The 115,343-nt window shown below is 64.2% G+C and carries 109 protein-coding genes and 5 tRNA genes (2 of these 114 only partly in view); 63 read left to right on the top strand and 51 right to left on the bottom strand.

The features are described from left to right. The 3 genes in view from arsM to KF838_05330 are tightly spaced (each overlapping or abutting the next) and all read right to left on the bottom strand, a layout consistent with a single transcriptional unit that may run on beyond the window. On the bottom strand, positions 1-152 hold the 5' portion of the coding sequence (arsM, locus tag KF838_05340; protein QYK49275.1) for an arsenite methyltransferase. Its footprint begins 790 nt before the window's first position; 152 of the gene's 942 nt are visible here — the first part of the coding sequence; the start codon lies at positions 150-152; its stop codon lies off the left edge, out of view. After that, positions 139-678 (bottom strand): arsenate reductase ArsC, encoded by a 540-nt coding sequence (locus KF838_05335; GenBank protein QYK49274.1) that lies wholly within the window; start codon positions 676-678, stop codon positions 139-141. Before KF838_05335 ends, arsM begins: the two co-directional genes overlap by 14 nt. Further along, positions 647-1,039, bottom strand: coding sequence for a helix-turn-helix transcriptional regulator (locus tag KF838_05330; protein QYK49273.1), 393 nt, complete (start codon positions 1,037-1,039; stop codon positions 647-649). Before KF838_05330 ends, KF838_05335 begins: the two co-directional genes overlap by 32 nt. Before the next feature lie 377 nt (positions 1,040-1,416). On the opposite strand from KF838_05330, the gene KF838_05325 reads away from it, so the two are divergent. Then, on the top strand, positions 1,417-1,602 hold the full coding sequence (locus tag KF838_05325) for a hypothetical protein (GenBank protein ID QYK49272.1): 186 nt from the start codon (positions 1,417-1,419) through the stop codon (positions 1,600-1,602). Between the two features lie 213 nt (positions 1,603-1,815). Here KF838_05325 and KF838_05320 read toward each other — a convergent pair whose 3' ends face one another. Together KF838_05320 and KF838_05315 are read right to left on the bottom strand one after the other, a co-directional pair. After that, on the bottom strand, positions 1,816-4,377 hold the full coding sequence (locus KF838_05320) for a DEAD/DEAH box helicase (GenBank protein ID QYK49271.1): 2,562 nt from the start codon (positions 4,375-4,377) through the stop codon (positions 1,816-1,818). Positions 4,378-4,383: 6 nt separating this feature from the next. Beyond that, positions 4,384-5,328, bottom strand: coding sequence for a DUF1837 domain-containing protein (locus KF838_05315; GenBank protein QYK49270.1), 945 nt, complete (start codon positions 5,326-5,328; stop codon positions 4,384-4,386). Between the two features lie 187 nt (positions 5,329-5,515). Between KF838_05315 and KF838_05310 the strand changes: the two genes are divergently transcribed. The 3 genes from KF838_05310 (at position 5,516) to ndk (ending at position 7,693) form a co-directional block, all read left to right on the top strand. Beyond that, a complete protein-coding gene (locus tag KF838_05310; protein ID QYK49269.1) occupies positions 5,516-6,427 on the top strand; it encodes a hypothetical protein in 912 nt (303 codons plus the stop codon). A gap of 155 nt (positions 6,428-6,582) precedes the next feature. Beyond that, on the top strand, positions 6,583-7,134 hold the full coding sequence (thpR, locus tag KF838_05305; protein QYK49268.1) for an RNA 2',3'-cyclic phosphodiesterase: 552 nt from the start codon (positions 6,583-6,585) through the stop codon (positions 7,132-7,134). A gap of 88 nt (positions 7,135-7,222) precedes the next feature. Then, complete coding sequence (ndk, locus tag KF838_05300) at positions 7,223-7,693, top strand: nucleoside-diphosphate kinase (protein ID QYK49267.1); 471 nt, start codon at positions 7,223-7,225, stop codon at positions 7,691-7,693. Positions 7,694-7,792: 99 nt separating this feature from the next. On the opposite strand, the gene KF838_05295 is transcribed toward ndk, so the two are convergent. Together KF838_05295 and KF838_05290 are read right to left on the bottom strand one after the other, a co-directional pair. After that, the gene (locus tag KF838_05295) at positions 7,793-8,017 is read right to left on the bottom strand and encodes a carbon storage regulator (protein QYK49266.1); all 225 of its coding nucleotides are present in this window, start codon (positions 8,015-8,017) and stop codon (positions 7,793-7,795) included. Positions 8,018-8,235: 218 nt separating this feature from the next. Beyond that, positions 8,236-8,505 carry a NifU family protein gene (locus KF838_05290; GenBank protein ID QYK49265.1) on the bottom strand — a complete coding sequence of 90 codons (270 nt, stop codon included), beginning with the start codon at positions 8,503-8,505 and terminating at the stop codon, positions 8,236-8,238. 96 nt (positions 8,506-8,601) lie between these two features. Between KF838_05290 and KF838_05285 the strand changes: the two genes are divergently transcribed. From KF838_05285 to nth, 5 genes are all read left to right on the top strand, one after another. Further along, complete coding sequence (locus KF838_05285) at positions 8,602-9,462, top strand: hypothetical protein (GenBank protein ID QYK49264.1); 861 nt, start codon at positions 8,602-8,604, stop codon at positions 9,460-9,462. A gap of 123 nt (positions 9,463-9,585) precedes the next feature. Further along, positions 9,586-11,280: an alpha-glucan family phosphorylase gene (gene glgP / locus KF838_05280; protein QYK49263.1), complete on the top strand. Its 1,695-nt coding sequence runs from the start codon at positions 9,586-9,588 to the stop codon at positions 11,278-11,280. Between the two features lie 18 nt (positions 11,281-11,298). Next, on the top strand, positions 11,299-12,099 hold the full coding sequence (locus KF838_05275) for a hypothetical protein (GenBank protein QYK49262.1): 801 nt from the start codon (positions 11,299-11,301) through the stop codon (positions 12,097-12,099). Between the two features lie 59 nt (positions 12,100-12,158). Further along, positions 12,159-12,776 (top strand): hypothetical protein, encoded by a 618-nt coding sequence (locus tag KF838_05270; protein QYK49261.1) that lies wholly within the window; start codon positions 12,159-12,161, stop codon positions 12,774-12,776. Continuing rightward, positions 12,769-13,578: an endonuclease III gene (nth, locus tag KF838_05265; GenBank protein QYK49260.1), complete on the top strand. Its 810-nt coding sequence runs from the start codon at positions 12,769-12,771 to the stop codon at positions 13,576-13,578. Before KF838_05270 ends, nth begins: the two co-directional genes overlap by 8 nt. Here nth and KF838_05260 read toward each other — a convergent pair. Continuing rightward, positions 13,529-14,386, bottom strand: coding sequence for a hypothetical protein (locus tag KF838_05260; protein ID QYK49259.1), 858 nt, complete (start codon positions 14,384-14,386; stop codon positions 13,529-13,531). The two genes, nth and KF838_05260, sit on opposite strands and share 50 nt — an antisense overlap. Positions 14,387-14,542: 156 nt before the next feature. Next, positions 14,543-14,616 (bottom strand) — tRNA-Arg (locus KF838_05255). A gap of 92 nt (positions 14,617-14,708) precedes the next feature. Here KF838_05255 and KF838_05250 point away from each other — a divergent pair. From KF838_05250 to KF838_05205, 10 genes are all read left to right on the top strand, one after another. Continuing rightward, on the top strand, positions 14,709-15,989 hold the full coding sequence (locus KF838_05250; protein ID QYK49258.1) for a hypothetical protein: 1,281 nt from the start codon (positions 14,709-14,711) through the stop codon (positions 15,987-15,989). A 244-nt stretch (positions 15,990-16,233) separates the two neighbouring features. Further along, positions 16,234-18,498: a S41 family peptidase gene (locus tag KF838_05245; protein QYK49257.1), complete on the top strand. Its 2,265-nt coding sequence runs from the start codon at positions 16,234-16,236 to the stop codon at positions 18,496-18,498. 221 nt (positions 18,499-18,719) lie between these two features. Continuing rightward, positions 18,720-19,883 (top strand): pyruvate dehydrogenase (acetyl-transferring) E1 component subunit alpha, encoded by a 1,164-nt coding sequence (gene pdhA, locus KF838_05240; protein QYK49256.1) that lies wholly within the window; start codon positions 18,720-18,722, stop codon positions 19,881-19,883. A gap of 24 nt (positions 19,884-19,907) precedes the next feature. Then, the gene (locus tag KF838_05235; GenBank protein ID QYK49255.1) at positions 19,908-20,171 is read left to right on the top strand and encodes a DUF433 domain-containing protein; all 264 of its coding nucleotides are present in this window, start codon (positions 19,908-19,910) and stop codon (positions 20,169-20,171) included. Then, positions 20,168-20,521 carry a DUF5615 family PIN-like protein gene (locus KF838_05230; GenBank protein QYK49254.1) on the top strand — a complete coding sequence of 118 codons (354 nt, stop codon included), beginning with the start codon at positions 20,168-20,170 and terminating at the stop codon, positions 20,519-20,521. The genes KF838_05235 and KF838_05230 overlap by 4 nt, the downstream gene beginning before the upstream one ends. Positions 20,522-20,570: 49 nt before the next feature. Beyond that, entirely contained in the window at positions 20,571-21,632 is a 1,062-nt protein-coding gene (locus KF838_05225) for an alpha-ketoacid dehydrogenase subunit beta (GenBank protein QYK49253.1), read from the top strand. Positions 21,633-21,644: 12 nt separating this feature from the next. Then, complete coding sequence (locus KF838_05220) at positions 21,645-21,935, top strand: hypothetical protein (protein QYK49252.1); 291 nt, start codon at positions 21,645-21,647, stop codon at positions 21,933-21,935. Positions 21,936-21,946: 11 nt separating this feature from the next. Continuing rightward, positions 21,947-22,966: a DUF4268 domain-containing protein gene (locus KF838_05215; protein ID QYK49251.1), complete on the top strand. Its 1,020-nt coding sequence runs from the start codon at positions 21,947-21,949 to the stop codon at positions 22,964-22,966. A gap of 29 nt (positions 22,967-22,995) precedes the next feature. After that, positions 22,996-24,408, top strand: a complete 1,413-nt coding sequence (locus KF838_05210; GenBank protein QYK49250.1) for a 2-oxo acid dehydrogenase subunit E2 — start codon at positions 22,996-22,998, stop codon at positions 24,406-24,408. Between the two features lie 24 nt (positions 24,409-24,432). After that, entirely contained in the window at positions 24,433-24,762 is a 330-nt protein-coding gene (locus KF838_05205; protein QYK49249.1) for a hypothetical protein, read from the top strand. A gap of 36 nt (positions 24,763-24,798) precedes the next feature. Here the strand turns inward: KF838_05205 and KF838_05200 are convergent, their stop codons facing one another. Beyond that, the gene (locus tag KF838_05200; protein QYK49248.1) at positions 24,799-26,349 is read right to left on the bottom strand and encodes a serine/threonine protein kinase; all 1,551 of its coding nucleotides are present in this window, start codon (positions 26,347-26,349) and stop codon (positions 24,799-24,801) included. Between the two features lie 394 nt (positions 26,350-26,743). On the opposite strand from KF838_05200, the gene KF838_05195 reads away from it, so the two are divergent. From KF838_05195 to KF838_05120, 16 genes are all read left to right on the top strand, one after another. Beyond that, a complete protein-coding gene (locus KF838_05195; protein QYK49247.1) occupies positions 26,744-27,148 on the top strand; it encodes a hypothetical protein in 405 nt (134 codons plus the stop codon). 457 nt (positions 27,149-27,605) lie between these two features. Next, entirely contained in the window at positions 27,606-29,114 is a 1,509-nt protein-coding gene (locus tag KF838_05190) for a type VI secretion system contractile sheath large subunit (GenBank protein ID QYK49246.1), read from the top strand. A gap of 102 nt (positions 29,115-29,216) precedes the next feature. After that, positions 29,217-29,299: transfer RNA gene (locus KF838_05185), tRNA-Tyr, on the top strand. Positions 29,300-29,491: 192 nt separating this feature from the next. Further along, positions 29,492-31,342 carry a PAS domain-containing protein gene (locus tag KF838_05180; GenBank protein QYK49245.1) on the top strand — a complete coding sequence of 617 codons (1,851 nt, stop codon included), beginning with the start codon at positions 29,492-29,494 and terminating at the stop codon, positions 31,340-31,342. A 16-nt stretch (positions 31,343-31,358) separates the two neighbouring features. After that, the gene (locus tag KF838_05175; protein ID QYK49244.1) at positions 31,359-31,694 is read left to right on the top strand and encodes an STAS domain-containing protein; all 336 of its coding nucleotides are present in this window, start codon (positions 31,359-31,361) and stop codon (positions 31,692-31,694) included. After that, complete coding sequence (gene tadA / locus KF838_05170; protein ID QYK49243.1) at positions 31,691-33,457, top strand: Flp pilus assembly complex ATPase component TadA; 1,767 nt, start codon at positions 31,691-31,693, stop codon at positions 33,455-33,457. The genes KF838_05175 and tadA overlap by 4 nt, the downstream gene beginning before the upstream one ends. Beyond that, the gene (locus KF838_05165; GenBank protein QYK49242.1) at positions 33,454-34,689 is read left to right on the top strand and encodes a type II secretion system F family protein; all 1,236 of its coding nucleotides are present in this window, start codon (positions 33,454-33,456) and stop codon (positions 34,687-34,689) included. The genes tadA and KF838_05165 overlap by 4 nt, the downstream gene beginning before the upstream one ends. Next, on the top strand, positions 34,686-35,687 hold the full coding sequence (locus KF838_05160) for a hypothetical protein (protein QYK49241.1): 1,002 nt from the start codon (positions 34,686-34,688) through the stop codon (positions 35,685-35,687). Before KF838_05165 ends, KF838_05160 begins: the two co-directional genes overlap by 4 nt. Next, a complete protein-coding gene (locus KF838_05155; protein ID QYK49240.1) occupies positions 35,684-36,334 on the top strand; it encodes a PilN domain-containing protein in 651 nt (216 codons plus the stop codon). The genes KF838_05160 and KF838_05155 overlap by 4 nt, the downstream gene beginning before the upstream one ends. Further along, positions 36,331-36,921, top strand: coding sequence for a hypothetical protein (locus KF838_05150; GenBank protein ID QYK49239.1), 591 nt, complete (start codon positions 36,331-36,333; stop codon positions 36,919-36,921). Before KF838_05155 ends, KF838_05150 begins: the two co-directional genes overlap by 4 nt. Positions 36,922-36,957: 36 nt before the next feature. Continuing rightward, entirely contained in the window at positions 36,958-37,473 is a 516-nt protein-coding gene (locus tag KF838_05145; GenBank protein QYK49238.1) for a hypothetical protein, read from the top strand. Between the two features lie 114 nt (positions 37,474-37,587). After that, positions 37,588-38,064 (top strand): prepilin-type N-terminal cleavage/methylation domain-containing protein, encoded by a 477-nt coding sequence (locus KF838_05140; protein ID QYK49237.1) that lies wholly within the window; start codon positions 37,588-37,590, stop codon positions 38,062-38,064. A gap of 31 nt (positions 38,065-38,095) precedes the next feature. Continuing rightward, positions 38,096-38,665 carry a GspH/FimT family pseudopilin gene (locus KF838_05135; GenBank protein ID QYK49236.1) on the top strand — a complete coding sequence of 190 codons (570 nt, stop codon included), beginning with the start codon at positions 38,096-38,098 and terminating at the stop codon, positions 38,663-38,665. Beyond that, entirely contained in the window at positions 38,662-39,189 is a 528-nt protein-coding gene (locus tag KF838_05130) for a hypothetical protein (protein ID QYK49235.1), read from the top strand. Before KF838_05135 ends, KF838_05130 begins: the two co-directional genes overlap by 4 nt. 15 nt (positions 39,190-39,204) lie before the next feature. Further along, positions 39,205-39,858, top strand: a complete 654-nt coding sequence (locus tag KF838_05125; GenBank protein QYK49234.1) for a hypothetical protein — start codon at positions 39,205-39,207, stop codon at positions 39,856-39,858. A 2-nt stretch (positions 39,859-39,860) separates the two neighbouring features. Then, on the top strand, positions 39,861-41,099 hold the full coding sequence (locus KF838_05120) for a hypothetical protein (protein ID QYK49233.1): 1,239 nt from the start codon (positions 39,861-39,863) through the stop codon (positions 41,097-41,099). A gap of 9 nt (positions 41,100-41,108) precedes the next feature. Here KF838_05120 and KF838_05115 read toward each other — a convergent pair. The 6 genes from KF838_05115 to trpA all read right to left on the bottom strand — a co-directional run bounded on the left by KF838_05115 (position 41,109) and on the right by trpA (position 45,721). Beyond that, positions 41,109-41,194 (bottom strand) — tRNA-Leu (locus tag KF838_05115). Positions 41,195-41,211: 17 nt separating this feature from the next. Further along, positions 41,212-41,859: a DUF3313 domain-containing protein gene (locus KF838_05110; protein QYK49232.1), complete on the bottom strand. Its 648-nt coding sequence runs from the start codon at positions 41,857-41,859 to the stop codon at positions 41,212-41,214. Then, complete coding sequence (locus tag KF838_05105; protein ID QYK49231.1) at positions 41,856-42,335, bottom strand: transcriptional repressor; 480 nt, start codon at positions 42,333-42,335, stop codon at positions 41,856-41,858. Before KF838_05105 ends, KF838_05110 begins: the two co-directional genes overlap by 4 nt. 59 nt (positions 42,336-42,394) lie before the next feature. Further along, positions 42,395-42,467: transfer RNA gene (locus KF838_05100), tRNA-Ile, on the bottom strand. A gap of 41 nt (positions 42,468-42,508) precedes the next feature. Next, entirely contained in the window at positions 42,509-44,698 is a 2,190-nt protein-coding gene (locus KF838_05095; GenBank protein QYK49230.1) for a glutamine synthetase III, read from the bottom strand. A 216-nt stretch (positions 44,699-44,914) separates the two neighbouring features. Beyond that, complete coding sequence (gene trpA / locus KF838_05090; GenBank protein QYK49229.1) at positions 44,915-45,721, bottom strand: tryptophan synthase subunit alpha; 807 nt, start codon at positions 45,719-45,721, stop codon at positions 44,915-44,917. Between the two features lie 259 nt (positions 45,722-45,980). Between trpA and KF838_05085 the strand changes: the two genes are divergently transcribed. Further along, positions 45,981-48,227: a hypothetical protein gene (locus KF838_05085; protein QYK49228.1), complete on the top strand. Its 2,247-nt coding sequence runs from the start codon at positions 45,981-45,983 to the stop codon at positions 48,225-48,227. A gap of 107 nt (positions 48,228-48,334) precedes the next feature. Here KF838_05085 and map read toward each other — a convergent pair whose 3' ends face one another. The 11 genes from map to KF838_05030 form a co-directional block, all read right to left on the bottom strand. After that, complete coding sequence (gene map, locus KF838_05080) at positions 48,335-49,156, bottom strand: type I methionyl aminopeptidase (GenBank protein QYK49227.1); 822 nt, start codon at positions 49,154-49,156, stop codon at positions 48,335-48,337. Positions 49,157-49,174: 18 nt separating this feature from the next. Beyond that, a complete protein-coding gene (gene hutI, locus KF838_05075; GenBank protein ID QYK49226.1) occupies positions 49,175-50,410 on the bottom strand; it encodes an imidazolonepropionase in 1,236 nt (411 codons plus the stop codon). Further along, entirely contained in the window at positions 50,407-51,381 is a 975-nt protein-coding gene (locus KF838_05070; protein ID QYK49225.1) for a formimidoylglutamase, read from the bottom strand. Before KF838_05070 ends, hutI begins: the two co-directional genes overlap by 4 nt. Before the next feature lie 22 nt (positions 51,382-51,403). After that, on the bottom strand, positions 51,404-53,092 hold the full coding sequence (gene hutU, locus KF838_05065; protein ID QYK49224.1) for a urocanate hydratase: 1,689 nt from the start codon (positions 53,090-53,092) through the stop codon (positions 51,404-51,406). A gap of 10 nt (positions 53,093-53,102) precedes the next feature. Further along, complete coding sequence (gene hutH / locus KF838_05060) at positions 53,103-54,647, bottom strand: histidine ammonia-lyase (GenBank protein QYK49223.1); 1,545 nt, start codon at positions 54,645-54,647, stop codon at positions 53,103-53,105. Between the two features lie 60 nt (positions 54,648-54,707). Beyond that, on the bottom strand, positions 54,708-55,583 hold the full coding sequence (locus tag KF838_05055; GenBank protein ID QYK49222.1) for an ABC transporter ATP-binding protein: 876 nt from the start codon (positions 55,581-55,583) through the stop codon (positions 54,708-54,710). Then, positions 55,580-56,377, bottom strand: a complete 798-nt coding sequence (locus KF838_05050; protein ID QYK49221.1) for an ABC transporter permease — start codon at positions 56,375-56,377, stop codon at positions 55,580-55,582. The genes KF838_05055 and KF838_05050 overlap by 4 nt, the downstream gene beginning before the upstream one ends. After that, positions 56,374-57,414 (bottom strand): ABC transporter substrate-binding protein, encoded by a 1,041-nt coding sequence (locus tag KF838_05045; GenBank protein QYK49220.1) that lies wholly within the window; start codon positions 57,412-57,414, stop codon positions 56,374-56,376. The genes KF838_05050 and KF838_05045 overlap by 4 nt, the downstream gene beginning before the upstream one ends. A gap of 113 nt (positions 57,415-57,527) precedes the next feature. After that, positions 57,528-58,025, bottom strand: coding sequence for a GNAT family N-acetyltransferase (locus KF838_05040; protein QYK49219.1), 498 nt, complete (start codon positions 58,023-58,025; stop codon positions 57,528-57,530). Between the two features lie 12 nt (positions 58,026-58,037). Next, positions 58,038-59,897, bottom strand: a complete 1,860-nt coding sequence (locus KF838_05035) for a proline--tRNA ligase (protein QYK49218.1) — start codon at positions 59,895-59,897, stop codon at positions 58,038-58,040. Positions 59,898-60,065: 168 nt separating this feature from the next. Next, positions 60,066-60,692, bottom strand: coding sequence for a hypothetical protein (locus KF838_05030; GenBank protein ID QYK49217.1), 627 nt, complete (start codon positions 60,690-60,692; stop codon positions 60,066-60,068). Between the two features lie 178 nt (positions 60,693-60,870). Between KF838_05030 and KF838_05025 the strand changes: the two genes are divergently transcribed. Next, positions 60,871-61,665: a hypothetical protein gene (locus KF838_05025; protein QYK49216.1), complete on the top strand. Its 795-nt coding sequence runs from the start codon at positions 60,871-60,873 to the stop codon at positions 61,663-61,665. A gap of 109 nt (positions 61,666-61,774) precedes the next feature. Further along, complete coding sequence (locus KF838_05020; GenBank protein ID QYK49215.1) at positions 61,775-63,697, top strand: hypothetical protein; 1,923 nt, start codon at positions 61,775-61,777, stop codon at positions 63,695-63,697. Positions 63,698-63,756: 59 nt separating this feature from the next. Here KF838_05020 and KF838_05015 read toward each other — a convergent pair whose 3' ends face one another. The 6 genes from KF838_05015 to KF838_04990 are packed head-to-tail and all read right to left on the bottom strand — an operon-like array spanning position 63,757 to position 72,241. Next, the gene (locus tag KF838_05015) at positions 63,757-64,938 is read right to left on the bottom strand and encodes an FAD-binding oxidoreductase (protein QYK49214.1); all 1,182 of its coding nucleotides are present in this window, start codon (positions 64,936-64,938) and stop codon (positions 63,757-63,759) included. Further along, positions 64,935-66,329 carry a DUF4147 domain-containing protein gene (locus KF838_05010; protein QYK49213.1) on the bottom strand — a complete coding sequence of 465 codons (1,395 nt, stop codon included), beginning with the start codon at positions 66,327-66,329 and terminating at the stop codon, positions 64,935-64,937. Before KF838_05010 ends, KF838_05015 begins: the two co-directional genes overlap by 4 nt. Position 66,330: 1 nt before the next feature. After that, on the bottom strand, positions 66,331-67,758 hold the full coding sequence (locus KF838_05005) for a short-chain fatty acid transporter (GenBank protein QYK49212.1): 1,428 nt from the start codon (positions 67,756-67,758) through the stop codon (positions 66,331-66,333). Then, positions 67,755-68,966 (bottom strand): aminotransferase class I/II-fold pyridoxal phosphate-dependent enzyme, encoded by a 1,212-nt coding sequence (locus KF838_05000; protein ID QYK49211.1) that lies wholly within the window; start codon positions 68,964-68,966, stop codon positions 67,755-67,757. The genes KF838_05005 and KF838_05000 overlap by 4 nt, the downstream gene beginning before the upstream one ends. Before the next feature lie 12 nt (positions 68,967-68,978). Beyond that, positions 68,979-69,695: a ligase-associated DNA damage response endonuclease PdeM gene (gene pdeM, locus KF838_04995; GenBank protein ID QYK49210.1), complete on the bottom strand. Its 717-nt coding sequence runs from the start codon at positions 69,693-69,695 to the stop codon at positions 68,979-68,981. Continuing rightward, positions 69,644-72,241 carry a ligase-associated DNA damage response DEXH box helicase gene (locus KF838_04990; protein ID QYK49209.1) on the bottom strand — a complete coding sequence of 866 codons (2,598 nt, stop codon included), beginning with the start codon at positions 72,239-72,241 and terminating at the stop codon, positions 69,644-69,646. The genes pdeM and KF838_04990 overlap by 52 nt, the downstream gene beginning before the upstream one ends. An 88-nt stretch (positions 72,242-72,329) precedes the next feature. Between KF838_04990 and KF838_04985 the strand changes: the two genes are divergently transcribed. From KF838_04985 to phrB, 4 genes are read left to right on the top strand one after another with little or no spacing between them, the layout of a single operon-like run. Beyond that, on the top strand, positions 72,330-73,118 hold the full coding sequence (locus tag KF838_04985; GenBank protein ID QYK49208.1) for a heme-binding protein: 789 nt from the start codon (positions 72,330-72,332) through the stop codon (positions 73,116-73,118). 3 nt (positions 73,119-73,121) lie between these two features. After that, entirely contained in the window at positions 73,122-73,568 is a 447-nt protein-coding gene (locus KF838_04980; GenBank protein ID QYK49207.1) for a hypothetical protein, read from the top strand. A 3-nt stretch (positions 73,569-73,571) separates the two neighbouring features. Further along, on the top strand, positions 73,572-75,221 hold the full coding sequence (locus tag KF838_04975) for a cryptochrome/photolyase family protein (GenBank protein QYK49206.1): 1,650 nt from the start codon (positions 73,572-73,574) through the stop codon (positions 75,219-75,221). A 27-nt stretch (positions 75,222-75,248) separates the two neighbouring features. Next, the gene (gene phrB, locus KF838_04970; GenBank protein ID QYK49205.1) at positions 75,249-76,694 is read left to right on the top strand and encodes a deoxyribodipyrimidine photo-lyase; all 1,446 of its coding nucleotides are present in this window, start codon (positions 75,249-75,251) and stop codon (positions 76,692-76,694) included. Between the two features lie 322 nt (positions 76,695-77,016). On the opposite strand, the gene KF838_04965 is transcribed toward phrB, so the two are convergent. After that, positions 77,017-77,484 carry a hypothetical protein gene (locus KF838_04965; protein QYK49204.1) on the bottom strand — a complete coding sequence of 156 codons (468 nt, stop codon included), beginning with the start codon at positions 77,482-77,484 and terminating at the stop codon, positions 77,017-77,019. 307 nt (positions 77,485-77,791) lie between these two features. Here KF838_04965 and KF838_04960 point away from each other — a divergent pair, with 307 nt between their 5' ends. Together KF838_04960 and KF838_04955 are read left to right on the top strand one after the other, a co-directional pair. Then, a complete protein-coding gene (locus KF838_04960) occupies positions 77,792-78,640 on the top strand; it encodes a transposase (protein QYK49203.1) in 849 nt (282 codons plus the stop codon). Positions 78,641-79,295: 655 nt separating this feature from the next. After that, a complete protein-coding gene (locus KF838_04955) occupies positions 79,296-79,961 on the top strand; it encodes a hypothetical protein (protein ID QYK49202.1) in 666 nt (221 codons plus the stop codon). Positions 79,962-80,274: 313 nt separating this feature from the next. Here KF838_04955 and metH read toward each other — a convergent pair whose 3' ends face one another. Next, positions 80,275-83,907: a methionine synthase gene (metH, locus tag KF838_04950; GenBank protein ID QYK49201.1), complete on the bottom strand. Its 3,633-nt coding sequence runs from the start codon at positions 83,905-83,907 to the stop codon at positions 80,275-80,277. 181 nt (positions 83,908-84,088) lie between these two features. Next, complete coding sequence (gene rpmE / locus KF838_04945; GenBank protein QYK49200.1) at positions 84,089-84,307, bottom strand: 50S ribosomal protein L31; 219 nt, start codon at positions 84,305-84,307, stop codon at positions 84,089-84,091. Between the two features lie 266 nt (positions 84,308-84,573). On the opposite strand from rpmE, the gene KF838_04940 reads away from it, so the two are divergent. Beyond that, a tRNA-Asn gene (locus tag KF838_04940) sits at positions 84,574-84,645 on the top strand. Positions 84,646-85,243: 598 nt separating this feature from the next. On the opposite strand, the gene KF838_04935 is transcribed toward KF838_04940, so the two are convergent. Then, positions 85,244-85,531: a hypothetical protein gene (locus tag KF838_04935; protein QYK49199.1), complete on the bottom strand. Its 288-nt coding sequence runs from the start codon at positions 85,529-85,531 to the stop codon at positions 85,244-85,246. A gap of 45 nt (positions 85,532-85,576) precedes the next feature. Here KF838_04935 and KF838_04930 point away from each other — a divergent pair, with 45 nt between their 5' ends. Then, positions 85,577-86,164 (top strand): hypothetical protein, encoded by a 588-nt coding sequence (locus KF838_04930; protein QYK49198.1) that lies wholly within the window; start codon positions 85,577-85,579, stop codon positions 86,162-86,164. Further along, positions 86,164-86,499, top strand: coding sequence for a hypothetical protein (locus KF838_04925; GenBank protein QYK49197.1), 336 nt, complete (start codon positions 86,164-86,166; stop codon positions 86,497-86,499). Before KF838_04930 ends, KF838_04925 begins: the two co-directional genes overlap by 1 nt. A 102-nt stretch (positions 86,500-86,601) precedes the next feature. On the opposite strand, the gene KF838_04920 is transcribed toward KF838_04925, so the two are convergent. After that, positions 86,602-86,913: a hypothetical protein gene (locus tag KF838_04920; protein QYK49196.1), complete on the bottom strand. Its 312-nt coding sequence runs from the start codon at positions 86,911-86,913 to the stop codon at positions 86,602-86,604. On the opposite strand from KF838_04920, the gene KF838_04915 reads away from it, so the two are divergent. Genes KF838_04915 through KF838_04905 form a run of 3 tightly spaced genes read left to right on the top strand, consistent with a single transcriptional unit; the run spans position 86,887 to position 89,383 of the window. Beyond that, positions 86,887-87,405: a DUF2924 domain-containing protein gene (locus tag KF838_04915; protein ID QYK49195.1), complete on the top strand. Its 519-nt coding sequence runs from the start codon at positions 86,887-86,889 to the stop codon at positions 87,403-87,405. The two genes, KF838_04920 and KF838_04915, sit on opposite strands and share 27 nt — an antisense overlap. Next, the gene (locus tag KF838_04910; protein QYK49194.1) at positions 87,402-88,967 is read left to right on the top strand and encodes a recombinase family protein; all 1,566 of its coding nucleotides are present in this window, start codon (positions 87,402-87,404) and stop codon (positions 88,965-88,967) included. Before KF838_04915 ends, KF838_04910 begins: the two co-directional genes overlap by 4 nt. Then, a complete protein-coding gene (locus tag KF838_04905) occupies positions 88,964-89,383 on the top strand; it encodes a hypothetical protein (GenBank protein ID QYK49193.1) in 420 nt (139 codons plus the stop codon). The genes KF838_04910 and KF838_04905 overlap by 4 nt, the downstream gene beginning before the upstream one ends. Before the next feature lie 36 nt (positions 89,384-89,419). On the opposite strand, the gene KF838_04900 is transcribed toward KF838_04905, so the two are convergent. Both KF838_04900 and KF838_04895 read right to left on the bottom strand, forming a co-directional pair. Continuing rightward, positions 89,420-89,731, bottom strand: a complete 312-nt coding sequence (locus KF838_04900) for a hypothetical protein (GenBank protein QYK49192.1) — start codon at positions 89,729-89,731, stop codon at positions 89,420-89,422. 60 nt (positions 89,732-89,791) lie between these two features. Beyond that, positions 89,792-90,331 (bottom strand): DUF4065 domain-containing protein, encoded by a 540-nt coding sequence (locus tag KF838_04895; GenBank protein ID QYK49191.1) that lies wholly within the window; start codon positions 90,329-90,331, stop codon positions 89,792-89,794. Between the two features lie 558 nt (positions 90,332-90,889). On the opposite strand from KF838_04895, the gene KF838_04890 reads away from it, so the two are divergent. The 5 genes from KF838_04890 (at position 90,890) to KF838_04870 (ending at position 97,326) form a co-directional block, all read left to right on the top strand. Next, positions 90,890-92,320: a hypothetical protein gene (locus KF838_04890; protein ID QYK49190.1), complete on the top strand. Its 1,431-nt coding sequence runs from the start codon at positions 90,890-90,892 to the stop codon at positions 92,318-92,320. 311 nt (positions 92,321-92,631) lie between these two features. Continuing rightward, positions 92,632-93,153, top strand: coding sequence for a sigma-70 family RNA polymerase sigma factor (locus KF838_04885; GenBank protein QYK49189.1), 522 nt, complete (start codon positions 92,632-92,634; stop codon positions 93,151-93,153). A 53-nt stretch (positions 93,154-93,206) separates the two neighbouring features. After that, positions 93,207-93,530 carry a hypothetical protein gene (locus KF838_04880; GenBank protein QYK49188.1) on the top strand — a complete coding sequence of 108 codons (324 nt, stop codon included), beginning with the start codon at positions 93,207-93,209 and terminating at the stop codon, positions 93,528-93,530. A gap of 39 nt (positions 93,531-93,569) precedes the next feature. Beyond that, complete coding sequence (locus KF838_04875) at positions 93,570-95,819, top strand: DUF3987 domain-containing protein (protein QYK49187.1); 2,250 nt, start codon at positions 93,570-93,572, stop codon at positions 95,817-95,819. 169 nt (positions 95,820-95,988) lie between these two features. Further along, positions 95,989-97,326: a ParB N-terminal domain-containing protein gene (locus KF838_04870; protein ID QYK49186.1), complete on the top strand. Its 1,338-nt coding sequence runs from the start codon at positions 95,989-95,991 to the stop codon at positions 97,324-97,326. An 8-nt stretch (positions 97,327-97,334) separates the two neighbouring features. Here KF838_04870 and KF838_04865 read toward each other — a convergent pair whose 3' ends face one another. The 5 genes from KF838_04865 to KF838_04845 all read right to left on the bottom strand — a co-directional run bounded on the left by KF838_04865 (position 97,335) and on the right by KF838_04845 (position 100,292). Further along, complete coding sequence (locus KF838_04865; GenBank protein QYK49185.1) at positions 97,335-98,483, bottom strand: Fic family protein; 1,149 nt, start codon at positions 98,481-98,483, stop codon at positions 97,335-97,337. Between the two features lie 162 nt (positions 98,484-98,645). Continuing rightward, the gene (locus tag KF838_04860) at positions 98,646-99,209 is read right to left on the bottom strand and encodes a winged helix-turn-helix domain-containing protein (protein ID QYK49184.1); all 564 of its coding nucleotides are present in this window, start codon (positions 99,207-99,209) and stop codon (positions 98,646-98,648) included. Between the two features lie 102 nt (positions 99,210-99,311). After that, positions 99,312-99,563, bottom strand: coding sequence for a hypothetical protein (locus tag KF838_04855; GenBank protein QYK49183.1), 252 nt, complete (start codon positions 99,561-99,563; stop codon positions 99,312-99,314). Between the two features lie 87 nt (positions 99,564-99,650). Next, positions 99,651-100,001, bottom strand: coding sequence for a hypothetical protein (locus tag KF838_04850; GenBank protein ID QYK49182.1), 351 nt, complete (start codon positions 99,999-100,001; stop codon positions 99,651-99,653). A 39-nt stretch (positions 100,002-100,040) separates the two neighbouring features. Then, positions 100,041-100,292 carry a hypothetical protein gene (locus KF838_04845; GenBank protein ID QYK49181.1) on the bottom strand — a complete coding sequence of 84 codons (252 nt, stop codon included), beginning with the start codon at positions 100,290-100,292 and terminating at the stop codon, positions 100,041-100,043. Positions 100,293-100,560: 268 nt separating this feature from the next. Between KF838_04845 and KF838_04840 the strand changes: the two genes are divergently transcribed. From KF838_04840 to KF838_04830, 3 genes are read left to right on the top strand one after another with little or no spacing between them, the layout of a single operon-like run. Next, the gene (locus tag KF838_04840; protein QYK49180.1) at positions 100,561-101,013 is read left to right on the top strand and encodes a hypothetical protein; all 453 of its coding nucleotides are present in this window, start codon (positions 100,561-100,563) and stop codon (positions 101,011-101,013) included. Next, complete coding sequence (locus KF838_04835) at positions 101,004-101,264, top strand: hypothetical protein (GenBank protein ID QYK49179.1); 261 nt, start codon at positions 101,004-101,006, stop codon at positions 101,262-101,264. Before KF838_04840 ends, KF838_04835 begins: the two co-directional genes overlap by 10 nt. Positions 101,265-101,280: 16 nt before the next feature. Beyond that, positions 101,281-101,685 (top strand): hypothetical protein, encoded by a 405-nt coding sequence (locus tag KF838_04830; protein QYK49178.1) that lies wholly within the window; start codon positions 101,281-101,283, stop codon positions 101,683-101,685. Positions 101,686-102,061: 376 nt separating this feature from the next. On the opposite strand, the gene KF838_04825 is transcribed toward KF838_04830, so the two are convergent. The 3 genes from KF838_04825 to KF838_04815 all read right to left on the bottom strand — a co-directional run bounded on the left by KF838_04825 (position 102,062) and on the right by KF838_04815 (position 104,631). Then, complete coding sequence (locus KF838_04825; GenBank protein ID QYK49177.1) at positions 102,062-102,718, bottom strand: hypothetical protein; 657 nt, start codon at positions 102,716-102,718, stop codon at positions 102,062-102,064. A gap of 690 nt (positions 102,719-103,408) precedes the next feature. Continuing rightward, a complete protein-coding gene (locus tag KF838_04820; GenBank protein QYK49176.1) occupies positions 103,409-104,008 on the bottom strand; it encodes a hypothetical protein in 600 nt (199 codons plus the stop codon). After that, entirely contained in the window at positions 104,005-104,631 is a 627-nt protein-coding gene (locus tag KF838_04815) for a carbon storage regulator (GenBank protein QYK49175.1), read from the bottom strand. The genes KF838_04820 and KF838_04815 overlap by 4 nt, the downstream gene beginning before the upstream one ends. A gap of 370 nt (positions 104,632-105,001) precedes the next feature. Here KF838_04815 and KF838_04810 point away from each other — a divergent pair, with 370 nt between their 5' ends. Further along, complete coding sequence (locus KF838_04810; protein ID QYK49174.1) at positions 105,002-105,670, top strand: tyrosine-type recombinase/integrase; 669 nt, start codon at positions 105,002-105,004, stop codon at positions 105,668-105,670. Here the strand turns inward: KF838_04810 and KF838_04805 are convergent. Next, positions 105,651-106,964 carry a hypothetical protein gene (locus KF838_04805; GenBank protein QYK49173.1) on the bottom strand — a complete coding sequence of 438 codons (1,314 nt, stop codon included), beginning with the start codon at positions 106,962-106,964 and terminating at the stop codon, positions 105,651-105,653. The genes KF838_04810 and KF838_04805 overlap by 20 nt on opposite strands. 242 nt (positions 106,965-107,206) lie before the next feature. On the opposite strand from KF838_04805, the gene KF838_04800 reads away from it, so the two are divergent. The 4 genes from KF838_04800 (at position 107,207) to KF838_04785 (ending at position 114,469) form a co-directional block, all read left to right on the top strand. Further along, positions 107,207-107,593 carry a hypothetical protein gene (locus KF838_04800; GenBank protein ID QYK49172.1) on the top strand — a complete coding sequence of 129 codons (387 nt, stop codon included), beginning with the start codon at positions 107,207-107,209 and terminating at the stop codon, positions 107,591-107,593. 192 nt (positions 107,594-107,785) lie between these two features. Next, the gene (locus KF838_04795; protein QYK49171.1) at positions 107,786-109,921 is read left to right on the top strand and encodes a site-specific DNA-methyltransferase; all 2,136 of its coding nucleotides are present in this window, start codon (positions 107,786-107,788) and stop codon (positions 109,919-109,921) included. Beyond that, complete coding sequence (locus KF838_04790) at positions 109,918-112,488, top strand: DEAD/DEAH box helicase family protein (GenBank protein QYK49170.1); 2,571 nt, start codon at positions 109,918-109,920, stop codon at positions 112,486-112,488. Before KF838_04795 ends, KF838_04790 begins: the two co-directional genes overlap by 4 nt. A 112-nt stretch (positions 112,489-112,600) precedes the next feature. Continuing rightward, the gene (locus KF838_04785; protein QYK49169.1) at positions 112,601-114,469 is read left to right on the top strand and encodes a pentapeptide repeat-containing protein; all 1,869 of its coding nucleotides are present in this window, start codon (positions 112,601-112,603) and stop codon (positions 114,467-114,469) included. Positions 114,470-114,607: 138 nt separating this feature from the next. On the opposite strand, the gene KF838_04780 is transcribed toward KF838_04785, so the two are convergent. Further along, the gene (locus KF838_04780) at positions 114,608-114,760 is read right to left on the bottom strand and encodes a hypothetical protein (GenBank protein ID QYK49168.1); all 153 of its coding nucleotides are present in this window, start codon (positions 114,758-114,760) and stop codon (positions 114,608-114,610) included. A gap of 118 nt (positions 114,761-114,878) precedes the next feature. Then, positions 114,879-115,343, bottom strand: partial view of a tetratricopeptide repeat protein gene (locus tag KF838_04775; protein QYK49167.1) — the final stretch only. It continues 1,308 nt past the right edge of the window; only the last 465 of its 1,773 coding nucleotides appear in the window; its start codon lies off the right edge, out of view — the gene reads right to left on this strand; its stop codon occupies positions 114,879-114,881.

Here is a 115,343-nt window from a genome sequence, read left to right as displayed (position 1 = left end):
GCATCCCCGCCATTCCAAGAGCCGCTCCGCGCGATGCTCGAATACCCCTCTCGCACCTGGCTCCGAACCTCATCCTGCACCGAAACATCCGCCGCCGCCTTCGTGCCATCGCAGCATCCGGGTCCGCAACAGGCCTGATCATTCTTGCTCATCGGTAACTCTCCATTGGTGGTGGTGGTGGGGGGTGTTGGTGGTGGATAACGCCGAAGTGGCTACACACGGCGCGATCGCGCCGGGCAACGACTCAACAAACGCACGGATCTCATCGCGCACACGCCGAAAGTGCGGCATCGCCTCGTCATCCGATCGCGCGCCCATCGCAAGCCGCGGCGGATCATCGAAGCCGACGTGAACAACCCGGGCACCCGGAAAGATCGGACACGACTCATGCGCCGAGTCGCACACGGTCACCACAATGTCAAAGCTCACGCCGATCTCTTCAGGCCGCTTGGAAGCGTGGCCTGAGATATCGATCCCCGCCTCCATCATCGCGCGAACCGCCAGCGGGTGAACCCCATGAGGCGACGTCCCCGCGGAAAAGGCCTCGATCTCTCCACCCTTCAGTGCCCGCGCCCACCCCTCGGCCATCTGGCTGCGGCACGAGTTCCCCGTACACAGAAACAACACGCGGATCCGGCGGCTCTGGCTAGGCACAGCAGCATCCTCCGCTCGTCTCATCGACTCCCTCCGGGCAGCACGCATGGATCGCATCCGCAAGGTCCCTCAGCGCCTTGCTCAGGTCCTGATACCTCACGGCATAGAAGACCGTTCGTCCCTCTTTGGAAGACCGCAAAACCCCGGCACGCTCAAGCTGCCGCAGATGCCGCGAAACGACCGAGAGATCAACCGAGCAGCACGCCGCAACCTCGCTCACCGTGCACGCCCTGCCGCACTTGGCAAGACACCCGAGCAGCAACACCCGCGTCGGATCGCACAACGCCTTGAACAACTCCGGATCGAGCAGGGCATCAATCGCCCCCCGCCGTGATGCGGCCTGCTTCGGCGAACGTGGGCGTTGTCTGCTTACTTGCGTCATCATGCAAGCATAGGCCGCCGCCGAGCGAAGGCAAATCCCAGCGCCGAGAACCCGGCGGCATATCCCAGAGACACGCAGCGATCACCCGGACCGGGCATGACATCCACCCCGTGGAAGCACGATCGTTGCCACCCAGCCGCTGGACACGCGGCTGCTGGTCATCTCCACTCTTGAGGCCCGAATGGCCGCCAGAGCCAGAGCGCAGGGCAAGCGATGGGGCGTGGCTCCGAGCGTCGCCCTGGATGCAAGCTTCATCAATTCCCGTCACTCTGGGCAACCCCACTGACAGACGTATGGAACCTCTATACAATCGCGCAACCGCTGCGGGTGAATGATCGTACCGGAAGTGACCCGTCATGCGGGCGGTCTGGAGGCGATCCATGGGCGTGCGGAAAAACGAGTCGATGGGGTTCGTTGACGCGGTGATGGTCGAGCTCGGCGGCGATGCTGGAGAAACTCGATGCGGCGACGCCGTTATCGTCACCGTCGTTCCCGCGTCCTGCATCCGCCCAATGGACATCGCCGCCACCGTATCCGATGCATTCGTGCTCACAAACGGCTGCTGAATCACAGAGTTGATCGTCGCCGGCTTGTTGTTCCCCGCCAGCATCCGCAGCATGGACAACGAACGCCCCTTGTCCAGCGTCTGGAGTGCCCGCACCACCACCGCAAAGTCCCCCGGATCAAGAATCAACGCCGTCCCGCCAATCCCCGCGACGGTGCGGGCGGCTGGCAGCGGCTGGATCACGTCACTCGCTAATGCTCAGAATCCATCGGCTCTAGTCTCTCCCGAACAGGTCTCTCACTTCTCTGAGGCACAAGGATGGAATCTGGATCGACCTCAGATCTAGCGCGGCGAGTGTCGCTAAGCAGCTCTCGGGGGATGCTTCTTCTGGAAAGCTGATCTTGTCACGCAGTGCCAATGCCGTTGCCCGCGACAAGCCGAGCGCGATCAGACTCAGGGCGACGCGATCGGACGCCCCGCATTCAAGGTACACGTGGAAGGGTTCAAGCGCGTCGGCGGTCGCCGCATCGTCTCGCCCTCGCAGGATGTGCTCAAGAATGCTCGTATGGGCAATGAAGTACTTGACCAGACGAAATCGCAACTGGACCTCGATGTGCTCCATAAGTGCGCGGATTCGAGCGGTCGCGGTTTGAGGCCCCTTCGGATGGACAGGGCTCGCCAAGTCTTGCTTGATGATCTCGCGGAGCGGCTGGTTGTAGACCCATTGAACAGAAAGCCAGTTCCAGCGCCTGTATAGCTTCGTCTCGTCTTCGGCAAAACTCTCGCACAGTAGTTTGATGATCGCTTCTAGCCTTGCGTATCCCGCCTTGTCCCGCGGAATGGCCGGAATGAGAGGCAGGACGGAGGGCAACTGAGCCAAATAGTCGTGGTGCTTCTGAAGGCGATCAGGCCTGACAGCCCTGTTTGCGTCCAACAACGCATTAGGAAGTGTTACGGGCAGGGCCGCGACGAGCGAGGCTGTTTCGGCAAGTGTGGCGGAGTTCGCTTGGGTTTTCCACGGCGACTCTGCCAGATCACGTTGGCCACGTACAAAGTCGCAGTAGACCTTGCCCAGCGTTGCCTCGCCGTAGTCGAGCTCCTTGCCCGAGACCTCATTCCTCAGCACCTTCTGTACGATTGTGCCTCCGTCGGCCATAGCCTCGTTCATGGCCGAGCGGATTTCGGTCAGTGGGGCGCCTTCGTAGGACTTCTCTTCCCACGTCGCTGGGCGGAGGCACCAGACGTTGCCGTGAAACTCTTGCAACAAACGGCCTGCCCTGCCAGCGAGGTTCAGGAAGTCCGCGCGCGACATCACGTTCTTCGAACCTCGCTTGGGGTTCTCGATGATAATGTGCCGGGCCGGAAGGTTCACACCTTGCAGCAGTGTGCTGGTACAGCAGACGTACTTGAGCTTTCCGTCGCGGCACAAGTCCTCGACGCGGGCCCGCACAATGGCGGGCATGAACCCGTAGTGATACGCCACGCCGTGCGGGAGGCACCGAATCAGCGGGTAGTCGGGATGCAGGTCGGAACGGACGAACTCGATCAGCTCGCGGATGTCCGGATCGGGAGAACCCGGTGCCTCCTGGCCCTCGATCAATGCCTCGGCAAGTTCCTCGGCATCACCGGGGGTGTTCGCGTATAGGAGCGTGATCTCATCGGGCTTCGTCACTTCTCGCGCAAACAGGGCTCGGCTTTTGTATACGCCAGCGTTCATCTTGAACGACAGGGAACGACGGCCAAGCTCCAGCGGCTGCGTGCCACCGACCAACTGGCAGTCGACAAGCCCAGGCTTGTTCCTGACCGGAGTAACCAAGATCAGGTTCTGCGACACAGGCGACAGCGTGCGGACGAGATGCCTGCCTGTGTCGCGCCTCTGAACCACATCCAGAAGGAACTCCGGATTGGAAGCGAGTGGGCTGGCAAAGTGGGCCTCTGCCTGCGGGTGCTTGATGAGAACCGCCTCGATCGCGGTCTGGAGGATCACCCCCCGAGCTTCATCCCGGATGCTCTGGGCTTCGTCCACAACGAGCGTGGTGATCCATTGCGTCCCCTCCCGCGAGTGCAACAGACTGAGGAGACGTTCTTGCGTCAGAATGAAAACAGCCCCTTGGGGTGCCTTGTCCTGCGTAATCGGGAAGGGCACCGACCGCACGGGTACGCCTTCCATGCCCGCTTCCCGGAGGTGCTTCCGAATCGTCAACGTGACCTCGCGGATGAGCGCGCGGGTCGGCACCACATAGACGACGCAGGCGGGCACGACCTTCCGGAGTCGTCGGATCAGGTCCAGACCCAGAATGAACGACTTGCCCGCCGACGTTGGAGCAGACACACTCACAGAAGTGGCCGATTCCAGCGATGCGAGAAACTCGTACTGAAAATCCGTGAGCGGCGGCTGAACTCTTCCTGCGATTTCAACTGTGTTCTCAAGCTCGCGCCCGATGCGCTCAAGCCCAAGGCGGGCAGGTGCCTCCGGCGTGGTCCCTTCGCCGCGTGCGTAGCGTTGCCTAAGAAGTTTACGTCCCGGGAAGTTTCCGATTCGAGAGAGGATCACATCGGCGGCGGAGATAAGCCCAGGGATGCGGTTGTCAAACAACTCGATCAGGCGCGTCGCGATCTCGTAGGCGATGGCGCGTTGCGATTGGTCGTCCGAGAGAGACAGCACCGAAGCCCGCCCAAGGAGCTTGCGGGCTTCATCATCCGTGATCGGGGGAGTATGGTCGAGCGGAGTGCCGGGAAGTTGCGCCGCAAGGTCAGCGATCAGCAGCTTCCGAAGCAAATCCGGGAACCACGGCGGTTCGTTCGGAGGCAGATTCAGCAGCAGCAACAGGCACAACGCGGCTCACTCCATAGCGGCAATGAAGGCATCTCGAAACCCTTGCACGCTCGTGAAGGGAAGGAAAAACACCTCGAATCCAAAGTGTTTTCTCTGGCATTTGTCGAAGCGGGTTTGAAGCAAGCGGTGCAGTCGCTTGGCATCCGCGAGGTATTGCTGTCGATACTGGGCCTCGACCTCCGCTGCGGCCTGTCCGGGGGTGAGCCCATTCGCCGTCCAGTCGTACCCGATCAAGCAAGCATGGTTGATTCTCGCACCCGGGCCGGGCCTGCCGGTGTAAAGCACTTCGGTAACGGCATCCTTCACGTGGTCATCGACGCCCTTGAAGAACTTGGTGGCCATCGCATACTCGTGTACGCGCATGCCATTGGCGTGGAAGCTCTCAATGCTGTTGAATGCGTTGGTTAGAGCGGCTCCGACACTCTTGTACAGCTTCGATTCGCCAAAGTACACATCGACTATGCTGTCCGTCGGATTCCAACGCATGTGAATGCCATCGGAGCCATTGACTTCAAGTGCGGGGCTAGTCTTGAGCTCGACCTTTGCGACAACTTGAGGAGCCTCCAACACTGTCTCCAAGAGGAAGTACAACAGCAGCTCACCTGCTTCTCCGGCAAGCTCGGCATCCTCGGCTGGGACCGTGACCACACGAAACAACTTGCGCGCTTCCTGCATGTACTTGGCGGCCTCTTGCGCCGTCATCGTGGCGGGCCGGTGCCGAGCAGAAATCGCGTAGTCAATCGCGTGATTCACGAGGCAACTTGCGAGGTCGGACACTTTCGGCTGTCCGTTGGCGTCGAACTTGAGATGGTGCATTCGCATTGTCGCCGTCACACCAGAACAAGTATGCGTGTGTACGACGTGGTCGATGCAGGCGTCATAGTTCTGCCGCGAAGCGGAGAGCATTCGCTGAAGGTCTGCGAGAGGATGCGTCGCGTTCAGTACCGTCATACGTCTCAGTAATTATAGTGCGCACAAACCTGCTGGGCCGAGTAGCCCGTTGACGCATTGCAACTTGGTCGCACAAGCCGCCCCTCAAGCCAATCTGGGCAACCCCACTGACAGACGTATGTCAGTGCAAAACCCGATTTCCGCACCACGCGCTTGCCTCCATCGACGAACCCTGTACCGTCGCAGCATGGTCGCATCGTCCGCGACAACTCCAGTTGGTGGCACCGCTCTCCAGAGCGGTGATTCCGCTACGGCCCTTTGCCCCTCCGCCCCTTCTTCTGCCCTCCACTCCGACTCCTCGTTCCCGACTCTGTCACTGAGTCACTCCGTCACTCTGTCGCTGCTGAACGACCTTACCTCTCCTCACCACTCACTCGCATCCGTCGCCGAGAAGCACAACCTCACGCTCGACGCCCTCCTCATCTGGCTCGCACAACCCGATACACGCGAAGCGATCTCCCTCCGCGAGCACGCGGCATACACCCACGTCCGCCTCGTCGCCGCCGTCAACCTCTCACACGCCGTGCACGCCACCGTTCGAACCCTCGAACACTTCGTCGCCACACCCCGCCCCGCCGATCCCCTCGACCCCACGTGCCTCCGCGCGGCGATCCACGCACGCAAGGCCGCGTGGCTCCTCTCCCGATTCTCACGCATCGTCCCCATCAACGCATCTCGCGCCACCCCTCTCAAAGTCGACGGCCCGATGGGCTCGCAGAGAACCGCGAGCGTGAGCCAGCGGACAACAGTCTCCGACTCTTCCCTCCGCAGCCAGACGGTTGACAACCAGACGGTTGACCCGTCGGGCGCTCTCCCCGATCCGCCCCCCGCATCGTCCCCTCATGACGTTACGGACTCCCCTCGGGCACCACTGGTTCCCGGTTCTGACCCAAAGTGTCATACACCCGAACCAACGCTCCAAACCACTGGCCCGCATCGTGCCAGTGCCCTCCCCCCCTCTGCCCCTTCCAACTCCCCATTCGACAACGTCCCTTCCCGCAAGACTCCGTCTTTCAACAACCCGCGCACCAACAAACGGCGAGCCCCACTCCAAGCCGCAACCCTCGTCGCCGCCGCGGGCTCCATCGACTCGACCTAGTTGTGACTGATGGATGCCTTCGGTGGCACCGCTCTCCAGAGCGGTGATGGAATGCCGCAGCAATCGACCACTTCCTTCACAAGGGACCCTCCGAGTCGATCCGTCAGACAGAACCGCAGCAAGACCCACACCTATCACCAACATACGCTGCGATCATGCTCCGCCTCTTCATCGCGATCTTCCCCGATCACGACGCCGCCACCGCGCTCTCCGCCCGCGCCATCGGTGCGGCACACCTCAGCGATGCCTGGCGTGTCACCAGCATCGATCACCTTCACCTCACGCTCCACTTCCTCGGAACGGTGGACAGAAGACGCACCGACGAAATCATCGAATCGGTCGAGCGATCGGCCGCCGGCCTGCGCGGCTTCACGCTCCGGGCAGATCGCATCGCCACGCTCCCCGCGACAGGCGACCCCAGGGTGCTTGCCGCGCTCACCGACGCGCCACCCGACATGCTGGAGATCCAGCGCCGCGCGTTCCACCGACTCGCAACCCGTGAACAACGCAAGCGGGGCAATCGCTTCAAGCCCCACCTGACCATCGCCCGCGCTTCCGTCTCAGGCGTGGAACGATGCGACGGGGCATCGTTCGAACCGGTCACGATCCCCGTTCACGAGATCTGCCTCGTCCGCTCAGAACTCAGCCAGACCGGGGCGAGGTATGAGGTGGTCCATCGTGTCGGGCTTGGCCCCGAACGCCGCTGAATATGAGCCGGAATCGGCCTATTGTTTGCCCCTTTGACACGCATCGCCCCTCGGGCGCAAGCCCATACTCAAACAAGGATTACGACTCATGGAGACAACACTCATCATCCTGAAGCCCGACGCCGTCCAGCGTGGGCTCATGGGCCGGATCATCAGCCGCTTCGAGGAGAAGGGCCTGCAGATCGTCGGCTGCAAACTCATGCGCATCTCGCAGGAACTCGCCGCAACGCACTACGAAGCGCACAAGACCAAGCCCTTCTACCCCGGCCTCGTCAGGTTCATGACAAGCAGCCCCGTCCTGGTCATGGCCGTCCGCGGCATCGGCGCGATCACCATCTGCCGCAACATGATGGGCGCGACCTTCGGCTCGAAGGCTGCGCCAGGCACGATCCGAGGCGATTTCGGGGTCTCCAACTCCTACAACCTCATCCACGGCTCCGACAGCCCCGAGGCCGCGGAGCGCGAACTCGGGCTCTTCTTCCGCGCCGGCGAAGTCATCGAGATCGACCGCGCGATCGAGCAGTGGGTCTACGACTTCGGCTCCGGCAAGCCGGAGTGATCCCGCCGACGCAACCGACACTCTCCGAATGAACAACGACGCGGACACCCTGTCCGCGTCGTCTATTTGAATGGTCCAAGGATCGACAGGTGCAGCGCGTCAGGTGCCGGAGACGGCGTTCGGACCGATGGTCGCGACGACGACCGGCCCTTCCTGGACGATCTGGTCCGCGATCTCGCGTCTGTGGATCTCTACTTCACGAGGGAAGTCGAAGGCGATACGGACTCGTTCGCCCTTGATCGATGCGATCCGCACAACCCCGATCGGGTTGCGAGGATCACCGATCACAACTTCCTCTCCTTCACGTCGTGTGATGACGAGCATCGGTGCCTCCAGCGCCGCTTTCCATACGGATGTCCCACCATCCGGCTCCATCAGAGCAGGTGCAGTATACCACAACTCCTGTAATCACAAGGACATTTCGCGATTTGATCCACCGGCTGTCCCCATGGGCACACGCCATCTTCGCGCAATGTCTGCGTTCAGCCGACTCCATATCCTTTCAGAATACGAACGAGGCCCGCCCATCCAGGCGATCCAGTTCAGGCCACCGCCTCAACCCGTGTGATCTCGGGGATGTGGGCCCGAAGGTTCCGCTCAATCCCCATCTGGAGCGTCACGTTGCTCGATGGACACCCGACGCACGCCCCATGCAGCCGGATCCTCACCACCCCGTCCGCCGTGATCTCGACGAACTCCACGTCCCCTCCATCGCTCTGAACCGCAGGACGAATCAGGTTGATCACCTGCTCGACGCGAGCGTTGAGGTCCTGGCTGGCGGCAGACGCGGGCTCACTCGTTCCGTGTGACATCACTTCAATGCTAGGACGAACTCGTGCGTCCGTGTGGACCAATCGACAGAGCACGCGCCCCACGCGGCACCACGCGGGTCGGTGTACGCTGGCACCATGCTCAACGACTTCCTGACCGTTCTGGCTCTTGTCGCGTCAAGTCTCCTGCTCGGGGCCGGCCTCCTCCACCTGATCCCTCGGCTCGGCTCGCCCGGCAAGCGTCTCGCGGCGGCGCTCTGCCGCGCCCCGTGGCTGGATCTCCCGATCACCTACTTCACGGCCGCACCGCTCTTCTTCGGACCGATCTACGCCGGCTGGATCGGTCTGCTCGGCGCTGTCTGCGGCCAGGTGGCCGCGGTCTGCATCTGGACCGTGCTGCACGAAGCCGCGAATCGCAAGCGGATCAGTGGCGACCGCAAGCACACACGGATCGTCCACGTGCTGAACAGGAAGGTCGGACGATTCAGGAACCACAGCGCGGTCTGGATCACCGCAGGCGCAGTCCCCATCTTCTGGGTCGTGCGTGTCGCCCAGTACCTGCTGTGGCCTCCGATCCGCATGCTCGTGAGGTTCCCGAAGTACGATGCGGGCGAGTGGGTGAACTGCTCGCGGCAGAAGTTCGAAGGGCTCGTCGGGCACGACCTGATCTGGTGCCTCTACTGCGACTGGATGACGGGGATCTGGTCGCTCGGCACCGAGATGCTCAGGAACGTCGAGAGCTTCTGGTGCCCGATCCGCTTCCAGCATGACAAGAAGTGTGCGAACTGCGCGATCGACTTCCCGGACGTGAACGGGGGATGGGTCGATGCCCGGTCAACCATGAGCGATGTCGCATCCACGCTCGACGCGCAGTATCCCGGCCCGAGCGGCGTGAACTCGTGGTTCGGGTATCAATCGAGGCAGGCCGTGCTGACAGTCGATGGCCGCACGCTCGCAGACGGGCACTCGCAGGCAGGAGACGCGAAGCCCGGGGCGTAATGCCTCGCGGGGCCGCAACGGTATCGCGCCCGGCCCTACTGGACGCGTTACCCTAGACGCTCTGCCCGGGAAGGAACCCGAGCAGTGCCGCATGGTCCGCGCCATCCACGGAGGCCGACGAGTATGAGCAGCGTGCACAAGGACACCATCGCCTACTTCTCGATGGAGATCGGCCTCCGCACCGACGTCCCGACCTATTCCGGCGGCCTCGGCATTCTCGCGGGCGATTCGATAAGAGCCGCGGCGGATCTCGGCCTGCCCATGTGCGCCGTCACGCTGCTCTACCGCAAGGGGTATTTCACGCAGAAGCTCGACGAGCACGGGCGCCAGACCGAGGTGCCGACCGAGTGGAGCCCCGAGTCGGTGCTGCAGCCGATGGAGCCGCGCATCAGCGTCCCGGTAGAGGGGCGCAACGTCTTTGTTCGCGCGTTCTGTATGCACATCCACGGGGTCGGCGGACACCGGGTTCCCGTCTACTTCCTCGACACCGACATGGAGTCGAATACAGATGAGGATCGCCAGATCACGCACAACCTCTACGGTGGCGATGCGCGGCATCGGATCAAGCAGGAGACGATCCTCGGCATCGGCGGCAGGCGGATGCTCCGCGCGATCGGCCATGACGTGACCGTGTTCCACATGAACGAAGGGCACGCGTCGTTCCTGACCGTCGAGCTCCTGAGCGAGTACATCTGCCGCGTCGGGCGTGACGCGGTTGACTACGACGCGCTCTCGTATGTGAGGCCGCGCTGCGTCTTCACGACCCACACGCCGATCGAGGCCGGGCACGATCGGTTCGCGATCGAAGAAGTCCGTCGGATCGTGGGGGACCACCCGGTCTTCCACCGGCCGGACATCTACGGCGAGGATGGGATTTTGAACACGACGCGGCTTGCGATGAATCTGAGCAAGTACTCGAACGGGGTTGCCAAGAAGCACGGCGAGGTCTCGCGCGCCATGTTCCCCGGGTACAAGATCGACTCGATCACCAACGGCGTTCACGCGGGGACATGGGCCTCGCCGGCGATGCGTCGGCTCTTCGACGAGCACATCCCCGACTGGCGTCGCAGCAACAGCGAACTCAGGGCCGTGCTGGGCGTTGCACCCGAGAAGGTCTGGGCCGCCCACCAGGAGGCCAAGCGAGCCCTGATGGACCGTGTCCACGCCGACTCCGGTGTTGAGATGGACCCCGACGTGCTGACGCTCGGCTTTGCAAGACGAGTGACCGCGTATAAGCGCACCGACCTGCTGCTCTCCGATCCGCAGCGTCTCGCGTCGATCGCTCGCGACATCGGACCGATTCAGATCGTGTACGCCGGAAAGGCCCACCCTCACGACGGCATCGGTAAGTCCATGATTGAGCGTGTCTACGCGTCCATTGGTGCCATGCGAGAGCACGTTCGAATCGCGTTCCTCCCGAACTACAACATCGAGCTGGGCGCGATCCTCACGTCCGGGGCCGACATATGGGTCAATCTTCCCGAGCCGCCTTTGGAGGCATCCGGCACGAGCGGGATGAAGGCCGCGCTCAACGGCGTTCCGTCGCTCTCGACGGCGGACGGATGGTGGATTGAGGGGATGATCGAGAACGTGACAGGGTGGACGATCGGGGCTGAAGCGAAGATAGGGCAGGCGCGAGACCATGCTGCGGACAAGGAGCTGGTCTACGCCAAGCTCGAGCAGGCGGTGGTCCCGATGTACTATCGCGACCGTGCTCGGTTCATCTCGATGATGCAGCACTCGATCGCGTTGAACGGGTCGTACTTCACCACGCAGCGAATGATGAGGGACTATGCGCTCCGTGCTTACTTTGGCTGACGTGACACGAGGGTCAGGATGCTGCCGAAGGTTCCACTTTGCGTCTCGCTGGCCGGGATCGACCATGCAGCCGTCGGTGCGAGCCAGACGCCGCGCGGGCTGATCGAATGGGCCGCTCGAAACGGAGCTCGCGGCGTGCGATTGGATGCAAGCGTCAAAGGGCTTCGGGCTCGCGAACTCGAGCGGAGCGGACGCCGCGACCTCGCTTCGCTCCTGCGGCGTCTGGATCTACGCTTCGCCGGCGTTGATCTCTGGATTCCACCCCAGCACTTCACGGATCCGGCCCGCGCCGGCCGTGCCATCGAGGCAGTCTCCGAGACGATCTCGCTCTGCTCAGACCTCGCCACGCTCGCGATGCATGTGCCCGGACGATCCGTCTCGATCACGCTGCCGAAAGACGCCGACGAAGCTGCGCGGGCGATCCAGGCAGCTGCCGAGCGAGCGGGCGTGCGCGTCGCCGACCATGGAGAGGGTGCCGAGCCCCGCTCGCTCCCCGATGGTCCGATTGGTGTCGGCCTCGATGCCGCGGCGTTGCTCGCGAGGTCGATCGACCCCGCGCTCGAAGTCTCGCGCATGTGCGGAACATCGGGCTCACGACTGGTCTCGGTCAGAGTCACCGATACGGATGGGATCGGGCGAGTCCCGATCGGAAGCGGCCAACTCGACGTGACAGGGCTTGCCGCGTCGCTCGCTGCGGCACACGGCGGGCGGACCGATGCGGGGGAAGCGGTCTTGGACCTGCGCGCTGTGCGAGATCAGGCAGTTGCCATGGCCGAAGGAATCGATGTCTGGGAAGCGACCGGCATCGGCAGTCGCTGAGCCGCCTGTGGCACCCGGCACGCGGAAGGCACGCGCGATCCGGCGCACTACCATCGGCTATGGCATCCGCAAGGCAGCACGGAGCAGAGCCCCGCGATGGCGGGCGTGTGTTTCTCGAGTCTGTACACGTCATCGCGATGGGACTGTGGGTCGGGTCGCTCGGCATGGCGGGCGCGGCGGCTGCCATCATCTTTCCCACCATGAAGACGCTGGAACCCACGCTCGGTGCGTACCCGCTGTACACCGAGCCGCACTGGCGACTTGCCGCAGGACACGTCGCGGCCCAACTCTTCTTCGTGTCCGACATCGTCCAACTCATCTGTGCCCCTCTTGCCGGCATCGCCCTCGTCCTCCTCGTCCTCCAGAGGCGAGTGCCCTGGCCGAGCCGCTTGATCGCGGGGCGGCTTGTCGTCCTGACCCTCCTCATGGCGTTGCTCAGCTACCGCTTCTTCTTGCTTGCTCCGAGGATGGATAGAGAGCTGTCGCTGTACCGCGCCGCAGCGAGCGAGGGCGAAATGGCCGCCGCAGAGACACACCTGATCGCGTTCAACGCCGATCACCCTACAGCGTCGAGGGTCATGACGGCGACCATCGTGATGGCATTGACGGGGCTCTCGCTGGGGGCTTGGTCCGCAGCCAGCCGCAACCGTGCCGCGATCGAGCCATCGAATGGGTAAACGGGAACGGAGCATTGATCCGGCGTCGCGTGCATCGAAGGTCGGCCCCGCTCGTGCGGCGGATCGCAAGCACGCCGCATTGCTGCTGAAAGCCCTTCGCGAGCACTATCCGGACGCGCACTGCGAGCTGAACTTCGGGTCTCCGCATGAGCTGCTCGTGGCCACGATCCTCTCGGCACAGGCGACCGATGTGAGCGTCAACAAGGCCACGCCCGCTCTCTTCGCGAGGTTCCCAACACCGGCGGACTACGCGAAGGCGGATACCGACGAGATCGAGCCATACATCCGCACGATCGGGCTCTACAGGAACAAGGCGAAGGCGATCAAGGCAGCGATGAAGTCGATCGTGGAGGACTTCGGAGGAGAGGTGCCTCAGACGATGGAAGGGCTTCTGACTCTGCGCGGCGTCGCTCGCAAGACCGCCAACGTTGTGCTCGGCAACTGCTTCGGGATCAACGAGGGCGTGGTGGTCGACACCCACGTCCAGCGGCTGGCCGTGCGTCTCGGGTTGGTGCCGCAAGGAGCGAGCACGCTCGCGATCGAGAAGCGCCTGATGGACCTCTTTCCGCGCGATGCATGGTGCGACCTCTCGCACATGCTTATCTTCCACGGCAGGCGAGCGTGCAAGGCCCGAATGGCCTCGTGCGCGGATCATCCGATATGCCGGGGGTTTGGTAGCGCTTGCGAACTGCGTGTGAGCGTACCTTCACGAGTGGACACGCGATCGAAGCCCACGGCGGCGGGGCGGAAGGTCAGTCCTGGTCAGAGGAAGGGGCGTCCGGCTCCGGATCGGGGGGCGTAGCGCCGAGCTTGGTGGCCTGTGTCCGAAGTTCCGCGGGCAGCTCGATGGCAGGGACATCACTCGGGTTTGCTTCGATCGCACGATAGGAGATGATCACATCGCCACCCGGAGTTCTCTGCGTCACGCCCGTGATGTACTTCACGCCATCGACCTCGCGGTACGCGTCGTAGATCATGATGACTGGAATAGTCTGGCCGCCCTCGTTCTGCACGGTGTGTGACCCGACGATCAGGCCCGACCGCTCATCAAAGAAGAGAAAGAGTTGCTTCCCAACCGTCGCCTCGGCAAAGACCTTGTACGCGGGCGAGCCGTTGAAGTCGACGAGTTCCACAGTCTGGATCTTCGAGTAGCGACTCGCGTAGTCCGCGTCGCCATAGAACGATGCGCTATACACAGTGTCCGTCCAGCGGCTGTCGGTATAGAGCACGGCCCTGATACTTCCATCGGGAAGGGGCATCATCTCCCACGCATGAGTGCCGTCGCAGTACACCTCCCCACGCTGGCCACCCGGCGGCTCGGTGTACATCGCGAACGATGCGGGCGCGACCTGCCAGATGGTTGTGAAGGCCGTGTACTTCATCGCGGGGATCTTGATGGTCCCCGTGAACTTGAGCGAGTTGTGCCGGCGGACGGCATCGATTCCGCCGATGCCCTGAACGTGGCGATCAAAGAGTGATGCCGCCTCCGGGAGAGACGACCTCGCAGCGGCGGCGGGTTGGTTCTCCAGTCCGCTGGCAGTTGGGGCGAGTACGACGGGCGTTGCGGCAAAGGACAGGAGCACGAGAGCGCCAAGAGCACGGGCCGTCATGTGAATCTCCGGAGTGTGAGGTGGGCGGAACGCATGGCTCGATCGGTCGTACGTCGGTCCCGATGTGAAGGATCGTCGTGCATCTCGCTCGCCGAAGTACCTAGCCGAAGCACCAAACCGTGGGCCGACCGTCGCGGCCGCGTAACGCTCACCAAACGTGCCCGACAGGAGTCGAACCTGTAACCTTCGGCTTCGGAGGCCGACGCTCTATCCAATTGAGCTACGGGCACAGACTGGAATCCGGCTTACCGGACTCTTGACGCCCTGATGCTACGATCGCCTCCCTCGTGAAGCAACGCGGGCCACCCCGCCGGATTCAAAGATGAGAACCAATGGCGTCAACGGACTGGCGTCGGGCAGCGCGGGCCTTGGGCTCGTGCTCTGGCTGACGTTCATCAACTCGATGGGCACAGGGGTCGTGACCAACGGGATCTACTTCCTGACCAAATCCGCATACGGGCTCGGTATCAAGGGGAGCTTTGCCCTCGGTGTTGTCATGGGGCTCACATACATCGCGGGCGCCAAGGCGGTCGGCCCGATGCTCAACTGGCTCAAACGCTCTCCTCGCCATACAACCCGTGGAGCATTCATCCTCATCACTATCGGATGCGGCCTGCTCTGCCTTGTCCCGCTCGCGGCCCAGTTCCTCGGCATCCGCGGCCAATGGCCGGCTTGGGTTCTCGTTGCGGCGTACTCACCCCTGACTGGCTGCATGTGGCCGATCACCGAGGCCTACCTCTCTGGAGGCCGACGTGGGGAATCGCTCCGTCGCGCGCTCGGCGCGTTCAACGTGACATGGTCCACCGCGCTCGTCGCGGCGTTCTGGGCTATGGGTCCGCTCGTCAAGGAGCATCCCCTGTCCGTCGTTGCCGGGCTGGGCGTTCTGCACCTGCTCACCATCGCACTCGTCGCAGCACTTCCGGCCGAACCCGCTGCGCATTCGCACGAAGACGCCGAGCCCCATCCGCCCATCTACACGCGGCTGCTCTCGGCACATCGGCTTCTGCTGCCGCTCGGCTACCTCATTGTGAGCACGATGTCGCCGTTCCTGCCTACGGCGTATGCCGCGATGGGGCTTGCTGTTGGATGGCACACGCCGCTGACGGCGACGTGGCATGCGGCCCGCGTCGTGGGATTTTTCTGGTTCCAGCACGATCAGCGTTGGCATGGGAGGTGGTGGGCCCCGGTCGCTGCGAGCGTGGCGGTGGTCATCGGATTCGGGCTGGTCATGCTCGCGACCAAGGCCGGGCCTTTGACAGAGTCTGTGTTGCCGATCGTGATGATCGCGTCCGGCCTGGTGCTGCTGGGGCTCGGGGTGGCGGCGATCTACACGGGCGCGTTGTATTACGCGATGGCGGTGGGGGGGGCGGAAGTGGATGCCGGCGGGACGCATGAGGCCCTGATTGGGGCAGGATACACGATCGGTCCCGGCATCGGGCTCGCTGCTGCGGTTGCGACAGAGCGAGCATGGCTCGACGCGGGGGCGTTCGAGTGGATCGTGGTCGTCGCCATGGTCGCGGTTTCGGGTTTGACGTGGCTCGTGATCGCACGAAAGCGTCGAACCACTCGCGGCGGTCCGGAGGCCGTCACGCGTGTTGATTGACGCATCTCTTCCCGGGTGGGGTGGCGAATACAGGATCGGGCGGGCAGGGCAATAACCATGATCCAGGTAAGTCCACAACCTCGGACCCCCTCAGCCCGTATAAAGGGACGTTCTGGCCTTGCAAGGGAGTCCGGTCGGGATCTTTGGTTGGCGATCCAGAGCCAAATCGGACGATCTGGACCATTCGAGCCGGGCCTCAGAGACCCGGCAGCGTGACCCGCAGGTAGGAGTTGATATGGGCAGCATGATGCGAGACGGCCGTTCGACGGGACCTGTTGCGAGATTGATGCACAGGGCCTCGCCCTTGCTCGCTGCCGCGGTGATCGCGGCATGGCCGGGCGGCATGCTTGCTGCGCAGCCCGCGACGGAATCTCCCGCATCGGAATGGAGCCGCCAGGTCTGGTCCGCTGCCAGAGGCGGAAACGGGGATGAGTTCCTCGCGACCCTTACGCGTGCGTCCTCGATCTTTGCGTCCGAGAGCGGCGTGCCGGTCACGGATAGTGCGGAACTGCTCCGGGCCAACATAGAGAAGCGGGAGTCTTCACGGTCCGAGCAGATCGAGAAGATCTCCGCGAAGATCGACGAGTCACTCGCGGCTGAGCAGGGAGACAGCAAGGTCAGCGAGGCGCTGCGTTCTGCTGTTGAGCTCTCGATGCTCGCGGTGGATAAGTCAGCGTTGATGGCCGAGCCACGCATGGTCGATCTGGTCGCGCGCGCGACGAAGGCGGCTCGCGATGCCGAGTCCCGGGGCGATTGGCTGATCGCGAACGAGATCTATTACCGCCTGAATCTGCTGTTCGATGAGGACAAGCGATTCCAGCCGGACCTTGACCGCCAGTCCGCGCGACTTGCGATGATCCGGCTCTATGCGCCCGAGCGATTCTGGACGCTCCGCAACGATCGGCGCATCGCAGAGGGTCTGAGCCCGCTTCCGCCTTACAACCCGACAGCTGATGGTTGGCAGGTGAAGACAGAGGGGATCTCCTGGCCGATGGTCGCCGGCGCGATCCAGCGAGGTGCGGAGCGGTACGTCGAGCGGCATCGCGCGGGCATGAAGGAGATGCTCATCGGTGGGCTCGACGGCGTGCGAACGCTCGTCGAACTCGGAGATGTCAGGGGCGTCTTCACGGGACTTGCCGACGATGCCAAGCGGGACGAGTTCCTCAACTATCTCACGCTGCAATCCAAAGCGGTCTCCGACGCGACCGTGCGGCTCTCTCGTGAAGATCTGGACAAGACGCTTGGCGCGATCCTGAAGTTCAACCGCTCGACGGTCGCGATTCCCGATGCCGCGCTTCTGCATGAGTTCGGCAACGGTGCGATGGCCCGGCTCGATCCCTTCAGCGCGATCATCTGGCCCGACGAGGTCAAGACGTTCCAGCGTCAGACGCAGGGGAGGTTCGTCGGCGTCGGCATCCAGATCCAGCTCGATGAGCAGCAGAATATCAAGATCACGACGCCGCTCGACGGCACGCCGGCCCAGCGAGCCGGTATCCGCTCGGGCGATCTCATCAAGAAGGTGGATGGAATCTCGACCGCGGGCTTCTCGCTCGACCAGGCGGTGAGCGTCATCACCGGGGCCCCGGGCAAGTCCGTCACGCTGACGATCGAGCGGAAGTCGGGCGAAGAGTTCAAGTCACTCGATATCTCGATCGTCCGCGCGAACATCGACGTGAAGACCGTCAAGGGATGGGCACGGACCGGTGCGGGCGAACGAGACTGGGACTACTTCATCGATCGCGGCCATGGCATCGGGTACGTTCGCCTCACGCAGTTCACGGAGAGCACGACGCGGGACTTCGACGCCGCGATCAAGACGATGCGTGACCAGGGCCTCAGCGCGCTGATTCTCGACCTTCGATACAACCCCGGCGGGCTGTTGGATCAGGCCGTCTCCGTGGCGTCTCGCTTCATCGCACAGGGCGTGATCGTTCGCACGGAGACCGCGGGCGAAGTCATGGTCGATCAGCAAACCGCACAGCCGACTCGCAGCCGCATCAACGACGTCCCGGTGATCGTGCTGATCAACGAGGGCTCCGCGTCGGCGTCCGAGATCGTCTCCGGGGCGGTGCAGGATTATGCGAGAGAGGGCAAGATCGACGCGCTGATCGTCGGGCGTCGCTCGTACGGGAAGGGCTCTGTCCAGAACGTCTGGCAGATCACGCCCGAGGCCGCGATGAAACTCACCACGCAGTACTACCGCCTGCCGGCCGGGCGGCTCATCGACAAGAACCGGCACCTCGTCACCGACTGGGGTGTGATGCCCGATCTCGTGGTGGACCGCCTTCCGAGCCAGGAGGCCGAAGCGTATGAGATCCGCCAAGCCGCGGACATCGCAGAGATGGACGAGCAGGGCAATCTCGTGCATCAGGAGGGCGGGCGCCCTGATCCCAACCGGCTCATCACCGAAGGACTCGACCTTCAGCTCCAGACCGCGCTCGCGATTCTGCAATCCAGAACGACCGCGACACGTCTGGTCGGTACCGGTGGCGCTGCCGGGCAGCAGTGAGTCAGAATCAGGGATCGCGCGGACTTTGCAAGCACGAGCCGGGACCTGTCAGGGGGCGGTCCCCGGAATTCGTGCCTGATCGTCCAGAATCGGCGAATCTACGCTGTACCAGAGTGCCGACCTAGAATCATCGTCCGGTCCATTGCGCCCTGTTCGCGCAAGGATCTTCCTGTCTTTCCATGCCGCCTCGCGGCGTGGTTTTGGGGCTGTTCATGGCTCAGATGACGACCGACACTCACTCCGGCGCGGGGCTCCGCAAGGCCCGCACACACCGGGTTTCCGACTCGCTTCCGGCCGAGACGCTCATCGGGTGGCTTAAGGACATGCTCCTCATCCGCGAGTTCGAGAACCGCTGCGCTCAGGCGTACCAGCAGGCCAAGATCGGAGGCTTCTGCCACCTCTACACCGGACAGGAAGCCGTTGCGGTCGGCACCATCCAGTCGCTCGAGCGTGACGACCCCATCGTCACTGCGTACCGCGATCACGGGCACGCGCTCGCTCGGGGTATGGACCCGGGCGCGTGCATGGCCGAGATGTTCGGCAAGATCACCGGATGCGCCAAGGGCAAGGGCGGGTCGATGCACATGTTCGACAAGCCCAACTGGCTCTTCGGCGGCCACGGCATCGTCGGCGCGCAGACGCCGCTGGGCACGGGCCTGGCGTTCGCCGCACGCTACGAGTGGGAAGTCATGGGTAAGCCCTGCCCGAATCCGGGCGTGAAGCCGGGCGATAAGCCCAAGAAGAAGGTCTCGTTGGCGTACCTCGGCGACGGTGCGCTGAATCAGGGCGCGCTGCACGAGGCGATGAACCTCGCGGGTCTCTACTCCCTGCCCGTCATCTACGTCGTTGAGAACAACGGCTACTCCATGGGCACCGCGATCGAGCGCGGCACCACGATGGCGCACGATCTTCGCAAGAAGGCGGACGCGTACGGCATCCGCGGCGAGATCATCGACGGCTTCGACGTGATCGACCTGTACGACGACTTCAAGCCGCTGGTGGACTGGTGCCGCGAGAACCAGAGGCCGGCGTTCGTTGATCTGAAGACGTACCGCTACCTCGGGCACTCGATGTCCGATCCGCAGAAGTACCGCACGAAGGAAGAGGTCGATCAGTTCAAGGGCAAAGACTCGATCGACCGGCTCGCGAGCCAGTTGATGGGCGAGCGGAAGGGCAAGGACGGAAAGCCGGTCTTGTCTGAGGCGCGGTTCACCGAGATCCAGACTGAGGTGAAGGAAGCGGTCCGCAAGGCGATGGATTTCGCCGAGGAGTCGCCGACGCCCGAGGTCGAAGCCGAGCTCTACTCCGACGTCTTCATCAACCCCCAGCCGAACCTGAGCCCCACGCGGGATTACATCCACGGAGCGAAGAATCCGCTGCTGTGAGCGTTCACACCCCGGACACGCGATATGAGCACTCAGCCCCCGAGCGACAGCAACGACCAGACCGAATCGCTGCTGCTCGCCCGGATCACGATCAACCCGAAGCAATGCGGCGGCAAGCCGTGCATTCGCGGCATGCGCATTCGCGTCTCCGATGTGCTCGAACTGCTCGCCGCCGGGCTCACCGCGTCGCAAGTGATTGAGGAACTGCCGTTGCTGGAGCTTGATGATGTGAAGGCGTCCCTGGTATACGCATCGCGACGGCTGAGCCATCCCACGCTGGTGGCATGAGGGGTGTGCGCGGCATGAGGATCTGGCTAGACATCCACCTGTCGCCGAAGATCGGTGAATGGCTCGCAACGAGATACAAGGTCGAAGCAAGGATGATGAGCGATATGGGCTTGGCGACGACAGAAGATCAGGATGTATTCGAGGCCGCCCGTGCCGCGGACGCTGTCATCATGACCAAGGACTCTGACTTCGAGGCCCTCGTGGAGCGATTCGGCCCGCCGCCTCGAGTGATCCTCGTCGCATCAGGAAACACGTCCAACACACGGTTGAAGTCGATTCTCTCGGCCTCGATGGAGCCGGCACTGGAACTCATCGCGTCAGGAGAATCGCTGGTTCGCATCAAGGCATAGGCACACGCATCACGGCCATTTTCAGGTCCGTCGTTGAGAACAGCACACCATGACCACCACACTCGAACACCCTGCCCTTCCCGAGCCGGCGATTCTGCCGGACTTCACCAAGTCCCTGCCCTCGCGCGAGGGGGACCGCATCATCCAGTTCCGCGAGGCGCTGCGTGAGGCGATGAGCGAGGAGATGCGGAAGGACAGCCGCATCTTCCTGATGGGCGAGGAGGTCGCACAGTACAACGGCGCGTACAAGATCTCGCAGGGGATGCTCGACGAGTTCGGGCCGCTGCGGATCATCGACTCGCCGATCTCGGAGAATGGCTTCGCGGGGCTGGCCGTCGGTGCCGCGATGTACGGGCTTCGCCCGATCATCGAGTTCATGTCCTGGTCCTTCTCGCTCGTCGCGGCGGACCAGATCCTCAACAACGTTCCCAAGATGCTCTACATGTCCGGCGGCCAGTGGGGCTGCCCGGTCGTCTTCCGAGGCAACGACGGCGCGGGCGGGCAGCTCGGCTCCACGCACTCCTGGTGTGTCGAGGGGCTGTACGCGAACGTGCCCGGTGTGAAGATCGTGATCCCGAGCAATCCGTACGACGCCAAAGGTCTCTTGAAGACCGCGATCGCGGACCCGGATCCCGTGTTCTTCCTCGAGTCGGAGCGGATGCTGGGCGACAAAGCCCACGTGCCGCCGGAGGAGTACTACATCCCCTTCGGTCAGGCCGCGCTGCTCCGCGAGGGCAAGGACTGCACCGTTGTGTCCTTCGGCCGCCCCGTGAACTTCTGCCTGGAGGCCGACGAGGCCCTGCGGGCGGAGGGGATCGAGTGCGACGTGCTGGACATGCGGACGATCCGGCCGCTGGACATCGACAGCATCATCGCGAGCGTCAAGAAGACGGGCCGCATCGTGGTGGTCGATCAGTGCTGGCCCTTCGCGAGCGTCGCCAGCGAGGTCGTGACGCAGGTGATCGAGCGCGCGTTCGACTGGCTGGACCACCAGCCGCTGCGGGTGAACACGGAGGACGTGCCCACGCCGTACTCAAAGATCCTCGAGGCGGAGTACCTTCCGAACCCGCGGAAGATCGCCGCGGCGGTGAGGAAGGCCGTCAAAGCGTAAAGCGAGCTACACATGGACACAAACGCTGTCAGGACTTTCGTGAGCGATCACCCCGATGGGGTCGAGATCTTCATGATCGACGGCACGTCCTACCGCGTGCCGCACCGGGATTACGTCTGGTTCACTCCCGCCTACGGCAAGTCGGAAGCTCGCGTCGGTCGGCTGGCGACCTCGTTCTGGCTTCACGATGAGAAGAAGGACGAGACACGCTTGGTCAATGCGATGATGGTCAAGGAAATCCGGCCCCTGCGCGCGAACGGGAATGGCAAGTCGGGCGGTCGATCTCGGAAGAAGAAACAGTGAGTGGCAACGTCATGATCGGGAAGATCCAAAGGATCCCGCTTCGACAAGTATGGCGGCACGAGGAACGAGATTTCTCGGCATGGCTGTGCGATAACATCGACGTGCTCAACGAGGCGATCGGCTTGGAACTCGCGGAGCCGCAGCGGGAGCGTGCTGCTGGAACTTTCAGTGTGGACTTGTCGGGGGAGGACGCGAACGGCGAGGCCTTTATTATCGAGAACCAGCTCGAAAGAAGCGATCATGACCACCTTGGCAAATTGTTAACGTATGCTGCGGCATTCAACGCCAAGACTGCGATCTGGATCGTTGCGGATCCTCGACCGGAGCACACTTCTGCTGTTGCATGGTTGAACCAGTGTGGTGCTACATCGTTCTATCTGCTGCGCGCCGAGGCGATACAGATCGACGATTCCAAGCCAGCGTTGCACCTCACGCGAGTCATCGGTCCATCGGACGAGATCAAAGCCGTCGGGGCGAGCAAGCGTGAGACACAAGTCCAGCACGATGCCGTCCGTGCTTTCTGGCACGCTTTGCTCACTGCTGCAAGAGAGACCCTCCCAATCCACAGCAACTGCTCCGCAAGCAGTGGGAACTGGGTGGCCGCGTCCGCAGGTCATCGTGGGATGAACTTCGTGTACTGGATCAGAAGGGACTCGTGGAAGGCCGGGCTTGAGATCTACGACGACAGTGCTGTATGGAATAAGGCCGCTTTTGATGCCCTCCTCGGTCACAGACAGACAATTGAGTCTGATGCGGGTGTTTCACTGGACTGGGAGCGGTGCGAAGGACAACGAGGATGCAAGGTCACATTATCCGGCGACAATGGCGGATATCGCTCGCTTGAAGCCGCATGGCCTGTCATTCACTGTTCAATGATCGAGGCCATGTCGCGAGTCTCAAGAGCGGTCGTTCCTCACTTTCGCGCCGTGGTTTCAGAGGCAAACGCTCTCGAAGCGGCAGGCAGACTCACCGATGACTCGATCGCCGGTGAGTCCTCCATCTCGTCACTGTCCAGTGATACTCTTGTCTGACGCGCCGAATCACCTGTTGAGGTCTAGTCATGCCCATCGAAATCACAATGCCCCGTCTCTCCGACACCATGCAGCAGGGCACGATCGTCCGCTGGGCGGTCAAGGAGGGCCAGAAGGTCTCCAGTGGCGATGCGATCGCCGACATCGAGACCGATAAGGCCACGATGGAGCTCACCACGTTCGACGACGGCGTCGTCGCATCGCTCGCGGTTCCCGAGGGGAAAACCGTCCCGGTCGGCACGGTGATCGCCGTGCTCGCTTCGGCTGGTGAGGACGTCTCCAAGGTCTCAGGTGGCACGGCTCTCCAGAGCCGTGGAAGCCAAACCACCGCTCTGGAGAGCGGTGCCACCAAGAGCGGTGGCTCTGCCAAGTCTCAAGCGACCGGTTCCACCGCTGTTGCCGAGCCGCCCGCTGCTTCACATTCCCCCGCTGCAAACGGGCACACCTCCCACGCACCCACAGGCCGCTCCGGCGAGCGGATCTTTGTGTCCCCCTTGGCCCGCAAGATCGCGAATGAGGGCGGCATCGACCTCGCATCCATCCAGGGCACAGGCCCCAGCGGCAGGATCGTGCGCAAGGACGTCGAGGCGGCGATGGCTTCGGGTGGAACGGCTCGTGGTGACACCGCTCTCCAGAGCGGTGACGGTTCCGCGGCTCTGGAGAGCCGTGCCACCAGGAGCGGCACCGACAAACCACCGGTCCCGATGCTCCCCCCCACGGGCTCCACGCTCGCCGCGAAGGTGGTGCCGCTCTCGAACATGCGGCGCACGATCTCGACGCGTCTCGTTCAGTCCAAGACGACCATCCCGCACTATCAGGTGACGGTCGAAGCGGACATGGATGCGCTGATGGCGTTGCGCGAGCAGTTGAACGATCAGTTGTCGTCGCAGGGCGTGAAGCTGACCGTCAATGACTTCCTCGTCCGCGCGTGCGCCCTCGCCATGCACCAGCATCCGTTCGTGAACTCGCGCTGGGCGGAGAAGGGCAACGAGGCCTCTGTCGAGATCATCGGCCAGGTGAATGTCGGCGTCGCGATCGCGCTGCCGGAGGAGCGTGGCGGCGGACTGGTCGTCGCGACGCTGCGGAACGCCGACCAGATCGGCCTCCGACAGATCAGCCAGCAGACCAAGGCCCTCTCATCCAAGGCCCGCGAGAAGGGGCTGACGATCGAGGAGATGTCCGATGCGACCTTCACGATCTCCAACCTCGGCATGTTCGGCGTCGACCACTTCACAGCGATCATCAACCCGCCGAATGTGGCGATCCTCGCTGTCGGCGCGGCCATCAAGAAGCCCGTCGTCAAGAACGACCAGGTCGTCGCGGGCTGGGTGATGTCGATGACGATGTCGAGCGACCACCGAATCGTGGATGGCGCAATGGCGGCGCAGTACCTGAACACCGTCAAGGGCTATCTCGAGAAGCCAGCGACGCTGCTGGTCTGACATCGATTCCCGCGAGGGCTCGCGATGACCACAGACCGGCCGAGCGATCACGACCCGATGGTCCTGCCGTTCGGGGTCTCGTGCGATGAGGACCCCGGCGCGGGTCGTCGGCTCGTCGTCGGCTTTGTTCTCTGCTGCGTGCTCGTAGGCATCTGCTGGGTAGTGCTGCCTCGCTTCGGTGTCTGGGTGCCCGCGTGGATTCCACTCGCGGGGTTTGTGCTGATCGTCATTGCAACCGTTGCCGCGAGCCGGCCTCGTGACGATTCGGACGACAACGACGGAGGCGGCGGGTGCGACGACGGCCGCCCGATCTGCTGCGCGGGACCTAGACCGCTCAAGATGTTCAAGGAGTGATGATTCTCACTCGCATGAGTCACCTCGCGGCCTCGCTCAAGTCCCCTTCTTGAACCACCCCGCGATACCGCCGGAGGGGCTCTGGGCCTTGGTCGCCGGACCCTCACCCATGAGCCATGAGCGAAGCGCGGAGGCCATCTCGCCCGCTTGCTGGAACCGCTCCTCGGGATTGCGCTTCATGGCCTGGAGGCAGATGCGGTCGAGTTCCTGAGGCACGGCCCAGATCACCTGCGATGGAGGAAGCGGGTCGAGCGTCACGATGTCACGCATGACCGCTTCGCGGGCACCGTCGTATGCCGGCCTGTATGTGAGCAACTCGTACATCGTTGCGCCCAGAGCCCAGACATCGATCCGGCCGTCCATGCCGGAAAGATCCGATCCGGAAGCCCAGTCGGCGATCCGCTCCGGCGAGAGGTACCGGGGCGTGCCCGCCCTGGCCGTGTTGCCGCCCACGGTCGGATCGTCGCGTCGGAGCGCGAGCCCGAAGTCCGTGATCGTCATACGCCCATCGCGAGCGAGCAGCAGGTTTGATGGCTTGATGTCACGATGGACGATGCCCTCGCGATGGGCACGATCAAGCCCATCCGCAACGCCGGCCATCCACCACGCGACCAGTCGGTGCCACGGCAGCTTCCCCTGAAGGATCGACCTGGCCTCGGGCGAGAGCTGGTCGCTGGTCAGGCCGAGCGCTCGCACCACGCCGTCGGCCTCGGCATCGTGCACGAGTCGCCCCGCGACCCGCTGGACCAGTTCGTGGGCATCCTCACCCTTGACGAGCTGCATCGCGTAGTACGCGCCGCGCCCGAATTCCTGATAGTCCAGAACCTGCACGATGTTCGGGTGCTGGAGCCGCGCCGCTGCACGCGCCTCGCGAGACAGGAGCGTCTTCGCCTCCGGGTGGAGCGTCTTGAAGACCTTGATCGCGACCTCGACCTCAAGCCGGTGGTGGTACGCACGGTACACCGTGCCCATGCCGCCCGAGCCGATCTTCTCAAGGACTTTGAAGCCCTCGATCTCCGGCAACTTGTTTGGATCGTGTGCTACGGGCTCCTGGACCTGTGGCGTGTGCGAAGGGGAGGGCGCGATCGGATCCGTGACATCGCGTTCCCGATGGCCTTGGCGGGAGACCTGCACGGTCGGAACCCGCCGCTCCGATGGGAGAATCTCCTCGGAGACTCCACGCACGTAGGAAGGCGCGCCGGGAGCAGGCCCCGATGGCGACTGCGACGGCTGAACGCGGATCTCCGACGTCGGACGCTCGTCCGGGTTGTCGAAACCCGGAACCGGTACAAGGCCGATCCCGCCCCGGGCGTTCACTCGCTGCGCGATCTTCAACGCTCGCTCGATCCGCACCTGGGGCGGCTTGCCCGGCAGGTTCAGCGAGAAATACACGTCAGGGTACTTCGAGTCGCTCGAGCCGAGCTCATCACCCACGAGAATCACGCACTTCAGAAAGCTCAGCACGTGATCCTCGGCCGTGAAGCCGAGCGTGTTCGCGTTGCTGCGCCCACGCTCGACAACCGCCCGCAGGTGCTCGTCGGTATAGGGCTGCGTCTGCTGGCTCAGTTCTGCTCGAAGCTGGCTCATCCCGCGCGACACGAGTGGATTCTGAGGTGGCTCGGCCGGTGCGGCCGGTGACATCGAGCGTGGGGGTTGCGAGAGCGGCGCGAGCCGCGGCCCGTTTGAGGGCGGACGGGTCGCGGGACGAAGCGTAGCCTGACGGGGGCGCGATGAATCCGACCCTGGCGAGGAGACCTGCGGTGCGGATTCCGAGACTCGCGCATCGGTCGCGGGAGATGGCTCGTCCGGCACTGGCGCGACCGGGAGATCGGGCTCACTCGCCACGGGCTCTGGCGGTGGGGGTGAGACAGGTGGTGGGGGAGCGGGTGACTCGGACTTGGCTTGTGTCGCACTCGGTCCCTGATGGTCAGGGGACATTGCAACCGGCTCGGTTCGCTTCGGCAGCACCGGCTGAGGCGAGATGATCTCTGGAGGTGGCGTGGACTTCCCGCTCGGCGGTGCGGGGGCAGGCCTCGCAGGCACCGAAGAAATCGGACGAGTGCGAGGGATCTCGATGCGTGGGATTGCAGGGCGCGGCGTGTCCGCTCTCGATATCGATGACTTCGGCACCGGCCCGCCCGGAATCGGAATCTTGGAACCGGGCCGACTTCCCATTCCGGATGCGGGCTTCGACTGGGATGCTGAAGGTGGAGGAGCGGGCGGGGCGGTCGCCGCTTTGGGAGGCGTGGGCGTCGACGCTGGTGCTGGCTCTAGGGATTCCTTGGCTCGGGTATCGGGACTGGTCGCCGGGATCGACTCGGGCTTTGCCTCACTCGTCTTTGTCGGCTGGGCCGCATTCGACGCGGCGGCAGGCGGCGAGCTGTAGGGATTCGCGACCGACTCGGCCACAACCTCGATGAGCAGATCCGCGAACTCGATCCAGTCGCCTTCGCCGATCATCTCTACGCCCGAGGTCGGACGTCCATTCAACTTTGTGGAGCTTGCAGAGGAAGCATCCTCTACACACAGCGTTTCCGGGTCGAGAAGTCGGAACACGCACTGCTTGGGTTCAACGCCGGGGTTCTGGAGTCGCAGTTCCACGCCCGGGTCTGACCCGAGAGCGAGCGTGGCCTCAGGACCCGAAAATCGCAAGGTGAGCCGATCGGCCTTGCCGGTGGAGTCAGAGAGTTGGAGGGTGAAGATCTTCGGCACGGACTCATTCCCCGGGTCGCCAATTATCAACCTGAATATATCTGTTCTGAGGGCGACGGGCCTGTGGAATCGTTTGGAGTTAGACTGGGATCGGCAGAATCCACGGGTGAACACACCAGGGAGTAGACAGAATGTCCGGTATGCGCGGCGGTATGGGGTTCGATATGGGATTCAGGTCCTCCGGGGGAGGCGACCACCGTCCCGATGACAGGGAGAGGCCGCTGAGGGTTCTCCTCCTCGGGGACTTTGGATCGGGGAAGCAGTCCGCGGTCGCAATTCAACCGGCAGAGATCGACCAGGCCATCTCGCGTCTGGGAATCGAGCTGGAGTTCGAGTGGGAGGGGGAGCGGCGAAATCTGCGCGTGCGATCCATCGATGATTTCCATCCCGACTCCATCACGGAGCAACTGCCCTGGATGAGCCGGCTCATCGGGCTTCGGAAGCGAATCAAGGATCCCGCGAACACGGTTGAGGCCATCGCCGAAGCCAAGGGGCTCGGGCTGCTCGCGAGCGAAGCACCCTCGGATGAGCCGCCAGCACCACAGCAGCCGGATCAAGCCCAAACTGATACCGGAGGCAACGACCTCGCGGCCTTGCTCGGCAAGTCCACCAATGCTGGATCAAAGCCAGCCGCGCCTCAGGGCGTCGATATCCAGTCGTTTATCCAGAAGATTGTGGGCAGCGGCCCGGGCGGCAGTGCCGGCGCGGGGGCAGAAGCGGCCGATGCCATCCGATCCATCGATCGTCGTCTCACAACGATGATGAAAGCCGTGCTGCGCAGCCCGCGATTCGCTCGGGTGGAATCTGCATGGAGAGCCCTCCACAACGTGCTGAGCAACGCGTGGAGCGAGGATGAAGTCGGGTACGAAGTGCTCTCCGCAGATGCATCGCGTCTCGAGCAACTGCTGAGCACCGATCTTTCCGTGATTCAGTCGACGCTCGCAGGGGATGACGCGGAATCGGCCGGACCCGTCGATGTGATCCTGCTTGTCGAGCCCTTGCGTGCCTCCGAATCAGATCTGAACACCGTTCATGCCCTCTCACGTCTCGCCGCCACGGTCAACGCGACGCTGCTTCTGAGCGTGGACGCTGCGTTTGTAGGATGCCCCGGATTCGCGATCGAAACCGACCCGGCAAGATGGAGCAGCCCGAAGCAGCAACCCTGGTGGGAGTCATGGAATCGACTCAAGACCTCGCCGGAATCTTCGCGGCTCGCTGCGGCGATGCCCCGATGGCTCGCGAGGAGACCATACGGCCTTTGGTCTGATCCGATCGACCGATTCACGTTCGAGGAACTCGACGCACACGAACGCGGGAACGCCGCGGGACATGCCGAGATGTGCTGGGCCGGGGGTGCGTGGCTCCTCCTCCGGCTCATTGTCGAGGGGTGGATCGAGAATGGTGATGCGATGCAACTCGGCTCTCCCTGCGTGGTCGGCGACCTTCCGCACACTTCGTGGAAAGACGCCGCTGGAAGCCACGCGCTGCCCTGTGCGGAGTGCTTCCTCGCCGAACGAGCTCTGGAAGCGATCTCCGATGGAGGGCTCGTGCCGATCGCTTCAATGAAGGGGCGAGACGCCGTCGTGCTCGGTCCGATCCAGAATCTTGCCGGCGGCGATCTCCGGGGCCGATGGGGCTGAACGAGAGATTCCGGGGGGGATGATTGCCGTTCGGGGGGGAAACCGGCTATCTTTCTCCCCCGAGCGTGCCGAAATGGATGCTCGGGACCTCTGGTTTGTCTTGGGCGTGTGCCGGAGTGGTCAAACGGGGCGGATTGTAAATCCGCTGGCTTATGCCTACGGGGGTTCGAATCCCTCCGCGCCCACTTCACCGTTGAAGCCCCGGGAATCATCCCGGGGCTTCTTTGGTTATCGGGCCACACGCCGCGTCAGGGTCGGACCATGCCGCCCCGCTCGACCCGGCGGACCGGGAACATCCTGAGTTGAGATGGATGGGGCCTCCACGATGTCCGATCACCCCGATTGCGCCCGATGTTCGGGCTGAGGGGTTCTCGGACATGCCCAAGAAACTGGTACTTGCCGACACCACATTCATGCGTCTCGCCAGCCGCGGGCTCTCCGTGGGCGAACGCGACGTCGCCGGCGTCGGACTCGCCATGCTCGGCGTGGTCGCCGGTGTGACGGTCGCAGCGGCAGCCATCGCCACGATGGAGATCGACCGCCTCGATCGCGTCCGCGCGATCGACAGGGTCGACGCTGCGGGCCAGACGCTCGCGAGTGCCGCGGAAGAACTGATCGAGCAAGGCCGGCTCAGCGCGTTGCGACGGCTGGTCGCTGAGAGCGTCTCAAGCGGTCGGCTCGGATCCTGCCAACTCCTGATCGGCGACGGTCAGGTCGTCGCGTCGAGCGACCCCGGTGAGATCACGGTCGTGGAGCTTCCGGATTCATGGCCTTCGGAGAGCGTTGCCAGCATGGCGGACTCGCGGTCGTTCCCCGTGATCGTGCCCGGTCGTGGCGCGCTCACACTCGTCGCCACCTCGCCGCGCGGGAACGCCGAGGGCTTTCTCTTCAGCAACGCATCGTGGATCGAGGCCGCTTCGGGTATCGGACTCGCGGGAGCCGCGGGTGCCGCGGTTCTGTGGACGCTCTACCGGGGCATCCGGCGCAGGGTCTCGAGACAAGGCGTGATCTGCGATGCCGTGCTCGCGCTCGGGCGTGGCGAGACCAGCACTGAGGCCGTGCGTCTCTCTTCTGCGTTTGGAGAGGTGGCAGAGGCATGGGGGAGAGTGCTCGACCAGCGTGCCGAGTGGGAAGTGCGTAAAGACGCGGAGGCGGTTGTTGCCACAACCAGCACTCGCAGAGGAGGAGGCGCCACCGCGGAGGTCTCTTCGGGCGCACTCGACGCCATGTGGCAGGGCATTGTTCTTGTTGGTGAGGATATGAACGCGACCTACGCGAACGGCGCGGCCGGCTTGCTCCTCGAAGCACCCCGGGAGCAGGTGGTCGGAAGCTCGATCGAGGGACGCTTCGCAAGCCCAGAGATCGACGACGCCATTCGAGCGGCCATCACCGGGAGCGCACGTCGTCGCGCCTCATTCGAGGTGCGGAAGTCCGAGGGACGCACAATCCTCCGCGTCTCTGTCAGGCCAATCCGTCGTGAAGATGGCGCAGCAGCGCTCGTCATGATCGAGGATGTCACGCAGCAGCGCGCTGCAGAGGATGCCCGACACTCGTTCGTCGCCCAAGCGGCACACGAGCTGCGGACGCCGCTCACGAACATCCGGCTCTATGTGGAGCAGGCGATCGACGCATCCGAAGAGGATCGCGAGGTGAGGTCGGAGGCATTGAACGTCATCAACAACGAATCGCAGCGACTCGAACGACTGGTCCAGGACATGCTCAGCGTGGCGGAGATCGAGTCCGGCTCGATGTCCATACAGACCGGTGATGTCCGACTCTCACAACTCCTCGACGATGTCTCTCGCGACTATGTCGCCCAGGCGAAGGACAAGCACATTGCCTTGAAATTCGAGCTGCCGCCCAAGCTCCCGGTCATCAAGGGAGATCGCGACAAGCTCTCGCTTGCGATCCACAACATTGTTGCCAACGCCCTCAAGTACACGCCTGAGGGGGGCTCGGTCGCGGTCAAGGTGGCGTGGGAGCAGGATGAGGTTCGCATCGCTGTCGAGGACACCGGCATCGGCATCAAGCAGGAGGAGCAGGGCCTGATCTTCGACAAGTTCTACCGAGCCAAGGACACTCGCATCGCGAACATCACGGGCACCGGCCTCGGGCTCACGCTCGCTCGCGACGTCGTAAGACTGCACGGGGGCGACATCGGGCTCAAGTCAGAGGACAACAAGGGCAGCACGTTCACCATCACGCTCCCGGCCAGAGCGGCGGCATGATCGGAGGAGCACACGTATGAAGATCGATGAACAAGCCCACGGCGCAGTCACGGTCATCAGGCCGCGTGGACCGATCGCGCAGCAGGATGCCGGAGTGTTCGCCGCCGCGGTGCGCGGCGCATCACAGCGCACACTCGGGCGCCTCATCATCGACGCATCAGACGTGCCGTTCCTTGACTCCAAAGGGCTCGAAGCCATCCTGGATCTCGCCGAGGAGCTCGCTGACATGGGCCAGTCGCTGCGAGTGTGCGGCGTCTGCGAGACGGTTCGTGAGGCGTTGGATCTGACCGAGATCCTCGATTCCCTCGAACAGTTCGAGGATGTGTCGAGCGCAGTCAGGAGCTTCCTGTGAGCGAAGGCGGCTCCAAGCCAAGAGTCGGCGAACTCCTCGTCGCGGACGGCGCGATCACGGAGAGCCAGCTCACCCGCGCCCTTACCGAGCAACGCAGCAGCGGCCAGATGCTCGGGGAGATGCTCGTCACACAGGGCGTGATCTCTCAGCAGACACTCGTCAGGGCGCTCTCAAAGTGCCTCGGCACTCGGTGCGTGACCCTTCGCCACGGCCTGATCGACCCCACATTGTTGTCGCTCGTCGGTGAGGAAGAGGCCGAACGCCTCCACGCGATTCCCATGTTCAAGGTTCGCGACACACTGACGGTCGCGATGGCCGAGCCGCAGAGTCTGCCGACGATCGACCGTCTGCGGCAACTGACCAAGTGCCGCAAGATCCGGCCCGTTCTGGCCCTTGAAGCGAACATTCGCGAGTATGTCAAGAAATACGCGGGCGGCAACGTCGATGTCGATGCGTTCCTGACGTCGCTCGCCGAGCAGGATGTTGAGGTTGTCGAGCGAGAGACCGTAGACGAAGGACCAGCGACCGATCTCGACAAGCTCGTCGCCGGGAGCCCGATCGTCAACCTTGTGAACGTGGCGTTGCTCACCGCCGTCAAGGATCGCGGGAGCGACATCCACATCGAGCCCGACAAGCGGGGCACCCGCATCCGCTACCGCAAGGATGGCATGCTCAGAGACCTGATGAAGCCGCCTCAGGGCATGCACGCTGCCATCGTCTCTCGAGTCAAGGTCATTGGTCGTATGGATATCGCTGAGAAGCGCCTGCCCCAGGAGGGGCGCGTGCGGATCGTTGCTGAGGGACGCGAGATCGATCTCCGCGTCTCGAGCATGCCGACGCTTCTCGGCGAGAAGATCGTCATCCGTATCCTCGACAAGCAGAATCTGAAGGTGAAACTCGAAGAGCTCGGGTTCGATCCCGACGCCATGAAGCGGTTCAAGGGCGTGCTGAAACAGCCCCACGGGCTCGTGCTCGTCACCGGCCCGACGGGATCGGGCAAGACCACGACGCTCTACTCGGCACTCGACCTGCTGCGTTCGCCCGAAGTCAACATCCTCACGGTTGAGGATCCCGTCGAGTATCAGCTCGACGGCGTCAACCAGATCCAGGTGCAGGACCAGATCGGCCTCGGCTTCGCGAGAGCGTTGCGGAGCATCCTCCGGCAGGATCCCGACATCATCATGGTCGGCGAGATCAGAGACGAAGAGACCGCGCGGGTCGCGGTCCAGGCCGCGCTCACCGGGCACGGTGTGCTCGCGACGCTCCACACCAACGACGCCGTCGGCGCGGTCGCCCGCCTGCTCGACATGCATGTTGAGCCGTACCTGCTCTCCAGCGCGCTGAACGGCGTCGTCGCCCAGCGCCTCGCACGCACGATCTGTGCCGCGTGCCGCACGAAGTACTACCCGACGCCGGAGGTCCTCGCGGATGCGGGCCTTGCATCGATGGTCGGTCGCCCCTTCCAGAAGGGTGGAGGTTGCCCCCAGTGCCACGACAGCGGCTTCCAGGGGCGCCTCGGCGTGTACGAGGTTGTCGAGATCACCGAGCAGATGCGTCGCCTTGTCCATAATCGTGCCAGCAGCCAGATGCTCAGAGAGCAGGCGGCACGCGACGGCGCGATGTCGCTGAGGCAGTCCGGCGTCCAACTCGCTCTTGCGGGCAAGACGAGTCTTGAAGAGGTCCTCCGAGTCACGCGTACCGACGATGCGGACTCAGAAACGCCTCTTTCTGCTGCTGGCGCGCCGAAGAAGGAGGCCGCATGAAGCTCCGCTACGAGGGCTTTGACTCCTCCGGCAAGCCGGTACAGGGCTCGATCGACGCTCCCGACGCGAGGGACGCAGGCGAACGCCTGCGCCGCCAGGGCATCTTCGTTACATCCGTCAGCGTCGAGCAGGCCAAGTCGGCGTCTCACTCCGCGACCGGCCACCGCACGCGCGGCAAGGCGCCGAAGCGTCTTCAGAACGTCTCCATGTTCACACGTCAGCTCTCGATGCTCTGCTCCGCGGGCACACCGATCACCCAGGCGCTCGGGGCCCTTGAGCGTCAGACAAAGGATGCCTCATGGCGAGAGGCGATCGGCGCGGTGCGGGGCAGGGTCGAAGAGGGGGCGTCGCTCGCGCAGGCCATGGAATCACGCCCGGCACACTTCGACAATGTGACACGCAGTCTGATCGGAGCGGGAGAAGCGGGCGGGCAGTTGCCGGCCATGCTCCAGCGTCTTGCCGCTCTCTCCAGGCAGCAACTGCACGTCCGCCACACCGTGCTCGGAGCCCTCACATACCCGAGCGTGCTCCTCGTGATCGCGGTCAACGTCATCGTGCTCATGCTCATCTTCGTCCTCCCCCGTTTCGCCGAGATGTTCGAGTCGCTCGACGCCCCGCTCCCGCCGACAACCGCGATGCTCATGGCCGCGAGTGAGTTCATCCGGTCGCAGTGGCCCTGGGTCGTGGGCGGCATCGTCGCCGCCATCGGTGGCAGCATCGCGTTCCTGAAATCAAGTGCCGGCAAGACCGCCATCGATACCGCGATCATCCGTGCGCCCCGTGTCGGTGTGATCACGCGCAACGTGCTCACAGCACGCATGATCCGGCTCATGGGCGTTCTGGTTGAGGCAAGGATCCCACTCGTTGAAGCGATCGATCTCTGCCGCGCCGCAGCCGGCAATATCCACTTCGAGAACCTCCTGATGCGGGCCAGCGACGCCGTCACAAAGGGGGAGTCGATGAGCGAGTCTCTCGCCGAGGGCGACCTGCTGCCGCCGAACGTGTGCGAAGCGGTCCGCAATGGCGAGGCCTCGGGACAGATCGGCACCGTCATGCTCGGAATGGCCGACTTCATGGATGAGGACAACGAGGTCACGCTCCGGGCACTCTCCAGCATCATCGAACCGGTCATCCTCGTTGTTCTTGGCGCGGTTGTCGGTTTCGTCGCCCTCTCCATGTTTCTGCCGCTCTTCGACCTCACCGCGATGACCCAGCCGGGAGGCCCGAAATGACACGATCACAGCCATCCATCGGAATCGATATCGGCTCAAAGGCGTCAAAGTGCGTGGCCATTGATCCGCACGACGGAACCATCATCGCCCGAGTGATCGTGCCGCGCATCACGACGGCGGACTCGCTCGGTCGAGACGAGATCGTGCGTATGACCTCTATTCTGAGGCGCAGGAACGTATGGACTGGCCGCGTCGTGCTCGGGGCCCCACCGGCGATCGCGACATCCTCGACACTCGAGCTCCCTCCACGATCTTCTGGTGCGCCCATAGACCGTCTCGTCGCGGTCGAACTCGCCCGGCTCATGCGCTGCGAGATCGCATCGATCGAGGCGGTCTCGTGGGAGATCCCGGTCGGAGGCAAGGCGACCCATAACTGCGCAATGATGGCCGTTGCCTGCCAGAAAGAGAAAGCCGTCGCTATCGCGGACTGGTTCGACGACTGCGGCTTCCCCATCGAAGCCATCGAACCCGCCTGCATCGCCATCACACGCATCGCAAGCCGCGAACAAGCCGCCCCGGCCTTTGTCACCGTCGATCTGGGCGCCACCAGCGGCCGGGTCTGCGTCGTCTCAGGCGGCATCGTCATGCTCGAACGCGAACTCGGCGAACTCGGCATGGCCGATCGTCTCGGATGCGCCGCTGCTCCCCTCGGGATCACTCCTGAGTCGCTCTGGTCACAGGTGCGAGCATGCGACAGCGAGCCCAGGCCATCCACCAGAACCGCCGGTGAGCAAGCCAGACAGTTTGTTTCACGCCTCGCATACGACGTCGTCGAGGCCGTGAAAGAATCCATCAGTTATGTCCGAATGAAGGGCGGCACTGCAAAGCCGCAGTCGATCGTGCTCGTCGGCTGGGGCAGCGACACAGCGGGGCTCGCTCCAGAGATCCAGGCCGAGATCGAGCTGCCCGTCACAGTCGCCGGGTCGAGCGTTGGAAGCGGCGCGATGGCTCTGGCTTACGGGCTGTCGCTCCGCGCTACCGAGGAGACTACGTCGTGACGATCAGAGTCAATCTTCTTCCGACGTCGGTGCTCGCGGCACGCAGCCGCCGCAATGCCGCCTGCGGCTGGGGCGTACTCTGTGTTGTCGCGTTGATCTCCTCCGGCGCATGGGCCATCAAGTGCCGCTCGCAGGTCGGCGACGGCGGGCGCGAACTCACGCGGCTGCTCGGAGAACGAAGCCGGAGCGTTGAGTCCTTCAAGCTGCAGATCTCGAAGTCCGCGTTCGCTATGACAAGTGTCCAGCGCGAACTCGCCGTGTCAGAACGAATCCGCTCGAACCCGGAGTGGAGCCGGCTCATCTCGCTCCTCGGGCGATACGTCGGCGACGGGGCGGTTGTCGAGTCCTGTCGCCTCACCGAAGCCGCGATGCCTGCTGCATCCCGTACCACCACCCCTCCGGCGAGCACTCCCGGCGCACAACCCGCGAAGAATGACCAGCCGGCACACCCCGGTTACATCCTCAGTCTCTCCGGCGCAGCGAAGGATCAGGATCGGGTCTCCGCGATCGTGCTCGCCATGGAAGAGTCGGGGCTCTTCACACAGACAACGCTCGTTCACATGCGCCGTCGCTCGCTCCTTCGCGGCGAGGCCATTGGCTTTGAGATCCGTGCCGAACTCGCCTCGGTCGTGGAGGTGGCGCCATGAGATCTGCAACACTCCTCGCTTCGATCAGGCGCGCCGCCATTGTGCATGCAGCGGGCCTGGCCGCGCTCGCCTCGATCATCGCCGCCGGCTACTTCCTCGGCGTGAAACCCGTCGAGGGGATCCGCGAACGCCAGTCGATGCTCCGTGTTGCGCTCCGTGCACGATCGGAAGACGAGGCCGAGATCCGGCGGAAAGCACGCGATGCCGAGGCCGCTCTACGCCAGGCCGAGGAATCCCTGCGACTGAGCGGCGTCTCTCTCCAGCCCACGTCTCATCTCAACACCAAGATCCGCGACATCGCCGCCCTCGCCGCAGAGCACAACATCGAGGTCGATGCGCTCAACGCGCAGCCGCCCATCAGCGACCCCCAATTTCTCCGCGTGCCAGTGCGTCTTGCGGGGCGAGCCGCGGCACAGAATGTTTCCGAGTTCATGCGATCGATCAACGATCGCTTCTCGGACGTCGCGGTGCGATCATTCGATCTTCGCGCCGATCTCACCACCGGAGGTGGGTGGTCGACCGTACAACTGGAGATCGATTGGTACGCCGCAAAGTCGGAACGCGACAAAGAAAATCCAGCCAAATGACTTGCACGCCTCGCTGCTGTTTCGCCAAATTGGGGCATGAAGCTCACGCGGGAACGGAAAGTCTATCTCATGCTGCTCGTGCTCGGTGGAGGGGTCCTCGGCATGGACCAGCTCATCGGCGGCCCGAGCGCGGCAAGCGCGTCGCACTCGCCTGCAGACGCCCAGCAGGCACCCGCCGCGGCACTCGCCGGCTCAACCGCCCAGCCGTTGCGTGTTCCCCTGCACCAGCGTTTGCTCCAACTCGATCAGGATTCCGGTGCATCGCTCGGTGTGCAGATCTTCGATATCGATCCGATTTGGCGGGCCGAGCTCGCGCCGCAGGAAGTCGCCCGCACTGATTCAAGCCCAGCCAGCGTGATCGCGCCCCAGGTCATCCTGCCGAAGGTCTCAATGGTCGTTCAGGACGCGAAGGGCGGCTTTGCGATGATGGACGGCAAGCCCGTTCGTGTCGGTGAGGCGACGACGAGCGGTGCCGTCCTCGTGAGCGTCGAGAGCGGATCAGTCACGGTAGAGGTCTCTGGCACGCTGCACACTATCGTCGTTGCCCGATAACACAACTCGTCCGGAACTTACCCGCCCGCACGGCCACAGTACTGAAGTCTGTCCCGGATCGCTCCGATACTCCAACTGCCCGAGGAGGAAGGGCATACAAACGGAGACACACCCATGTTGGCGATGAATCAGGCCCGTCGTGCATTCAGTCTCATCGAGCTCGTGATCGTAGTTGTCATCCTCGGGATCATCGGGGCAATCGCGATTCCTCGCATGAGCCGCGGTGCCGAGGGCGCTGCCGACTCATCGCTCGTCGCGGACCTTGCGGTCCTCCGCAACGCGATTGATCTCTACCACGCCGAGCACGGGGGCATCTATCCGCCCGCCGCCAGCATCGAGAACGCGCTCACGCAGTACTCAAACGTTGCCGGCGACAGCTTCGGCGCCAAGTCGGCTGAGCGGATCTACGGCCCCTATCTCCGCAAGGTCCCGACCCTCAAGGTCGGCAGCAAGAAGGGCAACACCGCGATCACCGCGACCGATGGCGACGCGACCGGCGCGTGGGTATATAACGAGACCACCGGCCATATCCACGCCAACCTGGTCGTCGGCGAGGTCGATGCACGGGGCGTCGCGTACCGCGACTATTGATCCGACACGACCTACGACGGGCCGACCGAACATGCCCGACACACGCACCACCACAGCCCGGCCTTGTTGTCCGAACCCCTCGCTCCGCGATGGGAAAGAGACAACAGGGCCGGGTTCTTGTATCCGGCGATGCTTCTCTCTCTTCGAACTGCTCATCGTGCTGGCGATCATCGGCACCGCGTCCGCTCTCGCCGTGCCCCGCATGATGACGTCGGAATCGATCTGGCGACTCCAGGGAGCATCCCAGCGAGTCGCGGCCGATCTCGCAGAGGCCCGAGCCCACGCGATTGCATCCAGCGCGAGCGTTAAGGTGATCTACACTCGAAATGGGTACATCATCAGAGACGCTGCCAACCAGATCGTTCGAGAAGTCCGGCTCACACAGAGGCCTTACGACGTGGAGGTCTCGCTCGTATCCTTCGCCGCGGGCGAGGTTTCATTCAACGGACACGGTGTCGGCTCGGCCGATGGGGTGGTCACACTCGCCACAGACGGGCTGCTCTGCCGCATTGCCCTCAACGCGATCTCGGGCTCGGTCAAGATCGGTGACATCGAGACGGAGTCCGAGATCCGCATGGGCGGCGGGGGGGGGGGGCGATGATCCGTACTCATCGAGACGTCAGAATCAGCCGCGCCTTCACGCTCATCGAGGTCGCGCTTGCGACCACGATCATCGCGATCGTCGGCGCGACCGTCTCTTCAGTGATCATGGTCGCTGCGAGATCGTCTCCCCGAAGCGACAGCGGGTCGGCGACATCGGTCGCGATCGCAGATCTCATGGCTCAGATGGCCCTGGACATCAGCCACGCACGCGAGATCCTCGCTCTCGATGACGACTTCATCTCCGTCGTCAGCACCGATCTCGATGGCGATACGGTTGCGGACGAGATCGCCTACGCGTTCGACGAGAATGATGGAGGAAGTCTTCTCCGGCTTGCGGCAGGCACGCTCTCCGTCGCCTACAGCGGCATTCTCGACGCGGAGTTCGATGAGATTGCGAGCCAGATCAGCGACAATGGGCAATCGATCGAGATTGTCAGATCGATCACGTTCACCATGCGAACATCCGACGGCGTGCACCACCGGCGCACGTTCCGATGCCTTGCACTTCCCGTCGCACCGTAACAGGAGGCCCCGCTCATGCCCACTCGCAGGGGCTTCAGTCTGGTGGAAGCCATGCTCGCGCTGGTCCTCGCGTCAGGCGCGTTGCTCGCGGCACTCAGCGTCGTCGGCGCTGCGGCACGCGCGGAAGCCCACGCCACAACTCGGGCGACCGGAGACGCTCTCGTCGCCGAGGTCATGGCCGATGTTCTCGCAACCAACTTCGAGCAGCCGGGCCTCATCGGCTCGTTCGGTCGCAATGCCTCTGAGAGCTCCGTCACCTCCAGATCCGGCTTCAACGATGTCGATGACTTCCACAACTGGACTGAGACCCCGCCACTCGACTACGACGGGTCCGTTCGCGATGATCTCGTCGGATGGCAGGTCGGCATACGAGTCGAGCGCGTGAGTCTCGCGAACCCCAACGGCGTCGTCGTCTCATACGACTCGCGGGTGAAACGAGTCACCGTCACTGCTTCCTACAAAGGCAAGGTCGTCGCCAGCCAGACGGCTATCCGAACCGGCGCGTGGGACGATGCAAGAACCGGTATCTTCACAGCCGCCGCACCCGTCGGCGTCACAAGCGACGGCGTGCTTGTCGATATCGTGGACTCCACCGGCAACGCGATCACGGGCTTGACCGGTGTCGTGGGCGGCACGGTAAGTGCCCTCGGCGGACTCCTGGGGGGATGAGCATGGACTCATACAACCAACGCCGCGCCACCGCGTACCTGCTCGTGCTCGTCGCCGTGCTCGTGACGGTATCGATCGGCGTGACGGGCACGATGGTCCACAAGGTCCGGCGCGACCGCCTCTCGCGAGCGTGGGAGATCGAACGCGCCCACCAGATCGCGCAGGCGGGGCTGGAACTCTCCGTCGCGTATCTCCAGTCCGATCAATCGTGGAGAACACTCCGTGGCCTCGGCGTCTGGATGAATGACGCTCCGCTGCTGGATGGAACTGTCACCGTCACCGCGAGCGACCCCGACGGCAGCGCGACCGATGACCCCGAAGACGACATCACCTTGATCAGCGAGGCCCGGTTCGGCAAGGCGAGGCAGGTCATCACCGCCACGTTCACGCCGGTACCCGTGGCGATGGACTCACTCAACTACAGCGCCTCGGCCGGAGACGCGATCGGCTTCAATGGAACGCTCAACGCGACCGAGGCCGTCGCCGCGAACGGCGCGTCAACCGCGCTGTTCGCAAATGTCTACGCCCGTGTGTACGCCGGGTCGACGATCTCTGGATCGACGTACAGACGCGCGATCTATCCGACCTCCGGCACGCGACAGCACCCCGACCCCGCCACAGTCTTCGACTGGTACGCTGCAAATGGAACCACGATCAGTTTCGCTTCACTCCCCTCCGGAATCCTCGAACGGGTGGTTCTCGCGCCGAACCACAATCCGTTCGGCGCGACCAATCCTCTCGGGATCTACGTGATCGACTGCGCCGGAGCCAACATACGCATCCGGAACTGCCGAATCGAGGGCACACTCGTGCTCCTGAACTCGGGCACGTCGTCAAAGGTAGATCAGTCTGTGAACTGGAAGCCAGCCGAAGGCCGCATGCCTGCACTCCTGGTCAAGGGGCGAATCGCGATCGAGCTCACGACGACCGCACTCTCCGAGGTCACCCACAACACCAACTTCAATCCCAGCACCGCGCCATACAACGGACAGTCCGACAACGACAGGGTGGACACATATCCCTCGCAACTGCACGGTCTCGTCTACGCCTCGGACGACATCGCGGCACGTGAGAACTCAGCCGTCACCGGGCCGCTGATCGCGGCCGACGATATCGCCTTCGCCGGAACCGTCAACATCACGTTCGATGGGAGTTACGCCACCCTGCCGGCTCGTGGCTTCATAAGCCGCTACAACATGCGGCTGAAAGCCGATACGCTCGCCCGCGTTGTCGGCGACTAATGATCTCAATGGGCCCGGAGGGGGTCGAACCCTCACGCCCCGTAAGGGGCGGGGGATTTTAAGTCCCCTGCGTCTGCCGATTCCGCCACGGGCCCCGCGTGTTTGCGAGTGCTTATCTCTCGCGCGATGGATGCTCGCGTGTAGTCGCCTTGCCACGCGCACTATCGAGACGCCTCCGCATCGCTTCGGCCCATGCATCGATGGCATCCATCGCATCCTCGAATTCGGCGAATGTATCCAACTCGAACTGATCGCCCTTCCGCGGCTCAATGAGCGCCGCAATCTGCGTCCCGCGATCATCCAGAATCTCGCTCTCGATGGTCGCGCCACCCAGACCAGCGCCGGTGATCTTGCTCGCCGGATGCAGATTCAGGAGCGTCGCCGGCTTCTTCACCTCGGTGATCGCGACACGCAGCCGCCCAACCCCTTCACCCGGGCCATCCGCGATTCGATACTCCGACGCGAACGACTTCGCAAGAGCCACTCTGACGTGATCAGTGAGCTCCTGCGCACTCTTCTCGGAGATCGGGGAGCCATCCGGCGTCGTGCTGACCATCAGCCGCACCTCTTCGATGTACAACGAATCGAGAGTGGCAAGGGCCTCCGCATCGATCCGCGCAAACTCCGCATCGCTCACACGAACCAGATCGTCGTAGTTCGAAAGGAAGCCGGACTGTGTCTTTCCCGGCCTGTTCGCGCAGCCGCACACCAGAGATCCAGCCATCACAAGCACCGCAGCCAGACACAACAATCGCATCACGCGTCCTTCCTTCTCGTGCGGCCGGATCGCCGCGTCTCCGATGCACCCTTCCGAGCGGCTTTCGCCCTCCGCGCCTTCGCAACCAGCGGAGTAGCCGTCTCCGCCCGACCCTCGGCACACGTGCCGCACAGGCCGAACAACGTCAACTCATGCCCCTCAAGGACGAACCCGCGCGGCACATGCGCATCGATGTTCCCCGGGCACCCATGAACCTCAAACACCTTATGGCACGCCTTGCACAAGAAATGGTGATGGTGGTCTTTGCCCGCGATCTCGAACCGTGGGGACTTCCCGGGAATCTCGACACAGGCGATCGCCCCCGACGCGACCAGCGAGTCGATCGTGCGATAGACCGTGGCCAGACCCAGTCCCGGAACCTCTGTCCTCGCGAGAGTCAGCACCTCCGCCGCGCTGAGCGGGCGCCCCGATCTCTCGAGTGTCCGCAGTATCGCACCTCTCTGCCGTGTCGAACGCATCGCCAATGATAAGCGAAACCGGCACGCCGCGCAGGGAACTCGCCACCCGCACCGGCAAATGGCCCCGCTCGGATTCGAACCGAGGACCAAGCGATTATGAGTCGCCTGCTCTTACCGCTGAGCTACAGGGCCGAACGTCCGGTCCGGGCCTTCGCCCGGACCGGCCCGGTATTCTACTTCAACAGCAGCATCTCGCGATAGGTCGGGAGGGGCCAGAGATCCGCGCTTGTGCGTCTCTCCAGCTCGTCCGCAAGATCCCGAACCGCGTTCATGACCGGACGAACCTTGGTCTTGATGAAGTGGGCGTGCTTGACGGGATCGTCGTGGTGCTCCTCTGAAAGCAGCGACTCGAGAGAGATCGTCTGCGTCCGGAATCGACCGATGAGATCCGCGTAGATCTCGAGCATCTCACGCACACTCGTCGCCGGCACATCCGCGGCCTCGGTCGCCGTCACAGACTCGGCGAACTCGGTCTGCTGGCGGATCGCCGTCGGCAGCACCTGCGTCCGCGCGATCTGCGCGAGCGTCTCCGCCTCGATCGTCACCTGCTTCACAAACTTCTCGAGGAAGATGTGATAGCGGCTCTCCAGCTCGACCTTGCTCAGAATGCCGAACCGCTTCATCACGTCCACGGCCTTCTTCGACCGCATCGCGGGCAACGCCTCGACGGTGTCCTTGAGGTTCGGTAGACCGCGCTTCGCCGCCTCATCGTGCCATGCCTTCGAGTAGCCGTCCCCGTTGAAGATCACCCGCTTGTGCTGCCGAACCATCTTCTGGAGCAGCGTGCGGACGGCCTGCTGCAACCGGGCCTCGGTCGGGCGAGAGCCGACCGCCCGCTCCAGCTCAGAGGCCACATAGTCCAGCGACTCGGCAACAATCGCGTTCAACACCGTGATCGGCCACGCGATCGACGCCGAAGAACCGACCGCCCGGAACTCGAACTTGTTCCCCGTGAAGGCGAACGGCGATGTCCGGTTCCTGTCGCCGGAATGGCGGGGAATCTGCGGGAGCGTGTTCGCGCCCAGATCCAGTGTCCCGCCCTTGATCGTCTTCTTCGCCTTGCCGGACTCGACCTGCTCGATGATGTCCATCAGCATGTCCCCGAGGAAGATCGAGATAATCGCCGGCGGGGCCTCGTTCGCACCCAGTCGATGGTCGTTGTTCGCCGAAGCGATCGACGCTCGGAGCATGTCCGCGTGCATGTCAACCGCTCGGATCATGGCGCAAAGGAAGACGAGGAACTGCATGTTCGTGTGCGTGTCGTCGCGAGGATCGAGGAGATTCACCCCCGTATCCGTGGCCAGCGACCAGTTCACGTGCTTGCCCGAACCGTTCACGCCCGCGAACGGCTTCTCGTGCATCACGCACTGAAGGCCGTGGCGTGTCGCCACACGGCGCAGCGTCTCCATCACCAACATCTGGTGATCGCAGGCGATGTTCGCCGTTTCAAAGTGGCACGCGACCTCGAACTGGCCGGGCGCAACCTCGTTGTGCCTCGTCTTGACCGGCACCCCGACGCGCACAAGCTCGCGCTCGACCTCGGTCATGAACGACAGCGCGCGAACCGGGATCGACCCGAAATAGTGGTCCTCAAGCTGCTGCCCCTTCGGAGGCCTCGCGCCGACCAGTGTCCGATCGCACGAGAGCAGATCGGGCCGCTTGAAATACAGCTCGCGATCGATGAGGAAGTACTCCTGCTCCGCGCCGATCGTGGGGGTCACGCTCGTGACGCCGGTGTCAGTGCCGAAGATCTTGAGGATCCGCATCGCCTGCGCCGCAACCGCCTGCATCGAACGCAGCAGTGGGGTCTTCTTGTCGAGCGCCTCCCCGTTCCACGAAACAAACGCCGTCGGGATCACCAGCGTCACCGTCCCCGCGCTCCGCACCAGGAACACCGGGCTCGTGCAGTCCCACGCGGTGTAGCCACGCGCCTCGAACGTCGTGCGCAGCCCCCCCGAGGGGAAGCTCGACGCGTCCGGCTCGCCTTGCACCAGCATCGAGCCGGTGAACTCGCTGATCGCGCCGCCCCGCCCATCAGGCGAAAGGAACGCGTCGTGCTTCTCCGCCGTCTGGCCAGTCAGCGGCTGGAACCAGTGCGTGTAGTGCGTCGCCCCGCTCTCGATCGCCCAGTCACGCATCGCCGCAGCCACCACGTCCGCGAGACGCGCATCCAGCGGCTCGCCATGCGTGATCGTCCTCTGGATCCGCTTGAACACATCCTTCGGCAGCCGCTGCTGCATCACGCGATCAGTAAACACGTCGCTCGCATACAGCGATTCCACGGATCGCGCCGAGTGCTCCGCGCCCGCGTGCCCGTTCGATGAATGACCAGCCCGTCCGTGCGTCAAGACTCCGTGATCCATTCGATATCTCCTGCCCGCAGGGCACGACGCAGGATCCCGGTGATCAGCGAGCGCCACCGGCGGCCCGCACCGCCGACAGCGTCCGATCCAGCCCGGCAATCGCGGCACTCGCCCCGTGCGGGAACGCCGGATGGTATCCCGTCGAGCACGCACAAACGCACACGACGAACTCAAAACGATGCATATGTATGTGCATGCAAAGGATATTTATGCCGCTCAGATGCCGCGTTCAAGGCCGCTCGCGAACTCCCGCACCAGGCGCTCGCACGCCATCTCAACAGACTCACCCGCCGACTCAATCTCCGCAAGCCGCCGAACAATCGCACTCCCCACGATCACACCATCGGCATGACGCGACACCTCGCGCACATGGTCGGCGGTGCTCACGCCAAACCCACACACCACGGGCGTCGGCGTCGCCCGACGCACCGCGCCGACAACGCCTCCCACACTGGGCGCATCGCTCCGTTCGCCGGTCAGTCCCGCTCGCGCCAGCACATACACAAAGCCCGTGCACGCCTGAGCGATCTGCGCCAGCCGCTCGGGCCTGGTCGTCGGTGACACCAGGAGCGACACCGCGACACCCGCATCACGTGCCGCGCCGAGAAGCTGCTCGCTCTCCTCCAGAGGCGCGTCAGGGAAGATGAATCCATCGACCCCCGCCTCAGCTGCTTGACGAACAAACCGCTCGCTCCCCCCCAGTCGCGTGACGATCGAAACGCTCACCATCACGACGATCGCGGCACGGATCTCTGCACGAACGCCGGCGATCTGTTCGAAGACCGTCGCCGGTGTCATCCCCCGCTGCAAGGCACGATGCATCGCCGCCGCGATCACCGGACCATCCGCGATCGGATCAGAGAACGGAATCCCGACCTCGATCACGGACGCGCCGCCACGCTCGCATCCCCTCAACACACCGGGCAGCGAATCCACGCTGGGATCGCCAGCCACAAGAAATGGCATGATCGCCTTCTGGTTCGACTCTCGAAGCCCCCGAAACACCTCAGCTACTCGGTTCATGGTGACACAGGGTAGTTTCATGGTGCCCAGATGCCAAACCGATCCCGACTAGACATCGACAACTTCCCCAGATTGCCTCTTGCAACCATCCTCTCTGATCCGGTATTCTCCCTACCTGACTCGTTTCTTGGGTTGCGCCCCCCTGGAGTGCATTCGTCCGATGAACCACGAAGCATCGACACATGACCGAAGGGGTGGCCTGCTCGGAGGGTTTCGTACCTGCTGATGGGTCAGTTCAGAACAAGAAGGGGTAGAAAGCATGAGATTGCGGAATCTGACATTGTGCGGCATCGCCGCGCTCGCGTGCGGCACGGCACTCGGGCTCAACCCAACGCCGAATGCGGGCGTTCAGCCCGTCGCCGAGGTCGCCCGGGGCGACGCCTTTGATCTTGAGACAATCTTTGTCCGCTGGGCACCCGGAGCACCCGCGGAACTCCGGCAGATGGCAGTCGCCGCTGCTGGCGCGACCCTCGTTGCCGCGGACCACGCAAGAGACGTCTGGCAGATCCGCTCCAACGACCGCCAGCTCGCCGTCAATACCCTGCGCAACCTCGGCCCCGGCGTCATCCAGACCGCGGAGCACGCAGAAGAGTTCCTGCGTGCCGAGTTCGGCCTGAGCGGATTCCAGATCTTCTCGGTAGAAGAGACATCGGCCCGCGCGAACACGGTTCAGATTCCCCTCATGCTCGATGGCCGCATCGAGTTGGCCGTGCTCGACCGAAGCAGCATGAGATCGCCCACATTCAAGGTGCTTGTCGATGATGGCTCGGGCGAGCTCCGCGAGGCACCCGCCCCGCCTGTTCTCACCTACCTCGGCGTGCTCGACGGCGTAGATGGCTCGATCATCTCCGCATCGCTCCACAACGGACTGACCGCGCAAGTCCGAATCGATGGGCCGTTCCCACGCGAATTCACTGTTCAGCCCCTTCGCGAGGTCTTCGCCGGTGCGCCCGATTCCGCCCATCTGGTCTACACCCCAGGGCAGGTCATCGATCAAGGACGCCTCTGCGGCGGCTCTCCACTGCACCATGAGATGGGGCCTGCCGTTGACGCTCTCGAAGCGCCCGATGGCAACAGCCGCGTCCGCAAAGAGTGTGAGATCGCCTTCGACACAGACTTCGAGTTCTACCAGTTGAATGGCAGCTCGATCCCCAACACGGTCGCAGACATCGAGGGCGTACTCAACAACGTGCGCATCACCTACGAGCGCGACTGCGACGTCACGTTCGTCATCACCACGATCATCGTCCGATCCAACTCCAGCGATCCCTACACCTCGACAAACGCCGAAACCATGCTGAACGAGTTCCGGAATCACTGGCTCGCGAGCCAGACCGGAGTCCACAGAGACATCGCCCACATGATGACCGGAAAGAACATCAACGGGGGCACCATCGGCATCGCCTGGCTGAGTGCCGTCTGCACAAACTTCGGCTTCGGGCTCTCGCAGTCGCGATTCTCCTCCAACACGAATCAGCGTCTCGCCCTCACCGCACACGAGATCGGCCACAACTTCAGTGCCGGCCACTGCGACGGGAACGGCGACTGCCACATCATGTGCAGCGGCCTCGGCGGCTGCAACGGGCTCGGCAATCCGCCCTTCTTCGGCTTGCAGGAACGCAACACCATCAACACATACGCGCAGGGCCGTGGCTGCCTCGCCACCGTCGGCAACACACCGCCTTCCATCAACATCATCTCTCCCTCGAACGGCGCAACCTTCACTCAGGGGAACGCCGTCAGTTTCGTCGCCGGAGCGACCGACGCCGAAGACGACAACAACGTGCTCTCTGCCTCTATCGTCTGGACGTCGAATCTCCAGGGCTCCCTCGGCGTCGGCTTCAGCATCTCCCGGTCGGATCTTGTCGTCGGCACACACACCATCACCGCCAGCGTGACCGACTCCGGCGGGCTCAACGCTTCTCAGAATCGCTCCATCACCATCAACCCGCTTATCACAATCCCCAATGCTCCCAGCGGTCAACTCGCATCAGAGACCACACCGGGCTCTGCGCTTCTCACGTGGACCGACAACTCGAACAACGAAACCTCGTTCACCGTCCAGCGCCAATTCAAGGTCGATGCGACTTGGACCGGCACAACAACCTTCGCGGGCGTGCCTGCCAACTCAACGTCGTACGCCAACACACCCGGCCAGGGCGTCTGGCGCTACCGCGTCCGCGCGAACAACAGCGCTGGCTCATCGGTCTATACCGCATGGGCCAATGCCCTCCCGCTCGGGCCGTCCTCTCCCGCCGTCGTTCGCGCCGGCAGCATCGTGACATTCTCATGGACCGACAACTCACTCTTTGAAGAAAACTTCGACGTTCAGCGTCAGCAGCGCGTCGGAACGACCTGGACGAACAACGTTGTGCTCGTCCAGCCCGCCAACGCCACCTCGTACGTTGAGTCCCCCGGATCCGGACAGTGGCGCTACCGCGTCCGCTCCAAGGTTCCCGGCAGATTCTCCGCGTACAGCGCGTGGGTGACCATCACCGTTCCATGATCCGTCTTGATCGAACCCATGGATGAACAGAGGGGGTGGCCGAGTGCCACCCCCTCTCTCTTTGCATCAATCGCTCTACGCCTTTCAGGCCGCGAAGCCATCGCGATCTACGCGATCACGTCTGGCAGTTGCTCCATCCCCTCTGTCAATACCCTCGGCCCATCCTCAGTGATCAGAACGTCGTGCTCATAGTGAACACTCATCGAGCCGTCACTCGTGAACACCGGCCACGCGTTCTTGTGCTGCACCACCCCGGACGTCCCCGCACCGATCATCGGCTCCACCGCGATCAGAGTGCCCGGGCGGCACGGCAGCTTGCCGTCCTCCCATGTCTCAGGGAACTGGACCAACACATTCGAGATATACGGCGGGCTGTGCAGCTTCCGCCCATATCCATGCCCCCCGAGCCCGCGCACAAGGAAGTACCCGCGCTCTCCCTCGACATACCCCTGCACCGCTCGCGCCCAGTCCTCGAACGTCTTCCCGGGACGCAACTGCGAGATCCCGCGCCGAAGCGACTCTTTCCCGCAATCCATCAACGCCCGCACCTCCGGGCGCGGCTCGCCGAACACATACGTCCATGCCGCATCGCCGATCCAACCGTTGTGCACCACACCGATGTCGAGCTTCAGCACGTCCCCATGCGTCAGCGGCCTCTCGAGATACCCCGCCGTGCCATGCACCACGCACTCATTCACGCTCAGGCAGGCGTGCGACGGAAAGGGCGGCGACCGCCCCGCTCGATAGTGCAGAAACGCAGAACGGCACCGCAACGATGCCAGCACTCTCGCAACCTCCGCATCGATCTTCGCAAGCGTCATGCCGGATCGCATCCAGCCGGCCATGTGCCGGTGCGTCTCGACAACACACCGCGCCGCGGCAGCCGCCGCATCAATCTCCGCCGGTCGAAGTGGGGGGGGCAAACTCATGCGATCGCATCGTAGCGATCAGGCCGACGGTGTCACCTCATCGCCGCCATGCACGACCTCGCCCGCAATCATCGTGAGATCAACCGGGTTCCCGCCAACCTCATACGCCAACGCCCGCTCGTCCGTGTGGCTGAGCAGGATCAGATCCGCCCGCTTCCCCGATTCGATGGTCCCGCGATCTCCAAGCCCGAGCAGCGTCGCCGGATTCACGGTTGCCGCAGCGATCGCCTCGATCGCCGACAGCCCGAGATGCCGCACGGCAAGCGCGATCGCCAGCGGCATGGACGAGCTCGGTGCCGATCCCGGATTGCAGTTCGTTGCGATCGCGAGCGCTCCGCCCATCTCGACAAACCGCCGAGCGGGTGCATATCGGCCGTCGAGATGAAATCCGCACACCGGCAGCGCAACCCCGAACGTCGAGGAAGCCGCCAACACCCCAAGCTCGCTCTCTCTCGCGGCCTCCAGATGGTCAACGCTCACCGCGCCCAATCCAACAGCCGCCGGCACCATCCCGAGTGAATTGAACTGATCGGCGTGGACTCGGATCGGATGTCCCATCGACCTCGCCTGCTCGAACAGACGCATCGCTTCCTCGACGCTCCACGCCCCCTTCTCGCAGTACGCATCGACCGTTATCCCCGGAAACTCCGCGCTGACAGCGGGCAGCGTCTCGTACACCACACGCTCCGCAAAGTTCGGCACATCGGCGTCGATCGCATGGCCCAAGAGCGCGGTCGGCACCACCGTCCCCTTCCAGGCGGTCCCCGCAGAGGCGATCGCCCGGAGCATCTTCAACTCATGCTCCGTCGTCAGGCCATATCCGCTCTTGGCCTCAACCGTCGTCGTCCCCTCTCTCGCCATCAACTCCAGCCGTCGCATCAGATTCGTCGTCAGATCGGGCTGAGACGCCCTGCGAACCGATCGCACGGTCGACATGATCCCACCGCCCGACCCGAGTATGTCCAGGTACGAAGCACCCGCACGCTTCATGTCCCACTCATCGAGCCGATCCCCCGCCCAGCACGCGTGTGTGTGGCAATCGACGAAGCCCGGCATCAAAATCCTTCCCCGCCCCTCGACGATCCTGCTCGCCGATGGAGCCCGCACCCCGCTCTCAACGCGCGTGATGCGTGCGCCCTCAACCAGCACATCAACCCCGTCGCGGACCGATCCCGCGCCAAGCTCGCCCAGCCGCCTCGGCGTTGATCCCGCTGCCAACGTCACCGCCCGCACGTTCCGAAAGAGAATGCTCAACGACGACCCTCCGGCTCTCCACGTGTCCACGCTGCCGCACCTTCACCTCGCCCATCATCACTCCATCGCCCCGCAAGCCCCCGCATGAACACGAGGAAGAGATGGGCCGCCAGCCGCGCCGTGCGACCGTCCTGATCGAATCGAGGGTTCAACTCCATGATGTCAAAGCACCTGATCCGTCGCGATCTCCCGAGCGTCTCGACAAGCCGCTCGACATTGCGCGGCTCCATGCCGCACGGATTCACCGCGCTCACACCCGGCGCGAACGCACCGTCGAACACGTCAAGATCCAGCGAGGCGAACGCGTTGAGCGGCTCCTCCCGTGCCGATGCCTCAAACTCCGCGCAATCCATGACCCGGCCCCGCTTGTCGGAAAAATACTCCACATGCTCCGAAGCGTTCACCATCGGGTTCATCCCGATCAGCCGCAGCGACTGAACGCCGCACTCCTCAATCAACCGCCTGAACGGCATCCCCGAGCCGATCGAATCTCGCACATCCAGGTGCGCATCCATGTAGTACCCGACAAGCCCGGGATATCGAATCGCCACCGGCCTCACAAACGCGAACGTCAGATCATGGCCGCCGCCCACCCCGATCGGAAAGAGCCCCATGTCGAGCGCGGCCTCAACCGCCAGCGTCACGCGCCCGTGCGTCTCCGCGAGGGCATCCGGCGAGTCGCCACCCGCCGGAACGACATCGCCCGCGTCGTACACGCCGGGCCACTCCCATCCCGATGGCTCCCGCACACCGTATCTCGCGAGTGCGCTGCGAAACGCCGTCGGCCCCTCACACGCTCCGGGCCTGCCGCCGTTCATCCGCACACCAAGATCGTCCGGCAGCCCGATCAACGCCACGCGGCAACCCTCGGGGCTTCGTGAGATCGCCGATGCGAATCGCGAAGACGCCACGTGCTCCGGCCAGACAGCCGGACAGCAGTGGGGGAGTGACGAAGGGGAGGAAGATCCCATGACCGCAGTCTAGCAACTCATATCACCAGTTCCGCATCGGCACCCGAACGCCCCGCTCATCCGCACACCGCTGCGCCTCGGGATATCCCGCGTCGGCGTGCCTGAAGACCCCCATCGCGGGATCGTTCGTCAGCACACGCTCCACCCTCGCCGCGGCTTCCGACGTGCCGTCAGCGACGACGACCTGCCCGGCGTGCTGGCTGAAGCCGATGCCGACGCCGCCTCCGTGATGGAACGACACCCACGACGCGCCTGACGCAACATTCACCATCGCATTGAGCAATGCCCAGTCGCTGACGGCATCCGTCCCGTCCCTCATCGCCTCCGTCTCGCGATTCGGACTTGCCACCGAACCGCAATCCAGGTGATCGCGTCCGATCACGATCGGTGCCTTCACCTTGCCGGTGCGCACCAGTTCATTGAAGAGCAGCCCCGCCTTGTGCCGCTCGCCGTAGCCGAGCCAGCAGATCCGCGCGGGCAGACCCTGGAACGCGACACGATCCTTCGCCAGCGTCAGCCACCGATGCAGCCCTTCGTCCTTGGGGAACAATTCCATCAACGCACGATCCGTCGTGAAGATGTCCTCAGGATCACCGGAGAGCGCAACCCACCGGAAGGGCCCGCGCCCGACGCAGAACTGGGGCCTGATATATGCCGGCACAAAGCCGGGGAACTCGAACGCTTCCTTGAACCCCGCATCGAACGCCCGTTGGCGGATGTTGTTCCCGTAGTCAAACGTCCTGGCACCCTTCCGCTGCAACGCCACCATCGCCCGCACATGCCGCTCCATCGACGCGATACTCAACTCTGCGTACCGCTTCGGGTCCCGTTTACCGAGATCCCGCGCCGAAGCGAACGTCATCCCCGTCGGCACATAGTTCTGCACATCGTGCGCGCTGGTCTGGTCGGTCAACGCGTCCGGCGTGATCCCCCGCTCGAGCATCCTTTCCAGCAGATCCACCGCGTTGCACTCGACGCCGATGCTTATCGCCTTCTTCTGCTTCGCGAGTGAAACCGCGCGATCAACCGCAGCATCGATCCCGTCCACCACCTCATCCAGATACCGATCCTTCACGCGCCGATCGAGCCGCGTCCGATCCACATCCGCAATCAGACACGTCCCGCCGTTCATCGTCACGCTGAGCGGCTGCGCACCGCCCATCCCGCCGCACCCCGCCGTCACACACAACCGCCCCGCGAGCGTGCCGCCGAAGTGCTGCCTCGCGCACTCGGCAAACGTCTCATAGGTCCCCTGCAGAATGCCCTGCGTCCCGATATAGATCCATGACCCGGCGGTCATCTGCCCGTACATCATCAGGCCCTTGGCCGCGAGATCGTCAAAGTGCGCCTGCGTCGCCCAGTGGGGGACCAGGTTCGAGTTCGCGATCAACACACGTGGCGAGTCCCGATGCGTCCTCACGACGCCCACCGGCTTTCCCGACTGCACGAGCAGCGTCTCGTCTTCCCCGAGCGACTTGAGCGTCTCCACAATCGCATCGAACGCCGGCCAAGACCGTGCCGCCTGCCCTCGTCCGCCGTACACCACGAGCGTCTCCGGATGCTCCGCAACCTCAGGATCAAGGTTGTTCATCAACATCCGCAACGCGGCCTCCGCCTGCCACGTCTTGCAGACTCGCTCATTCCCACGCGCCGCTCGAACCACGCGAGCCCCAGCCGACTGCTTCACCTGATTCGCTTCCATCAGTGTCATCACTCGCTCCTCACACGCCGCTCATCGCACGCTCGATCTCGCCGCTCCGGATCAGCCCAACCGCCGCCTCGATATCCGGCGCTGGCGACCGATCCTTCTCCAACGCGGGCACCACTCTCCGCACCGCCTCATGCACCCGCTCGATGCCCTTTCCAGTCTTCAACGGACGATGCGCCTCAATCCCCTGAGCCGCACAGATCAACTCGATCGCCACAACGTGCATCGCAAGATCCGCCGCACGCCTCGCCTTCGCCGCCGCCCGAGGGCCGAACGAGTTGTAGTCCTCGATCCCCGCGCTCGTCACGATGTTCGCCACGCTCGCCGGCGTCGCCAGCCCGATGATCTCATTGCACAGCGCTGCCGCCGTGTACTGAGCGATCATCAGACCCGAGTTCAACCCCGGCTCCGGGCTCAGATACGGCCTCAGGTGACTCTCCGCATCAAACGCCGAAAGCATCCAGAACGTCCGCCGCTCGCTGATCCCCGCGATGTGCGAGATCCCGATCGTCGCCACGTCCAGCGGCACCGCCAACGGCATCCCGTGAAAGTTTCCCGCAGAAACCACATCCCCGCCCCCCTGCCCGCTCCCCGCGAAGACCAAGGGGTTGTCCGTCACTGCGCCCAGCTCGCGCTCGACGCACTCGCGAACATACGCAAAGCAATCGGTCGCCGCACCGATCACCTGAGCCATGCACCGAAGGGAGTAGGGGTCCTGCACGCGAGGGTCGTTCTCCGCATGCGAAGGCAGAATCTCACTCCCCTTCAGCAACGCCAGCACCCGCGCCGCGACATCCTTCTGCCCCGGCTGGCAACGCGCCTCGTGAACCCGAGGATCAAGAAACGCATCCGTCCCGCGGCTCGCATCGATCGACATCGCCGCAGCCGCGATCGCCGCACCCGTCAACAACTCCAGTTCAGCGCACAGCAGCACACCCTGCGCCGCCATCAGATGCGTGCCGTTGATCAGCGCGAGCCCCTCCTTCGCCTCCAGCACAAGGGGCTGAATCCCGGATACTCGCATCGCCTCGGCCGCCGTCGTCCGCTTCCCTCCGAACTCAACCTCCCCCTCACCGATCAGCGCGCACGCGACGTGCGCCAGCGGCGCAAGATCGCCCGACGCGCCCACGGAGCCAAGTGACGGCACGATCGGCGTGATGCACGCGTTCAGCATCGCAGCGATCGTCTCGACCACGACCGGCCTCACGCCCGACATGCCTCGCGCCAGCGAGCCCGCCAGAATCACCATCATCGCCCGCACCACATCCGTCGGCAACGGCTCCCCAACCCCCGCTGCATGCGATCTCACGAGGTTCCGCTGCAAGTCCCGCAGGTCCTCGGGCGACACCCGCTTCCGCGAGAGCGATCCAAACCCAGTGTTGATCCCGTAGTGGGGCTCCGCCGAGTCGCGGATCCCCTCGATGACCGCCCGCGATGCAAGCATCGCACTCGCTGCATCCCCACCAACCCTCACGCCCCGCCCTCGGGCTGCGTGCAGCACCAGATCGATCGCCAGTGGACCGGTTCCGAGCAGGATCTCCGCCTCGTGATGCGCCATGGTCCAATCGTCCACGACAGACCACCGGATAGCAAGGCGCAGATCCTTGATTCCGCGCGATCACAGCCCCGGAACCACACTCTTCTCGTCCAGCGACGCGCCGTCCCCGCTCCGTCCCGTGGTCCGATCGATTCCCATCGCATCAAAGATGCGGTCCCGCACCCTCAGATAATCGGGCGAATCGATGTCGCGAGGCCGAGGGAGATCAACCCTCACTTCCTCCTTGATCGTGGCCGGGCGGCGCGTCATCACGAGCACCCGGTCGGCCAGTTGCACCGCCTCCTCAATGTCGTGCGTCACGAACAGGATCGTCTTCTTCTCCTCCTGCCAGATGCGGATCAGGTCCGCACGCATCTTCAGCCGCGTGAGATAGTCCAACGCGCCGAACGGCTCATCCATGTAGATGATCGAGGGCTGCGAGGCCAGTGCACGGGCGATCTCGACCCGCTGACGCATCCCCCCCGAAAGCTCACGCGGGAACGCACGCTCAAACCCCGTGAGCCCGACCATGTCGATGTAGTGCTGCACGATCCGCTGGCGCTCCGACGGCTCGCGTCTCTGCAGACCGAATCCCACATTCTGCGCCACTGTCAGCCAGGGAAAGACGCCGTTCTCCTGAAACACAAAGATCCGCCTCGCATCCGGCCGGCTCACACGCTTTCCCTCGACCATCACCTCGCCCGAGGTGGGGGGGATGAACCCCGCCACAATGTTCAAGAGCGTCGATTTGCCGCACCCCGAAGGGCCCACGATGCAAACAAACTCACCCGCACGCACATCCGCGTGCACACCCTCGAGCACATGCACATCGCTGTCACGCGATTTGCCGGCGAACGTCATCCACACATCCCGTACGCGCACCACCGCGTCGGCGCTCTTTCCCGCGAGGGACGCGCCGCCCGTTCGACTCCCCGGATCAGACTCCGCGCGTGTCATTGGTTGTGATACCCCCAGCGCACCACGTCCATCCGTTCCATCCGCCTCACCAACAGGTCGAGCCCCAGTCCGATCAGCCCGATCATCACCATCCCCGCAACAACGAGGTCATACCGCTTCCCGGCATTCCTCGCGTCGATGATCAGGAATCCAAGCCCCGAACTCACGGCGATCATCTCCGCCGCCACCACAACCAGCCACGCGATGCCGAGCGCGATCCGAAGCCCAGTGATGATCTGCGGCAGCGTCGCCGGCACGATCACCCGCCGGAACAGCTCGAACCTCGACAACTCGAAGTTCCGCGCCGCCCGCACATACACCGGCTGGATGTTCGCGACCGCCGCCGCCGCCGATACCGCAATCGGGAACACGCTCGCCAGAAAGATCAGGAAGATCGGGGCCGCGTCCGACACCCCGAACCACAGAATCGCTACCGGAATCCAGGCGATGGGGGAGATCGGCCTCAACACCTGGATCACAGGGTTCAACGCCTGAAACGCCCACCTGAACCACCCCATGAACAACCCGAGCGGAATGCCCACCGCCATCGCAAGCGTGAAGCCCCACGTGACTCGGAACAGCGACGCGACGATGTACTTGTGCAGCAGCCCCTTCTCGATCAGCTCCCCGATCCCCCTCGCAACCTCGATCGGCTTCGGAAAGAGGTCACTCCCCGATATCCGCACCAGCGCGTCCCACATGCACAGAAACAGCACGCCCACCAGCGCCGGCAGCGCATACCGCTCCAGCCGACGCTGTGTTCTCACGCTCGCCCGCCGGGTGGAGCCGCTCACTTCGGGCTCTCCCAGAGGTACGGCTTCACCACCGCGTCATCAGGCACAAACGTGGTATCGCAGTAGTCGTCAAACCCCGCCTTCCCCTCAAGGATCCCGCCCTCACGCCCCAGACGCTCGATCTCCTCGAAGTCCTTCCGACGCAGTGCCAGATTCGTGTACTTCACACGGTCCGGCGGCTTGCTCAGGACATGCTGCAAGAGCCGCGGGTCCTGGTTGTAATAGTGGCGGCTCACAAAGTCCGCGGCCTGCATCCGATGATCCATCGACTCGTCGATCCACTTGCCGCTGCTGGCGATCCCATCCACCAGTCGCTGCACCGTCTCGCGATCGTTCTTGATCGCGTCCTCATGCACCGCAAGCACGCAAGAAATGAACTCAGGCCACACATCCTTTGTCAGGTACAGAATCCGACCGTACCCGTCCAGCTCCGTCTGCCCCATGAACGGCTCGCCCGATGTGATCGCATCGACCGCCTTCGCGTAGAGCGCCGCGGGCATGTCCGGGGGAGGCATCTCCACAAGCTTGATGTCATTGATCGACATCCCGCGCTCGCGCAACGCCTTGAACAAAAGCAACCGCTGATTCGAGAAACGATTCGGAACCGCGACAGTCTTCCCCCTCAGGTCCTCGATCCTGAAGATCGAAGAATCCTTGTGCACCATCATCGCCGTGCCGTCGCGATGCCCCAGATACACAATCTTCAGCGGCACACCCTCCTCGCGAAGCCGCATCGCCATCGGCGCGAGAATAAATGTCGCCCGCGTGTACCCTGAGAGATACGCCTCTTTCAACTCCGGCCACCCATTGAACCGGATCGGCTCGAAGATCTCCTCGCCCGTCATGCTCTTATTAATGAAGTGCGTCACCGGGCACGTCAGGTGGCACGTGACCGGCAGGAAGCCGATCTTGAACGTCTTCCCGCCATCACCCGCCCGCCGCGGCTTGAAGACATCCAAATTGATCGCGCCGTGGGCCAGCGTGATCAACACGACCCAGAGCGCAATCAGAGCCACAACCCTCACGAGACTCCGCATACCAGCATCCTAACGGCAGAATCACGCTATCGCCTCAGCAAACCCCAAAGCCCGCCCCCAATACAACGTCCTATAATACATGTTATGTAAAATAGAGAGGACCGGGCACCCGCTCATCCGAGCTCCCGGGCCATCCACAGCGTGCACGGCATCGGATCGTCGTTGTACCTCGGGATACGCACGAACCCCAGCGACTCGTACAAACACACCGCCGCCTGCAACTGCTCATCGGTGTCCAGCTTCATCCGGGCGTAGCCCGCTCGCCTTGCTTCTTCGAGCAAGCGCTGGCAGATCGCACGCCCAACCCCCATCCCCCGCGCCGACGCCCGTGTGTACAGCCGCTTCATCTCGCACGAACGCCCAATCTCGCCGGGCATGGGCGCCAACTCGCGCATTGCCACGCATCCAACCGCCACCTCGCCGACGTAAGCGAGCAGGATGCACCCATCGGGCCGAGCGTACTTCCCCGGGAGCGTCGCAAGTTCCTCCTCGAACCCCTGGTACTCGAGCCCGTGCGGAAGAACGCACGCGTACTCCCTGAACAGCGCGGCGGCTACTCGCATCGCCTCGTCGCCGGATGCCTCGACAATCCGGAATCGCTCGCTCGTCACGCCCGCTCCTCCTCACCCATTCAGCGCGTCGACGCATCTGCTCACGACCTGGGCTAGGGGCACGACCTCGCCCTTCCCCTGGGTGTCCTTCCTCATCTTGAACTCAACGCCCCCCTGCTCCAGCGCTTTGTCACCGATCGTCAGCCGCACGGGGATTCCCACAATGTCCGCATCCTTGAACTTCACGCCCGGCCGCTCGTCGCGATCATCGATGAGGACATCAACGCCAGCCGCCGCAAGATTCGCGGCGATCTCCTTCGCGACCTCATGCTGCTTCGCATCCTCCGGCTTCATCAGCGTGATCAGCACGTGGTACGGTGCGATCGCCGGCGGCCAGATGATTCCGTTGGCATCGTGGCTCATCTCGACGCACGCAGCCATCGTGCGGCTCACACCTATGCCGTAACACCCCATGATCACCGAACGCTTCTGCTGCTTGTCATCCAGCACGCCGAGCCCCATGGCGTCGGAGTACTTGGTGCCCAGCTTGAAGATGTGGCCGACCTCGATGCCGCGTGCCGCGACCAGCGTCGCCCCCGCCGCTCTCGGGCTGGGGTCCCCCGCCATGGCGTTCCGGATGTCCGCCACCTTTACATAACTCGGGTCATCCAGTTTCTGACCCACGTCCCGCCGCCAGTTGAAGTGCTTCACATGATGGTCCGGCTTGTCCGCACCCGTCGCCCAGAACCCGCCCATGCTCGCGTCGTTGTCCACGAGCAGCAGCGTCCCCGGCACCGTGTTCACCGTGCGGGGCGAGACATACCCGATCGCGAACCCCGCGGCTTTCGCGGCCTTCTCATCCGCGAGAGCGACCTGCCACCCGCTCGCCTGCTTGACCTTCCCCTCGTTCACGTCGTGATCACCCTTCACACACGCGATGATCCAACTCGGCTGCTTTCCCCCCACCATCATCTGATTCGTTCCGGGCGCGGGTCCGGTGACCTGGAAGACAATCGTCTTCAGCATCCGATCGGGCTTCACCTTCATGAACTTCCCGACCTCGTCAATCCCCGGCAGATTCGGCGTGTGAACCTCCGTCAGCTCACCCGTCGCCGGCTCTTGGAACGTGCCCCTCGCCCGCTCGCCGATCTCGCACTTCTCCACGTTCGCGGCGTACCCCGACACAGGACACTTCAGGATCGTGTCCTCGCCGCTCTCGCAGTTCACCATGAACTCGTGGCTCGCCGAGCCGCCGATGGGCCCGCTCTCCGCCTCGACCGCCGAGTAATCCAGCCCGCACCGACTGAACGTGTTCGAGTACGCCTTGTACATGGCGTCATACGCCTCGTTCAGCCCCCCCACTCCCTCCACCTCAAGATGGAACGAGTACGCATCCTTCATGATGAACTCGCGGCAGCGCAGCAGCCCCGCACGGGGCCGCGCCTCATCGCGAAACTTCGTCTGGATCTGGTACAGCCCCAAGGGCAGTTGCTTGTAGCTCGTAATCGAGCCCCGCACCATCTCTGTGATCGTCTCCTCGTGCGTCGGCCCCAGCGCCGCCACGTTTCCCTTGCGATCCTTCACAGTGAACAGCAAGTCGCCATACGCCTCGTGCCGCTTGGTCTCGTTATAAAACTCCATCGGCACGAACACGGGCATGAACAGCTCGCGCGATCCGGCCCCATCCATCTCCTCACGCACGATCGCGCTGATCTTCTGGAGCACCCGCCACGCCAGGGGCAGATAGTCATACACCCCCGCCGCCACCTTGCGGATGTATCCGCCCCGCACCAGCCAGATGTGGCTCGGCGTCTCCGCGTCGGCCGGCGCTTCGCGCGCCGTCGGAATCAGCGTCTCGGCCCAACGATGCACGGCACCGCGACCATCATTCCGAGCGCCAACGACGAGCTTTCCGCCTTCACTTCCGGCCATTGCAAGTCTCCATGTGACAACAGGCGGCAAGTGTAGACCCGGCCGATTCTTGGGTGGATCCGCTCTTGGTGGCACCACGCTCCAGAGCGTTCTGCGCTGAATCAGTAAGCAGAGCAAAGTGCCACTGACCCGCTCCGGGTCCGTGCTCCCTGCACCCACTGTTGATGTTTACCCCTGCCCCATTCCCACAACCCCACGCTCCCGCAGCGCGGCCTTCCAACGCCGACGTTCCGCCATCGCCGCGCCATCCCCCTTCGCCCACCAGCACGAGGTCGGATCAACGCCCATGTCGATCGCAAGGTCAGCGATCTGAAGATCACACAGATCGATGAACGGCGTCTGAACATCGACCTCCGCCCTCGCTTCCAGCGATGCAAGACGCCCGATCAGCGTCGCGCGATCGATTCCCTCCGCAACGCGATCGATCTCGACCTCGGTCTCGCTCCCCGGAGCCGCACAGTGCGCACCCCACACAACCGCCCCGCACCCCAACCTCGCGCCCGCGATCGCGCACGCAAGCAACACCAGCCCGCTCGCTCGCTCGACCGACATCTCCTCGCTCGGCTCGCCCCGCGCCACGATCGGCATCCCGAGTGCCTCGGCCTGGGCCGCCGCACACCGAAGCATCGTGCTGTTCCCGATCAGCCACGCAACCGGGCCGCGAACTCCATCGCTCGCCCCAGCCGACACCTCTCCACCCACACTCTCAAGCCGCCCCTCGCGCGCCATCGCCGCCGCCACAAGTGACGGCAACGAACCATCCATCAGCACAAGCGTTCCGGAGCCCGATCGCACGCCCCCATCGTACCGGCGCGCCCCCCACCCTGTCACACCCGGGCCGTTGCATACGCACGAGGCGCAAGTCCTGTTCCAGGAAAGATTTATTGACTTTTCTCAACCTTGAGGCATGCTCCTCATGTGGAGAAAGTACGACCGGTGCGTGAACACCGGCTCGTGGGTCAGGAGTGGCGTCATGAATCCCAAGGTCCTTCTCTTGCGTGCCGCACGCGGCATCGCCCTCGCTCTCGCTCTGCTCATCCTCGCCCCGCCCGCAACAGCAGAGATCATCGAATGGCGGCGCATGCACCAGTTCACCACCGGCGGCTCAAATCCCGCAGGCGACGGGTTCGGCAACTCCGTCTGGCAGTACGAATGGATGACCGGCGACGCACTCTCCGGCACGGATCCCTGGTGGGACAACGCAACCACACTCATGGTCTGGGACCCTGACTGGTGGGGCCGGGGCGTCGGCGCGTGGTCAAGGGGCGACAACCTCTCCCCGATGGTCAACCACACGCTCCTCACGCACAATCTCTACACCATCTCCCACCCCTACATGCCGCTCGTGCGATGGACCAACCCCTTCGCCGGTGACACCGATTTCTCGATCGCTGGGCTCCTCCGCGTCGTCTGGAACGGCCCCGGTTTCGTCGGCTCCGACACCCTCGTCGATGTCATCCTCGCCCATCAGGACGGCTCAACCGGAACCAAGTCCATCCTCTCATCCTGGACCGTCGCCAAGCCCACGCCCGGCGACTCCGTCCTCGACTCGCTCGATCTCCCGGTCTCGATGTCCATGACGCTCGCCCACGGCGATTCACTTCTCATCACCCTCCGCGGCCACACCGTCTTCTCCCCCTTCGGCCGCTGGGTCGAAATGTGGGACCTCCTCCGAATCCAGACCGAGATCGTCCCCTCGCCCGCAAGCGGCCTCGCGCTCCTCGCTGCCGCGCTCCTCGCACACAGACGGAGACCAATCACACACTGAACCACTTCTTGTCCAATAAAAATTGATCGCTGGGACCCAATATCGAGTATCCTGAGCACCGGGAGGCAACGCCCCTTCCCGGATGCTGTCCGGGGTCTCGGAGGGTCCCATGGCTCGCCGCCTCGCCGATCTCGCTCGTGCATCAATCGCTTCTCTCGCCCTCTCGATGCTCACTGCCCACGCCTTCGCGCAGTACATCGTGAACGTCGGTGTCGATGCCCCCGATGCCGACCTGACCGACGGTGTCGCTGACATCGACCTCGCCACGCCAGGGCTCCAGACATCGCTCCGCGCTGCGATCCAGGAGATCAACCTCCTCCCCGCCGGCTCGGTCTCCACCATCCAGTTTGCGCACAACTACATCCTCCTCTCCTTCGGAGGCGTCGGCGACGACACCGCGCTCGTCGGCGACCTCGACATCCGTAACAGCGTCGTCATTCGAGGCAACGGCCAGGGCGTGACCACCATCGACGGATCCGTCCACGCCGATCGCGCCTTCCACATCATCAACATCCCCGGCATCGTCGTCGAGTTCCGCGATCTCTCCATCATCGACGCCACCAGCCCCACATCCCCCTTCGGGCCAGGGCAAGGCGGCGCGATCAAGCACGATGGTGGCGACCTCATCATCGACAACGTCGCCTTCATCAGGTGCCGCGCCATCGGCTCGGTGAACAGCGACGGTGGCGCGATCCACTCCTCCGCACGCATCAGCTCCAACAACTGCTACTTCGAAGCAAATCGCGCCGACGGCAACGGCGGCTCCATCCACTCCGACGCCTACTGCGGCTCCACCAACGAGGTCCACATCCAGAACGTCGCCACCCGTCGGGGCGGAGCCGTCCACTCCACCGGCTTCTACGACACCATCTCCTCACGATACATCGGCAACCGCGCCCAGCTCCAGGGCGGCGCGGTCTACATCGCAACCGGCGCGCAGGGATCCTTCCTCTTCGATCACTTCGAAGCGAACGATTCCGCCGCATCAGGCGGTGCCATCGCAAACGCCGGCCCCATCGACGTCCAGAACTCCCGCTTCATCCTCAATCGCTGCACCGGCTCCGGCGGAGCCATCAGGATCAGCGCAGACTCCACCATCACGCAATGCACGATCGACGCCAACGTCGCCAACTCCTTCGGGGGCGGCATCGCCGTCGATCTCTCCGCCACAGCCACGATCTCACAGATCGACGCCTTCCTCAACATCGCCCATCAATCAGGGGGCGGAATCTCCAACGGGGGCGTCGTCTCCCTCAAGAACTCAACGCTCCGCGACAACTTCGCCAACGGCCCCGGTCCAGCCGGCGCGGGCGGCGCAGGCGTCTACAACCTCGGCTACATCGACATCGTCAACTCCACGATCATGTTCAACCACGCGCCCGCAGGCCGCGGCGCGGGCGTCCTCAACGCCGGCTTCAACAGCACCGCCGACATCACCGCAACAACCATCGCCATGAACGATGCCGCCGTCGGACACACCATCTTCTCCGGAGGCGGCTTCGGCCCCGCATTCACCAACATCACCCACACCGTCCTCTACACAAACTTCCCGGGCCCCGGCGTCGCCGGCCCCGACCCCATCGCCTCTCTCGGCTGGAACTTCGATGCCGACGGCACCGCGCTCCTCGCCGGTCCCGGCGACCTCTCCGGCACACCCGGCTCACCGTGGGATCCGATGCTCTCCCCGCCGACCTTCGTCCCCGGCTCCAGAGGTCCCATGCTCCTCCCCGTCGCGCCCAGCCCCCTCCGCCAGGCAGGAGGCCCCGGCCCCATCACCTCACCCAACGGCAACGTCATCCTTGACGATCAGGCCCAACGCGCGCGCCCGCCGCACTCCGCCGATGTCGGGGCCGCACAAGAACCCTGTCGCGCCGACTACAACCTCGACGGACTCGCCGACATCCTCGACATCCTCGACTTCTTCAACGACTTCGGCAACCTCAACCCCCGCGCCGATGTCAACCTCGACGGCATCATCGACATCCAGGACTTCCTCGACTTCTTCAACTGGTTCGGCATCGGCTGCCCGTGATCGCGACGACCGCTCCCGCTGGCACAGCTCCCAAGACCGGCCTGCCCTCGGACACGCTCTCATCGCAATCGCATGATCGAGAACGGCCCCGCCGCACCGCCCAGCATCTCCTCAACCGCCATCGTCGCTGTCCGATGCGCCAGCGACATCCCATGCCCCGTGAACCCCCCGCAGAACCACACGCGATCGTTCCAACCCCTCCCCTTTCCAAGACTCCCCACCAGCGGCAGCCCATCCGGCGAAAATCCCATCACCCCCGTCCAGCGCGCCACCACATCCACACGCTCAGCCCCGAGCGTCTCGCACGCGAATCGCTCGATCAACCCCTGAACGTCCTCCGTCGGACGATCCTCATACCCGACCTCAACATCCGCCCTTTGCACGCGGCAGCCCCCGAACAGCAGCGTTCCGTCATACCCCTCTCGAAAGTACTCCGACCCGTGGTTCGCGTAATAGTTCATCGCCAGCGTCCGGCCCTCCGCCCGAATCGCAAGCATCTGCCCCCTGCGTGGCGTCACCACTCCCGCGAGCTCCGGCACAAGCAGCCCCGCGTACGCGTTCGTCGCGACAAACACCCTCCCCGCATTCACCACGCCATCCGTCATCCGCACCGACAACGCGCTCCCCGCATCATCAATCCCAAGCACCTCCTGCCCCTCAAGCACATGACACTCACACAACCCCCGCAGATGCCCCACCAACTCCACCGGGTTGCAGCACGCATCCCCGGGATTCACGAGCCCCATCGCCCCGCGTGATCTCGCGAGCGGCCCGTTCCAAAGCGAATCCGAAGGCACCTCCTCACCCCCGGTGCCGATCACCTCAACCGCAAAGCCGTCCTCGCGCAGCAACGCCGCCGACCTCTCGATCTGCGCCCGCTCACCATCCGTCAACGCAACCAGGCACGACGGCCTCGCGCGATACGAGCCCAACCGCTCGATACCCGCGCGCCGCAGCATCGCGAGATTCTCCTCACTCACCCGCCAGAGCGTCCTCGCGACCTCGCGCCCGTACTGCTCACACGCCGCCCAGTAATTGTCCGCAGCCCCTCGCATGAGGAAGCCCGCATTGCGCCCGCTCGCACCGGCTCCCGCGGACTGCCGCTCGATCACCACCGTCCGAAGACCTCGCCTCGCGAACGCCGCCGCCGCCGACAACCCGCATATCCCCGCACCGATCACCGCAACATCACAAGACCGAACCCCAAGAGCCATGCTCCGCCGCCAGATACTCACCGTCATCGCACACCTCCCTCAGGCGCCGCCAGTCCGCCCGTGATCGCAACCATCACATCATTGACATTCGTTCCCGTCGGTCCCGTCCGAATCAGCGAGCCCGAAGCCGCCAACGCGCGATGGCTGTCATGCTCCCGCAGCGCGAACTCAGCATCAACACCCGCGCCACGAATCCTCTCCCACGTCTCTCCCGTCGCCCACGCCCCCGCCGCATCCGTCACCCCGTCGATCCCATCCGTCCCGAACGCCAGAACCAGTGCGTCCGCGCGACCAGCCATCGCCTTCGCCGCCGCCAGCACAAACTCCTGATTCCTCCCCCCCGCGCCGCTCCGATCTCCGACCGTCACCGTCGTCTCTCCGCCCCACACAATCCCCAGTGCCCCATCGCTCGCCGCCCCGCGTGCCATCTCATCGGCCATCTCTCGTCCGCGCTCCGCCGCCTCACCGACAACGCCCGCTCGCACAGAAAAAACCCGCACGCCGCGCCCCCTGATCGCCTCCTCCGCCGCACGCATCGCGTCCACGTTGCTCCCGATGATTGTCTGCTGAACCCTCTCGAAACAGGGATCACCCGGCTTTGCCGTCTCCACAATCTCTCCCCTCGCACCACGCTCAAGATGCGCCCACACCGCAGGCGCATCCTCCCTCGACACCCCACGCTCTCTCATCGCCTCCAAGGCATCGGCATACGTCGTCGGATCCGGCGCAAGCGGCCCCGATGCGATCACAGACAGATCGTCCCCCATCACATCCGACACAACCAACGACACCACGCGCGAGTACCCACTCGCCAATCGCGCCAGCCCCCCGCCCTTCAGCCGCTCGATGTGCTTCCTCACCGAGTTCAACTCATCAATCGTGCCCCCGGCACGCATCATCCTCATCGACACCGCCGCAACATCACCCACCGTCAACCCATCCGCCGGCGACACAAGATGCGCCGATCCCCCGCCCGAGACCAGCACCAGCAGCGTCCTCCCCTCGCCCCGCGTGGCCCCCTCTCGAACAAGCCGCTCCACACGCGCCGCCGCAGATACATTCCGCTCCGTCGGGCTTGGGTGATCTACCTCGACGACCTCGATCGGCGCACACCCGCCCCCGCGCAACCCCCGCACTGAAGGCGCGAGCACGATCCCTCTCGCAATCCGCCCCCCCACATGCCCCCCCACATGCCCATCCACTCCAACCCCCAGCATCCCAACCACCGCTTCCGCCAGTCCTGCCGACGCCTTGCCGATCCCCACCAGATCGATCCCGCCCTCACTCGTATCCGAAAGCAGTTCCTCAACCCGCCACCACGCCCGCGCAACCATCGCCGCGGGACTCACGCGCTCGACCACTTCGCGCACAATCCCCTCGCATATCTCTCTCACGATCTCGTCGTTGACGCCCTTCACATCACAGAATGTACAGCATCGCCGCGATCCACACACCCCCCACCACCATCACACACGCCGTATAGCCCACGATCTCTCTCGCTCTCACCCGCGTGATCGCCAACAGCGGCAACGCCCAGAACGGCTGAAGCATGTTCGTCAACTGATCCCCGTAAGCGATCGCCATCACCGCCTCACCGAGCGGCGTCCCCATCGCCGATGCCGACTCGATCGCGATCGGTCCCTGCACCGCCCACTGGCCCCCTCCCGACGGCACGAACAGATTGACAAAGCCCGCCGAGAGGAACCCCAGCACCGGCAGCGAACGCTCATCCGCAACCGAAACCATCCCCTCCGAGATCATCCGGACCAGCCCCGACTGCTGCATCATCGACATGATCCCCGCATACAGCGGGAACTGAATGATCACGCCCACACACCCCCGCGCCGCATCCTCCGCCGCCCTCGCATACGCACCCATCGATCCATGACAAAGCAGCCCGAGCGCGAACATCGCGAGGTTGATCTCATTCAGCCCCACAGTTCTCCACCCGCGCTCCGCGACATACATCCCGACCATTCCCATCGCCAGCAACCCCAGCACCCATCCCGGCACCCGCGAACGCTCGAGCCACCTCGGTATCGTGCCCGCTCCACACCCCTCATCCTCTTCTCTCTCGCCATTCCCCGCGCACACCCTCACGCCCAGAGGCAACTCACCGCTCCCCGTGCGCGGCGCCAGCAGCCACACCACGAGCGGCACAATCACCAGCAATCCGCCCGTCACAACCAAGTTCAGCGTCGAGCCCAGCGTCTGGTCGAGACCGATCCACGCCCCGCTCGCCGGCGCGTGCGCAGCCAGCACCTCGCGCGGAAGCGTCGCAGCCGCCTTCTCAACCGTCACCACGCTCAGCGGCGCGCTCCCCGATAACCCCCCGTGCCACACCATCATCGTCGTGTACCCCGCCGCCGCGAGCACCGGATAACTGAACCCGACGCCCCGCGCTGCCAGTGCCCTCCCCACCTCTCTCGCCAGTATCGCACCGACAATCAGCCCCAGACCCCAGTTCACAATCCCCGCAAGGCACGCAACGCCCGCCACCATCGCCGCGCCGCTTCGTCCATCACGCGCAAGGCCCGACAACCGACGCAGCAACCTTGCGACCGGCCCGCTCTCCGCCAGCGCGTGCCCCGTCACCATCACCAGACACATCTGCATCGAGAACGCAAGCAGCGACCACATCCCCGGCCCATCGAGCCCGCCCCACGCGCGCATCGTTGCCGTCGCCCGCGCACCAACGCCCATCTCCCGATCCGGATAACCGATCCCGATCGCAATCGCGCCGGTCAGCAGCGTCAACAGAAGCGCGAGCACAAATGGTTCCGGCGCATAACGCCTGAACACGCCGCTGATCCACGCCCCGATTGCCTGGATCCACCCCCCGCTCATGCCGACCTCCCGATCAGCCCCTCACGCCAAGCTCGCAGCCGCTCGATCGCCGCTTCAAGCGTCTCTCGACGCTTGCAGAACGCAAATCGCACAAACGCCGCTCCATCCTCGGGCCGCTCGTAGAACGCGCTCGGCGGAATCGCCGCCACGCCACCCCTCACCACAAGATCGCGGCACAAATCCACGTCATTCTCAAACCCCAGCATCCGATGGTCCGCCATGATGAAGTACGACCCCTCAACAGGCATCACGCCGAAACCCATCTCCGTCAGCGCACCGCCCAGCAGCCCCAATCCCGCCCGATACTCCTCAACCAGCGACGCCACATACGCGTCCCCCGGCCCCCCGGGCCTGATCGCCTCCGCACACGCGATCTGCATCGGCGTCGAGACCGCGAACGTCAGAAACTGATGCGCCGCTCGAACGCCCGCCACCAACTCCGCCGGACCGATCGCCCATCCGATCTTCCACCCCGTCACGCTGAACGACTTCCCGATGCTCGAGAGCGTCAGCGTCCGATCCTCCATCCCCGGCAGCGTCGCCATCCGAACGTGCGGCCGCTCCTCGCGATACACCAGCCGCTCGTACACCTCATCCGTGATCGCAACCACGCCCCACCGCTCACACAGCCGCGCGATCACCAGCAACTCCTCCCGCGTGAACACCTTCCCCGTCGGGTTGTGAGGCGTGTTCACCAGAATCGCCCGCGTCCTCTCCCCGAACGCCCCCTCCAACTCACGCTCATCAAACTCCCACCCCCTCACCCCCGGAATCAGCCGCACCGGCCGAACCCTCGCGCCAGCCATCGATGCGCACGCGCGATACGAGTCGTAGAACGGCTCGAACATCACCACCTCATCCCCCGGCTCGACAAGCCCGAGGAACGTCGCCGCCAACGCCTCCGTACACCCGCTCGTCACCTGCACCTGACGGTCGGTATCGATCGACAGCCCCGTCTCAGCCCTCCACCTCGCGCCGATCGCCTCGCACAACAGCGGATGCCCCAGCATCCGCGCATACTGGTTCTGCCCCGCGTCGATCGCGGCCTTCGCGCCCTCTCTCAGAAACGCGGGCCCGTCAAAGTCGGGAAAGCCCTGCGACAGATTCGTCGCCTTATGCTCGGTCGCAAGCCGCGTCATCTCCGCAAAGATGCTCGTGCCGAACGACGCCACTCGCGATGCCATACCCCGAATCTGCTTCTCGCTCATGCGAGCAAGATATCAGCGTTCCCCGCCCCGCGCCGCCGATCGGAGAGCAACTCCACGCTCCCCGCTCCTTCCCCGCACCTCCATCGCGATCACACACCCGTCTGCAATCGGATACCACCGCACCCCCTGCTCGCTCGCGACACGCCCCCCGGCGGTGAACCTGCTGAACGCTGGCAGAGTCAGCCGCCGTGCCGCGACCACGAACGCAGGCACCTTCACCCCGCCCACAGAGAGAGCCGGATGCAGATGCCCCGCGATGACGCCCTCTCCCTCCCCGGGCTCAACCGGCTCGTGGACGATCCGAATCCCCTCTTCGACCATCTCATCCCGGATGTCGAGCAGTCCCCACGCCCGCTCCACAGCATCGATGCGCCGGTCATGGTTCCCCCTCACCAGCGTGAACCCCACGCCCCGAGCTCTCAACGACTCCAGCCGCGCCGCGACCCGATCCGTCAACGCCGCCGTCAGGCCCGCGTGCGCATGGATCAGATCTCCCGCGATGACCACCCGCTCCGCGCCCGTCGAAGCGACCACCCGCTCCAACCGCTCGAACTGCTCATCAAGATCAACATCCGGGACGGGAACCCCCGCCAGGCGCATCGCCTCCGACTTCCCGAGGTGAAGATCCGCGACAATCACCATCCCCCGCGATGCCCACCACGCCGCACGCTCGGGCATCAGCGTGATCGCCTCCCCCGCGAAGTCGATCGTGACGCATCCTTCTCCCATTGCTCCTCGATCCTCCTGATCCGTTCCGTCAGCGTCTCGCTCGACATCCGCGCCCCCACACGCTCGATCACCAGAGGCAGACTCAAGGGCGAGGGCCGCTCGATCCGCTTGACAACCAATCGCGAGGCACGAAGCCGTGCCAGTGTACGCGCCAGGCGGCTCTCCTCGAACTGTCGCTCCAGCACCTCCCGCCGCGCCTGCTCCAGCAGCGGATGCGTCGGATCAAACTCCATGAACACGTCATACAAGAGCGATGCCCCGACCTGCGTCTGCCGCCCCGAGCGAGCCGAACCCGGATACGCCTGAAAGACGAGCCCCGCGACCCGCGCGATCTCTCGAAACTGGCGCTTGGCCATCTCCCCGAGATTCACGCTCTCCGCCGCCTCCTCCATGAGCCGCGACGCATCGAACAGCCCCTCCGGACCCATCGCGTCGAACGCCCCCTCGAAGTCAAACCCCTCCGGACCCAGCAACTCAAACCCATAGTCGTTCGAGGCCGTCGAAAGCGTCGTCCTCGACGCCCGTGTCAGCCGGAACGCCAGCAACGCCGCAAGCCCCCCATGCACCAACCGTCCCTCAAACGGGAAGATGAACGCGTGCGACCCCTCACGCGTCGCGCACACCTCGATCAGTGCCTCATCCCCGCGAGGCACGCACGACACCGCCCCCTGAATCGCCCGCAACCTCGCGATCGCTCTCCCTTCCGGCGTCTCGCCATCCCCCTCTCCCTCCCCCAGCACCGTGCGAACTCCCTCCGAGAGCGCCTCAGAGATCGGTAGCTTCGTCCCCGCCCAGAGCGGCGTGTGCGTCGTCGATCCCTTCGCCGGCCTCACGATCGCCGCGTTGTCGTGAACACCCTTCAACTCCAACACCTTCCCCGCAAACACAAACTTGTCACCCGCCCGCAGACCCGAGATGAAGTCCTCTTCGATTGAGCCGAGCCGCCGCCCGGTCGCGAAGCGAACATCCATCGTCGCCTCGCCCGTGATCGTCCCGACATTCAACCGGTGCATCTGCGCCGCCCGAGCGGTGGCGACCCGCGCAACGCCATCCTCCACCACAACCTTCCGATACTGCGGATACGCCCTCAGCAACCCCGCGCCGTCAACCGCAAGCGACAACGCCCAATCAAACTCGGCACGCGTCAGCTCCCGATACGCCGCCGTCGAACGCACCTCTTCATACAACCCGTCAACCTCAACCCCCCCACCAACCCCCCCGCCACTCCCCCCGCCGATCGCGCACGTCACGATGTGCTGCGCCAGCACATCCAGCGGCTTCTCCAGCGACCTGCGCGGCTCCATCCCAATTCCCCCCGCTCCACCCCGCATCGCGCGCCTCACCGCCTCAACCTCAACAACCTCCATCGCATGCGTCGGCACGCACAAAATCCGCGACACCCCGCCCGGTGTATGCCCCGATCGCCCCGCACGCTGGATCAACCGAGCAATTCCCTTCGGTGATCCGATCTGCATCACCCGCTCGACGGGCGCAAAGTCCACGCCCAGGTCGAGCGAACTCGTCGCCACCACGATCCCCACCTCGCCCGTCTTCAGACCTCGCTCGATCTTCTCCCTCGCTCCACGATCCACCGAGCCGTGGTGCAACCCCATGCGGCTCTCCCACTCCGGCCGCTCGATTGCGATCGCATGGAACCATCGCTCCGCCTGCGACCGCGTGTTCACGAACACGATCGTCGAGATGCCGGGGTCAAGCACGCGCAGCACCGCCGGCAACAGCGGCATCCCGAGATGACCCGCCCACGGCAGCCGCTCACGCGCCTCACCCTCTCGTACTTCCTCTCCCTCCGATGGCAGGACGGTCTCGATCACCACCCGCCGCTCCACCTTTGCAGTCACGATCCGCGCCGTCTCCTTCTCACCAACGGCCGACCTCGCGGCTTCCTCAATGTTCTCGATCGTCGCCGACATCGCCCACGTCCGCACCCCCGGCGCACACGCTCGCACCCGAGCGAGCGCCAACTCCACCTGCGTCCCCCGCTTGCTCGACAGCAACTCATGCCATTCATCCACAATGACACACGACACCCCTCCGAGCCGCTCCCTCGCATCCTCCCTCGTCAGCAGCAGACACAGCGACTCCGGTGTCGTCACCAGCACCTCCGGCAATTCCTTCCGTTGCCGCGCCCGCACGCTCTGCTTCGTGTCCCCCGTCCTCGACTCCACCCTCGCCCAAGGCGCGACCTCAGCCGTAATCTCCTTCAACGCGAGTTCGATGTCCCTCGCCACCGCCCGAAGAGGCGTCACATACAGCACCCGCAGCCCCCGGGGCTCACCCTTGCCCTGTCTCTGTTCCGCCAACTCCGCCAGCGGCCCGCCGAACGCCGCCAGCGTCTTCCCCGCGCCCGTCGGCACATGGATCAGCCCCGACCCGCCCGCTCGATACGCCCCCCACGCCTCCTCCTGAAACTCAAACGGCGTCCACCCCCTGTTCCGAAACCACTCGCGCACCAAGCCGACACCATCGACCGGCCCCTCAGCACCCGCTCCTTTCCGGTCCTCATGTTGTGGGGCTCTCTTCGCCATGGCTCCCCGATTGGACTCCTGACCAGCGATTGTTCCCGTCGCGAATCCACCAGACCGACCGTATCGAACCCGGACTCAGGAGACACCCATGTCCATCCTTGCCGCACTTGCCGCCATCTGCACGACCATGACTCCGCCGCCTGCCGAGCCGGAGCCCCCCGCTGCATCCGGTGTGACATCCGCCACAGCCGAACCGATGGCTCAGCCACCCGCTCCCTGGACAGTCCTCCGCGTCGGAGGCGATCTTGAAGCCCAGACCACCTTCAACAACGGCGTCTACACCAGCGGCAAAGCCCGCATCGACACCCCCCTCCCCGAGGGCTATCCGCCCCCCACACCACCGGGTGCGATCGAACTCAAACGCTACCCCATCGTGCGCCGCGCCGAGTTCTCATCCAGCGGACCCGCCGATCTCGGCATGAATGTCGCCTTCTGGCCCCTCTTCAAGCACATCCAGCGTCGCGATATCGAGATGACATCCCCCGTCGAGATGGACTACCGAGGCCTTGAGAGCGGCTCGCCCAACGGCTGGACCATGTCCTTCCTCTATCGTCGCGTCGATCAGGGTCCCACCGGCAAGGACGGCCTCGTCACCGTACAGGATGCCCCCCCCATCACGGTCGTCGCGATCGGCATGACCGCGCCCTACGCCACCCGCAATCTCACGGACGGGCTCAACGAACTCAACACGTGGCTCGCATCCCAGACCGCGTGGGAGCGAGCCGGCGACCCGAGAGCCATGCACTACAACGGTCCGGAGGTTCGCCCGCAGAATCGGTGGATGGAGGTGCAGATTCCCGTGCGGCTGCGCACGCCGGTCACCCTTCTCGCAGAAGACCGCCCCGAGACCACGGCGCTCGCGCCCGCTCCCTCGTGACGCATGCTCTCCGATGAAGCGAACTCGCTCCTCCTGATGGTGCATGCCCTCGCGACGCTCGCGATGGTGGGCATCATCTGGTTCGTGCAGGTCGTCCACTATCCGCTCTTCCTGAGCGTGCCGCCAGATGCCTATCCCGCGTATCAGCGCGAGCACATGAGCCGCACATCCCTCGTAGTCGCTCCTCTCATGCTCGCAGAGGCCGCTACGGCGATCGCGATCCTCCTCCTCGGCATCGCATCGCCCGACCTCGCGATACCCGGGCTTGCCCTCCTCGGCACCATCTGGCTCTCCACATTCCTCGTCCAGGTTCCGCGACACGCGGCACTCGAGCGTGCCGCCGACGCCCGCATCATCACCTCGCTCGTCCGGACAAACTGGCTCCGCACCGTCGCGTGGACCGCACGAGGCGTCCTTGCCCTTCTGATGCTCCGTCCTTCTCTCAACTAAACCATGTCCAAGCGATCGGCCCCAACTCGCCCTACGAACCAACCCGCTGCCGCGCCGACGCCCGCTTGGACCTCTCTTGCCAAGACGCACATCGCCGCTCCGATCCACAACCTGGTCATCATCCTCGGCGACCAACTCGCGCACGACTCCCCCGCGCTCAGTCACCTCGACCCCGCGCTCGACGCCATCCTCATGATGGAAGTCATCGGTGAATCCACCCACGTCCCCAGCCACCGCCAGCGCACCATCCTCTTCCTCTCCGCCATGCGTCACCACGCGCTCCGGCTCCACGCCCAGGGCATCCGCGTCCGCTACATCACGCTCGACGACCCCGACAACACGGGAACCATCGACGGCGAGGTCTGCCGCGCCGTCGCCGACCTCCGCCCCGAGCGTCTCACACTCGTCGAGCCCGGCGAGCATCGACTCATCGCCGCTGCACACGCGTGGCGCACCTCGCTCGCCCTCCCCGTTGCAATCCTCGAAGACTCGCACTTCCTCACCACGCACAACCAGTTCGCATCATGGGCCGTCGGGCGGCGCGACCTCGTCATGGAGTTCTTCTATCGCGAGCAACGCCGCCGCCTCAACCTTCTGATGGACGGAAACAAGCCCGTCGGCGGCGAGTGGAACCTCGACAAACAGAACCGCCTCCCCTTCGGCAAGTCCGGACCCAAGCCCCCGCCCCCAGCACCTCTGCGTTTCCCGCCCGACGAGATCACGCGCGATGTCATCGCCCTGATCGCCCGCCACCTTCCAGACCTTCCCGGCGATGCCTCCTCCTTCGCATGGCCCGTCACGCGTGAACACGCCCTCGCCGCCCTCGATGACTTCATCACCAATCGACTCCCGCTCTTCGGACCCTACGAAGATGCCATGTGGACCGGTGAGCCCTTCCTCTACCATTCTCTCCTCTCCGCGCCCCTCAACCTCAAACTCCTCTCCCCGCGCGAGTGCATCGATGCCGCGATCCGCGCGTATGACGATGGTCTCGCACCGCTCCAGTCCGTCGAGGGGTTTGTCCGGCAGATCTGCGGCTGGCGAGAGTTCATCCGAGGGATCTACCACCTCGAAGGCCCCGCCTACGAAACCCGCAACTGGCTGGGACACTCCGGCTCCCTCCCCGAGTTCTACTGGACCGGCCAGACCGACATGGCCTGCCTCTCGCACTGCATCACGCAGGTCCTCAACCACGGCTTCGGCCACCATATCCAGCGGCTGATGGTCACAGGCAATTTCGCTCTCCTCGCCGGCGTCCACCCCAAGGCCGTCAGCGACTGGTACCTCGGCATGTACGTCGATGCCATCGACTGGGTCACACTCCCGAACACCCTCGGCATGTCCCAGCACGCCGACGGCACACCCGACAAGCCGCCCGTCGTCGGCACCAAGCCCTACATCTCCAGCGGCCAGTACATCGCCCGCATGAGCAACTACTGCACCACTTGCCGCTACGACCCCGCGAAGCGAACCGGCGACAATGCCTGCCCCTTCACCGTCCTCTACTGGGAATTCCTCGATCGCCACCGCGAGCGCCTCGCCACCAACCGCCGCATGACCATGATGCTCAAGAACCTCGACCGAATAAGCACGAGCGAACGCGCCGAACTCCGCATCTCCGCCTCGCGCATCAAGCGGCGATACGGTGTATGAAACTGACCGACGACAGCGAGCCAAACCATGCCGACCCTCATGTGGTTTCGATCTGATCTCCGCGTTGCCGACAACACCGCGCTCTGGCATGTTTGCCGCGAAGCTACGCGTGAGAGCGACGGCATGGGGGGCGTCGTCGCGGTGTACACCATCACGCCCGACCAGTGGGCCGCGCACGACATGGCACCGGTCAAGGTCGATCTCATCCTCCGCACGCTCGGCGAGCTTTCGACCGAACTCGGCGCGCTCAACATCCCGCTGCGCATCCTCACCGTCCCCGGCTTCAATGACGTGCCCGGCGCACTCCTGAAACTCTGCCGCGAGGTTGGAGCTCGGGCCGTGTACTTGAACAAGGAGTACGAGATCAACGAGATCAGACGCGACGAGGCAGTGGCCGAGATGCTCGCCGATGAAGAGATCTCCACCCACGCCTTCGATGATCAGACCGTCGTACCGCCCGGCGCACTGCGCACGGGCGAGGGACGCTGGTACACCGTCTTCACGCCGTTCAAGAAGTCGTGGATCAAGAAGCTTGAGGCCGAAGGCATCCCCGAGGTGCTCGGAAAGCCGAGGCGGCAACTGCCACTGAAGATCAGGCCCGACGATGTGCCCGATCGCGTTCGGGGCTTTGAGCCGTGGCCCCGTCCCGAATTCTGGCCCGCCGGCGAGAAGGCCGCGATGAAGCGTCTGAGTCGCTTCGTCGAGAAGTCCATCGCGGCATACAAGGACCAGCGCGACTTCCCCGGCATTGATGGCACCAGCACGCTCTCGCATCATCTCTCCATCGGCTCAGTTTCTCCTCGTCAGTGCCTGCACGCCGCGCTCGAAGCCAACAGCGGCAAGCTCGACGGTCCATCTTCTGGCGCAACCCACTGGATCAGCGAACTCGTCTGGCGCGAGTTCTATCGCCACCTTCTCGCGGCGTACCCGCGTCTGTGCATGGGGCGCGCGTTCAAGCCGGAGACCGAGCGGCTGCGCTGGCGCGACGACTCCGAGGGGTTCGACGCGTGGCGAGAGGGTCGCACGGGCGTGCCGCTCGTGGATGCCGCGATGCGCTCGCTCCTGCACACCGGCTGGATGCACAACCGACTCCGCATGGTCGTCGCGATGTACCTGACAAAGGACCTGCTCATCGACTGGCATCTCGGCGAACGCCACTTCATGAGGCACCTTGTCGATGGCGACCTCGCCCAGAACAACGGCGGGTGGCAGTGGTCGGCCTCGACGGGGACGGATGCCGCGCCGTACTTCCGCATATTCAACCCCATCAGCCAGTCGCGGAAGTTCGACCCGGATGGCGCGTTCATCCGACGCTGGGTGCCGGAACTTGCGGATCTGGACAACGAGACGATCCACGATCCGTCGGAGTTGCCCCTGCTGCTGCGCTCCACACTGAAGTACCCTGAGCCGATCGTGGACCGGGCGATCGTGAAGGACCGCGTCCTCGCGGCGTTTCAGGCGATCAAGGCGTAGACGGGTGGCATGCCTGCTCGCAGAGCAGGCATGAAGGGGGACCCGAGTGCAAGCTCGGTGTGCTTGGGTACTGGTACCAGCAACTTCTTCCGAACGCGTCTCAGTCCGAAGGCGCCCCCCCCGTGCCATCGAAGTCGCTCCGACTTCGATGCGATAACTCTCTCAACCGAGCGATTCGCCTCGTCGCCACCGACTCTACCCTCTGCACCTTGACCCTCTGCCCTTTCCAGTCCGTGATGTTCTCGCTTTTTCCAAATTTCCCTATCCCCTTCTCCCACAATGACTTCCATTACCTGTTCCAACAGGCACTGACAGACGTATGTCAGTGACAGACACCTCCCGCGCTTGCATCCCAAGATCTCTCTCGTACATTCGGGGCATGATCGCCCCATCCGACATCACGACCAGCCGAGACCAGCACCCCCCGCAGGGCGAGCGTTATGATGCATCGCCCAGCCCCGCCGAAGCACACGCCGCAGGCGATCACATCACGCCGCGCCAGCGCTGGGCTCACCTCCTCGTCCTCGACATCATCAACGCGAACCTGCCGCTCGCACGCCTCGCCGATCACCTCAAGATTCCCTTCGACACGCTCATCGATTACATCAAGACGCCCGAGGTCCAGGCCGAGATCGACGCCTACGAAGAGCTCAATGCCCTCCGCGCCCGTCTGCTTGGCGAGGCCGCGCGGCCGATCTCCCTTCGCAAGCTCCTCGACGTGCTTGAGAGCCCGGCGCCCAAGCTCACGGGCCGCGACCCCGACGCCGATCAACGCATACTGCACCGCCATGCCGAGCTCATCCGCCGCACCGCGACCACCATCGCGCGCGAGTCGCGTGCCCTCGCGCCGAAGCCCGCGCCCGCTCCCAAGCCCGCGGCCAGAGCCGCGAGTGTCAACGAGCGGACCTCTTCTTCCGCTTCCGAACCCGCCGCTGCTCCCGAAACACTCACCGATCAACGCCCGCAAAAGGGAGCCCCGAGCGCGAGAGCATTTTGCGCCATGTGTTCCAAGTGTTTCCATTGTGGAGACTTGCGCGATCTGATGGCTCATGCCATGCTCGGTCCCACTGGTGGAGCTGCCAGACAGGAGACCGAGCATGGACAACGCGAGTTGGAGGGTGTTGGCGGCGAGCGTGCGGAAGCTGGATCGGAGCCCGCGTGGCGGTCGCTTCACCTTCACCGATGCGGACATCGTGCTGACCTTTCTCTGGGCCGTCTTGCACCGACGACCCACCTCCTGGGCGTGCCGACGCGATGCATGGCCGTTGTGGCGGCGTGGTCGATTGCCCTCGCCAAGCAGGATGAGCCGGCGGCTGAGAACCACCAGCGTCCAGGCGTTACTTGCCGCGGCGGAGGCGGAGAATCTGGTCTCTGCATCGGGAGCGTTGGTGCTGGCTCTTGACGGCAAGGCCCTGCGCGTCGCCTCGCACTCCGGAGACCGGACCGCGACCTTCGGCGCATGGGGACTGCGCGGCTACAAGCTCCATGCGATCTGCGATCTCGCGGGCTCGATCGTCTCCTGGCGTCTCACGCCCATGCACTGCCATGAAGCAGTGATGGCCAAGCGGATGATGCGAGACATGGAGTTGAACGGGTATGTGCTGGCCGACTCGAACTACGACAGCGTGAAGCTCTATGAACTCTGCGCGTGCAAGGGCGGACAACTGGTGGTTCCGCGGAAGGACTGCCGCGTGGGTCGCGGCGTGCGGCGGTCCGGAACGCATCCGGACCGCCGTCGAGCCATCGACATGCTGGAGCAGAGCATGACGGGCTTCGGCAGGGGCCTGCTGTCACTCCGGCGCGTGATCGAGCGTGTGTTTGCACGCCTGGAAATGACCCACCATGTGGGGCTTATCCCGCCGCACGTGCGCGGCATCGAGCGGGTCCGTCGATGGATCCAAGCCATCATCATCCTTGATCGACACACACAGGCAATGAAGCGATGACGCAAAAAGCTCGCGAGCTCGGGGTCGTCTTCCTCCTCTTCACACGCGCCCGACACGACATCCGAGCCAGCAAAGCTGAATCGGGGAACCGCAGGCGTACCCGAGCGGACCACTGCTCCCAATCACACACGCGAACGCCGGGTGGCATGCCTGGGCGAAGACCAGGCATGCGCCGATGACGCAGACAACCCGCCCACCGGGCGGACGATCGATCCCAGAGAATCACTCACGGATGCTGAGGATGCGCTGGGCTGCGCATCGCCGGATGCCGTCGATGCCCCGAGGCAACAGCCGACGGGCTCGACGGAATCGGTGGACCCTTCAGCCCAAGCGCCTCAACCCGCCCCTGCACCATCCGATTTCCCTTCCCCCTCTGCCCCTTCTTTCCTCTCCCCTCTGCGTGACGCTGGTTCCTCCGCCTCCTCCGCGTTCAACAACTCTGCTCCCCCTCTGCGTGACTCTGATTCCTCCGCGGCCTCTGCGTTCTCTTCACGATCCCGCCACGCCCGCGACCGGCCCGCCGCCTGAGATCCCCTCACTCGGTTTGCCATCTGCCCATGTGCTATTTGCCATTTCTCTTTCCCCTTCCCCTTGCCGTTTGCCATCCGTGTGGCATATTCCACAGGATGGCCGTGTGGGGAACGGAGGATGTCCCATGCGCACCGCGGCAACGCTGCTGATCTCAACCTCGCTCGCCCTCGCGCACGCGGCACCCTCCCGCGCCGACCTCGTCACCGTCCTCGCGACCGACACGCTCATCGTTAATCACAACGATATCTTCATCGCCTGCTTCCTGCCGACACTCACCACCAAGCCGACGGATGAGATCCTGCACAACTCGATACGATTCTCGTTCAGGCCGGTGGATGCTGGAGTGTCAGCGATCATTTCGGGCAATGACTTGCCTCTGTTTCCAACTGGGCCCTTTGAAACGGTTGCGTTGTGTGTTGACGGCGGGCTGATCCAGTCAGGCACGACAATGAGTGCGACTCGAGATTGGGCGGAACCGTCATTTGATGTTGACACAGGCATAGTCGATCCCACCGCGCTCCCCACAAGCGTCACAAACATCCATCTGATCCCCGACGGCGGCTCCGGCTACGTCGGCTACGCCACCTCCGACCTGACCAAGTTCGGCTACATGCAGATCCAGCGTCTCTCACTCTACGAGTGGCGCCTCGTCGGCTACCGCTACGACGACTCCGGCGCGCCCGTCCTCGTCGAGAACCTCATCCCCGCGCCCGCCACCCTCGCGGCACTCGCTCTCCTCGCACTCCCCCGCACACGCCGCCGCCTCTCGGGTGCCACTGGTTCCCGTTGAGCACGCGCACGCGTGTGAAACAGAACCAGTGCCTCTTCATCCTCCATCGTGCTCCTCTGCTCTCACCCATGCCTGCTCTCTGAGCAGGCATGCCACCTGATCACGCCACAGTTCTGCTCGCCCCCCTCTTCCCTCCGCCCCTCTGCCCCTTCGACCCACTGCCCTTGGTCTCTTCTCCGCGTCCTCCGCGTTCAACTCTTCTTCGCGGCCTTCGCGATCTTCGCGTCCAAAAACCAACTCCGCTTCTGCCCTTTCCCCTCTGCGAAACTCCGCTCCCTCCGCGACCTCTGCGTTCTCTTCGCCTTCATGTGCCTCACACGTTGAAGTACTTCGCCTCGGGGTGGTGGACAATGATCGCTGAGGTCGACTGCTCCGGATCGATCTGCTCGTTCTCGGTGAGGACGCACCCGATGCGCTCGGGCTCGAGGAGGCGGAAGAGCTTGCGCTGGTCGGTCATGTCGGGGCAGGCGGGGTAGCCGAAGGAGTAGCGGCTGCCGCGGTACTTCTGGGTGAAGAGCTCGCGCACCTTCGGCGAGTCCTCGTTGCCGATGCCGAGTTCCTGGCGCATCCGCTTGTGCCAGAACTCCGCGAGGGCCTCGGCGGTCTCGACGCCGAAGCCGTGCAGGTAGAGGTATCTCGTGAAGTCGCCGGATTCGAACAGCACGCGGCAATGCTCCGTCGCGTTCTTCCCGACCGTCACGCAATGCAACCCGAGCACGTCAACTTCACCCGAATCGCCCGTCTCGGAATGCTGCGGCCGGAAGAAGTCGCTGATGCACAGACGCTTCTTGTCCTGTTGGCGCGGGAACGTGAAGCGTTCACGCTCGACGCGTTCGGCGAGCGGGCGGCCGGCGGACTCAGGCGTCCAGATGATGAGGTCGTCGCCATCGCTGTTGCATGGGAAATAGCCGTAGACCACGGCGGGCTCGAGGATGCGTTCGGCCTTGCAACGGTGCTTGAGGTCTTCGAGGATGGGCTTGAACTCGTCCTCGACGAGGTGTTCGTACTCGCTGTCGGAGAGGGCGCCCTTCTTGACCTGCCACTGGCCGCGGAGAAGGGCGACGGGGTTGAGGAAGGGATACACGTCGTCGAGGTCGATGCCGGTGACGACGCGCGAGCCGAAGAAGGGAGCGTGAGGAACAGGGATGTCAGAGCGGACGGTGGAGCGGATTGGCGCGTGCGTCGCAATGGATGAACGTGCGGCCTCGCCCGTGGTTCGATTGGCCGCGGCGAGCTTGGCGGCGCGGGTGTTGACGATCATCTCCTCGGCCTTGGAGCGTTTCTCGAGTCGCGAGGCGACCTCGTGTGCGAGAACATCGCTCTTGCCGGACACGAGGTGCTCCATGGTGCGGAGCCCGTCGAAGGCATCCTTGGCGTAGAAGCACTCGCCGGCGTAGAGAGGACGGAGGTGGCCCTCGGCGTAGGGGCGCGAGAGAGCCGCGCCGCCGAGGAGGAGCGGCGGGGAGAGGCCCTGCTCGTTGAGCTCCTTGATGTTCTCTTCCATCACGTTGACGGACTTGACGAGGAGGCCGGAGAGCCCGATCGCGTCGGCGTTGTGTTCCTTCCACGCGGCGACGATCGCCGGGAGGGGCTGCTTGATGCCGAGGTTGACGACCTTGTAGCCGTTGTTGGAGAGGATGATGTCGACGAGGTTCTTGCCGATGTCGTGGACATCGCCCTTGACGGTGGCGAGGACGATGGTGCCCTTGGTGGAGCCGGCCTTCTTCTCCATCTTCGGTTCGAGGTGGGCGACGGCCTGCTTCATGACCTCCGCGGACTGCAGGACGAAGGGGAGCTGCATGCGTCCGGAGCCGAAGAGCTCGCCGACGGTCTTCATGCCGTCGAGGAGATGGTCGTTGATGATGTCGAGGGGCGAGTATGTGCCGAGGGCCTCTTCGAGCGTGTCGATCAGGCCGCGCTTCTCGCCGTCGATGATGTGGGCGCGCAGCCGGGCCTCGACGGTGGTGTCGGCGGCGGCTTTGACTTCTTTGGCAGCGGCGCCGGCATCCTTGAAGAGATCGATGAAGCGTTGGAGGGGGTCGGGGGACACACCGCTCTGGAGAGCGGTGCCACCTCGGCGGTCGTAGATGAGGTCGAGGGCGGCGGCCCATTGCTCGGCGGGGATCTTGTTGTCGGGGAGGATCTTTGCGTAGTGGACGATCGCGCTCGTGAGGCCTGCGACGCGGAGCTCGTGGAGGAGGGCGGAGTTCAGGACGACACGGGCGGCGGGCGCGAGGCCGAAGGAGACGTTGGAGAGGCCGACGACGGTCTGGGCATCGGAGAAGTCGGCGGTCAGGCGGCGGACACCCTCGATGAGTTCGAGTCCAGAGCGGCGGTCGGACTCCATGCCTGTGGAGATGGGGAGGACGAGGGGATCGAAGAGGATGTCGGAGGGATCGAGGCCCCAGGTGTTGACGGCTCGCTCGAACGCGCGGCGAGCGACAGCGACCTTGCGGTCCGCGGTGCGGGCCATGGAGGACTCTTTGTCCTCATCAATGGAGCCGACCACGACGGCGGCGTTGAAGGTGCGGGCGAGCTGCATGATGGCGTCGAACTTCTCTTCGCCATCCTCGAAGTTCGCGCTGTTGATGATGCACTTGCCGGGTGCACGCCGGAGGCCCGCCTCGATGGTCTTGATCTGCGTCGAGTCGAGCATCAGGGGCACATCGACCTGACGCACCACGCGCGAGACGATCTCGCCCATGTCGCGCGGGTTGTCCCGACCGGCGTAATCGACGTTGAGGTCGAGGACGTGGGCACCCTCGCGGACCTGCTCTTTGGCGAGGGAGACGATGCCGTCCCAGTCTTCTTTCTCGAGGAGCGTCTTGAACGCGCGGCTGCCGCTGGCGTTCATGCGCTCACCGACGATGAGCATGGACGCGTCCTGGCGGTAGTCGACGACGGAGTAGAGGGAGGTGACGCCTCGGGGCGCGGGCGAGGAGGGTGCGGGCGGGCGTGCGGTGCGCAGCCCGCGCCGGTCGAGTTCCTGGATGAGCAGGGCGAGATGTTCGGGGGTTGTGCCGCAGCAGCCGCCGACGATGTTGACGCCGTCGTGCTCGACGAACTTGAGCATGGCGTCGACGAATGGCCGCGGGCCGAGGGGATATTCGGTGCGTCCCTCGACGAGAACGGGGAGGCCGGCGTTTGGCATGACGCTGACGGAGCGTGGGAGGGCGGGCGATGCGGGGCTGCGGCTGGCGAGCGAGCGCCAGTGTGCGCCGAGCCAGCGGACGTGTTCGACCATCTCGGCGGGGCCGGTGGCGCAGTTCAGACCGAGGGAGAGAATCGGGTATCCGGCGAGGGCGGTGGCCGCGGCCTCGATCGCTGTGCCCATGAGCATCGTGCCGGTGCTCTCGATGGTGACCGAGACCATGATGGGGATGTCGGTCGGGCCTTTGCCGCGCTCGGCAAGAGCTTCGAGCACGGCGTTGATGGCGCATTTGACTTGGAGGAGGTCCTGGCAGGTCTCGATGATGAAGCAGTCGCAGCCGCCGTCGATGAGGCCGAGGGCCTGCTCGCGGTAGCTGGTGCGCATGGCGTCCCAGTCGGTTTGGCCGAGGGTGAGGAGGCGTGTGCCGGGGCCGATGGAGCCGGCGACGAAGCGCGGATGGGCGGGTGTGGTGAAGCCGTCGGCGGCGTCGCGAGCGACCTTGGCGGCGAGGCGCGAGAGGTCGTAGGCCTGATCGGCGATGTTGAACTCGCCGAGCACGAGGCGGTTTGCGCCGAAGGAGTCGGTCTCGATGACATCGCAGCCGACGCGGAGGAAGGATTCGTGGATGGAGCGGATGACGTCGGGGCGGGTCTGGACGAGGATGTCGGTGCAGTTCTCGCAGCCGCGGTAGTCGCCTTCGACGGTGAGCGGGACCTTGTAGATGGCGGTGCCCATGGCACCGTCGAAGACGAGGGTGCGGCCGGAGGCGAGGATGTCGATGATGGACGGGGGCATGAGGTGTTCTCTCGTCCGGCGCGTGCGGCGACGGGGGACGAGCGATGGTACGCACCATTCATCCGTTTATCCGGATCAATGGATGAATGGAGCGGGCGCGGGTGTTGGCGTGTGGGGAAAAGAAAAGCACGCGGCCCGGAGTTCGGTGCCGCGTGGGGAGGACGGTTTGGATGGGCGTGGCTTACTTCTTGGCGAAGTAGTTGCCGGAATACTTGCGCTGGAACTTCTCGACGCGGCCAGCGGCGTCAACGAAGGTCTGCTTGCCGGTGAAGAAGGGGTGCGAGCCGGACCACACTTCGACGTGGAGCTCGGGGACGGTTGCGCCGCAGGTCATGACGACCTGGCCATTGTGGTAGACCTGGCAGTTGGGGTAGTACTTGGGGTGGATCTTGTCCTTCATGGCCTGCTCCGTCTCTGCGATCGTTGTCGTGCGCCGGGACTCGGCGCGTGGGTTCGTGAGGGCGCGGGCGGCTCGCAGGGCGGAATCTGGGGGCGGGCCGACGGCGGTATGTCGAGCCGGAATGGTAGCGGGGTGTACGGCTGGAGCAAGGGGGACGGGTAGCCGATACTTGACCGAGCAGGGGTGAGGTCTAACCTTTCCCCGCTTGGATTCCGGGTGCTGGGCGGCGGTGCCGCGTGGTGGCCGGAAGACAGGCGACAACCGATTCCCCGATAGCTCAATGGTAGAGCGACCGGCTGTTAACCGGTAGGTTCTAGGTTCGAGTCCTAGTCGGGGAGTTCACCGCCGCCACGTGAAAGCGTGGCGGTTTTGCTTGGCGGATTGGGCGGTTTGGCCCCTCTCGGCAAGGGCGCGGAAACGCCGGGGTTTCCGGGGTCAAACGCGAGGTGGCCCAAGACGCCGCGCTCTCTGGTATGACTGGTACGAGGAGCATGCGACGGGAACCCCAAGCGTTCCGGTCCGACTCTCGGCCAAACCTCTCAAACTCTCGCCGACTCTCGGTTAGCGCACCCACCGGTTTGACGCGGGGTTGCGATCCCTAATCCCCTTCAGAGAGATGACGGCAAACTCAGGGACGAGCATGCCCGCTGCTGTCCTGCTTATTGGCCCTGATGCACCCGCTGAGCCCGATCCGATAGAATCTCTACCTGGAGCAAAGCGTTGCCGCCAAGCGAACACCATCCCGAACGCCCGACCGAAGCAGTTGCTCCCGATGATGCAGCCAACGTACTTTCCTTGACGTTCGATGAGGGTGCGCTTGCGGGGGGAGAAGTGCCCATCGCAGTCCTTGCCCAGAAGCTGCAGGCGCTTCAGAACCTCCTGTACCATGCTGCGGCATCTGTCGAAGGGCACGATGGAGCCCGGCTTGGGCACTGGTCAAACCGATACCGGAAGATCGCCGAGGTCGTGTTCAAGCAGACTCGGGCGGGGAGTCTGGTAGTTGAGACGGCGCTTCCAGAAGCGGATGCGTTGTTTGAGCAACAGCGACACACGGTCGATCTCGCGTTCGCCGCTGCGCGAGCAGCTGCAGATGGGGACTTTGATCGCATGCCCCGGGGGTACGGAAGAGACGAGCGAATCTATTTGCTTCGAGCGGCCGAGGACCTGTGTCCGTTCACGCTCGACGATTACGCTGTAGTTCTTTCGAACGGCCGAGTCGGGCATGATCCAGTTCGACTTACGAGCGCGACCCGGCGAGCAGTCCGAGAGATGGTGGTTCGTGAACAGGCCCCCCGGATGACCATCGAAGCAGAACGAGTGATCGTTGGACAGCTTGTTCAGATCAATGTGGACGGCGATGATCGGAAAATCCTGCTTCGTGTCCCAACGCCCGCAGGCGGCGTGATAGTGCCATGCTTTTATCCCACATCTCTGCGGGACCAAGTCGCTAACCTCGTCGGCGGCTCCTTGGTTGAGGTTCGGGGCTCCGCCACCCTGACAACTTCGCAGCAGTTGCAGTCAATCTCAGATGTCTACAGCGTCGAGATGGTTGATACCGATCCGATTCAACTGGCCTCTTTGGTCTACGGCGGCACGCGGTACACATTTGTCCCGAAGGCTTCGTTCGACGTCGAATACGTCGAGGGCTTATGGGTGTATTCGAGCGACCTTCTGAATGTCAGCGGCTTCGCCGCTAGTCGCGAGGCAGCTCTATCGGAGGTTGCAGAGTCGCTTGACTATGCCTGGAACGAGATTGCTCAGGCAGCTGACGCCGACCTTGAGGGAATGGCTATCGAACTCAAGCAGCGTCTGTTGGCCCAAGTGAGAGCTGAGGCGCTCAACACAGGAGGGGCCTGATGCCTCAGAATGCAGACAAGGTACGGGCTGCGCTCACTTCGAAGGGCTTTCAGCGAAGCAACTCGAAGGACGAGATGTACCACTTCTTCGTCGATGGCAAGAAGACGGCCGTGTGGACGAAGATCAGCCATGGGGAGAAGGAAATCCATGATGGACTCCTCGCGACCATGTCTCGCAGGCAGTTGCGACTCTCTCGGGGACAGTTTGACCAACTCGTCGAGTGCCCGCTCTCACGCGATGCGTATCTTGAGATCCTCAGAAAGCAGGGCGTAGTCTCGCGCCCCGAAATCGCTGTTCAACCGCCAACCGCGGAGAGAGTCTCGGGAAGCCGGTAGTCGTCGCAACCGAGGATGATTCAAGCCGGCCCGATTGGCATCCCGCCACGATTCGCATTGATTGCGTAGATGGTGGTTAACGCCCCGCTGGCGGGCGGCAACTCATCCCACGCATGCCTGACCACGGGCTCGCGCACGGACACACCGATGACGATCGACCCCGACGAGCAGGTCGAGCGCGATGACCTCGCGCCGACCGAGCGACTGCACATCATCGCCGAACTGCTGGCCGAAGGTATCCGCCGCCAGCGCGCCGACGCGCGCCGCATGGCCGACGGTGCGCCGCATCCAGAAAGAGAGGCCGATGGACTTGAACCATCGCAGCCGGTTCGCCTTGATCGTCCGACCCCCCACCGTGGTTGACGCCTCGCGAACCGGAGAGTCTCGATGCCCACCAAGACCAATGACATCCATGCGACGGTCCAGACGCTTGGCCGTCTGACGGTCCCTGAACTGAAGCAGCGGTACGCCGAGGTCTTCGGCGAGCCGACGCGGACGAGCCACAAGCAGTACCTCATCAAGCGGATCGTCTGGCGCATGCAGGCGCTCCGCGAAGGCGCGCTGTCGGATCGGGCCCGCCGCCGCGCTATCGAACTGGCCGACGACGCCGAGATCCGGCTCACGGCCCCGAGAGCGTCTGCGCCCGGACCCGGCACCGTGATCACCGCCGCTTTCGACGCGGGACGACCGGCCACGTTCCCGAAGCCGGGCAGCGTGATCCGCCGCGAGTACAAGGGGAAGGCGATCGTGGTGCGGGTGCTGCCGCGCGGGTTTGAATATGAGGGCGAGGTCTATCGCTCGCTCACCGCTATCGCCCAGAAGGTGACCGGGGCGCACTGGAACGGGGTGAGTTTCTTCGGGCTGCCGTCCGCACGCGCCAAGAAGGGATCGGAGGCCAACGTATGAGCAAACGGCCGGACCCAAAGCCCCCCACTCGCGTGCGGTGCGCCATCTACACCCGCAAGAGTTCACAGGACGGCCTCGAGCAGGAGTTCAACTCGCTGGACGCCCAGCGGGAGAGCGCGGAGGCGTACATCGCCAGCCAGAAGGCCGAGGGATGGACCTGCCTCGCGGACCGGTACGACGACGGCGGCTTCACCGGGGGGAACATGGACCGGCCGGCGCTTGGACGCTTGATGGCCGACATCGAGGCGGGCAAGGTGGACTGCGTCGTGGTCTACAAGGTGGACCGCCTCAGCCGCTCACTGATCGACTTCGCGCGGCTGATGGAACTGTTCGACCGGAAGAAGATCTCCTTTGTCTCGGTCACGCAGCAGTTCAACACCACGCAGTCGATGGGGCGGCTCACGCTGAACATCCTGCTCTCGTTTGCGCAGTTCGAGCGGGAGATCATCTCAGAGCGGACCCGTGACAAGATTGCGGCGTCGCGCCGAAAGGGGAAGTGGTCGGGAGGCCGCCGCATCCTCGGGTATGACGTGGACCCGGTGTCCAAGCGGCTCGTGGTCAACGAGGCCGAGGCAGAGTTGGTGCGAGAGATCTTCAGGATGTACGTGGCCAAGAAGTCGCTGCTGGAGGTCTGCCGCGAGTTGAACGGGCGTGGCATCCGCACGAAGGCCGTGACGACCCCGAAGGGGTACGCCTACGGCGGCCGTGAATGGGACAAGGCGGCTGTGCTCAAGATCTTCACCAACGTGCTCTATCGGGGCCGTGTGCGGTACAAGACAGAGACGTTCGTGGGCGAGCACGACGCGATCGTGACCGACGCCTTGTGGAACGAGGTCCATGAGTTGCTCAGGACCAACGGGCGTTCGGGGGGCATGCTCGTCCGCAACAAGCACGGGGCCCTGCTGAAGGGCCTGATCCACTGCGGGCCCTGCGGCGTCATGATGGGGCACACGACCACCAACAAGGGCGGCAGCCGCCTTTATCGGTACTACACCTGCTATCGAGCGCAGAAGCAGGGCTGGGACTCGTGCCCGTGCCGCTCGCTCCCAGCGGAGCAGATCGAGGGGTTCGTGATCGAGCAGATCAAGCGGATCGGGAAGGACCCGGACCTGCTGTCGCTTACGCTGGCCCGGTGCCGCGAGGAACTGGGAACTCGGGGGGCAGCGGCGGAGAGCGAGATGGCCGACGTCGAGCGGGAACTGACCCGCCTCCACGCTGACCTCCGGCGCACGGCGGGCGACGCGGCGACCAACGGGCACGCGGTCGCCCGGCTGGCCGACCTGCACCTGAAGGTCCAGGCAGCGGACGAGCGAGTGGCCACGCTTCGGGCGGAGATTGCGGAAGCCGACGTGGGCCGGATGAGCAAGGTGGAGGTGGACGCGGCGCTGGCGGAGTTCGATGGAGTCTGGACCCGACTCTCGCCCAAGGAACAGGCGCGGCTCATGCGGACGCTGATCCAGCGGGTGGACTATGACGCGACGAAGGGATCGGTCTCGATCACCTTCCATCCGCTCGGGCTGCGGTCCCTTGGACAGCGAGCGGCACCGGAGAACGCGGCATGAGCGAAGGCATCACAATGAGCTTCAAGGTCCACTTCACGCGCGGCCAGACAGGGCAGCGGCTGATGCACGAGGGGACGAAGCCGCCACCGGCCCCTGTCGCGGGCGGGCGAGTCCCCCGTATCTCACGGCTGATGGCGCTGGCCATCCGGTTCGACGAACTGGTCCGGCGTGGTGCGGTGACGGACTTCGCCGAGATTGCGGAACTGGGGCAGGTCACACGGGCGCGGGTGAGCCAGATCGTGAACCTGCTGAACCTCGATCCGACCCTTCAGGAGGCGCTCCTGTTCCTGCCGCTGGTGGCCGGGGAGCGGGAGACGGTCTCCGAGCGGGATGTGCGGGCAATCGCGGCCGAACCGGACTGGGGGCGGCAGCGGGAGATGTGGCTGGGTCTCGTTGACAGCGTGGTGTTGGCGTGAGCTGCGGAGAATCAGAAGGGATCCGACCGGCCCCGACTACTCGACTGGGTATGCCTCGTCGAACCATTGCCCCGCAACATCGGGTGTGGGCGCGGGCTCTCCCGAATCGATCATGGTCTTGAGTTGAGAAAGACTCTGCTTCGACGGCGGTAAATGACCGCGATCTCGCATGTAAGACATGACTCCGGTGAGGATCGTCACAACGATCGATTCCCATCTGCCGTCAATCGTGACCGCCAGCTCTGAAAACGCGAGACGGGCCAGCGCGTGTCCATCGGGAACGTTTCCATTAACGTCATGGTTGAAAAAATCGCTCAACCCTGCGTCGTGGAGCTTCTTGCCCGACACGCCACTCGCTCGCGCTGCTTCATGAATCGCACGGGAGAGATGTTGCTTCAAACTGCTGCCTCAGCCGAAGACCTCGCGTAGGTCACGCCTCACGGATTCAACTGACGAGCGTAGGGACTCAGTCTCATCGTCGCTGGCAACATCCAGATAGATGTGCAACTCGCGGCCATCAGGCGTTTCTCGCCATGTCCTGCTGCGATCGTGAGACTCTTTGCTGATGGCGACGCCAGTCTTGTCTCCCACCCAGTTCAATGCGCTGGTGATCGCCTCTACCTCGTTGGGGTCCAGCTCTATCGAATCTCCACAATACACGTAGACATCTTCGGTATAGGGACCCACTGGATGCTGGCTCGCCTTGAGCGTATTCTCGGCGATCATTGAGCGAATGATCTGTTCACCTTGATCGATCCCAGGACCATTCGGCATGCGAACTATCGGGTGCGACGTCAAATACCGGCCATGGCGCTTCCAATAGAACAGATGGGCGTCGTAGAACACCTTGTAGAGACGAACACGTCCGTTGTAGCTGCCGCCCGCAGTTTGGATGATCGCCGCGATTAACCGCTTGGCGTCATTGAATGTGCTATTCGGTCGTGTCATCGATCCACCCCTCGCGCGCCAATCGCGTGCGGATCCACAAGCGTGTGGCCAGTGCAGATCGCCGTCATGGTATACGGCGTTTGTTTGTAGATCAACATACTTCCACCGATTTCATTTACCGATCATCGGGCGGATCTGTTCGATTTCCCGCACACCTTTTGAGACGTGCGGATGAGAAGGTGTATCGGTGACCGAGACGGGCGGTGTTGGTTAGGGCGGCCAGGCCCAAGTTGGGACTCGTCCACAATCCGCATACATTGGTCTCCATAGCGGCGAGTTGCCTATATGGGGGCTTCGCTGGAGGTTCCTGCAACGTTGGCCGAGCGAGATACAGAGCGTGCAAGATCGACGGAGAAGGCTGTGGCAGCGCCTTCAGGTCCAGCGTACCTCTTCGCGCTGCGACCGCAGGAACAACCCGGACGGTCAACAGCCTTCTACAAGGCGTCAACGCGTGATGTGGCCGAGTCTCTCGTCAGGGCATTCTCCCGTGACCAGCCCGCTGCGCCTGGCTGGGAGTTCGCGATTGTTCCCGCATCCTCCCTCGATAGCGTTGACCGTGTGCTGATCGATGAGGCCATGGACCGCCTGGATTGCTACTGGGACCCTTTTTCCAGTGTATACGAATCCGAGCCGTCACATGACCTGATGCAACGAGCGGCATTCAAGCGGCAGGCCGCAGAATGGGAAGACGCGTTCAAAAGGCAGGCGATCCCTGCAGAGCAACCTGAGGACGAACCACCAGCGAGTGCGTCAGCGATCGCAGACGCCTCGATGCTGGCCATGATTCTTCGAGACGCCCTCGCCGTCCAACTCGACTATCCGGAAGCTGGATCAACCCCTCAACACCTCTCGCTGATGAAGGAGGTGCAAGAGCGGCTCGCACGCGCCCTCGATCGCCCCGGTATGAACCGGCTCAAAGTCCTCGCCGTGTCGGCACTCGAGATCCACGATGTGCCGGAACCGGCCAAATGGAGCATGTTCGCCACAGCGGCCGCGACGTGGCACCCCCAGTTCGCGGACGGCCCGGTCAATGACGCGGAACTCGAAGGGGCAATCAAGCGGGCATTGCTGCTGTGTCAGAGTACCGCGCATCCCGAGATTCTCGCGCTCGCACAGCGACTGGGCGAGTTCATGATGTTGATGTGCCGCCGTCCGACCGGGTCCCACGATCCGGCATTCAAGTATCCCGCTCGGGCGGCTTATCTCCTGGATCGCTACTGGCGGCTCGCCAAGCGGCTCATTCACACGCACATGGAGATCCATGTCGGGTTCACGCCCCATCCCCTCACTCGCGTCATCGAGAACTTGCGAGATCGCATCGCCGGGTGCTTTGACCTCCTCAAGGACCAGCCTGATGCAACTGCGGCATCGGAGGAGGCTGACACACTGCTGAAGGCGTTGTCCGAGGGAGAGAAGGACGATCTGTTCATCATGGAAGAGTGGGCCGAAGGCGCGATCCGGCGCGTCGAACTGTTCATCGCGAGGATGGGCATGACACTCGGCATCTGGCATGGCAAGATGACGCAGGCCGAGACGTTCTTCGTCACCCATGTCGAGCCCTTGATTACGGAACACACCGCCAACGTGAAGGCTGAATGGCGGAAGCTTCAACGACACGCCAACGCTATCGGTGCCCAGAATGCCGCGCAGCGCGGCTCCGATGAGGGTTTGGCCTCGAACTCGTCCTCGGACGCGGCCGGGAACAGCCCTCCACCGCCCGTTCAGAAGGGCCCTCGCGTGGTGCTGGGGAATCGCGGCGAGCCATGCCTCGTGGATGGCAAAGAGATGCCGCCCCTCACAGATGGTCGTTACGCCGTTATCGAGGCGCTGATCAAGGCTGGCGAGGATGGCCTAACGAAGGACGCGATCGAAGCGGTTCGAGGCAGCGCACGCCGCATGCTGGAAGATCTGAGCGAACTACATCCGGAATGGGCCGCCGTCATCCAGATGGCTGGCCAGACCAACGGGCGCTATCGGATTAGGCTGTAGCGATTCGCGTGCACCTTTGACCACCTCCGTATGCACGACCATACACCACCACCGCGCTGAAACTTCGGCCTGATCGCAATGACGCGGTCGCAAGCCAAAGGAGACAGCCGGTGACCCAACCCATCCGCCCGCCTGAATAGTCCGGACTGCCGAAGTCGGCCCGCCCGGGCCGCGCTCGGCTCCACCCCTCCGATCCGAGTCGGGTGCGCTCCAGCGGCCACGCCCTCGGCACCTCGTTCCCCACCCCTCAACGACCTCGTAGAACGCGGCCAACCGCCTCGGGCGCTGTGGCTGCGCGAAAAAGGCACCCGATGCTTATCGATCCCAAAGACTTGCAGTTCGCCAACATGGTCATCGCACGCCGGATCCAGGCGCTGCGATCCTCCGGCTCCCTTCCCAACGGCGAAGTAGAGGACTTCGCCGCCGAATTGATGCTGCACCTGCTCAGCGTCTGGGATGACTTTGACCACACCCGAGGCACCCGCGAGGCGTACATCAACACGGTCGTCACCACCCGCTCGGTGTCCCTGCTCCGGAAGCGCAAGGCCAAGAAGCGAGGCAGCGCACAGCCTGCGGCGGATGTCGATCCCGGCGAGTGCGCGGACCATCAGACCGATGGCGAGGCCGCCGAGCGGCTCTCGGACCTCAAGGCGGACCTTGAGGTGGTGATGGAACGACTGAGCCCCATGCAGCGGCGTCTGGTGAACCGGCTGATGCGCGACGCCGTCAAGCCCGTGGCCGACGCGCTCGGCATGCCCCGGAGCACCCTTCGCGGCCATTGCCGCCGGATGCGGGACATCTTCAAGGACGCCGGGCTGGAGGGCTATCTGTGAACGCCGCCGCCACCTTGCCGCCGGTTCGCGTAGATGTGCTGAGGAGCCAATCTATGACGACCCACGACCTGCGAACCGGCCGATCTGTCTACCGCTTTGAGTTCAACCCCGGAACGGACATGGGGTCCGTCGAGGACACGCTGCTCCTGGCGATTCTGTCGGTCGGGTGCCTGCACGGGCAGGCGGCAGTTCGGTTGGAGACGGGCTACGCGATCGATGCCGACGCGGGTGTGGTTGTGCTGGATGCCGAGGCGCCTCTGGGCGTCGCGGTCGCGAGAGTCTTCGTGGGGATGTGCTCCCATGAGTACGGGGACGACGCCTTCCGCGTGACCCGCGGAGAGGCGTCCGCCGCCCGGGAACTCGTGGGCTCGCCGTGAGCCCTTGGGGCTCAAGGGAATTGGGACGCAGGAGCGCGAATGACGGTGTTGGACGCGCCAACCGGGGTTGATGGGCACCGCTCGGTGGTGGACGCGGCACGGTCATATCTCGCGCGCAACCTCATGCCGGTGCCGATCCCGGCGCGCATGAAGGGACCCGTCGAGAAGGGCTGGCCGGAGTGGCGTTTTACGCACGACAACATCGCCCTGCACTTTGGGGGCGACGGGAACATCGGCCTCATCCTCGGCGAGCCCAGCGGCCACCTCGTGGATGTCGATTTGGATTGTGCCGAGGCGATCGAATGGGCGTCCGCCTACCTCCCTCCAACCGCCGTCGTCACGGGCCGGGCGGCCAAGCCGGGCTCGCACTGGTGGTACCGGTGCCCCGGCATCGTCACCACGCAGTTCCGCGACCCGAAGACGAGCAAGATGATGGTCGAGCTGCGCGGTACCGGCGTGCAGACGGTCGTCGGCCCGAGCATCCACCCCGACGGCGATGTCTACGACATGCTGGACGGCGAGCCGACGGCGGTCGAGCGCGAGGTGCTCGAAGCGGGCGTCCGGGCGCTGGTCCGGAAGGTCCTCGAACTCCGGGGGCATGATCCTGACCACTTCGACAAGATCAAGCGGGCCCCCGCGTCTCACGCCCTCGTGCCCGTTGAGCAGTCGGCCGAGACGATCAAACGCCGCGCGATCGCGTACCTCGAGATGGTCCCGGGAGCGATCTCCGGATGCGGCGGGCACGCCCAGACCTATGCCGCCGCGACGGCGCTGGTGCATGGGTTCGGGCTCGACCCCGACGTCGCGCTGGCCATCTTGCTTGAGCGGTACAACCCGCGCTGCGAGCCGCCGTGGACCGAGCGGGAACTCCGGCACAAGGTGGAAGACGCCGCGAGCAAGACGCACCGGATGCCCTTCGGCTGGCTGCGTGACGCGGGGCCGGACGCGACTGGCCAGATCGATCTGTCGGGGCTCATGGGAGGCGAAGTCGCGGTTGCGGGGACGGAGGACGCCATGATGGAGATCGACATCGGCGAGCCCGAGACCCCTGCAGATCCCCATCCCGATCCGGGTCCCATGCCGGAGCACTTGCTGGACGTCCCCGGTCTGATCGGCGAGGTCATGGCGTTCAACCTTTCGACCGCCACCCGCGCCCAGCCCATCCTGTCGCTGGCGGGCGCGATCGCACTCCAGTCAGTCCTGGCCGGGCGCAAGGTCCGTGACGAGCGCGGCAACCGGACCAACCTCTATATCGTGGGCGTCGCCTCGTCCGGCGCTGGCAAGGACCACGCCCGCCGGATCAACAAGTCGATCCTCGCGGCCGCGAACCTCATGCACCTTGAAGGGAACGAGGATCTGGCCTCCGACGCCGGTCTCGTCACGGCGGCGGTGCAGAGCCCCGCGATCCTCTTCCAACTGGACGAGTTCGGCCGGTTCCTCAGGACCACCGGCGACGCCCGGAAGTCCCCTCACCTTCACAACGTAGTGACAGTCCTGATGCGGCTCTACTCGTCGGCCGACGTAGTCTTCAAGAGCAAGGCGTACGCGGACGACCGCCGCAACCAGACGATCGACCAGCCTTGCGTGGTGCTGCTCGGGACCACCGTGCCGCAGAACTTCTTCGAGTCGCTGACCGCCGAGAGCATCACGGACGGGTTCATGGCCCGCCTGTTGGTCTTTGAGACCGACGACATGCCCGAGCGGACATGGGGCAGCGTGGCGGAGGTGCCGGAGCCCATCGTCGAGGCGGCGGACTGGTGGGGCGCGTTCACGCCCGGCAACCACGCCGGGGGATCGCGGCCGCAGCCGCTCGTGGTCAAGGCCACTCCCGAAGCCCAGGCCGTCTTCGACTCCTTCGCCGCACGGATCGACATCGAGATGCGCATGGGGAACGAGGTGGCCCGTTCGCTCTGGGCCCGCACGGAGGAGAAGGCGTGCCGCCTGGCGCTCGTCTACGCCTGCTCGGCCAATCGGGAGCGGCCCCAGATCGATGCGGCGGCCGCTCAGTGGGCGTGCGACCTCTCGGAGCACCTGACGCGCCGGATGCTGCATCTGGCCAGTCGCTGGGTGACGGAGGGGGCCTTCGACGCACGTGTGAAGCGGGTGGTGCGGATCCTGACCGACGCTGGCGGAACGATGTCGGCGTCCGACCTCACCCGCAAGACGCAATGGATGTCGGTCCGCGAGCGACGAGACGTGATGGATCATCTCGTCGAAGCAGAGCGGCTGAGCGTGAGAACCGAACCAACCAAGTCGAAGCCGAGGACCGTGTACGAACTGAAGGCGTAAAGGAGAAAGTTCAAACTTCAAGTCCTGTTCATTTGTCACGAGCGAGGAGAGATTGCGCGAAGAACTGGTCTTGAAGTTTGAAGTATCTCTCTCTCCTTCTTTCTCTCTCGCTCAATTGGACAAGACGCGGAAGGCCAGTAGGTCGCTGTGGACTCAAGGGGATCGAGCAATGACGACGACAGGGATGTCAATCGAGATGCGTGGCGTGGATGAGATCAAGCCCTACCCGAACAACCCGCGCGTGAACGACGGCGCGGTCGAGGCGGTGGCGCGGTCGATCAAGGAGTATGGATTCCGCCAGCCGATCGTCGTGGACCGTGAGGGGGTCGTGATCGTCGGCCATACGAGGCTGAAAGCGGCCAAGCACCTCGGGCTCGAGAAGGTGCCGGTGCACGTCGCCGACCTGACGCCGGAGCAGGCCAAGGCGTACCGGCTCGCGGACAACAGAACAGCACTGATCGCCGAGTGGTCTGACGAACTCCTCGCGGTCGAACTCGGCGAGCTGAAGGCACTCGACATCGATCTCGGCGGGTTGGGCTTCACCGATGTCGAGATCTCGAAGTTGCTTGAACCGGGCCTCGAGGTCGGCGCGACGGATCCGGACGACATCCCCGCGCCACCGGACGATCCGATCACGCAGCCGGGCGACCTGTGGATCTTGGGCAACCACCGTCTCCTGTGCGGCGACAGCGGGAGCGTTGCGGATCTCGATCGCCTGCTCGACGGCGCGGTGATCCATCTCTGTAACACGGACCCGCCGTACAACGTGAAGGTCGAGCCGCGGAGCAACAACGCGATCGCGGCTGGGTTGTCATCGTTCAGCGCGACGAACACGCAGCCGCGCAACCACCACCAGCGCTTCGATGCCGCACGCAACCCCGCCAGCAGAAAGGGGACGGGCAAGCAGATGCGCGCGAAGGACCGACCGCTGGCGAACGACTTTGTCAGCGACGAAGAGTTCGATCGTCTGCTGGATGCGTGGTTCGGCAACATCGCGCGCGTGCTGATGCCCGGCGGCGGGTTCTACATCTGGGGCGGCTATGCGAACTGCGCGAACTACCCGCCGGTGCTGAAGCGGCACGGGCTGTACTTCTCGCAAGCCATCATCTGGCACAAGATGCATCCGGTGCTGACGCGGAAGGACTTCATGGGTGACCACGAGTGGTGTTTTTATGGCTGGCGTGAGGGCGCAGCGCACCGCTTCTTCGGGCCGAACAACGTGCCCGACGTGTGGCAGGTGAAGAAGGTGAACCCGCAGAGCATGGTGCACTTGACGGAGAAGCCCGTCGAGTTGGCCAAGCGCGCGATGGAGTACTCCTCGCAGCCGGGCGAGAACGTGTTGGATTTGTTCGGAGGATCGGGGAGCACTCTGATCGCCGCCGAGCAGACGGGCCGCAAGGCGTTCTTGATGGAACTCGACGCGCCGTACTGCGACGTGATTGTGCAGCGATGGGAGAACTTCACGGGGAAGAAGGCGGAGCGGATTCAGGGGGCAGCGAAGGCGTGAACGCCTCCTCAACCATCCTCGCCCGTCAGGGTTCGCAGGTACGCGTGGTACGCGAAGACCCGGTCGCGCTGCTTGCCGCTGACTTCGCGGAGGATGCCCGCGTCCTCAAGCGCTCCGATGGAGCGGCGCGCGGTCGGGGCGGTGGTCTTCAGCAGCCGCTGGACGAGCGGACCCGTCACCACGGGGTGCTCAGGGAGCATGTCCAGGAGTTGGACCGAGGCGAGCGTGGCGTTGCGGCGTTTGACGAGACGGCGTCGGTCTTCACTGACCCGCGCCGAGAGACTGGTCGCCGTCGCGACGCCGTCGTCGGCCGCGACGCGCACGCAGCGCAGGAAGAACTCGGTCCACCCCTCCCAGTCGCCATCGGTGCGGACCGCCGCGAGGCGCGTGTAGTACTCGGCCTGCTCGCGACGGATCGCGGCGCTGATGTAGAGAATGGGATCGTCCAGCACCTTCCAGTGCTCCAGAAGGAGTGCGATCAGGAGTCGCCCAATACGACCGTTGCCGTCGAGGAACGGATGGATGGTCTCGAACTGCACGTGCGCCAGCCCCGCCTTGACGAGCGGATCGGTCGGATCCTTGCCGTGGATCCACGCGTCGAGCGCGGCCATCGCGTCGGGAACGGCATCGGGGGGCGGGGGGACGAATCGGATGGTGTCCCGGCCGCCGATCCAGTTCTGGACCTTGCGGAGGTTGCCTGGGTCCTTGTTCGCGCCGCGCACGCCCTTCATCAGTCGCTTGTGGGCCTCGCACAGGAGGCGCGTGCTGATCGGCACGCCCTTGGGCCGCGCAATCTCCCGGCGCGCGTGGGTGAGAGCGGCAACGTAGTTGCAGACTTCCTCGACATCATCGGGGTTGTCCGCGCGCTCCGTCGCCTCGAACTCGAGCACGTCCTCGAGCGTCGCCTGCGTCCCCTCGATCAGCGACGAGACCAAGGCCTCCTTGCGGACGAAGCCGTAGATGAACCAGTTGATGCTCGGCACCAGTCGGCCCGCAAGCCGGAGGCGATCGACGGCGGCGTGCGCCTCGTGGAGATGGAGCGCAAGGCCGGAGAGGTCCAGGGGTGGGTCCTTGGGCGGCAGCGGGAAGGGCACGAAGGCGTCAACGGAGCGGCCCCCGGCGGTGGTCGGTCGGTATGTGCCTGTGGCGCGCGGCATGGCTATGAACATCGGCGTTCGAGTCCAGATACTCTAGGAACGACAACGTTCTTAGGCGATTCGACCGAGAAAGGACGCGTTCTTTGCGCTGCGAGACGCTCCGGGCCGAAGAAACACCCCAGCGTGCTGCCGGGGTGGATCTGGCGTGGTGGCGGCCGGAGGTCAGGCGATCATCGCGGCATTCCGAGACGTGATGCTGGTGAACATGCCGCGATCGACCTTCTTGAACCGGGCGTCGGTCCCCTTGGCGGCGATCTCACGCGTGATCGCGGCGTAGAGGGTCGCCTCGGGCGTCTTGCCGCCGGGGCTGGTCCACAGACCGCGTGCGTGCATCACCTCGATCATGTCGATGGCGCGGAGCGGGCGGTCGGACTCGGCGAGAACCTTGGCCGCCGCGTCGAGCGCCGAGATGCGCTTGGGCTTGGCTGCCTTCGCGGGCTTGGCCTTGGGGGCCTTGGCGTCCTTCGCACCCTTGGCCGTCTTGCCACCCGTCGCCCGAGGTTCGCCCGTGGGCGTTCCCTTGGCGGCGGTGGCCTTCTTGCCGCCACCCTTGGCGGGCTTCGCGTCGTGGGCGACCGTGGTGGCCGCCGTGGGCGTTGCGGGGGCGTCCGTGGCCGTCGCCGGTGCCTTGGCGTTCAACTTGGCCAGCGCGTCGGCGCGGGCTTTGTCGTTGGCGCTGGTCTCATTGGTGGATGCGGGCTTGGTGGTCTTGGTCTTCTTCGTCATGGCGTTCTCCGTCGTGGGTGTGGAACCCGGCGCACGTCGCGCTCGGGAATCGCGCTCGCACCGGTCTCCCGGAGCGGCGCGTGGATGAGCGAGGCGTGGGGATCACCTGCTCTGCACGATGCTGATCTGGAAGACCGAGCCGTCGCCGAAGCGCAGGACGATCCCGGCGTTGGTCGTCAGCAGCCCGGCCCGCTCGAAGGTGGTGACGCTCGCGAGGTCGTCGAGGTCGCTGACCATGTCGCGGGCGATCTCCGCAAGGGCGATGTCGTCGTCCTCGCCCTCGACCTCGTCTCTGGCGTCGAGGATGTTCTGGATGGAGTTGAGCAGGATGTCCTGAAGGTCGGTGTCGTGCATGGCGTTGCTCCTGTGTGCGGTGGGTGGCGTGTCGGCGTCGGGTCCAAAAGCTGCGAAGCCCGCCGTCAACTCTCGTTGGGGCGGGCTTCAGGTCGTCGGGTCGGTTCTGGATCGGTCTACGAGGTCGGGGTTGCGGGGCTGGGTTCGGGCCTCCTTGCCGCGTGCCTCGTCGCAGGCATCCGACCTGCCTTGGCGGTAGCCGGTGTGCAAGCCGGACCTGTACCCGCTCTCGAAGGCGTGCCGCACGACGTCGCGGATCGCGCTGACGGGGATCTCGTGGAAGTCGAGCGCGTCGCGGCCGCGAGTCTCCAAGGTCTCCAGCAGCAGTTCCGCCGTGGCCCAGTCGAGTTCCTCGTCGAGGTCGTGACGCTTGGCCAGCGCGTCGAGCGAGGGTTTGGGGTTGGTGGGATCGGGTGTGGTCTCGTGAGGGTTCGTCATGAATCGTCTCCTTCGGTGTGTAGTGCGTTGGTCGTTGGTTCAGCGGCTCGTCGGCCTCGGGGCGTACTCGTACCCGGCGTTCACCAGCCGCTCGGCGTCGGCGAGGCAGACCACCCAGTACGCGCCCTCGCCCAGCACCACCGTCCCCGCGCTGGTGTGGTCGGCGATGCTGAAAGCGCTCTCCTCGCTGCGGACTACCACCGGTTGGTGGCGAAGCCCGAGGCGCTCGTGCGCCGCCCTCGCGGCGGCCTTGAGTTGGTGGAACGGCGAGATCTGGTTCGCGTGCGTCATGGCGTTCTCCTTCGCGGGCGGCTTCGCCCACGTGGAACACATCAAGCCATGACACTCGTACACATGCAAGGCGTCAGCGGCCGGAATATGCTGTATTCCAGCGGAATCCGAGGGGTTTGTGGGCAAGTGGGCAAGCAGGGCGGACATGTGGGGGCGCAAGTAGGCAGTTGCCTACAAGCAGGTGCGACGGGGTGCGGGTGGGTGCGAAGGCATGTGATGGGGTCAGGGGTCGCGGGGGCCGCGTGAGCGCGGCGCATGGGGGCACACGTTGGCAACTCGAAGGTCCAGTTCGGGTCTGACGACGGCGCAGGAGAAGGCGATCCTCGCGCTGCTCGACGAACCCACGGTTGCGCACGCCGCCAAGGCCGCGGGCGTTGGTCGCCGCACGATGTACCGCTGGATGGACGACCCGAACTTCTCGAAGGCGTTCCGCAAGGCGCGGAGGGAGTCGTTCTCGCAGGCGATGGCGGCCAGTCAGAAGTTCGCGCCGGTGGCGGTGCAGGTGCTCGCGAAGATCATGGCCGACACGTCCGCGCCGATGAGCAGCCGCGTCTCGGCCGCGACGGCGCTCCTGAAGTTCAGCCGCGAGTCGATCGAACTGGATGACCTCGCCACCCGCGTGGACGACCTGGAGCGGTCGATGAAGGAGGCGTCGAGTACGCCGCCCGTGCCGCCGCCATCACCACAGCAAGTCAGTTGGGGGGATCGAGCATGCGCCTGACCGGACGGCTGAAGCGGCTGGAGGAGCGGCGCGGCATCGTCGGGGCGTGCCCGAGGTGCAACGGGCGCGGCTGGCCGCAGCACTTCGTGCAGGGGCCGCCCGAGTGCGATCTGACGACCCGGCCCGGCGACCGGATCGGGTGCGACCGTTGCGGGCGCGTGTCGCACCCTCGGCTGGTGATCCTCGACAAGGCCGCGCCCAACCCGCTGGAGCAGTGGCTCGCGGCGGGCGGGACGTTCGTGACCTCGTAGCCAGGAGGAGCCGCCCATGCGATCGCTGCGGTCGCGTCTGAACCGAATCGAGCGGCAGTCGCAGCGCGACGACGCCGAGAGCCGCGCGCAGGACCGGGTGCTCATGCAGCAGATCTGCGCGCTGCTCGCGCACGGCCAGCCGGGGATGGCGCTGGTGAAGCCCGAGCACACCGACCCCGAGACGTACCGGCACATCCAGGAGACGCTGGCGTGGGCTCGCGGGGACTTCCGGGAGGCGGAGCGGCTGCGTGACCTCGACCCGGACAAGCACGTCCCGCCGCCACCGGGGACGCCGTGGGAGGAGCAGATGCGTCTGGCGCGGGAAGCGCTCGATGCGACCGCCGACGAAGCGCACGACCAGACCAAGCGCGTGGCCGCGGCCGTGCGCGCGGCGAGGACCGCGACGGGTGCGGATGTGTGACCTTCGCGTCGCGAGTTGAGCATCGGGCATAGCCGCCCGAGAAAGTCGAGGTGGAACATGGCGATAATCGCCAAGGTTCTGTCTGCAACCCGGAAGTACTTCCGTCACGGGAGTTCGCCGCCCTCCGGGGGAACAGCGGGTAGACGCTGAGGCAGCGCGAGGTACCTCTCGGCCTGCCAAGGGAAGCATCGGCGTCGTCGTGGCATGGCAAGTCGAGCCCGACACGGGCAAGCAACTCCCGGCCTCTACCAGCCGGGAGTTGTCACTTGAACCACACACGAGCGGGCTACGTTCGCCCACTCAAGGCGACACCGAGGGATGGCTCACTGGACCAGTCCCAGCAGTCACTGCCACGTCTTTAGTGTGAACGGGCTCATCATGTGCAAGGCTTTGGCCCTATGTGCCACTTCCCCGCCTCTCCGATCCCAATTTGATCCCAGCAATGAGCGATGATCTCCAGATCAGCATCCGTCTCGTAGAGCCCTCCAAGGTTCTCATTGCTGGGCCGCTCGGGCCACTCAGCTGGAAAGAAGTAGGACGATCTTCCCTGCTCATTGCGAAATGCCACGACAGTTAACCATTCGTTCTCATCGAACACGAACGTCGCAACTCTGTCATCCAACAGGTATGCCGATACTCTCATTCCTTCACAGCGTCGATTCAGGTCCCGATATGCACCTATTCGAGTAGTGTGGTGGGCGTGCGCGGGCAGATACTCTGCGTCCGGGTACAGCTTCAGGACCCTGTGGTAGGGCATAGCAACGGCGTCAATATCCTGCCGAGCCCACTTTGCGTATGCGTGCTCTAGACGCGGAACGTACGTGTACCGGCGCTCTCTTGCGTCGCGCTGGTACACGGCCAACGCGGTTTCCCGCCGCTCGCCTGTCCACGCTACGTGAACAGAAAACATGAGCGGCTGGCCGACTGGTGACTCATCGTCCCTGCGGTATGCAAATACTCGGGGCGCGGGCTGCATTCCCATCAAGTGCTTGCTCTGGCCGTCGAGCGGCCCTCCATCAAACATGTATTCCACGGGTCACCTCCACTCATGCAGCATTGGGTCTCAAGGACGGGCATCTTATGAGGTCTGATCGTGGCTTGGCGAGTTAGCTCCGACGCGCGATCCGGGGGATGGCTGTCCCCGAACGAAACCAGCCCCTTCCCGCAAAGGAAGAGGCTGGCTGCTGAGGACGCTTGGCCCGCAAGGGCCGCCGCCGGGGGCTGCTGATTTCCACAGGCGGCAACAGCGTCCTGGGAGGATCTACGACCAATATACCCCATGATCTGCTGATCGGCCACCCTCTCGCATGGGGAACCCCCAACATCGCCGTGGATCGTTACTTGGGAGGGAACGGAGCGCGTGGGTGCGGAGCCGAGGTCGCGACGACGCGTGTTGGGCATCGGGGATATGAGCCCCAGAACCGGAGGTGACTTCTGACGAAGATTCTGAATCCGGCCCGGAAGTACTCCTGCTAACGGAGTCCGCCACCTACCGGGGAAACCAGCGGGTAGACGCTGCGGTCACAGGAGTCGATGACTCAGTGCGATCATGGGATTCGGCGCGTCGTGGCTAGCCAACACCAGCGCCCTTCGGGCAACCAAGCCCTCGCGTCTATCGGCGAGGGTTTGTCTTTCATGGGCACTTCTCATATGCGTTTCCTCATGGAACGCGACACTTGCCGACCTTTCCCAGCCAACTGATCAGTTCACCATACCAGCGTCTCTAGGAAGTCGGCCGATCAGGCTCCTCATGGGCAGGGGCCCCCGATTCACCGGCCGTGGTCTGGTTGTCTGGTGACCGCGGGAACTGTACCGGAGGGGTCTCATGCTGCAGACCCTTCTCCATGAGTGTGCCAATTCGAACGAGATCTTGAAGGTTGCTGATGTCAAACAGGACGTCGCCATTCTTCATGCGAATTCTGGTTCTGGTCTCGCACAGTCTTTCGTATGCGGCTTCAAATCGAGCCATACGAGCGGCGGTCAACTCTGCCGTCAGGACGGCGCGTTCATCGTCGTCTGTGGCTGCCTCGAAGCGTTTGGCGAGGGCGTCGCTTTCCTTCAGCGCTGCGGCTCGTTTCTTCATGTTGTCAAGCTCCGCTTTGGTCTGCGCGCTGCAGACAATCGCCTCGTTGCGAGCGTGATCGGCGGAATGCTTGGAGACGGATGCTTTGCGAACCTTGGCGAAATCCTCTGCCGCTTCGGTGGACAGACCTCTCGCGATTTTCGCGGCGACGTGTCCCGTGGCGATCTCTCCGTAGGATGGATTGGCGGAGGGATTTCGAATCGCCCAGGCGATGATCGTGTGGAGGATTCGTGTTATCACACCGGCATCTCCGACGCGACGAGAGCGACGGCGGGCTGGCGACGGAACTCCAAGCCGAGACCACCCATTGCCCGGTGCATATCGCTTAGGGCGATCAAGAGTTCAGCGACGAGTTTCTCATCCGCATCTCCGGGCTCGATGTGAATGTGAAGCGCCCGTTGCATGATCTCCGGCTCGACTAACTCACCGAACTCGTCATCGGAGGGACGAACTCGACCAACTGGTATGCTTGCGTCGCCCGGCGCGACGAGCTGATCGGCAATTTCTCTACGATGGATCCCGACCTGGCGCGGAAAGTCAAAGGCGATGCGAACCCGATCGACTTTGATGGACTCGACCCGCACGATTCCGAGCGGCTTACGCGGGTCGCCAACCACGACCTCTTCGCCCACGCGGCGGGGCATTACTAGTGTCGTCTGAGACCCCTTCGAGGGAGAGGGCGGCGCTCCTTTGTCCCGCTGTCGTTCCGCCACTCCGCTAGCAGTGACGGCGCAATCTCGAGCGAACTCAAAGGCGAGGCGGACGCGATCAGCATGAATTGAGGCTACCCGAACGATTCCGACCGGGTTGTTTGGGTCGCCAATAACGACCTCTTCGCCCTCGCGGCGGGTGATGACAAGCATGCTCGGATTCTAGTTGACGTTTGCGCGACACACCACAATCGATGTCGCATGTTGGCGCCCGCTCACGACAATCCTGAACTTATCAAGCTATCAAGTTCGGGGTACCAGAATTTGAACTCTCCCCCTGCTCGCGCCTCCATCACCCGGTGCCGCTTTGGTCGCCGGAGCGTAGCCGCGGGATGCTCCCGCGAACGGCCTCCCCAGCGGTAACCCCATCGGGAGCAAGGGCATGCGAGGACGCCAGACACGGGACGCCACGGCGCGTCGGAGGGATCAGCTGACGGGAGGGCACGTGGAACGAGTACGGGCGAGACCAGTCGCACCAGTCGCACGCGTCGCAACGGGACGACCTGCGCGACCGGGGGAAACCTTGGCCGCAGCGGGTGCCGGTCGCGGGCCGCGCCCCAAGCCCAAGCGCCGCCTGCCGCCCGAGGTGCTGACCGACGAAGAGGTCCGGGCCCTGCTCGACGCCTGCGGCAGGTACACACCCGTCGCGCTCCGCAACCGCGCCCTGATCACGCTCATGTACCGGGCCGGGCTCCGCGTCTCCGAGGCGCTGACCCTCCAGCCCAAGGACGTGGACCTCGAGAACGGCATCGTGCGGGTGCTTCATGGCAAGGGCGATCGGTATCGGGCCGTGGGCCTCGACCCTGGCGCGGCGGCCGTCGTGGCGGCCTGGCTCGCCGAACGCGGCAGGGGCCAAAGGGTCGCGGCACGGGGGCACGGGGCGGGCGGCCCTCTCGCGGCCGCGCCGCTGCTCTGCACCGCGTACGGCACGCCCCTGACGACCGGGTACGTGCGGCGGCTGATGAAGCGGCTGGGCCGACAAGCCGGGATCGCCAAGCGGGTCCACGCCCACGGCCTGCGTCACACCCACGCGGCACAACTCCGGTCCGAAGGTGTCGATGTCGGGATCATCTCCCGCCAACTCGGGCACCGATCGCTGCTGACCACGATTCGCTACCTCGACCACGTCCAGCCGACGGCGGTCGTTGATGCGATGAGGGGGAGGGTGTGGACTATGGGATGCGTCCCGTAGGTGAACCGGCGAGACCAAAGTGATTGGCCGCAACCTGCTCAAGATAGTTCGTCTGGGCCGCACGCCAGTCACGCCAGCGCTCCGGACCTGCCCTCACCTCGGGCATGCTGAGGCTGGCTCGCTTGCTTCGAAGGTCTCCACGTCCCGTGTACGCGCGATCGACAACCGACTCGACATGCGCAAGCATGGGCGCGTCGAGAGAACCGCTCGCGAGAAGGTCGCTGATCACCGCCACGGCAGCGTCTTCCGAGAGTGTGCAGAGGGCCAGCATCGAATAAAGGCGGGCGTACTCATAGGCGTCTGGCCTAAGCAGCTCATCCCTGCACGCGATGAGCACCCGCCGACGAATCGCGTCGGGCAACGCAGCCTTTGCGTGGATCGCATCGAACGCCTGGAACGCGCTCGAGCGTCGGAACCCATCGGTTTCGGCCGAAAGGAATCTGAGGCACGCCTCAAAGGCGCGAGGCCAGTCTTCGTCTGCAAGTGCCGCACAGAAGAGAGTTTCAACTGTCGTTCTTTCAACCGCCGGCGCCTCCATTCGCTTGCGAAACCGATCAGGCTTCCCTAGGACATAGAGCAGGTAGTCGAATATCGCGCTACCCGCAGGAGACTCCGCGCTGGCTTCCTCGATGATCACGACGAGCGATGCGTCAGCGCGAGCCAGCGAGATGATCTGGTCTACGTTTGGGCCGCAGACCGATGCGCGGCCTTGTGTGGCGTCGAGGTCCACAGCCTTGAGCAGCACCGGCAAGGCAACATCCGTCTGCACGGAGCCGAAGAGGGCACTGTTGACCTTGTCGGCAAGCTGGAGGTCGCGTCGGTTGAGGGCAGCAGTGTAAATAGATCTGAGTTCCCTTCCGAACTCTTCGGGGCTGGCGGCCATCAGTGCGTCGACAGCCCGGCGGCTGCTCTCGCTGCCCATCAGGGCGGTCGCGAGCACGAGTCGTCGCTCCTGGTCGTTCTCGCTGGCCTGCCACATCGCTAGCACCGCGAACCCGGAGGTCTCCGGATCGCTGAGGTGGCCAACAATTGACGCGTACAGTGCAGCTTTCTCAACGCGTCGTGCCTGCTCCGCGATTCGCTGCTCGTTCTGAGCGCTCAATGCGGCGACTCGCTCGCTCGTGCGTGAAGAGAAGAAGGCCGCCACCAGTGCGAGCAGTGCAGACAGCACGGCTGCGCCTGTGGCCAGCCACGCGGGCAGGTTGCTCGCTCCGGCTACCGATTTGTGATCCGGCTCTGACACAGACTCTTTGACAACGTTCGCCTCCGGCGACGGACACTCGGCCGTGGACATCAACCACCTCCTCATGCGGCAGCACTCCGCTCGAACCAGCATGACCTGACAAGTCACGGATGTCAAACCCAGCCGAAGTGGGTTCGCAGAACCGGGTGAAATAGTCACGTTCGTTGAACGTCATCGCTCGGCTCCGTTCCCGCCGTAATTGCGATCCCCGTCAATGCCGGGCCGAGGCGGCGAGTATTCGGCGCGGCCCTCCCCCGCATGCGATAATCCCCCATCGGGCAAGGGGGACGACCATGCGAGCGATCAGGACCAAGGTCACGAGGATGGAGCGGGCGGCCCGCGTGAAGGAAGACGCCGCGCGGCGGGGCGACTGGCTGCTCAACCACCGCATGTGCGCGTGCATGGTGGCGCGCACCCCCGGCATCGAGCGAGTCCGCCCCGAGCACACGGACCCCGAGACGTTCAGGGACATTCAGGAGACGCTGGCTTGGGCGCGGGGAGACTACGCCGAGGCGGAGCGGCTGCACGCCCTCGATCCCAACAAGCATGTCCCGCCGCCGCCGGGCACGCCGTGGGAGGAGAGGATGCGGCTGGCGCGTGAAGCCCTCGATCGCTGCACGGACGAGGCACACGACAGCACGGAGCGGGTAAGGCGGGCGATTGAGGCAGCTCTGTCATAATCCCGCCGACCACCCTGCCGATCGTCCGAGCAGGCGGCTGCGAACCGCCGTAAACTCCGGCCCTGCCACTGGCGGAGTCGCTATCCGTTCACGACTGTTCAGGGAGTTAGCCGCTTCAGGATTGGGATTGCAGCTCGTTACCTCAAGCATCTGAGTCGAAAGTCCAGACGTTGACCCACCGGGAGAGAGCCCTTGTCTCGAGTTACCGAGTTGATCGCCAAGGCAAAGGCACAGAATCCGCAGCTCGGGGCCGATCTTGAGCGCGAGTTCCGGGCGCTGTCCTCGCGGCTTTCCTTCGGCCTGAACTTCGAGCGGCACCGCCCAGAGGCGGTGGAACTGCCGCAGCGCCCGGTGCGTCGCGGTGACAAGGTTCGCATCCTGCCGCCCCGCGGCTCGACCGCGAAGGGCGAACAGCGGCTGTGGGTCGTGGAGTCGCTCCACAAGGTGAAGAAGACTGCCGACTTGAGTCTGTTGGATGCGGCCAAACCGGAAACGCTGACCGTCGCCGTCGAGGATCTGGTCGTGGTCGCGGAGTTCCGTGACACGATCTACCCGGGCCTGGTATCAACTGGAAAGGTCTCACGCGGTGGAGATCGGCCGTGGCACACCGTGATCAATGCCGAGAACTACCACGCGCTGAAGGCGTTGACCTGGACCCACCGCGGCAAGATTGACGCTATCTACATCGACCCGCCGTACAACTCCGGCGCGCGGGACTGGAAGTACAACAACGATTACGTCGAAGGGGACGATCTTTATCGCCACAGCAAATGGCTGGCGATGATGGAGCGTCGCCTACTCGTCGCCAAGGAACTGCTCAACCCGGGCGCCTCTGTACTGATCGTCACGATTGACGAGAAGGAGTATCTGCGGCTCGGCTTGCTGCTTGAGCAGACGTTTCCAGAAGGAAACATCCAGATGGTGACAAGCGTGATCAGCCCCTTTGGCGTTGCACGAGAGAATGAACTGTCGCGAGTTGACGAGTATCTCTTCTTTGTCAGGATCGGTGGTGCGTCATTGGCTAGGCCAAATGACTACCGCGCGTTGCTCGCCAGGAATGATGACGAAGAAGACGAGACTGCACCAGAAGAAAACGAGGAGACCTTTTGGTTCTCTTTCATGCGAGCCGGCAGTAACTCGACGAGGAAGCACTCGCCTGGATGCCATTACCCGATCTTCGTCACTAAAGACGGACAGTTCCATTCGGTGGGAAAGCCTCTTCCTGCTGGGACACCACGCGAAGCGGTACGACCCCCGCGTGGAACTGTCGCTTGTTGGCCAATCAAGACAAACAAGAAGGATGGCGTGTGGCAAGCTTCCGCCGACTCGGCGCAGGCTTTGTTCGAGAGTGGCTACGCCCGAGTTGGCAAGTTCTCATCGAAGCTCGGGCGTCACAGCATTACGTACCTCAGGGATGGGACGATCCAGCGAATCAAGGCCAATGAAGTCGTTCTGTCTCCTGATGGCGAGATCACCGCCCTCCGACGGGCTGCGACATCTGGCAGGACCGTGTGGGCATTCTCGTCGCACAACGCGACCTCACACGGTACCAAGCTGCTTGCCAAGGTTCTCCCGGGGCGAAAGTTCCCGTATCCGAAAAGCCTCTTTGCCGTTGAGGATGCCCTGCGGACAACGGTCGCTGGAAAACCGCAGGCAGTTGTTCTCGACTTCTTCTCCGGCTCCGGTACCACCGCTCATGCCGTGATGCGACTCAACAAGCAAGACGGCGGCTCGCGACAGTGCATCAGCATCACCAACAACGAGGTGAGCGCGGACGAGCAAAAAGCACTGCGGGAGCGTGGACTGCGCCCAGGCGACCCCGAGTGGGAGGCACTCGGCATCTGCGACCATATTACGAAGCCGCGTGTCCAGGCTGCGATTACAGGCAAGACTCCTGAAGGCGACCCAATCAAGGGGGACTACAAGTTCACTGACGAGTTTCCGATGGCCGATGGCTTCGAGGAGAACGCGGAGTTCTTCACCCTGACCTATGAGACGCCCGTCGGCGTGAGCTACCAGACCGCGTTCTCGCGCATCGCTCCACTTCTGTGGCTGCGTGCGGGGAGTGTGGGACGGCGCATCGACAAGCTGCCCGCAGCGGGGTGGGACGTGGCGGACTCCTACGGGCTCTTGGTTGATCTGGACACCGCGACAGACTTCCTCAAGGCCGCGCGCAAGGCGAAGTCGATCCGCGTCGTCTTCATTGTCACGGATGATGAGCGTCGCTTCCAAGCCCTGTCGCGGCGGCTGCCGGAGGGCGTCGAAACGGTCCGGTTGTACGAGTCGTACCTGACCAACTTCGCGTTCGCCAACGGAGACGGCGCATGAAGTTCACCCTCCACGGCTATCAGAATGACGCGGTCCGCGAAGTGTTGGCCAACCTGAAGAAGGCCCGCCGGCGCTGGCACCAAGACAAAGATCGTCATGCCTTCTCGCTGACGGCGGTGACCGGAGCGGGCAAAACTGTCATGGCCGCTGCGGTGTTCGAGGCGCTGTTCCACGGCGATGATGCGTTCGAGTTCGACCGCGATCCCGGCGCGGTCGTCATCTGGTTCAGTGACGACCCTTCGCTCAACGAGCAGACGCGCTTCCGGCTCATGGAGTCCTCCGACCGGCTGCGGCACACGGATCTGGTGGTCGTCGAGAACACTTTCAACAGGCCGAAGCTGGAGGCGGGGAAGATCTACTTCCTCAACACTCAGAAACTCGGCAAGAAGAGCCTGTTGGTGCGGGGCTTCGACGGCGACGAGGATGGAACGTTCCCCGAGATGCGCCCCGATCTGCGGAGCCACACGATCTGGGACATCATCCGGAACACAATCGAGGATCCGGAACTGACGCTCTACATGGTGCTCGACGAGGCGCACCGGGGCATGGGGACGGAGAATCGCGAGAAGTCGACGATCGTGAAGCGGCTGATCAACGGCGAGAAGGGCGTGCCGGGCATCCCGGTCGTCTGGGGGATCTCGGCGACTGTGGAACGGTTCGACCGAGCAATGACGATCGCGGAGTCGCGCGGTCGCAGCACCTTGCCGCCTGTGACCGTCGATCCCGTGCTGGTGCAGAACTCCGGCCTGCTGAAGGACACGATCGTTCTGGACATCCCCGACGAGGCGGGCGACTTTGACACGGTGCTGGTCCGCCGCGCCACCGACAAGTTGCGCGAATCCACGGCGGGGTGGGCGGCCTATGCGGCGCAGCAGAACGCGGGCACGCCCGTGCTGCCGCTCATGGTGCTTCAGGTCCCCAATACCCCGAGCCACAATGACATCGGGCGCACCCTTGAGACGATCTTCCAGCAGTGGCCTGAGCTCGGCGAGACCTGTGTCGCGCACGTTTTCGGTGAGCACACGACGCAGACCTTCGGGAAGTACTCCGTTCCCTACATCCAGCCGCAGCGAGTCCAGGATGACACGTGGGTCCGGATCTTGATCGCCAAAGACGCCATCAGCACTGGGTGGGACTGCCCGCGCGCTGAGGTGATGATCTCGTTCCGTCCCGCGCAGGACCGAACGTACATCGCGCAGCTCCTCGGCCGCATGGTCCGCACGCCACTCGCGAGGCGGATCCCCGGCAATGACAGGCTCAACGCGGTGGACTGCTTGCTGCCGAAGTTTGACAAGGAAACGGTCGAGGATGTCGTTCGGGCGTTGCGAGAGGGAGGTGGGGATACACCCCCAACCGGGCGGATTCTCGTCAACCCCGTGGAGATGAAGCCGAACCCCGCTGTGCCGGATGCGGTGTGGCAGACGTTCATCTCGCTGCCTTCGCAAACTCGACCGCAGCGAGGCGCGAAGCCCGCGGTGCGTCTGACGGCTCTGGCACACGAGTTGGCGTCCGATGGCCTACTCCCCGGGGCTGGCGGCAAGGCCCACGCTGCGATGCACAAGATGCTGGATGGCTTCGTGTCGAGCCATGCTCGAGCGTTTGAATCGAAGCGGGCACAGGTCATGACGGTCAATGGCCGCACGGTCATCGCCGACCTGCCAACCGGCATGCTGAGCGATGGGCACTTCCAGGTCGATGCTGACGACGCTGTCGTTGGGGACGCCTATCGCCGCACCGCTCGCATCATTAGCCCTGACATCGCACGCACCTACACGGTCGAGCGTGCCAAGCGAAAGCCGGAGGCCGAGGACGATCTTGAGGGCGCCCTCATCGAAGCACGAGAAGAGGTGGCCGCGCTCCACCTGATGGATAATCTGCAGGTCCTGTTTGATGCCGAGGCCAAGCGGCTTGCGGATCAGTGGTTTGCGGATCACCACGAGCGGATCAAGCGGCTCTCGGATGAACGCCAGGAGGCCTACAGGCAGATCGCGGCCCTCAGCACTGCGCCGCAAGACGTGGATCTGGTGCGTCCCGTCTCGCGATTCGAGCCCACGAGCGTTCGAGAGAACGACGTCGAGACCCCTATCCCCGCCTATCCAGATCACCTTCTCTGCGATGCGGACGGCAACTACCCCGCGGAACTGTTCACCTGGGAGAAGGCGGTTCTCGATGCGGAGATGGCGCGGCAGGGCTTCATGTTCTGGTACCGCAACCCTGATCGACCGAGCCAGGATTCACTGGGTATCGCGTACACGATCGGCGAAGAGACGCAGATCCTCAGGCCGGACTTCATCTTCTTCGCAAAGCAGGGGAAGGACGTTGTTGCAGACATCGTCGATCCGCACGGATTCCACCTCGCTGACGCGCTGCCGAAAGTGCAGGGTCTTGCCCTGTTCGCGGAGAGGCACGCGCAGGCTTTCCGCCGAGTTGAAGCCGTCGCAGACATCGGCGCAGGCAAGCTTCGGGTGCTCGACTTGACCAAACCCGATGTTCGACGCGCGGTCTTGGCCGCGTCCAGTGCAGAGTCCCTGTACCGCGGTGCGTCGGCGAGCAACTACCCTGGCTGAAGCCGTCAGACGGAACTGGACGGCGAACGCAGCCGTGAGTCGCGCTTTGTACCCGGAAACGATCCCCGACAATTAGTCGAACGGCGCCTCCCCCGAGTACCATCCATGTGCCATGGATGACAAGAAACCTGAGCCGTCCGTGTTGGAACACAGCGCCACCGTCGAGCGGCAGGATTCATTGGCTGCGGTTCGTGCCGACATTGACCAAATGCGTGCTCAGCTCATCGAGCAAGAGCACCGCACACCCTATGTCGCGTTGAATGCCTATCGCTACTTCGGAAAGAAGTCCGCAAAGGGCGACGCCGCGATGAAGGCACTCTTTTGGCGAGTCTTTGCCCCGTATACCGCGGCAATGGTCTTCGCAGGCGGCGGCGGAATCATCGCGGGGGTGACGGCGTACATCGCCTACCAGCAGGTCCAGCGGCTGTCCCAACAGAATGAACTGATCGAACTGCAGGCGCAACTCGCCGCCATCGCCCGCCAAGCGGACCTAGAGCAGCAGTCCGCGGCACGAGCGTACGACGAGATAACACGCATCCTCGATCAGAATGCATCGGCAGGAGCGATCGTCGATGCGCTGGACCGGCTGCCCGAGGCGATGGTCATGCCCGTGACTATTGTGGATCCGAGTTGGTCGCCGACTACGTCCGCCGACGGACGTGCTCGCTTTCGCACCATTCCAGACACGAAGACCGTCTATCCGAATCTTGTTCCGCTGGCGCAGCGGCTGCTGACGTTTGCGAAGTCGGACCGACCTGCCAAGGACACTTACTGGAGTGATCAGGAGATCGGCTCGGTCAGCACGGGAATCGCCCTCGCGCTGCACCGCGTGGGCTTCGGCAACGCGGTGAGGATCCCGAAAGACGGGTGTGTTTGGCATTGCATCTTCAACGAGAAAGGCCTGCCGCAGAACGACGCTGATGAGAAGGTGCACGCCTTTCGAGGCTCGCGTATCAGCAAGTCGGTCCTTGCCGAACGAGCGGGATCGGACCGATATGCCCAAGTGCGAGTCGTCGAAGGCAACAGCACCGCCGACTTACGCCACCTACGTCACGAGCAACTAGTCGGCGTTCAACTGCCCATGCTGGCATTATCTAAAGTGAAACTGTGCAACGTGAACATGTCTGGTGCCAATCTTCAGAAAGCGGTGCTGAGGCAAGGTTGTTTTCGCGGGTCAGTCCTCTACGGTGCCGAACTTCAAGGTGCGATCCTAAACGATGCTAGACTTGACGGTGCACACTTGTCGAACGCCCAGCTTCAAGGTGCGTTCCTCTCGGCGTACCTCCGGGGTGCGAACCTCGTAGACGCTCAGCTCCAGGGCGCGGACCTCATGAACGCCCATCTACAGGGGGCGAACCTAAGGAAGGCTCAGCTTCAGGGAGCCAGCTTGAGCTCCGCCGATCTTCGCGGGGCTGATTTCACTTCTGCCGGCCTTTCGGGAGCGACGCTTGAGTTTGTCATTGATCCGACGACCGGTGTGCCTCATCGAGAACTGCCTGCGTTTCTGAGGTATCACTTCGGATCGCGAGCTCAGAGCCCTTTGGCAATCTCCCTTGACGTTCCCCCTGCGATATTGCACGAGGCGAAGTTCTACTCGATCGTCATTGTCCAGAGCCCCAAGCGACCCGACGAGGTCGAACAATGGGCATGGTGGCCTACGCATGAGGGCGCAGTAGCTGACTTGCGCCAGCGACTTGGCGATCGGGCAGAGGAGATGATCGCGACCCTTGTGGAGCGTCAAACGACCTTCACCTGTGCTTTGGTTGATGGAGTCATTCTCGATCTGGACTCTCTCATCAGCCTCTACTCAGCCAACGCGACTGTTCCGCCGCTCGATCAGGCGTTTGCCACGGCCAATACGAACGTCGCGGCCGTTGCAGAGCGAACGATGAATCCGTACCGCTTCCCTTCGTGGGGCGATTTGCTGGCGCTCGCCCAGCACCAGGCCAGCGAGCGGGCGAACCCTAAGCCCTCTGAGTAATGCCTAGCCGCGAACGAACGGTGTCGAAGTCGCGCCTCCAAGCGGACGCTTCTGTTGTCGCCTCAAGGAAGCTGCCCCCGAACCAATCGGTCCGGGGGCGGTTGTGCGAACGAGGGTCTCACCGATCAGAACTCGAGATCACTTCCCAGGCGGGTTGTTCCCGCGACCACCTCCTGACGGGTTGCCCGTTGTGCTGGGGCCGTTCGGCGGGCTGCCGCCTCCCTTGCCTCCGCTACCGCTGTTACCGCCTGAGTTGCCCTTGCCACCGCTGTTGCTGCCTGACTGTCCCATGATGGTCTCCATTGTCGTCGGCCCGAGCAGGGTTGGCTCACGCAGCCATCGCTACGCAGACTTCGACGAACGCATCTTCGCTTCAACTTCCGCGTGATCAGCCGTGTGAGTTGGAGAATCAACCGGTCGATGGGCGGAGCCAACGGTCATAGCTGCGCCGATCTCCGAGGCGCAGAGCCTCACGAGCAAGACGGCCACCCTCGACCTTGTCGCCCAGTGCAAACGCGCACTCCGCCGCAATGTGAGCGGCGAGGGCGCATGTCTTCTCGAGTTCCAGAGCTTGACGAGCCACGCGTCCCGCCGCGTCGAACCGCTTCAGCCGATACAAGCTCAACGCGAGAGCGTACAAACAGTCCACCGATCCTTGCACCAGTGCGGCCGGGGCCGACTCAAGATATTGAACCGCGTTCTCTGGCCAGCCGCGGTGAAGATAGACCTTGGCGATCTCCGCCACGGGATACGCCCAGTCGGGCCGAAGTCGGCACGCGTGCGAGAGCTGCTCTATGGCTTCGTCGAGTCGCGGATCGTTCTTTGCCTGCCACAGCGCGATGCCGAGATGAAGGCGTGTCTCCGCACAGTCCGG

The organism is Phycisphaeraceae bacterium (genome assembly GCA_019454185.1).
GTDB lineage: Bacteria > Planctomycetota > Phycisphaerae > Phycisphaerales > UBA1924 > JAHBWV01.
This window is presented reverse-complemented; position numbering and strand designations above follow the sequence as displayed.

Coding starts and splice junctions, on each gene's coding strand:
- KF838_05335 (QYK49274.1), bottom strand. CDS start 678: ATGAGACGAGCGGAGGATGCTGCTGTGCCTAGCCAGAGCCGCCGGATC.
- KF838_05330 (QYK49273.1), bottom strand. CDS start 1,039: ATGATGACGCAAGTAAGCAGACAACGCCCACGTTCGCCGAAGCAGGCC.
- KF838_05325 (QYK49272.1), top strand. CDS start 1,417: ATGGGCGTGCGGAAAAACGAGTCGATGGGGTTCGTTGACGCGGTGATG.
- KF838_05315 (QYK49270.1), bottom strand. CDS start 5,328: ATGACGGTACTGAACGCGACGCATCCTCTCGCAGACCTTCAGCGAATG.
- KF838_05310 (QYK49269.1), top strand. CDS start 5,516: ATGGTCGCATCGTCCGCGACAACTCCAGTTGGTGGCACCGCTCTCCAG.
- thpR (QYK49268.1), top strand. CDS start 6,583: ATGCTCCGCCTCTTCATCGCGATCTTCCCCGATCACGACGCCGCCACC.
- ndk (QYK49267.1), top strand. CDS start 7,223: ATGGAGACAACACTCATCATCCTGAAGCCCGACGCCGTCCAGCGTGGG.
- KF838_05295 (QYK49266.1), bottom strand. CDS start 8,017: ATGCTCGTCATCACACGACGTGAAGGAGAGGAAGTTGTGATCGGTGAT.
- KF838_05290 (QYK49265.1), bottom strand. CDS start 8,505: ATGTCACACGGAACGAGTGAGCCCGCGTCTGCCGCCAGCCAGGACCTC.
- KF838_05285 (QYK49264.1), top strand. CDS start 8,602: ATGCTCAACGACTTCCTGACCGTTCTGGCTCTTGTCGCGTCAAGTCTC.
- glgP (QYK49263.1), top strand. CDS start 9,586: ATGAGCAGCGTGCACAAGGACACCATCGCCTACTTCTCGATGGAGATC.
- KF838_05275 (QYK49262.1), top strand. CDS start 11,299: ATGCTGCCGAAGGTTCCACTTTGCGTCTCGCTGGCCGGGATCGACCAT.
- KF838_05270 (QYK49261.1), top strand. CDS start 12,159: ATGGCATCCGCAAGGCAGCACGGAGCAGAGCCCCGCGATGGCGGGCGT.
- nth (QYK49260.1), top strand. CDS start 12,769: ATGGGTAAACGGGAACGGAGCATTGATCCGGCGTCGCGTGCATCGAAG.
- KF838_05260 (QYK49259.1), bottom strand. CDS start 14,386: ATGACGGCCCGTGCTCTTGGCGCTCTCGTGCTCCTGTCCTTTGCCGCA.
- KF838_05250 (QYK49258.1), top strand. CDS start 14,709: ATGAGAACCAATGGCGTCAACGGACTGGCGTCGGGCAGCGCGGGCCTT.
- KF838_05245 (QYK49257.1), top strand. CDS start 16,234: ATGATGCGAGACGGCCGTTCGACGGGACCTGTTGCGAGATTGATGCAC.
- pdhA (QYK49256.1), top strand. CDS start 18,720: ATGACGACCGACACTCACTCCGGCGCGGGGCTCCGCAAGGCCCGCACA.
- KF838_05235 (QYK49255.1), top strand. CDS start 19,908: ATGAGCACTCAGCCCCCGAGCGACAGCAACGACCAGACCGAATCGCTG.
- KF838_05230 (QYK49254.1), top strand. CDS start 20,168: ATGAGGGGTGTGCGCGGCATGAGGATCTGGCTAGACATCCACCTGTCG.
- KF838_05225 (QYK49253.1), top strand. CDS start 20,571: ATGACCACCACACTCGAACACCCTGCCCTTCCCGAGCCGGCGATTCTG.
- KF838_05220 (QYK49252.1), top strand. CDS start 21,645: ATGGACACAAACGCTGTCAGGACTTTCGTGAGCGATCACCCCGATGGG.
- KF838_05215 (QYK49251.1), top strand. CDS start 21,947: ATGATCGGGAAGATCCAAAGGATCCCGCTTCGACAAGTATGGCGGCAC.
- KF838_05210 (QYK49250.1), top strand. CDS start 22,996: ATGCCCATCGAAATCACAATGCCCCGTCTCTCCGACACCATGCAGCAG.
- KF838_05205 (QYK49249.1), top strand. CDS start 24,433: ATGACCACAGACCGGCCGAGCGATCACGACCCGATGGTCCTGCCGTTC.
- KF838_05200 (QYK49248.1), bottom strand. CDS start 26,349: ATGAGCCAGCTTCGAGCAGAACTGAGCCAGCAGACGCAGCCCTATACC.
- KF838_05195 (QYK49247.1), top strand. CDS start 26,744: ATGATCTCTGGAGGTGGCGTGGACTTCCCGCTCGGCGGTGCGGGGGCA.
- KF838_05190 (QYK49246.1), top strand. CDS start 27,606: ATGTCCGGTATGCGCGGCGGTATGGGGTTCGATATGGGATTCAGGTCC.
- KF838_05180 (QYK49245.1), top strand. CDS start 29,492: ATGCCCAAGAAACTGGTACTTGCCGACACCACATTCATGCGTCTCGCC.
- KF838_05175 (QYK49244.1), top strand. CDS start 31,359: ATGAAGATCGATGAACAAGCCCACGGCGCAGTCACGGTCATCAGGCCG.
- KF838_05165 (QYK49242.1), top strand. CDS start 33,454: ATGAAGCTCCGCTACGAGGGCTTTGACTCCTCCGGCAAGCCGGTACAG.
- KF838_05160 (QYK49241.1), top strand. CDS start 34,686: ATGACACGATCACAGCCATCCATCGGAATCGATATCGGCTCAAAGGCG.
- KF838_05150 (QYK49239.1), top strand. CDS start 36,331: ATGAGATCTGCAACACTCCTCGCTTCGATCAGGCGCGCCGCCATTGTG.
- KF838_05145 (QYK49238.1), top strand. CDS start 36,958: ATGAAGCTCACGCGGGAACGGAAAGTCTATCTCATGCTGCTCGTGCTC.
- KF838_05140 (QYK49237.1), top strand. CDS start 37,588: ATGTTGGCGATGAATCAGGCCCGTCGTGCATTCAGTCTCATCGAGCTC.
- KF838_05135 (QYK49236.1), top strand. CDS start 38,096: ATGCCCGACACACGCACCACCACAGCCCGGCCTTGTTGTCCGAACCCC.
- KF838_05130 (QYK49235.1), top strand. CDS start 38,662: ATGATCCGTACTCATCGAGACGTCAGAATCAGCCGCGCCTTCACGCTC.
- KF838_05125 (QYK49234.1), top strand. CDS start 39,205: ATGCCCACTCGCAGGGGCTTCAGTCTGGTGGAAGCCATGCTCGCGCTG.
- KF838_05120 (QYK49233.1), top strand. CDS start 39,861: ATGGACTCATACAACCAACGCCGCGCCACCGCGTACCTGCTCGTGCTC.
- KF838_05105 (QYK49231.1), bottom strand. CDS start 42,335: ATGCGTTCGACACGGCAGAGAGGTGCGATACTGCGGACACTCGAGAGA.
- KF838_05095 (QYK49230.1), bottom strand. CDS start 44,698: ATGGATCACGGAGTCTTGACGCACGGACGGGCTGGTCATTCATCGAAC.
- trpA (QYK49229.1), bottom strand. CDS start 45,721: ATGAACCGAGTAGCTGAGGTGTTTCGGGGGCTTCGAGAGTCGAACCAG.
- KF838_05085 (QYK49228.1), top strand. CDS start 45,981: ATGAGATTGCGGAATCTGACATTGTGCGGCATCGCCGCGCTCGCGTGC.
- map (QYK49227.1), bottom strand. CDS start 49,156: ATGAGTTTGCCCCCCCCACTTCGACCGGCGGAGATTGATGCGGCGGCT.
- KF838_05070 (QYK49225.1), bottom strand. CDS start 51,381: ATGGGATCTTCCTCCCCTTCGTCACTCCCCCACTGCTGTCCGGCTGTC.
- hutU (QYK49224.1), bottom strand. CDS start 53,092: ATGACACTGATGGAAGCGAATCAGGTGAAGCAGTCGGCTGGGGCTCGC.
- hutH (QYK49223.1), bottom strand. CDS start 54,647: ATGGCGCATCACGAGGCGGAGATCCTGCTCGGAACCGGTCCACTGGCG.
- KF838_05055 (QYK49222.1), bottom strand. CDS start 55,583: ATGACACGCGCGGAGTCTGATCCGGGGAGTCGAACGGGCGGCGCGTCC.
- KF838_05045 (QYK49220.1), bottom strand. CDS start 57,414: ATGCGGAGTCTCGTGAGGGTTGTGGCTCTGATTGCGCTCTGGGTCGTG.
- KF838_05035 (QYK49218.1), bottom strand. CDS start 59,897: ATGGCCGGAAGTGAAGGCGGAAAGCTCGTCGTTGGCGCTCGGAATGAT.
- KF838_05025 (QYK49216.1), top strand. CDS start 60,871: ATGAATCCCAAGGTCCTTCTCTTGCGTGCCGCACGCGGCATCGCCCTC.
- KF838_05020 (QYK49215.1), top strand. CDS start 61,775: ATGGCTCGCCGCCTCGCCGATCTCGCTCGTGCATCAATCGCTTCTCTC.
- KF838_05015 (QYK49214.1), bottom strand. CDS start 64,938: ATGACGGTGAGTATCTGGCGGCGGAGCATGGCTCTTGGGGTTCGGTCT.
- KF838_05005 (QYK49212.1), bottom strand. CDS start 67,758: ATGAGCGGGGGGTGGATCCAGGCAATCGGGGCGTGGATCAGCGGCGTG.
- KF838_05000 (QYK49211.1), bottom strand. CDS start 68,966: ATGAGCGAGAAGCAGATTCGGGGTATGGCATCGCGAGTGGCGTCGTTC.
- pdeM (QYK49210.1), bottom strand. CDS start 69,695: ATGGGAGAAGGATGCGTCACGATCGACTTCGCGGGGGAGGCGATCACG.
- KF838_04990 (QYK49209.1), bottom strand. CDS start 72,241: ATGGCGAAGAGAGCCCCACAACATGAGGACCGGAAAGGAGCGGGTGCT.
- KF838_04985 (QYK49208.1), top strand. CDS start 72,330: ATGTCCATCCTTGCCGCACTTGCCGCCATCTGCACGACCATGACTCCG.
- KF838_04980 (QYK49207.1), top strand. CDS start 73,122: ATGCTCTCCGATGAAGCGAACTCGCTCCTCCTGATGGTGCATGCCCTC.
- KF838_04975 (QYK49206.1), top strand. CDS start 73,572: ATGTCCAAGCGATCGGCCCCAACTCGCCCTACGAACCAACCCGCTGCC.
- phrB (QYK49205.1), top strand. CDS start 75,249: ATGCCGACCCTCATGTGGTTTCGATCTGATCTCCGCGTTGCCGACAAC.
- KF838_04965 (QYK49204.1), bottom strand. CDS start 77,484: ATGGCGGTGCAGTATGCGTTGATCGGCGTCGGGGTCGCGGCCCGTGAG.
- KF838_04960 (QYK49203.1), top strand. CDS start 77,792: ATGGACAACGCGAGTTGGAGGGTGTTGGCGGCGAGCGTGCGGAAGCTG.
- KF838_04955 (QYK49202.1), top strand. CDS start 79,296: ATGCGCACCGCGGCAACGCTGCTGATCTCAACCTCGCTCGCCCTCGCG.
- metH (QYK49201.1), bottom strand. CDS start 83,907: ATGCCCCCGTCCATCATCGACATCCTCGCCTCCGGCCGCACCCTCGTC.
- rpmE (QYK49200.1), bottom strand. CDS start 84,307: ATGAAGGACAAGATCCACCCCAAGTACTACCCCAACTGCCAGGTCTAC.
- KF838_04935 (QYK49199.1), bottom strand. CDS start 85,531: ATGCCCGACTCGGCCGTTCGAAAGAACTACAGCGTAATCGTCGAGCGT.
- KF838_04930 (QYK49198.1), top strand. CDS start 85,577: ATGGTGGTTCGTGAACAGGCCCCCCGGATGACCATCGAAGCAGAACGA.
- KF838_04925 (QYK49197.1), top strand. CDS start 86,164: ATGCCTCAGAATGCAGACAAGGTACGGGCTGCGCTCACTTCGAAGGGC.
- KF838_04915 (QYK49195.1), top strand. CDS start 86,887: ATGCCCACCAAGACCAATGACATCCATGCGACGGTCCAGACGCTTGGC.
- KF838_04920 (QYK49196.1), bottom strand. CDS start 86,913: ATGGATGTCATTGGTCTTGGTGGGCATCGAGACTCTCCGGTTCGCGAG.
- KF838_04910 (QYK49194.1), top strand. CDS start 87,402: ATGAGCAAACGGCCGGACCCAAAGCCCCCCACTCGCGTGCGGTGCGCC.
- KF838_04905 (QYK49193.1), top strand. CDS start 88,964: ATGAGCGAAGGCATCACAATGAGCTTCAAGGTCCACTTCACGCGCGGC.
- KF838_04895 (QYK49191.1), bottom strand. CDS start 90,331: ATGACACGACCGAATAGCACATTCAATGACGCCAAGCGGTTAATCGCG.
- KF838_04885 (QYK49189.1), top strand. CDS start 92,632: ATGCTTATCGATCCCAAAGACTTGCAGTTCGCCAACATGGTCATCGCA.
- KF838_04880 (QYK49188.1), top strand. CDS start 93,207: ATGACGACCCACGACCTGCGAACCGGCCGATCTGTCTACCGCTTTGAG.
- KF838_04875 (QYK49187.1), top strand. CDS start 93,570: ATGACGGTGTTGGACGCGCCAACCGGGGTTGATGGGCACCGCTCGGTG.
- KF838_04870 (QYK49186.1), top strand. CDS start 95,989: ATGACGACGACAGGGATGTCAATCGAGATGCGTGGCGTGGATGAGATC.
- KF838_04865 (QYK49185.1), bottom strand. CDS start 98,483: ATGCCGCGCGCCACAGGCACATACCGACCGACCACCGCCGGGGGCCGC.
- KF838_04860 (QYK49184.1), bottom strand. CDS start 99,209: ATGACGAAGAAGACCAAGACCACCAAGCCCGCATCCACCAATGAGACC.
- KF838_04855 (QYK49183.1), bottom strand. CDS start 99,563: ATGCACGACACCGACCTTCAGGACATCCTGCTCAACTCCATCCAGAAC.
- KF838_04850 (QYK49182.1), bottom strand. CDS start 100,001: ATGACGAACCCTCACGAGACCACACCCGATCCCACCAACCCCAAACCC.
- KF838_04845 (QYK49181.1), bottom strand. CDS start 100,292: ATGACGCACGCGAACCAGATCTCGCCGTTCCACCAACTCAAGGCCGCC.
- KF838_04835 (QYK49179.1), top strand. CDS start 101,004: ATGCGCCTGACCGGACGGCTGAAGCGGCTGGAGGAGCGGCGCGGCATC.
- KF838_04830 (QYK49178.1), top strand. CDS start 101,281: ATGCGATCGCTGCGGTCGCGTCTGAACCGAATCGAGCGGCAGTCGCAG.
- KF838_04815 (QYK49175.1), bottom strand. CDS start 104,631: ATGCTTGTCATCACCCGCCGCGAGGGCGAAGAGGTCGTTATTGGCGAC.
- KF838_04805 (QYK49173.1), bottom strand. CDS start 106,964: ATGTCCACGGCCGAGTGTCCGTCGCCGGAGGCGAACGTTGTCAAAGAG.
- KF838_04800 (QYK49172.1), top strand. CDS start 107,207: ATGCGAGCGATCAGGACCAAGGTCACGAGGATGGAGCGGGCGGCCCGC.
- KF838_04790 (QYK49170.1), top strand. CDS start 109,918: ATGAAGTTCACCCTCCACGGCTATCAGAATGACGCGGTCCGCGAAGTG.
- KF838_04785 (QYK49169.1), top strand. CDS start 112,601: ATGGATGACAAGAAACCTGAGCCGTCCGTGTTGGAACACAGCGCCACC.
- KF838_04780 (QYK49168.1), bottom strand. CDS start 114,760: ATGGGACAGTCAGGCAGCAACAGCGGTGGCAAGGGCAACTCAGGCGGT.